Raw genomic sequence first — 115,343 nt, forward strand, 5'->3', positions numbered from 1 at the left:
TAGAAAAGCCAGCTGCCATCTCCAAAAATCTTCTGCAGTTTTCCGCATCCGACATGACTGCGCCGAACATGAAATTATCCTTGATGGTCAATTCTTTTAAACATTTCTTCTGTCTCACTGTAATTCCTTCCAAACACAGAGGAATTCTATAATTTCAGTATACAGTTTCAACTATGTTTTTGCAAGCAAAAAATCCCCGTCAGCAAAACGAGGATCCACAACAAAGTCTATACCATTTTTCTTATACTACCGAACAAACACACCTTCTCACTACCTAAGCAATCTTCCCCTGTATCTGCTCCAAATCTCTCTTTGCATATAGACATACGCTCTGTCATAGACAAACAAACCAATCTGCCCAGCCACAAACACAAGCGCCAAAAAACCGCCGGAAAACGTCCGTCCTCCAAATAAAAGCTCCTGGAAGGCAAACAATACCGGAATGTACATCACATTGAAGAGTATATATTTCAAAATCCAGATCAAACTTTTCTTCTGCATTTTTTCCCGTTTCCCTGCAAGCCGCCAAATGCCTTCCGCAAACAGGATGTATAATCCCATGGCTGCAAATGACAGAACATAAAATTTATTCGGCGCTAAAAGAAAGCCGAGCAAAACATCGGCAAGGTAAAACGCCGCTCCCGCCTTCATTCCAAATTCGCGGATGACAATACCTACAAAATAAGACGCTGCTGCCAGAAGAAACAACGTACTCGTCTCAATGACGCTGCCAAGCGCCATACAGATCACGGACAAGGCAAGCAAAATCCCGCCAAATGCCATTGTCTTTGCTTTTACATGCATGAACAAAGATCTCCTCCCATACATTCACAAAGTGTATCCGCACACCACAGGTCACAGCACATATTTCCTGTACCGCAGGAAGAGCCACGGTTTCCGTATCCGCCGCCAAACGGATTGCTCTGATACTGCTGCCCGTTCCAGCTCAGCTGATTTAAAAGCTGGCGGTACTGCACATTGTTCGGCTCCATATTCACTGCCTGGGCTGCATGCTCCCTTGCAACAATATTGTTTCCGATTCCCGCATTCGCGGCAGCGCTGGCGTAATACCACACAGAAGTTTTGTTCGGCATGCGGTCCAAAAGGTTTAATGCCTCTCTGTAGTGTCTGGAATTAATATAATTAAAAACTGCCTGCATCTCTACATCCTGGTTTCCACCATAGGACCTTCCTCCTGAACCGTAAGATCCATAGCTACGATTTCCCCAACCTCCCCCAGCACGCTGTTTCATGATCTCGTCGTAAGCTTCCTGGACTTCTTTAAATTTCTCCTCTGCCAAGTCCGCAAGCGGGTTATTTACATTCGCATCCGGATGATATTTTCTCGTCAATTCTCTGTATGCTCTTTTTACTTCGTCATCCAATGCATTCTGAGGAACTCCCAGTACATCATAAGGGTTTTTAGACATTCTTCTGTTCCTTTCCTTCTGTTCTTTTCTTTTGGATCGCCCGATAGCGATTCCACACTCCATCATACAATATATTCCGTAAAATGTCCACATCCACAAGGCATGGCAGCTTTTCAAACCTGGCGCTGCACTCTGCGATCATCATACAAAGGATGTCCTGCATCCGCTCCTCATAGTCTTCTTTTTTATACATCTCTCCAAGCGGATTATAACAACCTTCCTTTAAATCCTTCTCCAGATCATCATATGCATCCATCAGATAAATATACTTTCCAAGATAGAAACCAATATCTCGAAGTCTTTCTTCCCACACGTCTTTTTTGTATACAAACAATTCCGCCATCAGACTGCCAAAACACCCTGCCACTTTGTCCAGATCCATACAATTTTCTCTCTCAAGAGCAGACAGCTCCTTTAGCTTTTCGGCGATGACCCTGCTCTGTCTTGGATAGGATCCAATGATCTTCTCTGCCTTTCCCTTTAAGATTCCCTTACCAAAAAGGCCGGACATTTTCTTTTCATCCGACCAGTCATCCTCCAGATGATAATAGGCAAGAAGAACATTCATATCCGCGGCATATTTTGTCATCTCACTTCGCAGCATTGCCTGCTTTTTGACCGGATGCACTTTGCATCTGTGCATCTCTTTTTCTACTGTGCTCTCATACAGGGAAGTCAGAAAAATGACCGCAAACGTCATGTCATAGGTCAGGGTCATCTGACCGGAAAAGCCGTATTCTTCTTTGAGAACCCTGCACAATCCGCAGTAGTACGCCTTATATTTCCGGTAATCTTTTACTTTTAATTCATCTGCATTGATGGTTACATATCCAAACATGATAAATCCTCTATTATTTTGGAATTTTACGAATACGAAAAGTATTTTACCAAATAATAGAGGAAAAAACTATGGAATAAATATTAAATTTTTCTTTTATCTGTCCCGGCGAACCGCTGTGAAAAGTTTCGGTCCGACGATGCATGCTGCAATGATTTTTATGACATCGCCGATCAGATACGGAAATACTCCCAAAGACAGGCCTGCCACAAATGAAATATGCATCTGCGCACAAATCCAGATCGTCCCAAACAGATATGCAACAACTGTTCCCAAAATCATTCCCGCTGCCTCCATGGCAATCTTTCCACGGAATTTTTCCACGAAAAATCCGGAAATCAATGTAAGGAAAATAAATCCGACAAGATAACCTCCTGTAGGTCCCCCAAGTTTTCCGATTCCGCCGGAAAATCCGGAAAATACCGGAAGTCCCACCAATCCAAGAAGAAGGTAAATGGCATAACTGATCGTACTGTATTTCATTCCAAGAACATAGACAGACAGATAAAGAATCAGGTTTGTCAATGAAATCGGAACCGGACTTACCGGAATCGGGATAGAAAACGGCGCAATCAGACACGTGATGGCAGTTACAAGGCCAATGAGCGTCATCTGGCGAGTTGTGAATGTACGTGTTTTGGTTTGCATATGTATTGTCTCCCTTTTTATGTGTTGTTTGTAAGTGTAGTATAGAATAAAGGGGCGCGGATTGTCAACCTTTAGTTTTTTATGGTTTACATTTATCCTCCATTTCGTTTCTCTATCTTTAGTATAAGCCAGGTAAAATTCTCTGCATATTTTGTCTTTGTACATCTACGCTTTTTTATGTAACCTTCCAATAAATAATATAATTGAATTGCAGATTCCCCAGGCTCGCCATCAAATACCCATATTGGAAGATATCCTCTCTTTACCATTAACCCCCAAAAGTGATAATGAGATGAAATTTTTGTTGCACTCAATTCTTGCATTTCCCCTAAATACTTACAATGATATAATTCGTGTCTGGCTTGAAATAATTCCTCTGAGTTTTCCGCCTCCATAAATTGTTTTACTGCATCTAATTTCGAATTTCTCCAACTTTTATATCCAAACACTAACCCCGTCAATGCCGTAATCCACGTCATAACCGCAGAGATTATCGAGATCATAATTTCCTCCTATGTTTTTTATATTGCACTTTCCACCTACAACCCGTATCTTTCAAAAAACCTCTTCCGCATCTCACTCTCTCTATCATCCTTCTTCTCCCACGCCTTTGCTCTCTCCATCTGCATTTTCACATTTCCCCGCCTCTTCGTCCACACATTCTTTGCACGAACAGCCCAAGCCACAGGTAAAAGAAACGGTGTTTTGAGCCATGGAAATACTGTCCGCATAGTCTGATAGGATGGGAACACCACACTGCGAAGGTACGCGGCCTTTGACTTATGCATGAGCATATTGTTCTGTCGATCATTCTCCCGGTTCCCAAAAACGCCGCCGTTTACGATGTACTCCGCAAGCTCCTCCAGTTCGTTTTTTTCTATCGTTTCGTCCTTCTCCCCAAACCAAAGATTTGCCAGGCAACGGATATTCCGCTCAAATGTATCAATTTCCAGCTTTTTCAGCTCATGGTCCACATACTCCCAATCAAGCTTGGGCTGTCTCGAGATTACAAAGATATCCAGCACCATCCGGATTCCGATACCTCCACGGACAAAATGCTCAATCAAATGATATAGTGTAAAAAGATAATGATCCTCCAATGTCATCTCGTATACAAACTGCTTTCCATTTACCGGAACAGCCCTCTCCCATATTCCAAGAAAATACTGAAACGCATCACTCTGCGCTGACAACAGCGTTTTATGCATTTCGACAATGATACTGCCTTTTTGATAATGGTCGTGTTTGGCCGCCTCTCCATCGCATCGGTATCCCATCGATTCCATGGTCATCTTCATTTCTTTTGTCTGTTCCGGCTTATAGAGGATATCCAAATCCCCCATGGTCCTTAACTCTGATGCAGGGTACATTGTTTTCGTCCGGATTCCTTTGAGCGGAATGCAGTAAATTCCTCTTTTTTCAAATTCATCCAAAATATCTTTCACTTCCGCAATCTGCACACTGTCAGCATAGCATGCATGTGCCAACTGTTTAAATATTAGGCTTTTCCACTCCCCCTCCAAAAATCCAGGTCCATACTGCAAAAAAGGAAACATCCCCTGTCTTCCAGCATAGATGCTGATTTTCTTCTTTTCCTCGTCAGACAACGGCGGTAATGCCTGGGAAATTTCCTTATTGCCGAATGCGCATCGAATGATAGCTATCAATTGTTTTTGTTCATTTGTCATATAGCTTAAACTCCCCATCCTTTCTGTGTTTTCCTGTCATAAAGTCTCTCCCAACATTCCACACCCAGATTCCAATCAAGGTCCCCAGCACATTATTGATCACATCATCAATCTCAAACAATCCTATCGCAGTGATACCCTGGAACACCTCAATCGCAAGCGACAAAAACGCCGCTGCTTTTACTATAGCTTTGACTTTTTCATAACTCCTGAAAAAAATTGGCATTAAAATTCCAAACGGAACGAATAAAAGGATATTTGACACAATTTCAATACCAAGAGGGCGGCTGCCCTCAAAAATCGCCTCCCGATATGACCACAAAGGCTCCCATTCAAAGCTTTTCTTTGCACTTCCAATTTCCCTGCCGGAAAGTGTCAGCGCAAACAAAGCACCCATATATCCCCCAAACACCACACAGACGGCAATGGTTTTTGCATTCAACACACGAAATTTTGTTCTGCGCTTTTTCAAAAGCCAAATGAAACCCGCAGTAAACGGAATCAACAATATAAAAATCCAAACTGCCTTTGTCTGTATTTGATTAGCAAAAGTATGAAAAAATTCTTCTACAATCCCCAAATTATTTACTCCCCTGTTTCTCTATGGAAAAACTACTTCCCCTGCTTCTACCTTTCTGCACATTTCAATCACACAAGGTGCTTTTATGACCGCTCCCGGCCCGATGTGCACACCTTCTTCCAGCTTTACATCATGATCCACAACAGCCGCGCAGTTGACAATACAGTTTTCCTCTACAACTGCATTGGTATTTACTACTGCTTTAGGCAGCACAACGGTCCCCTCTTTTATTGTGGCTGATGGACTTACCCACGCTGTTTCATGTATCAAAACAGGCAGGTGGAAACCTGCCTGTCTCAATTTTTCAAACCATTGCATACGAAACACATTGTTTCCGAATGCTGCATGGGCACAGGAAAACTCATTGCGGAATTTCAGATAATCCTCACATTTTCCAATCGCCTTTTCGCTGTTGTCATCTAAAAATTCAATTTTCTCGAACTGTCCAAGGGACATTGCCAGCTCTCTTACAACCTGTCCATGTCCTCCAGCTCCAAGAATCAACAAATTTTCCTTTTTCATTTAATATTTTCTCCATGTCATACGGTTTACAATTCCAACATAAGATTGAATGATTTTTACAACCTTTGTACTTACATTTTCCTCCACATAATCCGGCACCGGAATGCCCAGTGATCCGGCTTTGTTCAATTCCACTGCTGTATCCACTGCCTGCAGAAGAGATTTTTCATCTATCCCTGCCAACACAAAGCAAGCCTTATCAAGCGCTTCCGGGCGCTCTGTGCTTGTACGGATACAAACAGCAGGAAATGGATGTCCTACACTTGTAAAGAAACTGCTTTCCTCCGGCAAAGTTCCGGAATCAGAGACTACCGCAAATGCATTCATCTGCAAATGATTGTAGTCATGGAATCCTAAAGGTTCATGCTGGATCACTCTCTTGTCCAGTTCAAATCCGGATGCTGCCAGACGGTTTCTGGAGCGCGGATGGCAGGAATACAAAATCGGCATATCATATTTTTCCGCCATCTTATTGATAGCAGTAAACAGAGAAAGGAAATTCTTTTCTGTATCAATATTTTCTTCTCTGTGCGCGGACAATAAAATGTATTTTTGCGGTTCCAGGCCAAGTTTTTCAAGAATATCGGATTTCTCAATTTCTTCCAGATTCTGATGCAATACTTCCGCCATCGGGGAACCTGTCACATAGACACGTTCTTTTGGAAGACCGCACTCATGCAGATATTTTCTTGCATGCTCGCTGTACGCCAGATTGACATCAGAAATTATATCCACAATGCGGCGGTTCGTCTCTTCCGGCAGACACTCATCTTTGCAGCGGTTTCCTGCTTCCATATGGAAAATCGGAATATGCAAACGTTTCGCAGCAATCGCAGAAAGGCAGGAATTGGTATCTCCAAGAATCAAAAGTGCATCTGGTTTGATCTGGTTCATCAATTTGTAGGAACAGTTGATAATATTTCCTACTGTGGCACCCAAGTCATCACCTACTGCGTCCATATACACTTCCGGATTTTTGATCTTCAGGTTTTCAAAGAAAATCCCATTCAGATTGTAATCATAATTTTGCCCTGTGTGGGCAAGCACCACATCGAAATATTCACGGCATTTGTTAATGACTGCAGCCAGGCGGATAATCTCCGGGCGTGTTCCCACTATGATGAGAAGTTTTAATTTTCCGTTATCTTTAAATCGGATATCTGAATAATCTGTTCTGATTTCTGTATTTGACATGGTATCCCTCCACTAGTTTTCTTCCACTGGTTCAAAAAATGTATCCGGATGTTCCGGGTCAAACGGTTCGTTCGCCCACATGATCGTCACCAAATCTTCTGTGTCTGAGAGATTGATGATATTGTGCGTGTATCCCGGAATCATTTCCACTGCCGTGATCTCTTCCCCGCTGACTTCGTAATTCACAACCGGATATGGATTTCCGTTTTCATCCTCTCCGATCTTTCTAAGCTGAATCAGGCCACGCCCGGATACTACAACAAATTTTTCATTTTTGGTATGATGCCAGTGCTGGCCTTTTGTGATCCCCGGTTTGCTGATATTGACAGATACCTGACCTCTGTCCGCTGTGCGGAGAATCTCTGTAAAACTTCCTCTGTCGTCCACATTCATCTTGAGCGGATAAGAAAAATTATCCGGTGAAAGGTAGGATAAATAGGTAGCATGCAATCTTTTTGCAAATCCATCGCTCATATTTGGAACAGAAAGTGTCTTACGGCTTTCTTTGAACTCCTCAAGCAAATCTACAATCTCACCCAATGTCCGTTTGAATGTTACCGGACAATAACAGTAATCCTTTTCGTCTCTGTGTTCTTTTCCATTCAGGGCAAGGAACATTTCTTCTATCAGATCGTCTATATATAAAAGTTCCAGTTCTGTGTTTCTGTCATTGACCATGATCGGAAGGTCATTAGCGATATTATTACAGAATGTCGCTACAGCAGAATTGTAATTCGGTCGGCACCATTTTCCAAAAAGGTTTGGGAAACGGTAGATCAACACTCTTGCACCTGTCTCGTTGCTGTAATTTAAAAACAATTCTTCCCCTGCAAGCTTGCTCTTTCCATATTCACTTCCTGCAAATCGCCCTTCCAGGCTTGCCTGGATACTGCTGCTCAACATAACAGGGGCTTTATTTCCATATTTTTTCAATGTATCCAACAATGTAGATGCAAAACCAAAGTTTCCCTGCATGAACTCTTGCTGGTTTTTCGGGCGATTCACACCTGCAAGATTGAAGACAAAGTCCGCATCCTTGCAATAGGTTTCTAATTCTTCTGGTTTTGAATCAATATCATATGTGTAAATGCAAAGGTCGGACGGATTGTCCAGTCCATTTATTTTATGTACACGGTCTTTTCCGTCCCGTACAGCCTCCAGAGCTGCCACCAGATTTTTGCCGACAAATCCTTTTGCACCTGTAACTAAAATTTTCATAGATTTCCTCCCAATGTGCACCTATCTATTTTCCCACTCTTTTAATTCGTTTTGGATATAGGAAAGCTGGAGTAGTTTTTCTTTTACCTGTTCTACATTCAAAAGCTCTGTGTCATTTGAATCAAATTCTGTCATAGAGTTGCGTTTTATATCCCCATCTTTAAAATATTTATCATAATTTAAATCACGTTTATCACATGGCACTCGATAAAAATTACCCATATCAATTGCATTGGCACACTCTTCATTCGTCAGCAAAGTCTCATACATCTTTTCTCCATGTCGGATACCAATGACTTTAATCTCATTATCTGAGTGGAACAGCTCTTTTACTGCTTGTGCTAACACTTGAATTGTACAGGCTGGCGCTTTCTGAACCATAATATCTCCGGATTCTGCATATTGAAATGCAAATACTACCAACTCAACTGCCTCTTCCAGACTCATAATAAATCGTGTCATTGTCGGTTCAGTCACAGTAATTGAATTTCCTTTTTTTATTTGATCAATCCAAAGCGGAATAACAGAACCTCTGGAACACATAACATTTCCATATCTGGTACAGCAGATGCTTGTCTTATCCGGAGACACTGTTCTTGATTTTGCAACGATTACTTTTTCCATCATTGCCTTGGATGTTCCCATTGCATTGACTGGATAAGCTGCTTTATCTGTTGACAAACAAATAATTTTTTTTACTCCCGCCTCAATAGCTGCTGTCAATACATTTTCCGTTCCCAATACATTTGTCTTAACTGCTTCAATCGGAAAAAATTCACAGGATGGTACCTGCTTTAATGCTGCTGCATGGAAGATGTAATCTACTCCATGCATTGCATTTTTTACAGATTGAATATCACGCACATCGCCTATATAAAATTTAATTTTATTGCTAATTTCGGGATATTTAGCCTGATACTCATGACGCATATCATCCTGCTTTTTCTCGTCTCTGGAAAAGATACGGATTTCCTTGATATCTGTATCTAAAAAACGATTTAATACTGCATTACCAAATGAACCAGTTCCACCAGTAATTAATAAAATCTTATCTTTAAACATAACTCTTTTTCCCATAATATGGTTTATTTCCATACAAATCCTTTCTTTAAATATTTGTCTTCAATATTTTTGTCATCTTTTTCTTTTTTGTTTTATCAAATTTAAAATTGTACTACGTTCTTCATGATTTATATATAAGAACACATTCACCAATAATATGGCCAGACACACAATCACAACTGAACCGATAAAAGTCAGCCAGGTGCTACATGGCAAAAAATGTTTAAACAAGTTGGCTATTACAATATTAACACCAGCAATCAATACAAGTTTAACAATCTGCTTGTAGTACACAATTTTCTTTACTTGCAAAAATTTTGCAGAGGCTGAAACAATATAAATTAAGTTCCTAATCACATCAAAAATTGCACTTGTTAATACAATTGCGTATATTCCTAGCCCTGTTACTTTTACAAGAACTATTGTTACTGCTGCACTTATACCGCCTAATATTAGAACAACTATAGAATATGTCTTTACTTTATTAAACACAGTAAACAAATTTGTTAATGCCTGAACCGAGCATGTAAGCAGTAAATCCAAACATGTAATAAGTGATAATGTATAAAGCATATGATTATCTACACTTGGAACCCATAAACGAAAAAATTCACTCCCATAAACAATCAATATAACCAACGGGAAGATCGAAATAAAACCTATGATTTTCATATTGATCTTCATCTGATTTACCAACCCTGAATACTCTTCTTTTGCATAATCTATTACTAGAGATGGCACAAAAACACTAATAACTGTGTTAATTAAATTTAAAATTGCATTCGGTATTACCTTTGCTAAAGACATAATTCCCATGGATACCGGGTCAATAAAAATATTAGTTATAAGCAAGTCAACTCCTGTTAATAAAATTTGACCGGCTCTTCCAATACTTACCCATATGCCAGAACATATCAACTCCCATACTTTTTTTAGGTCAAAATCAGATCTGCTTAATTTTAATTCTGGAATTAATGTTCTTTTATAGTGACAATTAGCGATTATACTGTATATAGTAGAAATCAGCGTTGCAATTCCTTTATAAACTACATTTGGAGTCAAAAAGAAAAATAACCCAATAATAACCACTGCTTGAATTACATACATCTCCATATTTCGCAATGAGGTAAGATATAACCTATTGGTTACAAAAGTTGCTACACCCCAGACACTAAAAAAGGTATTTATAATAAAGTTGAAAAACAATATAGCAAATAGCCATTTCACACTTACAACCAAATTAGGCGAAATAGAAATAAGGTTCTCTAAATTAATAACACAAAAAACGGAAACTATAAACAAAACTAGAGAAATTATAATATTAGCTATAAAAATTGATGTATAATAAACATTCGCTTTTTCTTTATTCCCTTTATGATATTCTAAACTTATAAATCTTCCAGCCATAGAGTTTAATGCAATCGTAATCAGTGATGCATAGGATATGAAATTTGCTGCCAAAGTAACAAACCCATTCGCTTCAGCTCCAATAGTAGCTACTATGTATGGAGACAAGAAGAATCCCATTCCCAAATTAAATGCAAAAGCAATAATACTGCATATCAAATTTAAAGGCATTTTTCTGCTGTCATTCATAGTTTTTCTCTCCTATACATTCTTCTACAAATTTATCTATAATGACTTTTGGATTATACTCTTCTTTCAGCAAATTATTTTTATACCTTTCAATAACCTGGCTGTTCTCCAAAAATTCAATCATTTCTTCAGCAATTGACTTTGAGTCATTCGCTACAATTTTGCCGGTAATTCCATCAACAATTATCTCTCTAGCTGCCGGATACGCTCCGACAATTGCAGGCACACCAAGTAATTGAGCTTCTTTTATGGCCATCCCAAAAGCCTCACTTCTTGACATACTTACGAAACAGTCGCTATTCTTTATGTAAGGAAACGGATTCCTTTTTTCTCCCAATAAAACTAAATCTTTCTCTTTTATTTGGGATTTTATTTCATTGTATAATGTTCCACTTCCTATAATCAACCAGTTAAAACTCACATTACAGTTTTTCTTAATATAATCGTAAATTTCGATTATCCTGTCAGCCCCTTTGTCATACTCCATTCTATTCACAGAAATAAACGTAAAACTTTTGTATGGAGCAATATTTTTTTTGTTAGCCAACTTATATAATTCATTGACATCAAACAAATTAGGCATAACAACATATTTTTTTTGATATCTGCTAAACCTCTCAATCAATTGTTGCTTGACCGCCTGTGACACGCATGCTATTTTATCAAAACTATCCCATAAAAAGTACCATTTCATAATTGAGTTTAGATTCTTTAGTTCCCCATGAACAAATGCCACTTTACAAGTTGCATTAACAGCATATTTCACATATTGATAACATGTCCTACCTTGCCGATATGCTATAGCACAATCATAAGGATTCGTCTTATTTTGTTTTAAACACAGCTTACTCCACAGTTCTCCCTTATTAAAGATTTTTTTAATTAACCCAAGAATAAGTATTTTAAATAAATTCATATGCTTTTTATGTTTCATATTATTTTTATTTAAATACCAAATTTCCTGCCCTCTATTCAATCCTTTTATTTTTACACTTGATGCTAATCCTTGAGGTCTTTCTTCGCTCTCAAAACAAATTATTTCTACTTCATATCCATTTAGTGTCAGAAAATTAGAAAAATTTATCAACGAGGTTGTTATACCGCCCACTTTAAAATTATCAACCACAATAAGAAATTTTGACAACTTTATTCACTCTTTCTATCATATTTAATCCAATTGTTTTTAACTGGTTCTGCTCTGCTTCCTGGTCCCTCTAGTATATTATAACAATCCAATTCTGGTAGATTTTTGACTATTTCTAAGAAATTATTAACAGCATTTGAAACACTCCATGTGTTTGCCAGCGAGTAGTACGCTTCTAATCCATGTGTTTTAGCCAAATCTTTATTATTTAAATAATTGGTAACTTTATCGAATAAATCCTGTTGATCCGGAAAAGAAAAAATACTGCCATTATTTCTATTGATCAAATATTTGGCAGATCCACACGCATGGGAAATCACAAGTGCACACGCACTATTCATAGCTTCATTTACTACCGCTCCCCATCCCTCGTAAAAGTCACTTGTGAACAGAAATATTTCAGATGACTTCATATATCTTCTAACGTACTCTTGCTCCATTGATCCTAATAAATGAACATTTTTGTCTAATTTCTGTTTCGTTAACTCACTTTTTAATTCTTCACTCTGGCCGCTGCCAATTATATTTAATTCGAAATGATAATTTTGTTTCTTTAAATTTTTTGCAAGTTGGATGGCTAGCTCTAAATGTTTACACGGTATATTCCTTCCGACCCAAAGAATAGAGTTTGGTTTTTTATGTTTCCATATCTCTTCAGGATCCAATTGTTCTAGTTCTGGAAAGTATCCCCACTTAAAACATTTATCTACCGGGAACCCACATAGCCTTAGATCATTTGACGCATATGCACTTGCACAGAGCACCCAAAAGGATTTCTTTCTGTATCGTATATAACCATCATAAATTTTTTTATAAGTAATTGGGATAAATCTTCTCCAAGTACCCTTTTTTAATGATCTTTCACAGAATTTAAAGGTTATCTTATTTTTTTTCAATCTGTTTTCCAAATAAATGTTAGGAGCAGCCCCATGTATAACTACATCCGCTGTTTCAGCTAATTTTAATGCATATTCATAGTTTGTTTTACTAGAGTATGCTTTTAATACAAATGGATATTGACTATCTAAATCTTGGTATTGCATATCCAATCGCTCTTGTGGTATTTTTTCACATGCCACAAAAGTAAATTGTATCTCACTGTGTTTTGAAAACTCGATACATAGCGGCAACTGATGTAAGTTCAAAAAATTTGAATAAAAAACTATCTGCATAATATACCTCTTATTTATCCTTCGCCAATCTTTTTATGCACTGCACAGCTTTTCTATAAATCCTGTATTTCAAACTGTTTCCACAATACAAATTTACTAAAGCAGCAAAATTGTCTTCGGACAATCTTTTAAAAAATTTTTCTCTAAATAAATTATTTGCAGCCGACAGTTCATATGCTGCATTCATTGTTTGTGCTATATCTAATGGTAATTCCTTTAACTCAACACGAGAAACCCGTTTCAATATATTGTTGCCCTGCGCTGTATTTGCAAATACCAAAGAAAGCCCCTTATCATCATACCAATCAGGATGCACTTTCTCTATGCCCCATGCGTCCCCCAATGTAATATCACTTTCGTAACATCTCTTATATTTACAACGGTAACATGATCTCCTCAAATATAAGTTTGACAGAAATCCCTTTATAAATATGTTGGCATTGTCTTTATCAACATATGATATGCCATCATATATTAACCTCGTAGATGACTGTCCCCACCCATTCTCTTTGTCTCTGAAAACTACTTTATTTAACTTTTTATTTGTTCTGTTTTTACAGATTTTCAAATATTCATCCCAAGCTAATCCCGAAGGAACACCATGACATATAAAATCACATGTTATCAAATTGTTGTAATATATCCTTAAATAACTTTTTAAACCAGCTACTATACACGGGGTGCCTACAAATAAAACCGGTTTTCCCTTTTTCAAAGCAACTTCTACCTCTTGAAATATCCCCTCTTTTTCACTCTCCACATATTTTGATCCTTGCAGTAACTTTAATTCTTCAATTGTATCTATCCCCCTATAGACAACTCTACAGCTTTTTTGTCTCATCTCAACGCCATAGACTTTACCATGTTGTTTAAGAACTTCAGCGGCAACTGCATGAAACATTCCGCCAGAGCTACTTTGTTTTCTTACATTTTCATCAGCATTAAATCCAACAAAAGCTTTTATAGGAACAAAATCTTTTTTATTTGATTTCATCTGGGGACAAATTTTTTGGCATAATCCACATTGAACACATTCATCTCCAATTTGGGGATAATAAAAACCTTCTTTATCTCTGTCAAAAATAATACACTGCTTTGGACATATATTCACACAAGCTGAACATCCAGTACAATCTTCTCTACTACACAATTCCATGATTGTTCTAAACTCCTATTTCTTTTAACACATTCTTCGTTTCCAAAGCCTTTCCCTTCATAAGCGGTATTTGATGTTTTAAAGTCTCTTTTATTTCACTTTCCTTTTCTAGCATAAACTTTAAAATTTCCACCAAATCATCCGAAGTTTTAATCTCTTCTCTACTTGTAACAAAATTTTCAGATCGTCCAAATATATCAATTGCAATATTAACAGATTTAACGGAATATCCGATAACATGAGTCGGAATTAACGATGAATAGCCAGCTATACTTGCATGGGTCCTATGAGCAATTAAAAATCTAGCTTGGGAAATGATAAACTTTAATTCTTTACAATGTAATTTTTTATCTACAATCGAAACCCGATTATTGTTTTCAAATGATCTATAGACTAACTTGGCCGACCGCATGTCCTCATCGCAGTCAGTAAATACATGTGGAACCAAGCATATTTGCATATCTGTTGTCTCTAATACTTTTTTTATAAATGGAACATAATTTCCAATTAAAAATTCATCATTACCAACCGGGTTTATACACAACGTGTTGCCTGTCACAAAATTATCCGGTAATTCACACTTTTCTGTCTTTAAATTAAATGCTGTATCTGGACATAAACTAATGTTCTTACTTTCTACTCCAACAGAAATTAAATCTTCATATGTTCTTTTTTCCCTTGCAACAATTTTATGAAACTGTTTAAAATTCTCTACCATCGTTTCATTGAACATACTCTTGTCTACAGTACATCCCCATAATATTGTCTTTGCCTGTTTTCTTTGTGCCTCCTGCTGCAGTCCATAAAATTGCATAGGATTTTTGCAGCAATATGTATCTCCACCAATAAACAAACATAAAGTTTCATGATCCAACCTGTCAAACAATGGTCGCTGTATATGTCTTTGGCCCAACTTGTAATTTTTAAAAACCCTGTTCCAAAAATATGCTTCTCCCCGTTCCACTATATTGTGATAATTTGCATAACTAATAATATCCATTTTTTTATCCAGTCCCGCATCTTTATCAGCCTTTTCATTATATGTGAACAAGGTTATAGGAATATCACTGTTTAAATCTCTAATAATATCATAGGTTGATTGAATAATTGCCTCACACCCACGATTATTGCTACCCGTATTTCCACATAAAAATATTTTCTTTATCATGTCAATGCTTTCCTCTCTTAATTAGTTTATAAAATCTATTTATCATTTTTGGATAAAAGGAAATTACTAATAATACATATTTATTTTTTTTACTCAAAAATTGATTATTTTTTATATTATTTCTGCTCAACTTTATTTGTTTTAAGCACCTTAAATAGAATGAATTATCTTTATTCATAATATTTGAAGGGAGCAAAAGCATATAGTTTAACACTTGTACATAGTATAAATTTTCAGCACAAGGCATTAAATCAGGATAAATATTTTGGGCTAATTCCATTCCATATTCCGCATTTTTTACCATATCAACAATAGTTTTCGAATATCCCGAATTCGAAATGCTTCCAGATCTTATGAAATAGTTATATCCAATTTCTGCTACAAATTCTATCCCTTTAATTTGAGGCAAAAGTTCAAACATGAAAACTAAATCCTCGTTACATATATTCTTCTTAAATCTCAGTTTTTCTAATATATGTTTTTTGTACAACTTTGTGCATGCGCTTACATCGCCTTCAAACAAATACAGCTCCCTCAAAAATTCTTTGTTGCTGATAAATGCATCTTTTTTTCTTTTTACTGCAGATGGAAAAAAAGTATTGTTTTCATCAACCCTTCTATAACCTATGTTGACAACCTCTGCATCGGTGTTCTTTATTTTATTATAAAGAATTTGATACATTTCCTTCTCTATAAAATCATCACTATCTACAAATCCAATGTATTCTCCCTGTGCAATATCCAATCCAGCATTTCTGGCATCACTTAATCCGCCATTTTGCTTATGAACAACAACAATACGGGAATCTTGTTCTGCCAGATTGTCACATACCTGTCCGGATCCATCTGTTGAACCATCATCTACCAAAATAATCTGCAAATTAAGATACGTCTGATTACATATAGATTTAACACATCTTTCTAAATATAATTTCACATTGTATACCGGCACAATAATACTGATTAAATCTCCCATTTTCATTTTACTCCCTTAATTCGAAATTTTTATATCTCATTTGACAAAAATGTTCTGTATGGAATAAAAGAACTAAAGTTTGAATAAAAACGATATACATACAGCAAAAGACAACACCCAATAATAATTAATAATAATATCTTTTGGTTTTCTTTCTTCTTTGGATGAACGATTGTTTCAGCAAAAAGGGCTATAGTGGCAAATAGAAAGTAATAACTTGGTCTTTCTGCTGTTCTTGTAACTAATCTTGCAATCCAAAAAAAGAGTGCTATAAGATTCGTATTAAACAGGGCTCTGATTTTTATATCGTCAAAGTCATCTTTTAAGTAGTACCATGAAAAACCTGTAATAAGAATCATAATAAGCAAAAATATACCTCCATTACCCGTTGATTCTATCTGATAAGTATAATCAAGCGCTTCTCCTATATACGCCTGAACCCTATCTAAATTTAAAATCAGGATAAATGCCAGAATGGAATAAATAATAATATTTTTTATATTGACCATTCTATTTACAATAAAATACACAAAGATATAAAAAACAGCACTTTTATGAAAGGTAAATGCCAGCAATACAACGAGCAAAAATGGAATAAACTTTCTTTTCTTCGCGAATTCAAAGCCCAACAAACATATACACATTGCTAAAGATTGGCGCAAGCCTGAAAGCATAAACGTAAACAACCCCAATGTTACATATAAGAACACAAATAAAATGGGCTGCTTACAGTTTTTATATGCAAATATACCGATACAAAGCATACAGATAAAACTGCAAATAGAAAAAAATACAACCTCATTCGTAGAGATAAATGAATTAATAAACTTACTAAAAAGCAAATATCCTTTTTCCATTCGTGTATCATCGAATAGTTCGCTCCACGGTATTTGTTGCAATTCTTTAAATCGAGCTATATAAACCCCAGTATCAGCTCCGATTGACTTATTACGCAAAGCAATCATTAAACCAATCGGTAATATTGCTAAAAATAAATATATCCAATTTATTCTCACAAATATAGTTGAATTTTTACAATTTTTTCTGTATCCTATAGAAATCTGTTGAGCGACTAGGAATAAAACAATTGGAAAAATGGCTATAAAAATATATGGTATCATTCTGAACTCCTCTCTAGCTCTTCACTCTTACTGCATGTATATATTCACGTTTTGGCCAGAATCTAAAAATCTTAAATCAAGTGTTTAAAAATTAAGTTTTTCATATTTTCTCTGTACAATCCATTACTAAACAATTCATATGCACGCTTTTTGCATTTCTCAGCATAAAAATCTTTTCCATTATTCTTTACTGCTTTTATTGCATTCACTATGCCTTTTACGTCCCCCTCTTTTACTACCACTCCTGTTGTTTGATCAATGATTTCCTTTGCCCCGCCGATATCATAAGTTATCACCGGAGTTCCACACGCGATAGATTCTATATCAACTGTTGGAAACGTATCAGCTAATGACAAATTTACAAATACATCCGCTATAGAATACAGCTCTGACATTCTTTTTGGACTGTGTACATATGAAATTCCCGTTGCAATCCCTTTCAGTGTTTCAGGCACTTTTGTATCGCCTATAAGCAAAACATGGATATTCTCAATATCACGTATCGCTTTTATCACCTTTATATTTTCTTCTTTTACCCATTTAGATGCAAATCCTAAAATAACAAACTTAGCCTCAATCCCAAAAGATTCTCGTAAATTGCTGTTTCTATAATGAAAAGTTTTTGTATCTATTCCATTATATATTACCGATATTTTTTTGTCTCTTAAAAAGGACCTCTCAACAAGCTTTTTAAGCCAAATACAAGGTGTTACAATTTCCAGATTTAACTTTGAAAACAGTTCTTTTTTTAAATTCCAATTAAATCTACTTTTATCTAGAAAATAGCTTTTCGGATATTGTTTCAACCCAGGGCATTTTCCACACCCCTTTATCCATTTTTCACATCCTAATGTTTCAAAATGTGAACAATGTCCTGTAAAATCCCAACAATCATGCATATTAAGCACAACCGGAATCTGCTTTTCTGCAAAATAATCAAGCAGCAATTTTATATTAATATAAAATCCATGTAGATTATGAATATTGACAATATCAGGATCAATTTCCTTGATTTTTTTCAAAATCTCTTTTGTATTATGCACATCCTGCATTGCATGTTTTCCTGAAATCCGAGAACCAATAATGCTACACTTTTGCTTTAATGCTGTTGTAGTGGCAATCACATTCTTTTCTTCTTTTTTCTTGATTCCACAGATTGCGTAGCACTCTATATTTATATCACTAAAATAATCAAAAAGCCCTGCTACGATATTCCCCGTACTGCCTTCACGAAAAACAGAATTGATAAACAGTATTTTATATTTCTTCATTCAAATTCTTCCTTTTCACTGCTATACGATCATCACCAGGCAAAGATATATTTTTCCCCTCAACATGTCGAGAATTCATTATTATCTTTGCATACTCATCCATCTCATCATAAAATTCATGCCCCATTACAATTTCAGGGTCTATTGCGATAAATTGAAAACCTACATTCATGCATTTTGGAGTTTCAGTATAAAATCTATGTACTTTATTCAAGTAGGCTGACCCAGACAAAACGCCACTCAAAACATCCAGCATCACTGCAATACCATATCCCTTAAACCCGGCCATCGGCAATACTAAGCCCCCCATTGCTTTATCAGGATCATTTGTTGGCAATCCCTCTGAATCTGTTGCCCATCCATCAGGTAATAATTTCCCTTGTTCTTTATATTCTTTAAATTTTGACTTTGCAACCATGCTGCTGGCCATATCCAAAATAAGAGGTTCTCTATTTCTCATTGGTACTGCTATCGATAAAGGGTTTGTCCCAATTAATTTATCTTTTCCACCAACAGGAGCCATCTGCGCTGGACTGTTGGAAAAAGCAATCCCAATACATCCTGCTTTCGCTGCCATCATAGTATAATAAAATGCCGGACCGAACGTGTTATTATTTCTGCTTATTACAGTAAATATTCCATTTGTTTTACTTTTTTTTATAGCATACTCCATACCATAAACACCTGATATTATTCCTATTGTATTATTGCCATCCATTAAGCAAAACGAAGGACTTTCTTTCAATATTCTAATTTCATGCTCCAAATTAAAACAGCCTTTTTTTATTTTTTCAACATACACGTCTGTCAATCGGGAGCCATGAGAAGTCACTCCATAAATGTCTGCAGTAACTAAACAATCCGCTATTACCTGTGAATGTTCTGTATCAATCCCAGCTTTTACAAATTTATTGATAATTTCTTCCCTTTTCATTTTCTTATTCCTTTGCTGCCTCTTTTAATGTTTCTACAAAAATACGTTTAATATCTTTTTCATTATGGTTTTTCCTACCACATTCAAATGCATTTCTTCCGTATTTTTGTATTAAATCCCTTTGAACAATTAATTTTTGCAATTTGTCTTTAATTTGTTGATATTCCGTGATTACAATTCCCGCATCATTTTCTTTCAAATATTTTATAGGAGCAATATCTTTATCTCCAATCGCTAAAATGCACTTTCCACTTTTGAAATAGTCAGTCAGTTTTGTTGAGAATGATAACCGTGCCATATATCTATACTTTTTCTCCAACGCCTCAACAAACACTACTATATCTGCTGCTTTCTGAATTTCTGCCACCTTATCCTTTGAAACACATCCACAATATTTACAACCATTACTGTTAAGAAACCGCATTACTTTTTCATTTACCACATCTGGTGAATAGATATCTAATGTAATTTTTATCTCTTCTTTATTAATTTCTGCTAATGCTTTTGAAATCTCTGCTAAAGCTCTGTCTCTTCCAATAACTAATTTACCTGTATAGACCATTTTAATCGGAGAACTGATTACAGCATTTTCATATTTTAATTCATCATAATCAATCCCCTTTGTTAGTACAATACTATGAATGTTAAAGTTAGCCTGTATTTCATCGGCTTGCATTTTAGTAATAGCAAACATTTTTGTACAATGGATAATGAGATTTTTAACTGCTTTCCTCAAAAAAAACCGATGAATATAAGCTAGAGGATTATAGCCACATGGCTTGTATGAATAATTATCATCCCACATATAACATACATACGGCTTTTTAAATTTCCTTATAACATATAATTGAATAATCCCCATATATATAACTGGATAAATTGGTACAAAATAAATATCTGGATTAAAATCTTGGACAAACTTATCTAATGCCTTTGTTTTCCACTTTCCAAAAATCCAAACCAGTTCCCTTAATACTCTCAATAGCCAGGAGCTTTTTTTTCTAGCTACCGCATATAAACGTTTTTCCTCTTCATAGGCTTTAGAGTATTGAGTTTCTTTAGTGTTCTTTACCTCACATCCAACTTCTTTTCTATTAAGTACGCTCTTTATAACTGCATTTTCAGATATTTGAAAAAATTTATTGCAAACCGGTGTGTCAGGCAAATCTGATCTTGTGTAGATTTGAGCAACTTTTTCTGGATTCCAGTATTTAAACAGATCTGTCTGTGTATGAATACCACTATCTTTTCTCCATGTACTAAGTGAAATTGCTAATACTTTCGGATAATTATCATTCATGTTTTCATTTTATGACGCATCTCAAAAATCAGCGTTCATTTTCCCTTTCCTTGAATTAAATATAAATAACATTATAAGTTTTAATCTCTCAATTAGATTTATTTAAAATTTACTTTAGCACTTTGGCAAAATGTTGGTTTTATAATCAAGCCAAATATTATGTAACATTATTTTTCTATCAAAATATTGTATGGCTCTATTTCTTCCATTTTCCGAATATTTTTCCCTAATGGATTCATTTTTCATCAAAAATACCATTTCTTTTTCTAATAAATCTATATTTTTTACGGGAACAAGACTTCCTGAGATTCCCTCCTCCACAACTTCACTTGGGCCTGGGACATCTGTTGTAATAATTGGCGTACCCATTCCCATAGCCTCCTGCAGCACTTTCCCAAATCCTTCCCTATATGTTGGATGAACCAAAACATCAAACGCAGCCATATATTGGGCAACTTCCTTGGATGGAACATTGCCTGCAAAAATAACGTGGCTATTATTTTTTGCCCATGCAAGCAATTCTCCGTCAACCGGATTCGACTCGTCCTCCATCCCTACTAACAATAGTTTAACATTTGCATATTCCTTTACAATACTGCGAAACGCTGTTAAAAGTTCATTGATACCTTTATCACGATTCACCCTGCCAACAAATCCAAATACAAAAGAGTCCTCCAGTATTTTCCATCTATCTCGTATTTCTTTTTTATATATATCTTTTTTCTCTATATCATATTCTCTTAAATCTATTCCTATTGTTCCTCCTATCCCTATCACTGATATTTTTTTAGGTGAACATAATCTTTCATCAATTGCAAACTGCATATTTTTAGGACTTTGACTCCTAACATCTGTGGACAGAGAACACGTAATTTTTTCTAAATATTTAAATAGTGTTCTTTTTTTCCCTTCAAAACTAACATATCGCAATCCGCATTGATTATATAATCTAACCTTAACCCCTGCCATTTTACCAGCGATAGCTGCATATAACGATGCGTTAGGGCTCGTATATTGTATAATATCAAATTTGTTCTTTTTAAATATTTTATAAAACTGAAAAATTGCCTTTATTGCTCCAAGAACGTCTAATCCTCTTTCCATTTTTATAGAGTAACAGCTTGCATAATAACTATTATCATCTATGAACCTCTGATCCATATCACAAATCAGAGAAATGTCAAATCCATTTTCCCACAAGTGTTTCATTGACGCTGTAACAAACCATTCCATAGTTTTTGAAATAGTTGTGATAGCACATATCTTATATTTTTTCATTACTCTTTATTTCCTCTACAATTTTATCAACTCGTTTTATAACTTCTCTTCTATTAATTTCAAATTCCTGTTCTGTATATTGGGATACTTCTTTTTCTCTCATACGAATCTCTTTTATCCCATTTTCAAAATCCTGTTTAATCATAGATAAATCTTTTATATTATTTGCGTTACAAAATGATCTTGAAAGTATAGCCAAAGAAGATTGCAGTCTATAATGTTCACTTATTACATACTCTGCCGGCAAATATCCATGGCCTAATCTTGCAATTCCACCAAATCCATATTTTACCCCTGCTCCAGAAAGTTTTCTACAGATATTCTCTACTGTTCCATCAGCCAACAGTTCAAACATAAAATTCTTACCATATGCTAAATGTAAATCATTTAATCCTATATGTACTTCATCAATTCCTGGCAGATTTAATATTTTGTCAAGATGCTCTACTGCTTCTTTTGTCTCAAGCAATAACATTGTTTTACATCTTCCATTCACTTCCTTAATAAAATATCGAACCTCATCAGAAGTCTTAAAATAAGGCAGCATTATATAATCAGCCCCTGCGCAAATGGTGTTTTCAATTTCGTCACTAGTATTTTTATGAATTGGATTTATGCGTACCTGCAATGCTGCCCTAGTTATCAATGGACGTAACCTTTTTATATCCGCAATTGTATGGTATGATTTTACAGTATCAAGACCTTTTTGTCTTTGCTCTTTCCCTATATACTCCATGTCAATCCAAATTCTATCCACACCTGACTCCTGGGCAAGTCTTGCCACATCAGGTCTGTTAGTTATATACATTAATTCTAATGCCATAATTCAAGTTCTCCTTAACAGTACTGGTGCTATGCATCATTATCGTATTTTTTATTACACTGGAAATTAAATCATTTATTAGCATATTTACTTTCTTTTGACTTTAGTTTTCCAGTTCCGCCTTCTACAACACCATCACTTTTCAGAACAGATAATATTGTCCCTAAAAAACACCGGAAATCAAAGAAAAAACTCATCTTTGCCACATATTCTCCATCTAATTTGGCTTTTTCCGGAATCTCAAGCTCATCTCTTCCATTAATTTGTGCCCATCCGGTAAGCCCCGGCATAACATCATTCGCACCATATTTATCCCTTTCTTCCAATAAATCAGACTGATTCCAAAGAGCAGGACGTGGACCTATGATACTCATTTCTCCCTTTACTATATTGATAATTTGTGGTAGTTCATCCAAAGATGTTTTCCGCAAAAATTTTCCTACTTTTGTAATATACTGATCTGGATTTTTCAGCATATGGGTTGGCATATCCTTGGGGGTATCTATCTTCATAGTTCTAAATTTCAATATATTAAAATACCGCTTATGTATTCCAACCCTTTTCTGTTTAAACAAAACCGGTCCTTTAGAATCCAGTTTTATAGCAATTACAAGAATCAAAAAAACAGGCGATAAAACTATTAGTCCTACCATCGATAAACATAAGTCAATCGCCCGTTTCACTTTCATGTACCGTCTCTTTTTCATTTTAATCCCCTTTCATCCAACTAGGAGTATTATAATTCATTCAAAACAATTTCATTAAACTACTGATTTTTGACTTGAATCTGAAGACATATTCCTTTCAGCAATAGAAATTTCATACTTTTTTATGATCAAAACCCCAAAAATTTCAAACGAAATAAACTTTCAGTTCTTCATCGTTTTATTATACCCATCTGGCAAGTTTTGTTAAATACTAGTGTTTGTTCTCAAACTATTCAGTGCTTAATGGCATCTGCTAATCATGCAAGTATTCTCTAACATTTCTTTCCGCTATGACAAAAGGCATCTTAGTAAGATGCCTTTTTAGTCCTATCTGTCTTCTCCTCGTTCTGTTTCTTCTAAGATACATCTTTTACAAAAACAGCACAAATTTATTTATGTATCATGAAACATCATTTTATTTACACTTTTATTCGTTCGATATTATACCACTTTAGCATCCTAAGTGTCAACAAAACCATATTTAGTTCTTACTCACGTTTTCTGTTGTAATATTTCTATTGTTTTCTCTACACCGATACGTCGGCACAATTTCCGCCACAATCCTCTTCATATCACTCGTCTCATGCTTACTCAGCTCATCCAATTCATGCAGCTTTTCCTCAAACCACACATCATCCATCTGTATCGGTTTTCCGATATGTATCAGCGCATTCTCTGTCTCCTGAAGCCCTTCTTCATCCATCAAAAGCTCCTCATACAGCTTTTCTCCTGGCCTCAATCCCGTATACTTTATCATGATATCCACATCCGGAGTTAATCCTGACAAACGAATCAAATTTCTGGCCATATCATCGATCCTCACCGGCTCTCCCATATCCAGCACAAAAATCTCTCCACCCTTTGCATAATAGGACGCCTGCAGTACAAGAGAAACCGCCTCCGGAATGGTCATAAAATAGCGGATAATATTTTTGTCCGTCACAGTCACAGGGCCGCCTGCTGCAATCTGTTTTTTAAACAGCGGGATAACACTTCCATTGCTGCCAAGCACATTTCCAAAACGTACTGCCACAAAGTCCGTGTTCTCACTTTTCCGGTTCATCATCTGCACAACCATCTCGCAAAGACGCTTGGATGCCCCCATGATATTTGTAGGGTTTACTGCCTTGTCCGTGGAAATGAGTACAAATTTCTTTACACCGTTTGCAGCGGCCGCTTTGGCTGTTTTATATGTACCCAGCACATTATTTTTAATAGCCTCATTCGGGCTGTCCTCCATAAGGGGAACATGCTTGTGGGCTGCTGCATGGAACACCAGATCTGGTTTGTAGGTTTCCATTACCCAGTTGATACGGTTTGTATTTCTCACAGACCCTATCAGAACCGTCAGTTTTAAATCCGGCATCTTGCGTTTTAATTCCTGCTGGATTTCATATGCATTGTTCTCATAGATTTCAAAAATAATCAATTCTTTCGGGTCCGCATTGGCAATCTGACGGCACAGCTCGCTTCCGATCGATCCGCCTCCTCCGGTCACCAGGACAACTTTTCCTTTGATGAACGCAAAAATCTCCTCGTTGTTTACTTGAATCTGGTCTCTTCCAAGTAAGTCTGTAATCTCCACATCTCTCAACTTGCTGACCCTCACCTCGCCACTCATCAGCTGATAAAGCGCCGGGACTGTCCGCAGTTTACATCCGGTATCTTTACAGATATTGAGGATCTCTCTTCGGTCTTTTCCGGATGCTGACGGGATCGCATAGATAATGGTGTCAATGTGGTATTTTTTCACCATTTCCTCAATATCATATCGATTTCCCTCTACCGGAACTCCTTCCAGCACTCTGTGCTGTTTCTCAGGATTGTCGTCAATGAAACATTTTACATTTACATGCATTTTATCTGTACTAAGCAACTCTTTCATCAAGGTCTGTCCAGTACGTCCCGCACCGATGATCATTACTTTCTCGGCTGTTTCATCCTCTCTTTCTTCCACTCCGTGCAGATAAGCACGAAACATACGATAGGAAAACCGCATTCCTGCAGTCAGTCCAAAACTGAGCAAATAGCCGACAATATAATAAGAACGCGGCATGTGCAGGCACATAAAGACCATCCCAACCGCATACAAAAATGCCAGTATCACATATGCTTTTACCATCCTCCACGCATCTGACACACTCATCAGTCTCCATATACCGTGATACAGCCTGCACCCGTAAAAGACGACAATCGTTGCCACGATCCAAAACGGCATGGACCACAAATATCCTTTGAGATACTCTTTTGGGATACTGCTCCACATAAAATCAAATCTCAGAAACAGAGCCATAAAATACGAAAAAGCTACGATCAGTGCATCTCCGCACGCAACCAGGGCTGCTTGATAAAGCCATTTGGAGGGTTTTGTTTCATTATTCTCTTTCATTTACTCACACCATCACTTCTCTTTTATTTTTTGTTCCGCCTATAAAAAATAAACGCCCCTACTATCAGCATTACCACAGCTGCGATCAATGCGTTTACTGGTCTTATATCAGTCACATACGCATTGCTGTAGTACAGAACAAAAAGTGTAATGCCGATCAGCGCGAGACATGAAAATACAATTTTTACAACTAATTTCCCACTATAATTCATTTCCCTCACCCCTTTTTATTTTCTCTCACATCTTAATTTATTATATAACGCCCTGCAATTTTCGACAATGTATAAATTCCCTAATTGGGGTTTTTGTTACTTTTTGTAGTTTTATGATTTTAAAATGCACCTCTCGTATTTTTCGACAAAATTTCACAAATTTTTCTCAATTTGCTATTTTCAGCTATTTTACGTTCTTTTTCGACATTTTACTATGTTTTCTGCCCTTCCAGCTCCATAAAACTGGCCAAGTTGCAGAGTTATTAATATAGAAGGAGGTGATTTCTATGACAGAACTGGAAAACTTTTTAAACCAGCTTGGGCTGCGCTTTCACTATCGCGGATTTGACCAGACACTTCTCGCATTTGATCTTTTGTTGGAAGATGAGATGCGTCTGTGCTCCATTGTAAAAGATATTTACATGCCAGTTGCCGAAAAATGCGGATGTACCTGGCACTCTGTTGAGCGCAATATCCGCACTTACATTGCTCATATCTGGGAAAATGAGACAAGCCGCGAAATTTTTGTCTCTTCTACAGGCTATACGCACAAACCAAGCGTTGCTGATTTTCTGGACATTCTTTTCTATTCTTTGATTCAGTGTGCGGAAAACTAAAAATATTTGGCAAAGAGAATAATTTAAGCCAATCATGACCACCAGCTAAGCTGGTGGTTTCCTCTGCGGCTATAAGGTTGTGTTCTCTGCTTGCCTCTAAAGAACCTTTTTATTTGCCCTTTTGTACCGGCTCACCCGTAAACGGATCAATATACTCTTTTAATGTCATTTGATCGTACTCCAAATCTTCTTGTAATTGGTTTCTAACATATTCTTCTATTTTCTTTCCATATCTTACCCACTGTATCTACATAGCAACCTCTGTACCAAAAATGACGGTTCCCATATTTATATTTTAAATTGGCATGCCGTTCAAATATCATAAGCGAACTTTTTCCTTTTAAATATCCCATTACTTCTGATATGCTATATTTTGGTGCAAATACAATATGATACTTACATTCCCACTTTGTATGTGATAAAATATTCTTATCCATTTAGGGTACCTCCTTTATATAATCTGTGCGGTTGGTGAACCTACACTTATTATATCATTGGAGGTTTTTACTTGAAACTAAAGCTCTCTGGGAACATACCTGTATAACAGGGGTTTATTTTTATTGCCAATACAATAAAATAAGTCCCTTTCTTTGATTTTCGGGACTTATTTCAAAAGATTTGTATGAAGTTCATATGAAGATAATATGTAGGTTTTCTTGTCAGATCTCTGTAAGTTTCACTCAATATACCTTTTTTACCTGTTCATAAATGCTTTGCCGGGGCGTTTGCATCGTTACGCAACATAAATTCGTTTGAAAAATTAATTATTTCCTGTCGGTATAAATGGACGAATTGCCGCTGCAACACCGGAAATCGGCATTGTCTGCAGCCACACTTGTCCAGGACCTGTCAGCACTGTATTGAAAAGCCCTTCTCCTCCAAGCAGTTTGTTCTTGATGCCCGGCACCTGCTGAATATCAATGGAAACACTGCTTTCAAAACCTGCTACATTTCCGGTGTCCACCACTATCTTTTGTCCTGGCGCCAAGTCATATTTTATCAATTCTCCATCAATCTCCACAAAAGCCATCCCGTTTCCGGATAGTCTTTGCATGATAAATCCTTCTCCTCCAAAAAATCCGGCTCCCAGCTTTTTATTGAAATGAATCGCCAGATCTACCCCTGTCTCAGATGCCAAAAACGCCTGTTTCTGCACAACGATCTCTTTCCCCGGTTCAATTTTAAGCGCCAGAATTTTCCCCGGAAAACTGGATCCAAATGCAATCATTCCTTTTCCCCTTGCCGTATAAATATTCTGGAACATACTTTCTCCAGAAAACGCTTTGCCAAACATTTTTCCAATTCCGCCACCACTTGTCTTCATCTCCATGTTCGGATTCATCCAAACCATGGAACCTTTTTCTGTGATCATCTGTTCTCCGTCCTCCATCTGACAGATTACAACCGGGAAACTTCCTCCTTTGATTTCATAATTCATAGACTTTTCCTCCTTTTCATGTTGACTTTATTTACTTTTCAAGCTTTTCTTCATTTTTTACCAGCCAAGCCCACTTATTTAAACTTTTCCCTGTAACATGTAAAAATCCCCGTAAATATAAGTCTTTTTACTATCTTTCCCATTTTCCGCCTGGTAAAATACTGGAAATATTTAAAACCCTCCATTATTATACGCCTTCGTAATCACATAAGACAGCTCATAATATGCACTACTGTTATAATTATCAATAATTTCGCAGATTTTATTATTATATACTCTAACAATACCATCTATATAATCTTCACCTGGCTGCAATGTCGCTAAAATTAGCCGCATATAAACTTTACCCATCTGAGTCTCGGAGGGAATTTTTTCAACCAGTTCTTTATCCACATTTGTAATATCAAATCCATCACATTTCAAATGATATACTTCTATCCATTCGTTTTCTACTTTGGACGGATTCTCACAATGCAGGACATTTGCAAGGCTTATCAGGTGTCTCCACTCTTCTTTTGGAATGCTGTTTACTACATATTTATTTCTTTGATGAAGTTTTCTTGCTACTCTTTCTATCATATAACACAGAAAATACAGATCATCATATTGGATATCCTCATCCAGGAAAAATTGGTTTGTCATAATGAATAACTCTCTTCAAATTCTAATGTTTCAAGTGCTTTTTCTGTACAAAATACAATCTGATGTGTAGGGTATTTAAATTTAACCAACTCCCAAAAAGCAGCCTTGGATATATTTCCCGTAATATAATCTTCTATATAATCCCATATAGTATCATCAGCCATTGGTCCGTCCACAATATCGTAATTATGTCTATTTCCTCTACGGCAATCTACAATAAACTCCAGCCATTCTTCAGTCATCTCTAAAAATTGTTTTATCTTCAAAGATGAATTTTCAACATAATGGTATTTATTTACAATATGTTTCCCACGTTTCGTTAAGGCCCATCTTTTTGCCTGCTTTTCCAAGATAGTACAATAAAACCCATATCCAAAATCTTTATAAAATCCATTTTCCAGTATTTTCGGTTTTTCTACTACAACATTACTTCCAAGAAAGATAATCTGTTTAATCATTTTCCCCTGATATAACTATTTTAGTATTTCCTTATCTTATTGAATCACTTAAAAACTATGCCAAATACACTTTTTAATAATATTTTCTTCCTGGTTCACCTTGCTCTCTAATACCTCAAGGTGTAATCACGGAACAGCGTTCCAGTTTCAATATATTTCATGTTGCTGTTTATCTAACCAAATCGTTTTCCATTCCCATACTCCTGGCAAGTTTCAATACATCTCATGTTGTTGTTTATCTTTTCTGTATCGATCTTGCTCTATGTAACTCTTTTGCAGTTTCAATACATCTCATGTTGTTGTTTATCAGTTATTAATAAAAAGAAAAGAGAGGAAAAGGACAGTTTCAATACATCTCATGTTGTTGTTTATCTTACAGCTGGCAGGGCAAGGTATATAAATGCCAGCGGTTTCAATACATCTCATGTTGTTGTTTATCGATTTTATTGACAAACAGGACGTTGTTGTTAATTAGTTTCAATACATCTCATGTTGTTGTTTATCTTGCCACGCATCCCCGCCGATTTCCAGATAATCCAGTTTCAATACATCTCATGTTGTTGTTTATCAAATTAGGAGGAACAGATGAACGAATTAAAAGTAATGTTTCAATACATCTCATGTTGTTGTTTATCAACTCAATCCAGTCACTATGTGCCGCATACATGCCGTTTCAATACATCTCATGTTGTTGTTTATCCAATAACCTTTTCTCTTTACTGTTCCCTTTTAACAGGTTTCAATACATCTCATGTTGTTGTTTATCGTGTCTTCGAAAATGGGGCAGTTTTCATGGATCTACGTTTCAATACATCTCATGTTGTTGTTTATCTGACCTGTACAATGCGCCCCAGGGGATGTTTACAGAGTTTCAATACATCTCATGTTGTTGTTTATCTTCCTGGCCGAGCAAGCTCTATTGTAAAAAGAAGGTTTCAATACATCTCATGTTGTTGTTTATCGCAAGTCCAAGCCCAGCTCCGCCTGTCGCACTTGAGTTTCAATACATCTCATGTTGTTGTTTATCTCGGAATTGAATTTCCAGAACTGAAAAAGGCTGACTGTTTCAATACATCTCATGTTGTTGTTTATCTTTTACATTAACTCCCATTCGCTTTTCTAATAGCGTTTCAATACATCTCATGTTGTTGTTTATCGAAACATCAGATTGTTTTTGGTTGCAATTATTTGTTTCAATACATCTCATGTTGTTGTTTATCGTTGTGTTTTGCTCAGAAGTAAATGCTGGACGACTGGTTTCAATACATCTCATGTTGTTGTTTATCTTTTATCTCGATTCCATTCGCCCCCTCTTTTATCCCGTTTCAATACATCTCATGTTGTTGTTTATCAAAGTCGTTAAAAACGAATCTTTCGATAAGTTGGTGTTTCAATACATCTCATGTTGTTGTTTATCTCCCCATCAACGATGTACCGAAAATGGGCAAGTGGGTTTCAATACATCTCATGTTGTTGTTTATCTATCGCCTGTCCAGTCGGCCACGCTGGCCGTCAACTGTTTCAATACATCTCATGTTGTTGTTTATCTCCTCTTGGTAGTTGTATGTAATATCACCAAAACGTTTCAATACATCTCATGTTGTTGTTTATCAGGGTTGCAGAAAGAACTGCAACCCCAATTTTTTGTTTCAATACATCTCATGTTGTTGTTTATCGCGAAAAAGATACCTAATACACTCGCTACAAGCATGTTTCAATACATCTCATGTTGTTGTTTATCTGCAACGATTTCTTTTTCTTTTGCCCAAGATTTTTGTTTCAATACATCTCATGTTGTTGTTTATCCCACGATTTCTCGCTATTTTTCCATTTCATTATCTCTGATTCTCCTTTATTTTTCAAGCCTTTCTTTGTTTTTTACCAGCCGTACCATCTTCCTTTATATTTTCCACACAAATACGTAAAACTTCTTGTAACCATAAGCTTTTTTCACATTTCCTATATTTCGGCACCTGGTAAATAATTGACACATTTTCAAAGTCCCATTTTTCCTTGCTGATTTATCTCCTGCGTTTTATACCATATTAACACTGTCCTATCTGCCAGATATCTAAAATCTAGGCTATGATTCCTATTGTTATCCCATATCATTGACCATTTGGTTTTATTGGACAAGTTTCTACTCATATTTATATTCGTAATTTTATACGAAATCTAACACCTCCAGATTCAAGACTTCCCATTCTTTACTAATTGCGACTGCTTTTGAAAAGTCGATATAATTCTATCCCCTGTGTCTGACTATATACTTTTGAAATTGTGCAGTAATTATGAACACTGTTCTCTCAAACTGTGTCACCCTGAGCCAGCATATACGCTGACATCATGTATGCTGGCTCTGCTGGTTAACCGTTCAAACTTTATTAAATTATTCTATCCAAATCTTAATTTTATCTGCATACCTTCCAATCACCCCGGCATACCCATCCATTCCATGCCCTTTTTCATTGTCAATTTGAGTCTCATAAAAGTTTGAATCATTCTGAGCAGAGACACAATAGTATATTTTTTTATATCTATATCCTTCTGGCGTGGTATAATAAAATTCGAACGCTTGGATTGGCGAACCGTCTCCCAAAACGCCGTTAACCAAATCTTTTGTGTCATAATGATCTTCAAAAATCAAATACGGCAGCCATCCATTCTTTTTAGTATAAACACGTCCCTTTACTTTTCCTTTTGTAACCCGAAGTCCCAAATAGCAAATCGGAACATTATCTCCTTTACCTGCCCAGTCTTCCTGATTTTTTACTTCCGGCCACCATCGGTCGGTATATGCAGAATAATAACAGTCTACTTGTCCAAGCTCTCTGTTCTGTAAAATCTCCCCGGAGGTATTGCCTTCCTTTTGGGATATATTCACAGGATCTTCTTTCCCTTTCCCATCTGATATTCCCTCCACAATTGCTCTGGCACATTTCTCTACATCCCAGGCATTTGCATCTGATTTGGAATCAACAAAACAGCATTCTATCAAAATTGCGGTTGCATTTGTGCTCTTCAATATATATAAATCTCTTCCTTTTTTTTCACCTCTGTTTTTAATTCCTAGAGCACTTGCAATTTTAGAACTGACACATTTTGAAACACTCTTACCGCTTTCATCGTCATAATAGTAAACCTCTGTGCCGGTTCCCCCTCCTGCATTCAAATGAATGGAGACATCCAGATCTGCCTGATGACTATTGCATTTCTTCACAATAGCAGAAAGGTTTTGGTTCTGTGTTGCCCCTTCGTCATCCGTACAATCATGTACCGTGTGTCCTTGCTTTTTCAAAAGTTCAATGACTCTGTTTTTCACCTTCCTGTTTTCATTTACCTCATCCAGGTATCCCGAAGCCCCTCTGCACCTGAGAGAATGTCCTGCATGTATGTTATAAACCGCCATTGCGAATCCTCCTTTTTCTTAATCTAAATATCAGAGTCCTTCCTGTTCCGCTTTCTCTCTGGCAGACAAAAAATATGGATTATCCATGTTTTTGGTCATCATCTTTGTTTACGACTCTATCTGCAATTTCCAATCCTTGTATCAAAATATTCGGCACACGATAGCCCGCTGCCACAAAATTTTCCAGAACAGAACGGATTTCATTGATAATCAGACTTGCAAGAACAAACCAGCCAAGCAATGTTGTAACACCAAGATCTATTCCAATTGAGTTCCCGATTTCTATGAATACCGCACTGGAGCCAAATGCAACCATGATCATGATCCAATATCCCAATTTTTTCAGAACACCTTTCCATCCTTTTGTAGAATTTTCTTTTCCAAGCATCCTGCTTTTCATCCAGCCAGTGAACCAATCTGCTACGTTCAGCATAAGAAATACTACAAACAAAATCCAGTGTTCACCAAAGATATAGGAAAGCACTGCTACTGCAGCGCCTATAATTGCATTATATTCATTGATAATAGGTTCTACACAATTCATGTTCATTCCCTCCCATCTCAATATTTGAAATTTGTCAATATATCTCCCGATATATTTTTTAATTTATCTTAATACCTTTACAGGTATCAATTCATTGTTAATAAATCTGTTGCCTTGTCTATCCATACACTTACCCTATCAGTTCTCACTTCCATGTCCTTACATTCCTTCATTCTGTTTTATGGATAAAGGTACAGGGTAGACTTTTGCTTTATTACTGCCTCATTGGGCTGATGGAGGGATCCTTCTTATCCCTGTACCTGTATCGGCACTATAAATCTGTTAAGCCGCCTGCAGCTGGCTCTTTCTATAACTTCCGAAGACTAGCTCCGGTTCATAATAAGCTTTCTTTTTGGACAGTGTAAAGATAAGAGTAAGCACCTTTTTGCTTACAACTATCAGTGCCTGCATTTTCTTTAATGGATTATTTTCCCTTGTTTTCAGCTAATCGTAGAGCTGTCGCAGTTCCTTATTGTTTGCCACCATAGTAAGTGAAATCTGATACAGCACACTTCGCAGATTTTTTCTGCCCCGCTTTGATATACATGTTCCACTCTTATTTTTTCGGAACTATCTTCTATCAGGTTATATCCTGCCAGACGACTCATCTGTCTTGCATCCTCAAAACGTAACGGATTTCCCAGTTCACCCAGACACATTGCTAAAGATACTACTCCCATTCCAGATATACTCAACAGGTATTCTGATACTTCTGTTTTCTTCAGTGCTTTTTCCATCTCTGTTTCCAATGATTCCAGCTGCTTTGTTAATAACTCTAATTCCTCCATTAACTGCTGTATTTTAAAGCATGCAGCATACTCTCCGTAATCAACTCCTACACTGGTTTTTACAGCTGTTACCAATTGTGCTGCCTTTTTTCTTCCTACTGTCTTTTTCACTGCTTTTTTGATTTCTTTCAGCACACCTTCTTCTCCTAATTCCAATATAAACTTAGGAATAGGGCATACTTTCAGCAGATGCATAGAAGCTTTCCCTGCAAAAGGATGCTTGAATACAGTTCCAAACTCAGGAAAATATTCATCTAACACTGCAGTTATTGTATGGATAATAGACTTTTTCCTTTTGTTCATGCTGTGTCTGGTCGTTGTCAGTCCCCGCAATTCTGCGTAGACATCGTGCGGAAGATAGGTCTCAAAATATCGTCCGTCCTTAACCAGTCTTGCTATCCTAAGTGCGTCCTTTTTATCTGATTTTGTCTGGCTGTTATCATCCAATTCCTTTGCTTTTTTGTATGGTAAGGATTTACCAATACAACGGTGATCTTTGTCTGTTTAAGCAGGAAATTTGCAAATGCCTTCCAGTAATGTCCGGTTGGCTCCATTCCCACGATAACCTTGTTAAAATCTTCCACCTTGTAGATTTCACAAATCCTTGTTAAGATTGCATTGAAACCATTTCGGTTATTTTCAAATTTAAGTGCCTTGTTATGTTCGATGCCACGGCAGTCTACAAATCTTGCCCATTGGTTATGCTTGGCAATATCAACACCAACAATTAAGGTTTTTAATGTGATTGTTTCAAGTTTTTCATTGGAATGGCTTTTCTTTTTCATTAGCCAAAAATCTCCTTTGTTTTGATGTATTTAAAAGTCGCCAAACTTTCTTACATCATACTGGGAGATTTTTTTAATTGTCAAATTTCATGTTCTATAGGAATGCTTCCTCTGACAATCAAAATAAAACCTGGCTGCTCTTGTTATCCTCCTCGATTTGTTTTACCTTTTTAAGGAGAAGGCAGATTTTTCTCTGCCCTCATCTGTCTTTTCACCTTTTTAGAATTTGAGCTCTTTTCTGGAAAAACAACCTGCTGCTATATTATCACCTTTAATAAAATTTACAATTATCATGCCTATCCCTCTTGTATACTACTCATTTTTAATGTGCTTTTCCTTCCCTTTACTGTTATTCATGTAGTCTTAATCAAATTCCGGAAGATAACTCGTAGAACTCCCTGTTTGTTTCCAACCACCCTATTTTCAATACCTTTCCATCAATCTACATTTCCTGCACGCACAGCTCTTTGAAATCTTGAGAATACTCATCATGTTCATCACCTTCTAAATCTTTATGTACAAAAAGTATGCTGTAAGGCTTTGCCACTTTCTTTGTCTATCCGTTGCATTGTACACCCAGCTGCTACCTGTACTTGAAGTAAGGCCCACATCTCCATTTCCTTTAACACCAATGGAGATGAGATTTTTATATCCTGAAATCTGCGGCGCATTAATCGTCAAATTTTTTGAACCAAATGCTGTTAGAGTTAGCCCTGGCAAATCAACCGGTACTATTTTTACATAATCTGCTAGCTTTTCTTTCTCCTCTACAGAAGTCATTAATACAGAAAACTCGGCATCTACAGCCGTCACATTCAAGCCATCCAGCGTCACCGTATACAACACCATCTCATGTCTCAAATCGCCATTTCTAATATCTCCCTTCGTCGCCTCTGGCGCCGTTGCATTTCCTTCCGTCTCACTTCCCTTAAGAACTGCAAGTTCCACGTTCTCCTCGCCCGTCTCGGAATCCTTTGTATATCGCGCAACAATCAAATCTTTTCGTTTCTTTCCCTGACTACCATTGTCGATCGTCACGCTTTCATATGTCCCCGGTTCAATTCGCCAGTGACGTCCCTGCATCATGCCCTCACCGTCATAAATTTTAATTTCGTTGTTGCTCACCAACTCTGCACGAAATTTTTCTCCCACATTGAGCACATAGTCGTCTGTCCCAAAGGTTCCCTGATTCAACGCCCCGGCATCCGCGCTGGTGACATGCTCCTCACCTTTTTTTGCAGTCACAATCTTAATTGCCATCTCTTAATCATCTCCTTCTATCTTATATTCCATCTTTTCTTCCCCGTTCTGGATTGTTAATATCTTGCCAATAATCGGCTTTTTCACAGAGATTCCTGTAATATAGTCACGTCCGGAAATGGTATCTCCAATCTGCATATCCAGCTCTACATCATCACGAATATTTGCCTGAAAACTCTTTTTGTCCATGAGCTCCCTCAATTGTTCCGTACCGTTTTCTACAAGCTCCTGCTCTTCTGCGCCTTCAGAATCATATACACTGGTGCGTTCATCAAGCCCTGCATAATATGGAGCAGTTCCAATCGTACTATCTTGTTGCACATACAAATGCCGGACCAGTCTGTCTTTTAAATCTCCTTTTCCCAGACATATCAAATGATTGATACCTCTTTTATAGTCTGTGACCGTAAAATCCAGGTTGTTGTCCTGGGAAATTTCCGTCGTGCCGCTGTAATCAACAGCGGGTACTGCTTTTAAACTTACATACCCGATTTTTGGCACGTTCTGCTGTACATATGTAATTTCCAATCGGTACCCCTTTCCTGACAGCATCTTTTCAATACCTGCCAGAAGGGTGCAATATCGATCAAATCGGAAATTGCTCACTGTAATTCCTGTGTCCTCTTCAGGTACAGAAATAAGATTGCTGATCTTTGCATCTTGGACTAAACTTGCTATCACTGTGTTTAACTCTCCGGATACTGTTTTGTAATCCTGACCAGCTGGTGGCTCGATTATTTTTTTCGCCAGCATCCCCCGCCAGGTATCTCCACAGATATAAATTCGGTTTTCTGCCGTGCTGCTCATAAGCTCACCGACTGGTCCGCCGAATTCGGTTCCGGGGATATAGGCATAGCATCCTGTCTGTATATCCCCCATCCAGTGGTCCACAGAAAAAGTGAATTGAAAATCATTCGTATCCCCAATATCAATATCCGCGTCCGCCTCCTGCAAAAGCCTTATCTCTTTTCGATTTTTATCTGCAAGTATTAAATCCATCGCGGTTCGCTCCTTTCCTGAAATAGAGTAATATCTATTCCATATTCTCCGGACCAATTCACAGTATGATTCCCGACCGGAATTTTACGGAAAATACTCTGCACCTTGTTTCGGCTGTCATTTTCATTGATCTTGGTTCCATCCTGTTTTGTTCGTACAACAGTCTGTGCCCGGCTGTCTATCACCAAATATTCATTCTTGGCAACTGTTGTAAAAACTTCATACGGATATCCCCCGATCAGGATTCTCGGATTTACCACAGGGCCATAAATTATCATGTTAAAATGTGCATCCGTATAGTGATCGTTATCCAGTCTTCCTATAGCTCTGTCATTTGACGCATAATCGTACGGGAAATTGTATGGATAATCCAAAAATTCTTCCTTATTATTTTCCTTTCCGGCTACAAATGAAAACTTCTTTTCAGTGATCCAAAATGGGTAGTCTGCAAGAATCGTCAATGTGTGAAACATGATCGGAAGTCCCATTCTCCAATCTGTTTTCTCAGATCCGATCATTTTACACTTTAAGTATTCTCCGCTGCTGGCATACAGCGTGCCGTCTGTTCCCGAAAAAATGTCTGTTTGTACAACATCCGAAAGTCTGTTTACAGCCTTGACCCAGTCGCTTTTTCTTTTTTCAAACGGAACTGTATAGTCACACATAACAGCTATTTTTACAGGGATCTCTTTTGCGGCCATTTTATAGTTTCCTGTTCTATCCCGTTTTGCCCCTTCTTTTGTCTCATATGTAAAACTCCAATTTAACAAATCACCTTCCTGGAACATGTAAGGAAAATCCGAGAAATCAATCTTTTCGCCTTTATGATTTATGTAATAAAAATCCATCTCTTACCTCCTTATAAATCCCATGTTTGCGATAGCTCTTCCGGCCTGCCTGTTGCCAATATAGATACCCATCTTGCCGATACCTTTTTCAATTCCTTCCTTCTGCCGGTTTCCGTATTCGATCATGGCGGACACAATGTATTCTCCCAATGCATCTGCACTTATATAGGAAGTTTGTGTATTATTTTTCGCGGCCTCCTTCGCATATTTCACAGAAATATCATGTGGGATGACCTGGCTGCCGTTTGGAAGATAGGTCAGTTCCCCACGTCCTCCTTCATTTATGACCGCAAATCCGCCTGCCCAGCGATCTGTTCCGTGGGCAAGATAAGGAATCGTCCCAATCTCCACACCCGGAATTTTATTGATCAGTTTGATGGCCGCATTGATTCCGCCGATAACACCATTTACAAATCCTTTGACCTGAGCAACCAGAGAACTCACCGCGCCTGCAATCCCATCAAATATTCCCGATACAAACGAGGTCAGCCCGGTCCATGCTGATTTAATACTGCCAAGTATATTTGCTATAACTTGTCCAACTCTGTTCATCACATTGGATACTGTTGTAAATATTCCGCTAAACACATTAAAAAAAGTTGAGCCGACCGGTGCTATGTAGGAAATGATAGATGCAATAACCCCCGCTATAAATCCCGCAATCGGAGATATCGCAGATATAATTCCCTGTATCACAGATATTGCCACACTTAAAATATTGGTGATAGTCGGGAGCATCCCTGATATCGTACTGATGATGACTGTTATGATCGAAATTAAAGCCGGCAGTATTGACGCGATCATTTGCGCCACTGTTGTGATGATCGTTGCAATTATAGGCGCAAGTTGTGTGACCAGCTGTGCGATCAGAGGTCCAATATTTGCAATCAGCTGTCCGAGACTCGTTATCAGCATTAAAATAACAGGCTGGAGCGAGGCTATCAATACACTTATCGTTCCCATAACTGAATTTCTAAGCCCTTCATTTGTAGCCATTAAATAGGCAAACACTCCTACAAGTGCAGTCACCGCTGCCACGGCCAGTCCAACCGGACTCGTAAGCGCTGCAAATACTGTCTTTAACCCGGTAATCAACGAAGTTTTTCCGCCCATCTCACTGATCTTGCTGCTAACCTTCCCAAAGGCTCCTGTCACTACCTGCGCTTTTTGGAAGGCTCCGCCAAGAGTACTGATCAATGGCCCCATCGCTCCGACAACCGCCATACCCTTAACTGCAAAATTTTGCAGACTTGGATCGGCATTTACAAAAGCCGTGACAAGGTCAGTAGCCTTTTGGATCAATGGTGTAAAAGTCGGAAGAAGTTTCTCTCCCAACACAGCCATCAAATTTGACGTTGCTGCCTGAAAGGTCTGTATACTGTTTGCGGCACTGTCCGATGCCCCTACATAAGACCCTTGTATACTCTGTGTCTGTCCCATCACATAGTTATATCGAAGCTGTGCTTTTTCCGCCTCACTCATCTGGCTGTATACCTGCCCTGTCTGAGCCGCAAAGTTTGCCAGATCTGTTTCTGACATAGCAATCCCCATCTGTGCAAGTCCTTGTGTTTCTCCTGTGAAAACTCCCGAAAGAGCCGACATTGCCTCCTCGATCCCGACATTTTTTAAAGCCGCTAAATCTCCTGCCAGTCCTGCAAGCGATGTGGACATACCTGCTGCCTCAGGTTGTCCCATACCTACGGCAGACGCCATATCTCCAAATACCGAGGCCGTTTCCAAAGCCTGGCTTTTTGATAGCCCAAACTGTTTTGTCGCTGTATCTGCCCACGCATTTACCGTGTTTGCACTGTTTCCAAATGTTGCATTGACTCTGTTTAAATTGTCCTCCAGTTCGGTTGCCGCAGTGATCATTTTTTCTTTGGCATCCTTGATCGGTTGTGTAAGACCTTCCTGCATTTTTGCTCCAAGTCCTGACAATTTAGCGCCCAACACTTCTATTCTTTTGGGCATATCATTGATCTTCTTATCAAACTCCTCAACTGTCTTGTTTACATTTGCCAGTGCTCTTTGAAATCCGGAAGTATCCACGTTGAGTTCTGTTCTCACCATTAACTCATTCAAATTTCTTCACCTCCTTTGGCTTTTGTATTCTATTTTTCCTGTATATGATGTCAATCCATCCTTTTCCTTCCTTTTCTTCCACTTCATTTATGATTTTGAGATTTTCAGATACAATTTCTGTATTTGCCTTTTTCACCTTTTCCTTTTTCCATAACTGCAATGCCTTTTTCCGTTTGGGCCGGTTTACATTGTATACTGCGGTAAACACTGCGTTATAAAACCGATAGTTTTCTCCTACGACTTTATCCTCCCAGGCCTTATAGATAAATGCTTTTTCTTTTAGAGTGAGCATTTCATAATCAGCCTTGGAATACCCAAAATTTACCGCAAAAAAAGCAAAATCCAGTTCTTTCTGATAAGGTTTTGCCAGCTTGTCATACTGTGGATCCACATCACCGGAAAAATATTCAAACTCTATTAATCGGCCCGGAAGAAAAAAGGGCAGTCCCTCTCCAATGTCTCCATAACCAATCCGCAGACATTGGCATATCCGTTTGATTCGATGAGCGCCTCTGCCACTTCCATTCCCTTTTTAGGTGCAAGAAAAGCATCTGCCCCTTCCTTTTTAATTCCATATGCAATATATGTTTTGAGGGATGCTACGCTGAGCATCCCCCCTGTGCGGCGGATGTCAGCGAGCGTAGGCATATTAGTCACTCCCTCGATCATCTCAATGCGTTTTAAGTTATACTTGAGTTCGTAATTTTCCCCGTTATGACTGATCATTCTATTCTCCTCCTTCTGTTACTGTGGCAATTCCGGATTTTAAGGCTTTTCCGGTGCTATCCGTTTCAATGATCATAATCTGATTCCCCCCTGTCACTCCGGAAATCTCAGCTGTTCCGTCCCAGGTTGTACCGGACATTACCTCTCCATATGCAGGATATGCAAGCGGAGCTGCTCCGGTTTTGTAATAATATTTATTGCTCCCCTCTTTTACAGGGTTTACATATACTTTTGTCTTCTTTGCCGCTGTTCCTGCCACTGATACGATCGTGAGCGGCTCCAGAGCACTGGCTCCATCCGGCATCGTGTCAGGCTCCACCGGTTCATTTAAGAGATCCACCAGTGCTCCCATACCTTCCAGTGTCAGAGAATATGTCATAGCATCATCAAACGGAGCCTCTAAAGGATAATCGGTGATAACCGCCATCCCTCCAAACATTCCCTGTTTCGTCTTTCCATTTACCACTTTAATGCACACTGGGTCTGCATTTTCAAATGCCTGTGACAGAATGGTATGTGACTCGTCATTTGGTACATAAAGACCTTCGTTGTCAATGGACCATTCCTTCATTCCGGCAATCTTGGATTTCCAACCTCCCAATGTGTCCTTTGATGTAATCTCAATACTGTCGGCAGAGCGATTGATGGTCAGCCCCTGCTGTCCACTGATCGCAAGCAATCTGCTTCCGTCCAGACTCCAGATTGCAAGTAAAATGTCTTTTCCTGCTACAGCCTTTGCAGCTGAGCTTGTAAAATCACAATAATTGTTGTTGTCAAAATTTCCCATATTTGTTCCTCCTATTTCTATCCTTTTATTGTTTACATGTGAATCCGTAGCAGACCATAAATTCATACTGTACCACAGGTTTTTGCTCCTTTGTATCCTCTGTTTTCATGGACTGTATTCCATTTTCTGTCTGCAGGATCAGTTCCCATGGCTCTGGCAAAGTGATCTCCTCCGTCAAAGCTTCCTGAAGATCTTTTATCATCCCATAAATCTCCGCTGTAGAATCTTCTGTTTTCGGAATGCATTGTATCTGTACTGTAAAGATATCTGTATACATTGTTTTCGTATGATTCGATATGGACTTTACCACTTCTGCCAGATAAAACGGTTTGGATAACCCTTGTTTTTCAAAGTCATAGCATTCCTTCCCTGTTCTTTCTTTTACGTGTGTTTTTACAGCAGTCATAAGATCTTCCATTCCCATTCTTTCATACATCATGCCTGCCCCTTTCTTCTCCTTATCAGGGTCTTGTTCCTGTATTAACTTTGGATGTCGATCATGGTTATTGTAAATTTTTTCTCTTCCTTCTGTTTCTTTGCCATGGCTGTGGCGATCGCCTTTTGTACACGTCTGTCAAACTCTGCCTGATTCTCTTTTATTTTTAGAAATTCATCAAAGCGTATAGCGTTGACATGTTTTTCTTTTTCACTTTTTTTCTTTTCCTTCTCACGGATGCCCCTGCTATTTCCTTTTCACTGGCCCCGGCAGTTTCATCCCTTTTTAACAGTTCTTTTTCCATCACTCAACACCCCTTCTGCAAAAGCCCATCCAGTCAAGTCCAGGCCACTGCGTAAAAATATATAGTTTAACGTCATTTCGGACGAGATTTTATCTCTTTTTATCTGTCTTCATCATTCAGCCATTTGGCTGTTTGTTCGATATTCATGCCGCCTGTACATCTTCTGTAAACTGTACTTCCGTCTAACAGGATGATCATCGGCAGTTTATCCACCATATACTTTTCCGCCACAAATGGATTCCGCTGTACATCTATGCGCTGTATTTTTTCTTTTAAATCCATCTGTTTCTCCAGCGGAATAATAAACTGTTTTTCATAAAATCTACACGGCGGACACCACGATGCATGAAAAAACAATAATTTTCTCACAGCCTGTCCTCCTTTTTTGCAACTCCTTATTTCTCAACTTGCTGCTTTTCTTTTTCCTGATGACATCATCGTATCATTGGAGCAGCCCCATTTTGTCCCCGTCTGCATTTTGTCCAGATAATGGTAAAACAGCCTTCGTATGGCATAGAACTCTGTTTTTCCAACAGGAATCCGTCCTAATTTTTCGTCATACTCCAAAAACGTGTAGGACAGGTCATTCGTCACACTTTTCAATATGTACGGGTAAATCATATCCGAGGCAAAAACCGCGGCCTTCTCGATCATTTCACAGTCTTTTTCGTATCCAATGTTTTGCATGGACATTTCCTCTTTTATCTTTCTGATTTTGGATTTCTTCTCCTCGTACTGCATACAAAATGCCCGCAGCTCATAATACCTGTTTTTTGATATCCCGTAGTCTTCCAGAGATTTTTCCCTTAACCTTCCACTCACTTTTTTCGCCCCTCTCTATTACAATTTTTAGTTTTTATATATTTTTGTTGATTTTAAATCATTTTCTATTCTAAAAAATTTTTATTTTAAATCCAAATTACACTTTTTATTTTGGAATTTGATTTTGAAACGATTTAAAATCATCTTGAACCAACAATATCACATTGTTGATTATAAGTCAACTATTATTTTATTTCTTTTCTGATATTGATTTTAAATCTATCACATAGTATAATCACTTTAAACAAAGGGAGGGATCGCTCATATGCCGGAAATAGGAAGACGAATTAAGCTCAAACGTGAGGAACTTGGAATTACCCAGGAAGAATTGGCAGGCAGACTTGGTTATAAAAGCAAAACAACCATTGCCAAAATAGAAAATGGAACAAATGACATCGTTCAAAGCAAGGTCGCTGAGTTTGCCAAGGCTTTGCATACTACTCCAGCCTACCTGATGGGATGGGCGGACGTAGTTTCTCTGCCAAAACAACAGACCGATCATCAGCACAGTAGGACAGAAGATCTCATTATAAAAGAAATGAAAAAGCTTACTAAAAAAGGCCAGAAAAAACTCTTGGATACTGCAAGAGAGATGGCCTGCAATCCTTTGTATAATCCAAATTATGAAATAGAAGTAAATGCGGCCCACGCCCGCACGGATATCGAAATCCCAGCAGGCATCGACACCTCTGAAGAAGATATCATGAACGAAGAAAATTTCTAATCCTTTTACATGAATTAGTTTAATACATACAAATTAAGGGGGTGTTAGTGAATGGACTATGAAACTCTTTTAGAAGAAGCATACAACGAAGGGCTGCTTGTAAAAGAAAAGCCTCTGCAATACAACAATGGAAGGATAAAAGGAAACCGGATCGCCATCCGAAAAGATTTGCATTCCTCAACCGAAAAAGCTTGTGTTCTGGCCGAAGAACTTGGACATCATTATACTTCTGTAGGCAATATTCTTGACATGAACAACTCCTGGAACCGCAAGCAAGAACGCCAGGCACGTCTCCATGGATATGATAAGATGATCGGATTGTGCGGCATTGTCTCAGCTTTCAAGGCAGGCTGTCAAAATAGTTTCGACATTGCAGAATACCTGAATGTCACAGAAGAATATCTTCAGGAATGTATTGCATGCTATAAAGAAAAGTATGGGGTATATACGAAATTTGACAATTATCTGATCTATTTTATACCAGTTCTGACTGTGGCGGAGATGATGTAGGAGGATGACTATTCCCACTATAACAAGCTTTTTGGGCTAGGAATAGTGCCCTGCCTATGGCTATGAAATATCCTTTTGGCTGCTTTCCCCAGCCTCTTTCTTATTCTACTCCTTCCTTTATTCTCGCCTTCGGTTTTGGATAAGGCAATTCCTCCCATGTAATCCGCACAAGCTGCTCCAGCCATTCTTTATCATCCACATCTTCTACAAGATGATAAGAGGCCGGCGCGCCTTCGTGATGTGGATTTTCTTCCAGTTCCGGATAGAAATCTATTCCGGCCTTTGTCACTTTCAAAAACAACTGGTCCTCACAGATGATTGCCACAAATTTCCCATCACAGTACAGTCCATACTCGCCAAACATTTTCCTGTAGGAAATCATCCCCATATCTCTTAATTGATCTGCAATATACTGTACAAATTCCATTGTTGATGACATCATTCTCCCCGCCTTTCTTTTTCCTATCATACTGCTCCTATCGTGTCACCTGTCTGTCATGTTACATATATTCCTGTTATTGTCATTATACAATTTCTCATTCTCAAAAACCACCAAGCCTTCTCTGGCAATCTTTCTTTATATCCTTTATAATAAAATCGAAAAAATCAAGGAGGAATACCCATGATTATTGATGGAAATGAACTAGAAAAAGCTGCCATGGAGGCATTCCATAGGGGAGACCGCATGGAAGGTTTAAAACTTCAGGAAGAGTTTGCCTCCCAATTTCGTGAAGAGTATCAGGATAAAGACCACTGTCCGTGCCAAAAAGCCTGCCGCTATCACGGAAACTGCAAAGAGTGCGTGGCAATCCACCGCGCTCACCAGGAACATGTTCCAAACTGTATGCGTCCTATGCTGAACAAAAAGATCAAACTCTTATCCGAACTTACAGAGCACACGATTTCAAACGAAATCTCGGCTCCAAAAGAAATCCTTCGTAAGTAAAATAGTTTTATGCTCAAAAGGGGGATGCCAAAATCGCTGAAACCCACCCGGCATTTTGACATACCCCTATTCGTTTTTACAACCTGTCTGCCCAAAAGCAAATGGACTCATTTAGAAATTTTGCGCAGCCTTGAACCGATCTGTCATAGTACTGCCGAAAACGCTCATCACTGACATACATAGCAGCCACTCCTTTATGCGCCTCTTTTGCATATGTTTTCCACGTCATGCAAAGCCATTCTTTATGGAGAATCACGATTTCTCTTCCTGTTTCGCTCTCCGGCTCGTCGCCCTGTTTTACAGCCTGTTCCAGTTTGGATAGGATTTCCTGTTCCAAATGTTGAAATCTTTCAAAGTCCTCTCGGGACATATTTAATATCCTCCTGTTCGCAGCATCCACCTGTTCGTCCCCATACGTTTTTCGAATTTCCTCTCCGTACTTTTCTTCGTTCTCTTGCACAAGTCTTTCTTTGAATACCTGAAATCTTTCTTTGTCATCCATCTTTGTCTCTCCTTTCATTGCAATCAGCGTTTGCTTTACAGTCCGGATCAAAGACTCCATTCTCTCTTTTTCCTTTTCAAGCTCCAAAAGATGAGTTTCCAATGCATGACAGATATCAAAATCTTCCTGATAAATGATTCTTTGAATGCTTTTTAGATCAAATCCCCGTTCCCGGTAAAACAGAATCTTCCACAAAAGATCCACTTCCTTTTTCCCATAAAACCGATATCCCGCCTCATTGACAAATGCGGGTTTCAAAAGGTTGATTTCATCGTAATATCTCAGTGTGCGTGCACTCACTCCTGCGATATCTGACAGCTCTTTGATACTGTACTTCATTTTCATTCCCTCCTTCCGGACAAATACAGCATATAGGATTCCGCTGCGGCAATGTCAAGACCTTTTTGCAAAAAAATACACCTTGGCCATCTTGGCTCAAGGTGTATTTTTCATCCCTATTTGTTCAAATACTTTCTCCTTCTCATCACAACCAAAGCCGCACCTGCCATCAATACCATAATGGTCATGACAGCCGTGTCATCTCCGGTCTTTGCGGATTTTGCTGCTCCATTGTCCACTGCTGCTGTTTCTGTGTTTGACTTATCATTTCCTCTGCCGTCTTTTGTATCTGTTCCACCTGCACTTGCAGCCACTTCTTTTCCTGCATTTTGACTACCTCCTGATGCAGGAGTCAATTTTGCAATCGCGTGTGCAAGATCTTCTTCCGCTTTTGCCACTTCTTTTGCTGTTGCCTGTTCATTGTCGCAGACTGCCTGTGCGTCTGCAAGAACGGTCCTGAATTGTGCAAAACTTGCAGTGTCGTAATCTTTCTCCTGAAGTTCCAGTGCCTCTTTTAGCAGGCTTTCAAGAGCGCTCTTGTCCGGTTTCAGCTGCATTCCTGCCATAGCGCCAAGAAGATTCTGCCATGCTGTATTTACCTCTTCCTGCATTGCATTGCCGTCCGCATAAACTTCTTTTGCTTTTGCAAGGGCACTGCCAAATGCCTCTTTTCCTCCGTCCAGATAGCTGTCAAGCTTATCTGCCATGTCATCTGCCAGGGCAATGACTTTTTCAAGATCAGTTTTGTCACCCTGTCTGAAAGACAGATACTGCATTGCCTTGATCAGTTCCTGCCATGCATTGTCAATCATCTGTTGTGTGACTGATGTATCGCCCTCGTTTACTCTTGCCAGAATATCTTTGGCATTTGCAAGCGCTGCATTGTATTTTTCTGCAACTGATGAAACCACTCCGTCCGTGCTCACATCTTCGGCAAGCTGCAGTGCATACTCAAGAACTGCTGTGGAAAGTGCTGCCGGATCAGGTGTCTCTTCCTCCGGATAACTGTACAGCTCAAGTTCATAGATGGATGGCCTTTTTGAATCTGTGATATTCAGCCTGAATTTCGCTGCAGTGATAGTGTCAAATTCACTGTCAAATGCGTATCCGTTCGTCACGCCTGACACAGCTTTTTTCTCGGATGCATCCACATTGTGGGTGAATCCACAAACCCATTGTTGTCCATCCCAGTACTCAATATTATAGCTGTTGATATAATTGTTTGCTGCTTTGTACTCTACAATTCTTGCTGCATTAATGGAAACCTCTTTGCCAAAATCCAGCTCAAGTGTGGCTGTATTTGTTTCGTTTGTTGTCGCCCATCTTGTTGACAAATTTCCATCGATTGCTTTTTCTCCGGTAAAGTTGTCGTTGAATACATTACTTGCATCCGCACTTGCTGCGGTCGGTGCAATATTTTCCGTTCCAGGAATCTCCACCACTTCATTGTAGATCGTAAGGTTATCCAATTTTCCTACCACTCCATTTCCGATTGCCGCTGTAGGAAGAACCATGGAAGAAGACAAATCTTTCTTCACATATTTTCCAAATTCCGTACGTTCTGCATACCCTTGTGGTCTGCCGTTTACAAAGAGTCTGGTACCATCCTTATCTGTCGTGATGGTCATATGGATCCATTGATCCATCGGCACTTCATAGTCAAAAGTGTATGCATAGCCGTCTCTCTCAAATCCGAATTTTCCTGTGTACTCTCCAGCCTTGTTCTTCTGATTTAAGTGGAATGCTCCGTCTTCACTTTCAAACAGTGCTGCATCCTTTGCGCTCTCTTCCTCCACATACAGATCAAAGGAAACAGATGCAGGGAATCCAACCGTGTCAAATGGAAGGGTAAGTGTGCTGTCTTTTTCAAGTCCAAGAGCTTTTCCGTTTCCTGCTTTTCCATCCACAAGCACAGCATTGTTCATTTCCCCATTGTAACCGTTTTTGCTGCCATCTTTTACTGTCTGCGCATCTACGTCTTCAAAGTCGTAAGATGCAATTGTCTCATCCACGCTCTCCACATATCTGGCCGGGTTGCTGGTAGGGCCTTTTTTGATAAGTTCATCGCTTCTTGTCTTAAAGTTTTCGTATGTCTGTCCTTCTGTTTTCTCGCCGTACCATGTGCGCTCCGAGATAATGGAGATACCTTCTTTGAGGCGGTTGTAAATATCAAAATCACTGATCCCGTCTTCCAGGAATCCATCATCATTCCAGAGCACAACCGATGCACCTCTAAGTTGTGGATGAGAAATCGGAATCACTGCTCCGCCGCTTCCTCTTGTTGTTGTAATATTGTTGACGCTCCAGTTTTCAAATAAGTCTTCCACGTTCAAATAGTCGTGATAATTGTTGTTTCCGCCCGGCACAATGTACAGCCAGGAACCCGAGCAGTTGATGATCGGATTTCCGTTTGCCAGTGTTTTCTTCACATCCGCCCAGTACGGCGCCCAAAGATAGTAAGTGACTTCTTTATTCTGCGGTGTCACATATCCCTTGAACCCGGACGCGCCGTCTGTGGATGCCCATGCCCTTGCCTCGTATCCGCGGCTTTGTATAAAGTCTACATAGTGGTTGATATACTGCTGCATTGCCTCGGAATGGTTAGCGGAGGTATCATATTCATCTGTTCCGAAATGGAACACGTCGGACTGGATGACTGCATCACCTGGTCCGTCTCCGATCAGCTCTTCTGTCAATCCATCGATAAAATCTATAGTTGGCTGATGCAGTTTTACATCTTCCACCGGGGCGCTGGAATCCTCGGAAATTTTCAGATGACGGACATCGTACATATTTTCCTTCATTTCCGGTAAAAGGGAGAATACTGCGCTGTGCGCCGGTGTATCAAGCTCTGTGATGACAGCGACTCCATATTCTTTGGCGTCTTTTTGGTACTGAATATAGTCTTCTTTGGAAATCTGATAGGAATGGGATCCAATGCCTTTTTCATTTTCAATCCTGAATGAGGATAAATCCCTTGCCTGTTCCTGATTGTTCTCTGAACCAATATTTTTGTCTGTGATTTTATCTCCTCTGTCATCATTGATGTGCATCACGATTTCATTGATTTTGAAAAATGGCAGAATTTCCGTAATTTCTTTTATGTAATCCAGCTGAATCTCTGAACGCGCAATATCCAGTGCAATGGAGCGCACTTCATATTTCGGATAGTCTCTGGAAATCCCTTTTTGGATCGTTTTCGTATCCTTGCTAAGATACAATGCCTGAACCGCTGTGACTCCTCCGTAAAATGCGCCTTCTTTTGTGGAAGAGATGACGGAAACCGCATCTCCCACTTCCATCTGATACCCTTCTTCTCCGATCGCCGCGATTTTTGCACTTTCATCCAGACCAAGATAAATATCGCCTGCCTTTGGATTTGTCCCTTGTTCTGCTGTCACATCCACGCCGATCATGTTTGTAATATAAGTGGCGATCAGGCTGGCTTTTTGTGCCAAAGTCTCGTCTTTGTACACTACTTTTGCGTTGTCTGCCAGTTTAAATTCTCCAGTCTGTCCGTACCACTCCTGCAAAGCAGGAATGACCTTAGGAGTTTCCCCTTCCCCTGCATCCGGATATTTTCCAGGCACCTGCACAGTACAGTCGTTTGTGCTCACTGCCACATCTTCCGGATTTTCCTTGCTTGTCACTTTATACATGACATGCACATCTTTTGTGTTCAGAGGCTGATGATAGGTTCCGTCCATGGCAATGACCGGTTTGTAATCGCTTCCGTAGATTTCTACATTGAAGTTCTCTGTAATTTCTTCCGGAAAAATCACTTTCTCATTATCACCGGCCGGAAGTTCAAATCCATATTCCTCCACATAAGAGAGCGCTGACTTTGCTGTCTTTGGCGCTGTCGGTTCGTCTGCATACGGATATGCTTCGATTTCATAAATACTGCCGCCATACTTTTGATTATTGCTTGGGTTTGTAAACATTTCTGTCTGATTCACTTTGATATAGCGCACATCCTGTGTCTCAAATGGGATCTTTCTGATATTTTCAATATTGATATTTGGATTGTCTTTTACATCTAAAATCGTTTCATAGGTTTCCCCGTCTTTTGAAATTTCAACTGTATACGCTGACGGCTCTCTGAAAAAGTTTACATTTACCTGAGAAAGAGATGTCTCCTCCCCCAGATCCACGATCAACCACTGGTTATCTGTTTTGTCTGCAGACCACCTGGTCGTCACATCACCGTCCACTGCTTTTTCTCCGACAAACTGCGGATATTTCCAATTTCCGTTTACTTTTCCTCCCTCCACGCCGGAGTAGGTCACAGCTTTATTTAATGCTGCATTTTCATTGTCTGTCCTTGTCCCCTGCACTTCGATTTCATAAAGGGAATATCCCCAGCTCGCCTTAAACGGCTCCACACAAAGTATTTTTACATAGCGCGCCGGAATATCCTCACTGAACTGCTGTTCCTCAATCGTCTGTTTTCCCCCGTCAGAATCTGCATTTGTATAAATGTCCGTATACGTTTTATTGTCCGTGGATACTTGTATTTTGTAGGAAGATGCGTACGCATTTTCCCATGAAAGATAAATCTCGGAAAGGTCGTAGACTCCCTCCAGGTCCACAACGATCCACTGCTCCACGGTTCCGTCTTCGGATGTTCCTTCATTTTCCCCTTTTCCGGTTGCCATCTTAGAACTCCACCTGGAGGATTCCTCATCATCCACCCCGTCCACGGCAAGTCCTCCCACAAGCTCTGCCCTTTGCGGTCTTACACTGGATGTGGCAGTGGGCTTGTTCAGCGCCACATTCACGCCTTCTGCCTGTACATCTTCCACATTTGCAGGAAGATATCCGGCCATCATACTTGCCGAAAGGCAGGCCGCCAAAATCTTTTTCATAACACTTCTTTTCATCTTTTCTCTCCTTTCCCGGATGTCACAAAAAAGGCAAAACCTGATTTTTCGCACAAGTAACCTTTTGCCTGTGCTCCAAATTGGTTTTGCCTGCTTTACCAGTAACAATCCTTGTATCTTTTTTCACATTTTACAACTTGTATTTCTTATTTTCAATATTTTGTTTAATTTTCTACTTTTTTAACAGTTTTATGCTTACTTATTTGTTATTATTACCCATAACATTTTATTATTTTTACTATAATTTTCCATATACAAAAAGCGCGGAAAATTTTTGATAAGATTTTCCGCGCTTTTTCATTATCTATGAATACGTCTTCTTCTGTCGGCTGCAACTAAGGCTGCGCCTGCCATCAACACCACAAGCAACATCACCGGAGTACCATCTCCTGTCTTTGCTGATCTTGCTGTACTGTTTCCTGTTTCTGCACCTGTCTTTTCTGAATCTTTTACCTTGCTGGTGCCTGTATTATTTCCAGCTGCATTTGCAGTCACGCCTTTTCCTGCATCCTTGCTGCCATCTGTTGCAGATGTCAGTTTTGCGATTGCTCCTTTCAGGCTTTCTTCAGCTGCTTTTACCTCATCCAAAGTTGCCTGCTCGTTTTCATAAACTGCCTGTGCCTGCGCAACTGCTGACCGGAATGCTGCAAAACTTGCTTTGTCATAGTCCGCCTCATGGAAACCTTCTGCCTGGTTCAAAAGTTCTTCCAGCGCACCTTTATCTGGTTTCAGCCGCAATGCGCTTGCTGCGTCCATCAATGCCTTCCAGGAATCATCCACTTCTTTCTGTGTTGCCAAAATATCATCTGCTACTGTTTTTGCATTTTCAAGGGCTGTCCTAAATGTATCCTGTCCTTCTTCCAGATATTTGGAAAGATCCAAAGCACTTGACCACTCGATTACTTTGTTAAGGTCCGTCTTATCAGCCATCTTGCGGTTCAGCTCTGCTGTTGCTTTCAAAAGTTTCATCCATGCATCGTCGATCTCTTTTTGCATTGCGTTTTCGTCATCGCGGACTTTCTTCGCTTCATCAAGAACTGACAAGAATGCGTCCATCTTCTCGTTATCTTCATAATCATTCATATCAAGACTTTCCGCAAATGCGATCACTTTTTCGAGATCTGTCTTGTCGCCCTGTTTGAATTCCAAAAACTGCATGATGTCGATCAGCGCCTTCCAGCTGTCGTCCACCATCTCCTGTGTAACAGTCTTGTCTCCACTGTCCACTCTCTCAAGAATCGCCTGTGCATCTGCAAGTCTTGTCTCGAATTCCTTTGCAATTACAGGAATGATGCCTTCTGTATCCGCTTTTCCTGCAAGCTCAATGGCATATTCCAGTACTGCGGTAGAGATATCCTGCTGCTGTACTTTTTCCAGCACTGCCATTGCGTCGTTCACTGCTGCAACCACTGCATCGACTTCTTCCACTGTGTTCAGATTATCAAGAGAAATCTTAGCCATCATTTCCTGGAATTTAGCCCAGCTTTCCGGTGTATAATCGCTTTCTTTTAAAGCCATTGCCTCATTGTAAGCATCAATCGCCTCCTGCGCAACAACCAGAATATGATCTGCGAGCTCGTCCTGCTTGTCCAGGATATTTTGCTTGAAAGTCATAAAGTCTTCTTCCGTAAGAGCATCTGTGCCCTCTGCCAAAGAAATGTATCTTTCCAGTTCTTCTTTAAAGGTATTGTAGAACTCTTCCTCCACATCTCCGTTTCCTGTGCCTGCTGTGTACTTGCCAAGTTCATCCAGCGCAGCCTGTGCATACTCTTTCAACTCATCTTTCAATGATGCGTACACTTCAAATTCATAAAGGCTTCCGCTGTAGTAGTTTCCATTTCCTGTATGATGCCAACGTTTCTCCTGCACATATTTGACATATCTTGCCTTGACAGGGTCTACTTTTACATTCTGGATTCCAGGTATTCCTTTGGAGCTTTCTGCAAAGGTATTGTCTTCAAATGTATAAACATCTGTGTAGGTTTCTCCGTCTTCTGATACTTGAATCTTATATTTTGGCACCTGTGATTCGTAATTGAGAACAAATTCGGAAATTTCTTTTACCTCTCCAAGATCCACAAGCAGCCACTGCTCGTCCGCTGTTTTTGCAAAAGAAACACGGGAATCACTGGATACAACTCCGTCCACTGCCTTGTCCGCTGTGAAACGTCCGTCATTTACTTCCAGTCCGGATACACTTACCTCTTTGTTGAGAGCAAGGTTGTCGCGGCTTGCCATGTTGAGGGCATCCCCGATTTCGCTTTCTGACATTGCATAGTTATAGATTTCCAGGTTGTCCATACTGCCTTTTGCCTGATCTAAAATCTTTTCAAATGTCATCACAGAAGTTCCGCTCTGCTGTGTCTTGCCTGCAATGGTTGGATCCATTGTCTTTGCAGTTCCTTTATTGACACCATTTACATAGAGGGTTGTATTCTTTGTATCTCCCACAAATGTCAGTGTCACCCATTCATTTTCCGGCAGCTCATAGTCAAAGCTAAACCTGTATGCTCCCCGCTTAAATCCAATCTTTCCGCTACCGTCAATGTCTGCATAAACCACACCGTCTTTTCCTTTGAAAATGGTCGTATTTTCATCGATCTCTGACAGATTTACTTTGGCAAATACTGTATAAGGATATCCCATGCTGTCAAACGGAAGGGAAATATATCCGTCTTTTTCTGTCTTCACCACTCCATCTTCCACAACTGCACCATGAAGTGTTGCATCATATCCATTTTCACTTGTGTCTGTTCCATCCTGTGAGAATTTATATTCTGCAACTTTGCTGTCCACGCTGTCCACATGACGTCCAGGGTTTGCATTTGGAACCTTATCGTCCAGTGCATCCATGCGTGCCATAAATTCTTCGTATGTCTGGCCGTCTTGTTTTTCGCCGAACCATGTCTTTTCAGATACAATCGCAACGCCTTCTTTGAAACGATCAAAGATATCAAACCATGAGAAACCTGTCTTGAAGGAAGTCATATCATTCCATACACAGAATTCTGCTCCTTTTGTCTGAGGATGAGCGATCGGCATGATTGCCTCTCCGGATGGATTTCTTCCTGATTTATAATTGTTGACTTCAAATTCATTGTACAGTCTCTTTAAGTCCAGACGATCCGGGTAGCCCGCATTTCCTGATGGAACGATGTAAAGCCATCCGCCGTATGTGTTGATCATGTCGTATCCTGCATCGTACATTTCGTGCACATCTGCCCAGTACGGAGCCCACATGTTCATCACTGCTTCGTTGGACACCGGTGTAGTTCCGTTGAAACCATTCTTTCCAAGAGAGCCCCAAAGTCTTGTCTTGTATCCTTTGTCATTGACATAATTGATAAAATGGTCTGTCCATTTTCTCATCTGCTCGCCGTACTTTTTATCATACTCATCTGTTCCAATGTGGAAATTTTCGCTCTGTACAACAGGGTCCTCTCCGTCCAGATATTCATCGATCAGGTTTTCGATGATTTCCTGATTTGCCTCTCTTGCCTCATCTGTTGTGATATCCAGATATCCCTTTTTGCCATCCAGCATTTTTACCCCAGGAACATCGCGGAAACACTCTGCATGATATGGTGTATCGATTTCTGTGATGACATCAATGCCATATTTTTTCATATCTTTCTGATACTGGCGGTAATCATCTTTTGTATAGTATCCATCATCTGCCACAATCTCAGGATAGGTATCACTCTCCAGACGGAATGCGCTGTATCCGGACTGTGACCAGTAATCATTGATATGTACCTGAATTTCATTCATCTTAAACCAGGACATATAAATGGTCATTTCTTTTAGATATTCAAGCGGTATGTACATACGTCCTACATCCACCATGCCTGCACGGATCGGGTATTTTGGATAATCTCTCGCTGTTCCTTTGGCAATGTTGTCCATATTTTCATCCTGATACAAAATCTGTGTCACGGATGCTCCGCCGTAAGTCATACCTGTCACTGTCGGAGAAGTGATGGTCACGTAATCGCCGATTTCCAGAAGATATCCTTCCTCACCAAGTTCGTCCACAGTTCCACCCGTTTTCAGGTATACATCACCTGCTTTTGGCTCCTCACCTTTGACAATCTCAATGTCAATATCAAGCATATCATCAAAATATGTTTTAATGACATCTGCGGCACTGCTCATGGAATCATCCGACACGACAAGTCTTGTGTCTGCTGTCCTTGTATAGGTTCCTTCTCCGCCCTTCCATTCGCGCAGTCCAGGAAGTACATTTGGTTTTTCATTGTCCCGGTTTTCTGTTTCGTATTTTCCCGGAACAGTGATCTTGATGTCTGCCTCGGATTTGGCCACATCTTCTGCGTCTTCTGCATTTTCTACTTTATAGAGAAGGTTGACATCCATATCAACCAGAGGCTGGATAATCGTACCGTCCAGTTTTACAACCTGCTGGTTATCGCTGCCGTAAAGAGAAATCTGATATCCATCCGGCACTTCCGGAAGAACCAAATGTGTTCCATCATCGGAAATCTCAGGTTTTTGTCCATTTAAAGAATCCAGGACATCTTTTGCGCTGCCCATGGAATTCTGTGCAAATACTTCCAATTCATAGATAGAATATCCGTATTTTGCTGTCTTTGGCTCCTGACAGTAAATGCGTACATATCTTGCAGCATCCACCTGCAAGTCACGGTATGTCTGGCTGCCTGCTTCTGTGGCTGTGCATTCTTTTACTGTCGTAAATTCCTGTCCATTCAAAGAAGTCTGAATCTCATATTTTGTGGCAAATGCTGCTTCCCAGTAAATGTTGATCTGGTTTACCGGGGTCTGCGCCCCCAAATCCACCATCAGCCACTGTTCCTTTGTTCCAATGTCTCCATCTCCCTCATTGGTTGTTCCTGTTGCACGTTTGGAACTCCAACGGGAGTCTGAACCTTTAGTGTCTCCATCCACAGCCTTGTCCGGTGTCCAAGGTTTCCCAGGATAAGAGCTTGACGCAGTTGCTGTCTTGCCCAAAGCCAGGTTTTCATTACCTGCTGCCTTTGCAGGGATGCTCAATGATGGCACGATCATGCTAAGTGTCAGCACAAATGCTATCAAAGAGCGCCACACTCTGTTTTTTGTTTTCATAATATCCTCCTTTTCTCCCTTGTCATGGGATTGATGTTTTTTATCCTGAATTTTCCATTCAGAACAGCACTTATTGTGAAGTGCTTCATTATGTTATCTCTTTTTCTTCAACAAATCAAGCACTTTGCATAAAGTAATCCTTGTTTTTTCCGCCTCTTTATCAAAATTGACCTTTCTTAACATCCAAATGGTTTTTAACTTTATTATCTCTCGTTGTTTTTTCTCTATTTTCCGGTAAAATCAAATTTTATTTGGCCGTTCTGCCACAATTTCTGCTCCACAATTTTTATCTCATCTCCCTCCTTGCCCCATCCGATCAAAAAAGGAGACTTTGGATCATGCAGACACATATTTTGGCAAACCGACTTCATATCATAATTTGCATAACAATACCTGCACCCGTGTCCGCATGTATTGTACATGCCAATGTCATTTCCAAGCAGGCACTCACACCCCGCACGGACGTATTTCACACTTCCCGGCACTTCCAATTCACATCCCACTGCCCTCTCCAGCGTTTCTTTTGATAGACACCCTGAAGTATCCACCCCATATTTCTTCCACTTTTCCCCTTCACAACAGGTACGGATGCTGATTCCATAATGTCTCCCTGTTTTTACAAACTCTGTCACAAGTTTCTCCTGCATATCTGCCGAGACTTCTCCCACTCCGGGGAAATTTTTCTTTGTCTTTTCATAGAGATCCAAAAAACTGATAACACAATTGTCAACACTCCCAGACAATTGAGCAGCCATGCGCTCAAACATTTCAATGTGAAAGGCAAAGGAGTACTTGTCTGTCAAAAAGATAGGATCATAACGCCAGCTTACACAGGAGGGTCCAAGCAGTCTTGACAGGTGTTCCAAAGATTTCATCACTTCTTCCTTTGGCGGAACAAAAGGCTCCACATCTCTCCCATATGGGGTGATGGTGACAGACCAAAAATGGCAAAACTTTTGGATTTCATCTATTCTTGCAAGCATGGGCGTGGGATTTTTCGTGCAAAAAACAAGCACATCTACAACTTCTGGGCTTAAAGAAAATTGATGCACTTTTTCAGGGCAGTATGGATTTCTTGCACACACGTACCCTTCCTTTATCCGATTGTAAAACCACTCGCTGTAATATGCAGGTATATCTGTCCTGTTTCCTGTGTTGAGGATCATGCCTTTCACTCCCTTCTGTTTTTCTTATTTTACGGCCCGGTCGTTATCTTTTGCAATCAATCTTTTACATTTTCTACTTCTTTTTATTTGGGGACTCTATGTTTCGTAGGTTTTCTGACGTGAAAACACCCTTTATATAGAAAATTGAGGCAAGGGGATGCTCCCCTTACCTCAACTTTCCATACTCTTCCTCTCCCACTGGCTCGCACCACTCATTTCTCGTGTCCTGGCCCGGAACTTCCACAGCCAAGTGTGCAAACCAACTGTCCGGCGCAGCTCCGTGCCAGTGTTTCACTCCTGCCGGAATATTTACCACATCCCCCGGATGCAGCTCTCTTGCCTCTTTGCCCCATTCCTGGTAATATCCTCGTCCGGCTGTGACAAGCAGAATCTGTCCGCCTCCGCTCTTTGCATGGTGAATATGCCAATTGTTGCGGCATCCAGGTTCAAATGTCACATTCCCAATCCCGACCTGCTGCGTGGAGAGCATGTTCAAATAACTCTGCCCTGTAAAAAACTGTGCAAACGCATCATTTGGTGCACCAATCGGGAACACTGCTCCCTCTCCCAACTCTTTTTTGATTTTTTCCATATCCATAATAAGCAACCTCCTTTTATTGTTCTGCTGCATGATCAATACAGGTAATGGCATTCAAACTGCGCGGATATCCGATATACGGCAGACATTGCGACACAACCTTTATCAAAAATTCTTTGTCGTTTCCAAGATTCATATTTCCTTTTGCATGAGCAGTCAGCTGTGGCTCACATCCTCCCTGTGCCATCAGGAAACAAAATGTGATCATCTCCCTTTGTTTCAAATCCAGTCCTGTGCGGGTGTAATAGTCTCCAAAACAATTTGCCGCCAGCCACCGATTGATGTGGCCGTTTTTCCACGCATCCCTCATCTGCTCTCCGAAGATGTCCACCTGTGCCTGCGCCCCTCTTTCCATGCGGTTCTCCATGGTCGTTGTGGACTGACCTGGAAGAGGAAGATCCACGCCAATAGAAATCAAATATTCATTTGTGGCATCCAAGAAAGGAAGGACACGTCCGATCCCCAGATAATCCACTGCCTGGTACACCATCTCTTTGACCATGACTGGAGTCAATCCTGCATCCAGTGCACGCGGGAGGACTCTTTGATACTCTTCTATTCCCTGACATCCCATAAGCGTTGACAAAATGGCAAGATAGCGTGTGTTTTCCTCCAGGCTCTGCCCTTCTTCTTTTACCACTTCTTCAAAGGCAAACTTCTCGAATCGCTCCATAAATTCCGGATCTGTATCGTAATAATTCATTTTCCTTCCTCCGTTTCTTAAATCCACTGTTTGATACGCATCTCTTCGTTTGTTACGTTTCCGCCGCGGAGCGCAAGCCCACTCTCCACAACAGCCCCCGGACAAAGTTTGCGTATATCCCTCTCACTTCTTCCCATCCCGCTGCCTTCGTGAGTACAGAACGGCTTTAGCACTTTGCCGGTAAAGTCAAAATGCTCCAAAAAAGTAAAAACCGCCATGGGCATGGTGCCCCAGTAATTCGGATATCCCAAATAGATTGTGTCATATTCATCCAGATTTTCCGGATAAGACTTTAGCTCTGGTCTGGCATCCCGTTTCTGGTCTGCCTGCGCCTGAGCAATACATGTATTATAATCTTTTGCATAAGGTTTCATCTGCTCAATCTCAAACATGGAGGCTCCTGTCAACTTCTGAATCATGCCAGCCACAATTTCTGTGTTCCCAACCTCCAGATCTTTGATGTCTCCATTTACATAATTTTCATCTGCTCTTGAATAATAAGCAATCAGTTCTGCCATGTTTTACACCTCTTTTCTGACTTTCATTATACTCTTCTTCTATTTGACGCAGAATCATCGATATGTTAGAGTTGTATTAATCAAAAGTTTATACGGAGGTGTTTTCATGTACAATCAACTGCTTCCTACATTTGTATGCGCAGCAGACTGCGGCAGTTTTACGAAAGCTGCGGAAAAACTATTCCTCTCGCCCACTGCAGTGATGAAACAACTCAATACTCTTGAAAAACATTTGGATGTAAAACTGATGGAACGTACTCCTGCCGGAATACAGCTTACACCTGCAGGAGAAATCATTTACAAGGACGCGAAATTTCTCTTTGATTACTCCAGAAAATCCATCTCCAGCGCAAAGGCCGCCATGGAGCGCACAGGGCATATGTTCTGTGTGGGAACTTCTCTTTTAAATCCCGCGAAACCGTTTATGGATCTGTGGTACCGGGTCAACCAGGATTTTCCTGACTATAAACTGCACCTTGTCCCTTTTGAAGATGACCACCACGGAATTCTCTTTGAAATTTCCAAGCTTGGCGAAAAATTTGATTTTCTTCTCGGCGTATGCGATTCCAGACTCTGGCTCAACCGGTGCAGCCTTCTTCCCCTTGGCAGATACAAAAAAATGTGCGCTGTCTCAAGAGAACATCCACTGGCCAAGAAAAACTGCCTCGAAATCTCTGATCTGTACGGTCAGACACTGATGATGGTCAAAGAGGGGGACTCGGACACCAATGACTTAATCCGAAGGGAACTGACCCGCAAACATCCAAAGATCAGGATTGAAGACACTCCTCGTTTTTACGACATCTCTGTCTTCAACCGCTGCGCAGAGACCGGAAATGTCCTCCTCACATTGGAGTGCTGGCAGGATGTGCACCCTGCACTTGTAAGTATCCCTGTAAACTGGGATTACAGTATTCCCTACGGACTTCTCTATTCCCTAAAACCTCCGGAAGATGTCCAGCGGTTTGTGGAAACTGTAAAAAAACTTATATCTGCTCCATGTACATCCGAATAATTGTTTGCAAATAAAGTGGTACTGTTGGTTTACAGTTTCCACTTTATTTTTTTCATTGTAGTCTTTATTTTTTGTTTATCATTTTTATTTATCAGCATTTTGAAATTTTTTCTGATTTTTTTCTAATTTTACGTTGACAAAACGAGATATGTGAGTTAATATAGCATTAACAAAAGAAAAGGAGGACAGACCACCAAAAACATAATCTAAACCAACAAAAATAAAAAGGAAAGAGGTACAGTCCAATGGGAAAGTAATTTCATTATTTTAAAAAACACTATTTGAGAAAATAGTTTCAAATAGATATCAATTACATAAGGAGGTTAGTCCAATGGATGAACTGTTTTAAAAATCCGCTGTATTTTAGAGAAACAAATACAGTGGATTTTTATTGCATTCCTATCAAAATCCTCCTGGTTTTGACAATAAGTTGCATAAAATTGAAATTTTGTATTGCTTTTTTACCCAAACTCCGATTATCCTAGAATAGGAAATAGCAAAAAATAATTTATAATTAGCGAGGTATGTAAAATGGAACCTATCAAAGAAGGAAAAGTCCGTGAGATTTATGACAATGGCGACAACCTGATCATGGTGGCAACTGACCGCATCAGTTGTTTTGATGTTATCTTAAAGAATACGATAACAAAAAAAGGAACTGTTCTGACTCAGATGTCCAAATTCTGGTTCAACATGACAAAAGACATTTTGCCAAACCATATGATCTCCACAGATGTCAAAGACATGCCTGAGTTCTTCCGGCAGCCTCAGTTTGACGGAAACAGTATGATGTGCAGAAAACTGAACATGCTGCCTATCGAGTGTATCGTACGTGGATACATCACAGGAAGCGGCTGGGCAAGCTATCAGAAAAACGGAACTGTGTGCGGGATCAAACTTCCGGAAGGATTAAAAGAGTCCGATAAACTGCCTGAGCCAATCTACACCCCATCCACAAAGGCAGAGATTGGTGAACACGATGAAAATATCTCTTATGAGCAGAGTATCGCTCACCTGGAAAAATATTTCCCGGGAAAAGGAGAGGAGTATGCTGCAAAACTTCGCGATTACACAATCGCTCTTTACAAGAAATGTGCGGATTACGCACTGAGCCGCGGCATTATTATTGCTGATACAAAATTTGAGTTCGGACTTGACGAGGAGGGAAACATTGTTCTTGGAGACGAAATGCTCACACCAGACAGCTCCCGTTTCTGGCCGGCTGACGGATACGAACCAGGTCATGGACAGCCTTCTTTTGACAAACAGTTTGCCCGCGACTGGCTGAAAGACAACCCGGACAACAACTGGACACTGCCGGATGATGTGGTACAGAAAACCATTGATATCTATCTGCAGGGTTATGAAATGCTGACTGGGGAAAAACTGTAAACCTTTGACTGAAAGTCTATATAAATCATATAAGAACCCGAAAATTTCTTATCCGGAAATCTTCGGGTTCTTGATTTGTCTCGACACATTATTTTTCTTCCACTTCTCTGAATCTTATATCAACATCATTTATGGTCACTCCATGTAGCAGTTCATAAATAGAACCATGTATTTTTTCTTCAAAATACTGTTTCAGTTCCACATTTTTAGTCCATTGTGCCTGTGGATAATTTCCATATCTGCGTTTGACATCTGCCATTCTTTCCTCAATATCCAAAAAACTCTCATTTCCTGCCAATGCATCACAAATCTGAATCAATCTGTCATAATCGTCATACTTCATTTTCCCGAGAAGATCGCAAGCATCGGCAGCTTCATTTTCCGGAATATCAATTTTTCCTATATAGATCCCAAAATCTTGATTTGGAAAGGAATGAGTCAGGCATACTTTTGCCACTTGTCTAAACCCAAGACGCTGCATATACTGATGCCCATAGTATATATGCCCAAGATCCCGGACACGAAACCTTCTTCCAATGTCATGCAGCAACGCCAATACATAGGCTTTTTCTGCATCCATAGAACATGCCATGGCAATCTCTTGGGCGCATAGAGCTGCTACTCTGCAGTGATTCCCCCACGGGCCGGGATTTAGCTCCTCGGCAGCTGCAAGAAGTATTTCTGCATTTTTCTTATCAGGATATCCACGTTCTATCTGACGTAACGTCTCTATGGCATCTGTCCAGTTTCCAACACGAAGATATTCTGTCTTTTTCTTCTGATTTGCCTTACTGGAAAACAAAAGTACAGGAATCCCCCTGCTTATAACTGAGTCACAATTCTCAGGGCTATCATCGATCAGCACAGATATCTTTTCATTCATACAGGCGTTTGCTTTATCCAAAGTACAAATCAATTTGTCATAGACAATCCCGCCATTTTTTAGCTCTTCTCGTGTAGTTTTATAGGGATCTGTGTATAATTCATCTGTTCGCGCGGTAATGATCACTATTCTATGGCCAAGATCGCGCAATTTTTGGACTCCCCATGCAGCATCTGATTTAAACGGCGTGCTTGCAACCACCTTGTCATAATAGGCTCTGCAAAATCCAATCTCATCTTTTTTCCACTCGGGCGGCAAGTTGCTATATGAAATATTTTTCTTCTTCAATTCATCCACATCCGCCCCGAAATATTCTGCTACAAATGGGAGAAAATAATCAAAAGATTCCGTTAATGTATCGTCTATATCAATCGCTATGTTCATATCCGTTAGTCTCCCTTATATCAAACCACGGTTCGCGCAGTAATAGTAAATCCCGTCACCTGCGACATGACCGCATATTTCATCAGCTGTCTGTTTGAGTTTATCCGATGCATTTTCCATTGCTATCCCCAGCCCGACTGCCTGCAGCATTTCAATATCATTATCGCCATCACCAAAAGCAATGGCATCTTCCTGTGTCAATACAGATCATGACATTTTTTTGCTTTAATCGTATAAGTGTTTTTATCATCTTTTCCGATATCATTTTCTTTTTCATATCAATAAGTGTTCCATCAATATCAAAAAATGCAATTTTTATATTATTCATACTTCAATTCTCCCTCACCAGTCCCTCCAGGCAATAATGAAAATCTGATTTTTTCTTGCTTTCCTGCAAATATTTTAATATAATTATATCATCAATTTTATAATAATTATAGGAGATAATCACAGTATTTCTATGATTATATCGTTAATTTATAGCAAGATTAAAAGGGAGTTGTGCAATTATGGCGTTATCTGCTTGTGGTGTGACGATCGACAAAAAAGGGAAAGAAGTTATGGAACATGGACTTACGATGTTTCCGCTCTCCTGTTTTGATGATAATTTGCAAATATATCCTGTCCCATGGCACTGGCACGATGAATTTGAATTCATTATTATTACAGAAGGAATTGCTCATATACAGGCAGAAAATGCAACCATTCCTGTAATCCCAGGTGATGCAATCTTTATCAACTCTGGTGTACTCCACAGCATTGAACATGGAAAATGTGCAGATATAAACTGTCATTCGCTTGTGTTTCACGCCCGGATCATAGGTGGCAGTGTAGAAAGCATTTTCTGGCAAAAACTCATCACTCCAATTCTACACGATGAATCTTTCCGTTATCTCTACTTGAATCAAACCATTCCCTGGCAGGCTGATATTATTGAGGATATGAAAAGTGCATGGCAGGCTGTAGCAGACGAAATATTTGATTACGAAAATGTTGCCCGCTACCATTTATCTCGGGCTTTTCGTCTCATCAATAGCAATAAGCCAGTTTCTCAGACTAAGGTAAGACAGCGCGAAAAATTGTCGACTGAACGAATTAAAACAATGATAGAATATATTGAGAAAAACTATTGCGAAGACATAACGCTGGAAATGATTGCTGACAGTGTTTCTCTAAGTAAAAGCGCCTGCTTGTATTGCTTTCACCAAAGGCTGGGTACAACTCCCATACGTTATTTGATTCAGCTGCGAATTGAGAAAGCGGCGGAGCAGTTGATAAAATCAGATGAACCCGTAAACAAAATCGCAATAAATTGTGGGTTTTCAGATATCAGTTATTTCTCTAAATGCTTTCGCGAAATGAAAGGTTTCACACCTAAGGAATATCGGAAATCATATAATATGAACAAGGACAGAACCCCCGAAAAGGAATTCCATCCTCATTAATTCATCTTAATTTTAATTGATCTTGCCGGCCTTTTTCAAAATCGCCTCCACAGCCGCACAGGCCGGACAATCACAATATTTCGCTCCTGCAGCCTTTATTTGTCTTGCATGATCTGCAACACCTTTAGCCGCATCCGCTCCTCCAAACACCTGACTTCCTGCATCTGATTCCGCAAACGCGATCAAGCCGTCAACAGTAACGATGTCCTGTTCCAGCTTGGCAAAATATTTGTCTGTTTCGGTTTCTTCGTTCTCCGTGCCCACCGCACTCAACCAGGTTTCCGCTGCATTTTTGGCCTCCTTGCTGCATGTCGGGGCCTCCATTAATTCTTTTGTTTTTCCAACAATATACTCCACTACTTCTTTTTTCATAAAACAGACCTCCTTTGTTCTTTCATATGGTTTCATTTTAGCACATTTCACAGAACATTGGGCCTATACTTTTATATTCCATACGCTCATTTCTTAATCAATTCCAGCCACCCTTGCTCTTCTTTCATAAAGCCATACGTTTCTTCATCCCCAAAAGATTTCAGCAGGTTCTCTTTCATTTCCTTAATAACATTCTCATCCATTTCTTTGAAAGACATATGTGTATAAAGGGGCGATGTTCGAAAAGCTGTGATATGTTCAATCCCAGACAACATCTTTTTTGCAACATGCAGCACGGTTTCTCTGTCTTTTTGCGAGGTTGCCAGATCCAGTCTGCCGCAAACTTCATAGTACTCTCCCATTTCAAAAAGCTTTGCAAGGCCCTCCTGTTTTTCCACCATTGCTTTCGCTTTTTCCATATCCTTCTCTTTCATCGCCACCATATATATTCCCTGCAGCACAGCGCTGATAATCTGATACTCTGCAAATAACAGTTCTTCATATGTTTTGTAAGCATCCTGCGTCCGTCCCATTTTATAAAAAACAGCTGCCTGTTTTCGTTTCCTTTCCGAATTTTGTTTGGAAAAATAGCTCAAGTACGTTTCCGCTTTTTCATAGCGGCCTTTTCTTAAGTAGAAATTGTATAAAGAATCTGCTGCGCTATATCTCACATCCTCATCTTTACTTTCCAGTGCTCTGACATAACAGTCCACAATAAAAGCATCGTATTTCTCGGAATCCGGAACTTCTCTAAACAGCCTTTGCGCATCTAAAATAAGCGCCAGCTGCCAGGATAATCTTGCGCAGTTTGGGTATTTCTCCAATGTCTTTTTCACCCAATCAAATGTCTCTTCATAAGTTTTTTCCTTAATATACCTGTCTGCTTTTAAAACAAACTTTTGTATTTCTTCCGCTGTCAGCTCCCCTTGAAACGACAACAAAGTGTCCAGAGAAATATCCAGAAGTCTTGCGATCGGCGCCAACATCATAATATCCGGATAGGAATTCCCGTTCTCCCATTTGTTTACTGCCGGCGCTGTGACCCCCAGACGATTTGCCATCTCCTCCTGTGTCATATTTTTTTCTTTTCTATATTTTCGTATTGTCTCTCCTATCTGCATATATAGTGCTCCTTTCCTTTTTTGCATCGGCCTTTGCTAAATTAAGCATAGCAAACAGAGAAACTTTTCACAATTGAGCAGATTTTAATTATTCGTTCATAAAATTAACCAACACTTATGTAAGATTGAATAGCAAAATTTATCTTTCCATTATTTAATGATATTCCTTTTCATAGGAGCCAGCTGATTTTCGCCTAAAATAGTATTGATCGGCTTTTTTAGTCTACTGCCAAAAAATTTTACAACCAAACCAGTCAGCAATGCTGATAAAATTGTTCCCTCCCTTGTACCCACGATCGTAAAATCAAAGAACAAAAGTGACACAATAAGAGAGACCACCACACACAAAACATCAAATACGATTTTTACATTGCCAAATTCTCTATTGCTTATATCGGAGATTGCTTTTACGAATGCTTCTCCTGAATTCATGATCACATTCGCGATAACCGAAAGAGAGATTCCAAAACCAAGAATTACAATACCCAACAATACCATAGCCAAACACACCGGATAAGAATTGACCGGAATAAAGGACACCAGCCACATTCCAAAATCTGTAAACCATCCAAATAGAAATGAAAGCGGAATCTGCAATAACTGTACAGGTTGGAATTTACTTCGCAGTATTAATATCTGTCCTATAATAAGAAGGCAATTCCAGATAATCAACCATGTCCCCATAGATACGGAAGAAAATTTACAACTCATTACATTTGCAACAGACGAAATAGGCGATACCCCTAATTCCCCGCCCTTCGTAAATGCGACTCCCAGCGCCGCAAAGAAAAGACTTATCACAAATAATATATATCGTTTCAAAATTTCAGCTTTACTCATCAGATTTTACTCCTCTCCCGTACATATTTTTATTAATGTTTTCTAAAAATACATTGAGCATTTCTTTTTCCTTCTCGTCAAATCCTAAAAGCGCCATCTCTTCTATGGCCTCAAATTTTTGTTTCACCTGTTCTGCAAGAAGTTTCCCTTTATCCGTCAAAAAGACGTATAAGCTGCGCCGGTTGCCATTAAGATTTTTTCGTACTATCAACTCCTTGTTTTCCATTCCCAGCAATATTGAAGTAATGGTTGCAGGCTCCATATAGCACGACTTTGCGATTTCTTTTTGAGCAACACCATCGTGGTCCAATAAATAGTCTAGTATCTTTGGCTGGCCCGGTGTCAGCTCAAGATTCAAATCTTTTAGACTCGCAAGCAAAGACTTTTGAAATAATAAATGGTCTGCCATAAGCAGATAATGGATTGTTTGTTTCATAATTCCCTCCCGAAAATATTAGAATTCTAATAATTAGAACATTAATATTTTAACCATCTAAAATCACTTTGTCAAGGAACAGTCGCAAGTCCCATGAAGTGCAATCTCAAAACTTTTTCTTGATAATTGATTTTCCATCTGATACAATAACTCCCGCAAAACTTTGGTATGAATTATGCTAAAGGCAAAATTCCAAAACATAATTTTTACTCTTCTCATGGCTTTCGCCATGGTATATGTCATGATCTGTTATAATTTTTCCTATGGCATTCTTCTGCCAGATTTTCTATATAGGACCTTTTTTGCGTCTTATTTTCCGAATCCTTTTCCGGACCGGGAGAGATGCCTAATATGGGTCTGCCTGTCTCTGCGTTTTTCTTTTCTCTATAGCTTTTTCCCCTATTCAGGTTAAAAAAATGGACCGCTCCCCAAAAGGACCGGACATGGCCATCAGCCTATTTCATCCGCTTTCAGCTCTCTTTGAAACACTAACAACCGAAAAATCCAAAAATAAAACAGCGCAGCCCATTGTTATCCGCAATGGACTGCGCCCCAAAATTTCATCACATTATTTAAAACTTTAAAGAATACACGCTCAACACGTTTTATTGGATTGGTGAACCACAATATTCACACTCGCCAGTTTCACCCTGAATCCTATTGCTTGCCCCACAACAGCTGCACACCACGACTCTGGATGAGTTGTTTGCAGCATCATCTGTACCAGGAGCAGATGTTTTCTCTTTGTTCTCCACCACTACAATTTCACGGATGTTATCATCTATGCGTACATTTTTCAAAAATCCTTTTTCAATCATCTTTTGAATGTCTGCTCTCACAACATCATATGTTTTCCCAGTGGAGGATGCTATACTGTCAAGCCTTTTTTCATTCTCATTTACCAAAATTGCCAAATACTGTTTTACGGTGTCTGCCTCAGCCTTCATTTTTCTTGAAATAATGTGCAAAACAACTGCTGCTATTCCAAAAAATACACCTATTTTCGCATTTATCGAATCATTATCAGTTACAAATATTCCAATGAATCCTAGCGCAGCAAGAACATATGAAACAATTGCAAGCTTCTTGACTGTTTTATCCCCACTCAATGCTGTCTTTCTATCAAAGGAAACACGTTTGTAAATTAAAAACACTCCTATTGGCCAAAAAACTATGATAAAAAATATAATCCAAGGCCAACTATAAATTGCACTCATCTTTTTATTATCTTTCATGATCCTTCTCCCCCTAAGTTAGAAACTACCTTTCTTTTTTTGTTTTATCTGCGCAGAGCGCACTTTTATCAGATTTTGGATTTGTTTTATCATTTCTTCGATTTGGAGACTACCATCTTCTCTGAACAGTTGTCTCAGTTCATCCAGTTTCCCCAAAATCTCTTTCTCATTCCCACAGGTGTCCGTATGATCCGAATACTTCAGCATATCCGAAATTTCTCTCAACCCTTCTGCGTGTTCTGATTGTGCAAATGTGATCGACATTTCTTCCGCCTTCCTGTAACACTCATCAACAAGTGCACGGGAGGATGCATGTTGTTTGTTCTCTTCTTTTGCTTTTGTTCCGAAATACAATGTCACAAGATCTGTCACTGCAATTACAGCAATCAACAACAGATTGATCAGGATATACTGCGTGACAAGAACCGGAAAAATATTTACAAAAACAAGAGAGATTCCCAAAACAACAAGTATATGTATCAGACTGGACATGATATTTGCTGTCCCGAAAATACTTCCTTCTATTTTCAGAGCTTTAATCGTGCCTATCATTTCAGCGATCAACAAAAACACCAAAGACAGCCAGAACATCGGAACCGTAAAAATATTATCAACTGCCAATAGATAGAAAATAATCGTCGCGATCATTGCTATACAAAAACATACAGCAAGTGTTGTCCTGTTACTTTTTTTCATTTTCTCACCACCTATTTCAGGGCTGTTCCGCACTCTGGGCAAAATTTCGCCTTTTCGTCAAGCTGATTGCCGCAGGATGGACACTTTCTCACAATCGACTCTCCGCACTCTGGGCAAAACTTGCTGTCTTCAGGAACCGGTTTCCCACAGTTTGGACATAGGCGTGGAAGTGCTTTCCCACAGGTTGGGCACACTTTTGCGCCATCCGGCATATCTGCTTTGCAGTTTGGACATGGGTTATATTTTTTTCCACACTCCATGCAAAATTTTGATTCCTCCCTCAATGCGGCTCCACAGGCCGAACACTTTATTTCCTCACTTTTTTCTACCTTTGCTTCAGTGTCACATCCACAATGATTGCAGAAACGATCTTTCTTGTCTATTACTGAATTGCATTTGGGGCAGATTTTTGTCTCATGGGTATCCATGCTTTTTGACAATTCTCCAAACTGATTCCCCATCATGCCGCCGACTCCAACTCCCATGCCCAGTCCAATACCTGCGCCCATCATACCGCCCTGCATAGAATTGGGATTTGTTGCTGCTCCTTCCAGCGTATCAAAAGTTCTTTCCTGTTGATAACTGTATCCGACAATATCCATCTCAGCTCTCTTAGCAAGCGCTTTCTTCAATTGCTGTACTGTTTCGTCAGCCTCCGGTACATTGATATCATTTACATAAAAAGACGTCAAACCGATTCCATATTCTTCAAAATCAGGTGTCATACTTTCTTTCAGAAAATCTGAAATCTCATCCAAATACGCATTAATCTCCAAAACACTGACCTTTTCATGTACCAGATAAGAGGATATAGCATCTTTTGCCTTTGTCAAATACACCCCTCTAAAATATTTTAAAAGATTGGTCTTGTCAAACAATGGCAAAGTTCCCACCAATTTCATGAGAAACTTTTTCGACTCTTCTATCTGGATTCCAAACTGGCCAAATGCTCTCACCGGAACAAACACTTTATACTTTGGATCCTGTAATTGTATTGGCGTCGCGGTCCCCCATTTTACATCCAAGGTAAATACTTTGTTTATGTACCATACTTCTGCGCTAAAAGGAGAACGTCCTCCAAACGGAAGATTGATCAACTTATTCAATATCGGAATATTTTGTGTGCTCAGAGTATGTCTTCCTGCCTGGAACACATCGCATACCTGCCCACCTTTTACCAAAATTGCTTCCTGCGATTCATTCACGATCAGCTGTGTCCAGGTGCCCAATTCACTGTTTGGGTATTTCCAGGCAAAAACATCCGGATTCCCATCATACTTAATCACATCAACAATCGCCATCTCTTTCACCTCATCATAACCACTGCTGTAGCTGTTTTCCACATTTCAACTCTATTAAAATGTATCATTCCTTATGATATCTGTCTATCATCTCAATACATTTTATAATAACATAAAAAAAGTGGTATTGCCACTATGGATTGAAACCCAAAATAAAAATATTTCTAATATTCCAGTTCCATCACATCATCAGGAATGCCAGCTCTCAATTATCTTCATTTCAGTCTGTTTTATTTCTCACTCATACAATATATACCTTGTTTACACAAAAAGACCACGGTGGATTTTCCAGGATCTCGTAATATGGCTTATGAAAATAGCTGTAAAATGCCAGATAAAAGATCATATCTCTTGGTCCCTGAATGTCCTTTATTGTCTTGCCTATGTACTGCATCTTCTGACCTTCATCCATACTTTCCCAACACAGGTTTCCCGTACGCTCAATCTGTCTGGCTACTGCCTGACAGCTCTTTTTTGTCTGCTGTGCCACAGCCGGATAAATATCCTTGGTCATTCGTATATCATCCAACGGTATCTTCCTGTAAAACAGCAGTTTTTTCACTATCTCAACTGCACATGCCATCGGAAAAATATCCCTTCTCGTAGGTCCTAGTATGCTGCGGATTAAAATGGTTTCTTTTGTCATATCAAAAACTCCTTTCTGTTTTAGCTTTTTCCAGCTTTTTTAAGAATATGACAAATTTTCCATTTTCGACATTCAATAATATAAAAAATGCTTTTCTTTTTTACTATATATTTTCTCTATAGTTTTTTACAGCTTTCTCCGCATTATCTTCTGCAATATGAACATATATTTGCTTATTCTTATTTTAGTTTGGTACAAAACACTATTCCAAGACTCATTATGAAAAATTTTATTCTGAATCCATATATTCAGTCATAATCACTACAAAAAGTTTGACCTTTAAAACAATTTTTTCTTGATAATCATAGAACCTTCTGCTATAATAACTCCCGCAAAACTTTGGTATGAATTGGAAACAGGCAGTCCTCGCTGCTGAACAACACATCTTTTTGCCAAAATAATTAGACAAAGGAGATAACTTTATGCCAAAGACAAAATTTCAAAACATCATTTTTACTCTTCTCATGGCTTTTGCTATGGTATATGTCATGATCTGCTATAACATCTCGTTAAACCTTGGTGGTATGAAAAACGAGATTTTTTTTATGGCGTTTCATGAACTTCTCATCATGTGGCCTCTTGCCTTTATCCTCGAATTTTTCATTGTAGACAAATTGGCTCATCTATTGGCTTTCCGGCTGGTGACACCCGGAGTAGACAAGCCATTATTCCTCATGTTGGGGATTTCTTCTATGATCGTATGTATCATGTGCCCGGTCATGAGTCTTGCTGCCACTTTGCTTTTTAAAGATGCAGGCCCACAATGGTTCGCTGTATGGACTCAAACCACAGTTATGAATTTCCCTATGGCTTTTTTCAGCCAGATTTTCTATATAGGTCCATTTGTACGCCTGATCTTCCGGGTTCTATTCCGAATCAAGGAAGAAAAATAAAAAATTGTTTTATTGAGAAAAGCCAGAACAGGTATTACCTGTCCCTGAGCTTTTCTTTTTCCGTTTCCGCAATCTAACTGCTGTTTCAACAAGAGAATCTATCTTGTATTGCATTTTGTTTTTTGATTTTATCACATTATAAATGTTTTTTTCAACAAAATAATGTCATAGTTTTTCTATATACTACCACAATCCACACCTCCGCTGTTGTCTGCAATATAACAGTCACGGTTCATTGTAATGTACAAAAAAGTTTATCTTATTGGTCACTTCAAATTTGTATTCTCCTTTGCGCAGATACTGACTCCCTTCACTCCCAGACTCTCCCGGTTATTGATATCCTATTTTTTTCAAATTCTGACAGCTTACTGCTAATAAGATGTATAGAAATACAGTTGTTCTTCTATATATAAAATATATTTTTTATCTTTCTTCTATATGTCCATTCCATCTCATCGTATAATCTGTTTCCGTTGTATCCTCATCTACTCCTTCTGAAACTATAAGCAAGCCTTCTCTCAAATAGAAGTTCACTGCACGCGTATTTTTCTGATAGACATTCAATGAAAACCGGGGATATATTTTTTTGATATGATCCAAAAGACTTTTCCCGATTCCCATGGAACGGTATTTTTTATCAACAAAAATTCCTGCAAGATAATCTCCCATCATACCGGCAAATCCTTGTATATTCTTATCTTGCTCATATACGTACATATCTGCCTGCAAAAACTGCTCTTTCACTAGAGAATAATGTGATATCCAATACTCTCTTGGCACGAAATCATGTGTTTCCACATTTCCCTCTAACCAAATCTGTACCACTTGTTCTATATCTTTCCTTTCAAACTTTCTTATCATGCCTGTTATCTCCTCTTTCCATATCTGATTTTATAGCAAAACAAAACTGCTGCATTTATCAAGAGCATGCTGACTCCTGATATAAAAAACCATACATTTACTCCGACTTTTTCCGCAATGGGACTGCTTATCAATAAACCGACTGGCATTGTTACCGATGAGATCAATGTAAGAACAGAAAAAGCTCTCCCCATTTTTTCAGGCACAACAGTCTCCTGAATATACGCTGTCAATGGGATGGTATGAACATTTCCCGATGCACCAAGAAGAATACAGGCAAAAGTAAAGAGAAACCATCCGATATAAACAGGCGGTATGATACCACAAACGGCAGAAATCAATCCCATTCCAAACAATCCGATAAAAGATACCTTTATTTTTTTCTCAACTTTGAGCACACTGGAAAACAGCAGAGAAGATACCATCATACCAACAGCAAAAGCAAGCTCTACAGCACTTCCGTACATTGCAGACAATCCAAAATAATCACTGGTCATCAATGGATAAAAAGACGACAGCGGAGCATAAAAGAACATACAGAAAGCCTCACCTAATATCAGATACAGAAGTTTTTTATCCTCCTGGAAAACCTGAAGTCCCCCCTTAAACTGCTGTATCATATTTTCTTTTTCCGTTTGCTTTTTCTCTAATTTCGGAACACTTACAACACCTAATGCCACACTTGCGAAAACAGCACCTATTACATCACTCATCAAGACCACTGACATCGGAAACATGGCGTAAAGGGATGCGCCAATGACCGGGCCAAGGAAAAAGGAACCCGCATTCATCAGCTGCATCCATCCATTTGTCTTTACAAGCTGTTCTGACGGAACAAGCTGCGGGATGATAGACTGGATTGCAGGCTGCTGAAATGTACTTCCAATTCCTCTCACACACAGCATAACAAATACTGTCCATACAGGCAGGTCAAAAAAGAACAACAAAATGGCATAGATCACAGCAACTGTACCCATTGCCATATCCGCAAAAATGCAGATAAACTTGCGGTTTAGCCTGTCTGCTGCAATTCCCGCAACAGGACTAAAAAGAGTCATAGGCAAATAGGCCACAATCCCGGATATTCCAAGCATCAGCGGTGATGAAGTTTTCTCTGCAAGCCACCAGATCAAGGCAAATTGAACGCCATGACTTCCCAATAACGATATTGCCTGCCCTAAGGCAACTACTAAAAATTTAGATTTCCATTTATTTGTTTCACACATCATACTTATCCTTTCTCAACAATATCAAAATGTTACCTCAAAAGGACAATAAAAAAGGATAACCCATGATCATGAGTTATCCGCCACCTATTTTGCACTCAAAAATTTGAAATTTAATACTGGACATACCTATTCACACCAACATTTAAGTACACCAATAAGCACCGCCTACATACAGAGCCAGCTCAAATCATTTATTCGCAAAATAAGTACAACAAAAAAACCCATCATAATCTGGGATGAAACAAACATTTTTTATTGTCCCTAAATTAACGAATAAACGACATCAAGCCACCTCCCTTGTTTTAATGTGTTTGATTTTATCATATCAGTTTACAAAAAACAAGTATAATTTTCCTGTACTGATAATCCATACCTTTGTTGCATTTTCGGAAGGCTTTCCTTTGACGATATGTACGTGGATTGGTTCAACGGGTTTATTCTCATTTGTCCAGAAATAAATCCAGTATTCTCCCATTTTAAAGATTTGAGGCATTTTCAAAGCCCCCTTCCTGAGAAAATTCAATAATAAGATAAGCTGTTGATCTTATTATTTCTTCAAACTGCTTAATCTCTTCTTCCGAAAAATGGTAATTGTCAGTGTTATCAACAGTTTTTCTAAAGATGTTAAGATGCGTTGCTTGTGGCAACGGGCAATTCCGACTACAATAATGGTAACGATGGAAAGAAAGGAGGCTATCCCTAATGCTCAACGAAAATATTAAAGCAATCAGAAAATCAAAAGGACTTTCGCAACAGGAGCTTGCTGTCAAGCTGAACGTCGTGCGACAAACAGTTTCTAAATGGGAGCAAGGACTGTCGGTTCCCGATTCTGATATGTTAATCTCCATATCGGAAGCGCTTGAAACACCTGTAAGCACGTTGCTGGGAGAAACTGTTATTGAAACGGAGGTTGATAACATAAAAGCCATTTCCGAAAAATTGGAAGAGATAAATTGGCAACTGGCACAAAGGAAAAACACGAGAAGAAAAATTATTCGTTGGCTGCTTATTTCATTATGCGCAATCACAGTAATGTTTTTTGCAGCCTTAGTAATATTAAAGAGTCCTTATTTGGGGTGGGATTATAGTGACCCTGAAACCGCTGTTCTTGGAGTGGCATTTCACTCATTTGAATGGTTGTTTGTCAGAGTAGCACCAATTATCTTTATTATTGCAATCATTGGAATTTTCTTAACACGGAAGAAAGAATGAAATCATGTTCTGATAGCATTATGGTATGGAATAAGGAGGAACTAAACAGTTCCTCCAATACCGCCCCTATTTATGATGCGGCTGCCCATAACGTATCCAAATGGGAAAAAACCGCACTTACTTGTGATACGGCTCTCTATAACGTATCCAAGTGCGGTTTATACATTTAATATTCTATGCTATTCTTTCTTTACTTTTTTCTAATTCGTGCAAATATAAAGGATCAATATCAATACACTCGTTTATATTTCTTCCTCCAGCCACATCCCATGCTAATGTACCATTTAAAACCATACATTTGTTCATAAAAATGTGATACGCCTTTATTCGCTCAAAAATGTTAGGGGACAGATCCTTTTCTGCATGACAGCATACAATTTTCCCATCATCAAAATATACATCCACAGTATAATCTTCGTACGGTATTACCTGGATCACAGTTGGAATATATTCTAACATTACAGCGCCTCCTTCATATTTAAACCAAAGGATTGATTCTGTTTAATGGTTTTCCATCCTTTGCAAGTTCCCAGTTCTGCATTAATTCATCCTGATGAATCACGCACCATGCCAACACGAGTTTCAGTTGTCTTGATGGCAATGCTCCCTGCAAAACACAGGCGTCATTTATATCGATCAAAGCCTTTTTCCCATTATATTCCACATGAAAGTGGGGTGGATTATGGTCATCATAATACATAGTAATCCTTATTCCATAAAACAAAGCAATTTCTGGCATACATATACCTCCACCTTAACAGCTCACTTCTTTAATATTACATACGACTAATTTTAGTATAGCTTAGACATCATATTATGTACAGATAAATTAAGATTTACACTTATGAATGTATCTTGTTTTTTATACGCAAACTTGCTTCTATGTGCATAATCCAATGTCTTGAAAACGGCATTTGTATTAGTCCCCGAATATCTTTACCGCACCAATAATCAATAAGCCAAATTGCATTTTCATCATCACTTACAACGTTCAATGATTTTAAGCATTCTTTTCTTTCTTCTGATATTTTCTTTTTCAATTCATCATAGGATAAACTGCTGATTATCTTCTCGGTGCTATCCTTTACCTCAAAAATATATGAATAAAGTTCCTTCAAGTTAAGCTGTTTTGAAAAGTCCGCAACCTGCTCTTTTACAAGTTCATTTCCTGTTGTGATTATAGGCGAATTGATGCGTTCCTGATAATTGCCCGAAAAAAATACCTGCTCGCTTTCACTTATCAATGTGTGTGCAACTATATCTTCAATACGAAAAATGTGCCAAATCGAATATGCAATCGTTTTACTATGATAACCATCTGCATTTATAAATGGAATTGCATCGAAATCTTCTCTGTTTAATTCCTCATTAAATGTTGTTAAGGTTTCCATTAACTGATTTCGCAAATCAAATAATGTGTTAATACCTGCTTCATAGGTATCTTTCTTTTTAATTTGCGTTTGCATTGTTTTATTTAGTTCAGACCATATCTTATTCACAATAAATCATCCTCCAACAATTCCAATCTACCGCCCCAGTTTTCTTCATTATATCACTCGTTTATTTCCCTGTCATTCGATTTCTCGCTCATGCAAAAAGGGAATGAAAACTCTTTTGTCCACTCCCTTACCAAATACTCCACATGATTCATTACTTCACACCATATCATATCCAAATGCGAAAAAACCGCACTTACTGGTGATACGGTTCTCTATAACATATCTAAATTCGATTTCAATAAAAATTAGCAGTAACAGCTTATTTCTCCAAAATATGAATACCATTTCTGAATAATATCAACACTGCGTGCCTCGATCATTCTCATAATATTACGCAATGTATGTGGGGGTATTCTTGAATTATTATTGCAAAGCAGACATTTCCCTGCGCTGGTAATCCATACCTTGGTCGCATTTTCGCAAGGCTTTCCTTTTGCAATATGTACATGAATTGGTTCAACAGGCTTATTTTCATTTGTCAATAAATCCAGTATTCTCCCATTTATATTGGGGTAGCCAGTATGTAGCATGTTTAAACCTATATTGTTCATCCGGTCTCTCTATATACACTTTTACAGTTCCATCCTCTTGCATATCAGAATGAACAATTTCCGTTTCATGGTTCAATGTCATAATCAATCCACCGATATACCATTTTACCGCAATATTTTTGAGCAAATTCTCATGTATCCTTATTTTTTACAGACCCAGTCATAGTTGATTGAAATGGTATATTTTCAACCATTGTATCCCTCCGCAACTTGCAATTTAACAAACAAACCATTTTTCTCCATTATACCATCCCGTCATTCCCCTGTCATTTTCTTTCTTGAATATATAAAAGAGGAAAACAAAACGCCATATGACGAAACTTGTTTCCAAAAATATCAGCTCATTTTCAGGATATCAAATATAAAATGTTTTGAAATTCAATATCATTTTGTATATGGAAATGCTCCGGGATGAGAGGACTGCCGTACGCATTTTTCATACCCGGAGCAAATTTAAAATTGATTACTGCTCTTTACTTTCTTCCTTTGAATATTCTTCCGCACATTTCTTTACATCTGCACCGGATTGACTGTTTCATCACGCGGAATATGCCCCACATTCCTGATTCCACGTCCCATCCAAAACTTCCTGAACGATACAGATAATCACCCGGACAGGAGGCTCCGCCTTTCAGCTCCATGTCAAAACGGTTCCCGATGCTGATTCCTCCCTGAATCGGGATTTCCCTGGACAAGTCGTCTTTTGGCTGTTCCCGCCACAAATGCCCGTGAATGGTCAGCGATACATTTCTTGGCTTATCTGCAGGCATCATTGTCCGGAAGATGACCCGGTCGCCTGAATACGCCTTGTATACAGGTGTTGCCGGATCGCCATGGACTTTGCTGCTGAATACTTTCCACACCCGCGCATCCCTTGACAGCCGGTTTGCAAAACGTTCTGACCGGTAATTATATCCTTTTTCGCCGGTATCCTCCGCCTCGACCGCTTCCCCGCTGTCCGCTGCTGCTGTCTGGACTAAATTTCCCTGTGCATCCAGAAGACGGATCCCGTTCTGAATGAACAGTACATATTCCCGGAACGTTTCTGTTCCCGGCGCCGTTATCACTGCCTGTTCCGCATACGGATTTTTCTTTTTCGTAAAATTCTCATACCACCTCGCTCCTGTCGGTTCTACGATCACTGCTCCGAATAATCCGTGATATCTGTGGTTCCTCATATCTCCAAAAGACTGTAAGATACATGTTCCATATTCACGGTCCGCCTTCCAAAAATAACGCTTGCTCTCGCCGATTCCCACTGTCTGCTCTTTTGGATTATACCCCACATTGATCCCTGAATCATTGACAGGGTCATATTTCAGGAACTGAGGATTCAAAGAAACCCTGTTTGACGGCTTATGTTTCAGCTCAAGCGGCACGGTCGGATAATCAAAATAAGGGACCGGATGGTTCGGATCCAGGACATTGTGCAGCGTGACCTCCAGCCAGTCCCCGACATTTGCACGCAGTATCAGAGGCTTGGGAGTATACTTTCCGGCAAATACAAGATCCACATCTTCCAGAGGGACAAAAATCAATCCGTCCGGATCATGATCCCCGTAGCGATTGTAAACAAGTTTTGTCTGGATCGCAGCCACTTCATAGCGTCTTACCACGTCATCTTTGCCCGGACACGGCGGCAGCGGCAAAATCATATCCTTACCTTTGCAGAGCGGTTTTAAGCATTTCTGATATCTGTCATAGGCCCGGACAATGCCCCAAAGACCCAGCCATGCATCGTCAATACCACCGAAATAGTACAGGTAATCTCCCGGCTGATAGGAATCTTTGATGTTAAGATTGAATGCCTCTGAAACTCCGGTTGTCTGTGAAACCGCCAATGGCGACCGTTCATCCTCCAGTTCTTTTCGCCATGACATTCCTGTTATATTAAACGCATGCTGTTCCTCATGTGCCCCGTCTATCAAGCGGATCATCAGTTCATCTCCCGGATACGTTTCCAAAACAGGCGTCGCCGGATCTCCATGCACGTAAGAGCTGAAAATATAGGCTGGGTCTTCGTGCTTTTTCAGTCTTTCCCTCATTGGCTCTGAACGGTAATTGATCCCCATTACTCCAGGATCGTCATGAGCCCCAGGGACAACCGGAGGATTCAGTGGATTTCCGTCTTTATCAAACAGGTTTGCAAAATCATGAACAAAAAGCGCAAATTCCCGGAACGATGTTCCATCTCTTCTTCGAATCACAGCCTGCGTCCCAAACCGCAGATCTTTTCCGTTTCGTATATTATGAAAAGTCGCGCCTGCCTCCTCGATGATCAAGGCCCCAAACACGCCATGGAATTGATGTGCATTTGCAAACAAATGGTCATGGAAAAATACGGTCCGCAATTCTTCATCCGCAAAAAAACGCTCTACCAGAGTTTCATATTTTCTGGCTCCTGCGATATTATTCCAGCCGTTTGCCGCTCCATCGGAAGTAATCGTATCAAATTTAACCAAATGCACATGATGTCCTACAATGTCTGTTCTTGTTCTAAGCTGAAACGCATTTGCCTCCAGATATTCCGGAAGCAGATTCGTGGTCCGCAGTTCAATACAGTCTCCGGCATTGGCACGTATTACCAATGGCTCCACACTGATTTTCTGCTCCTCCACCATACGGATATAAGATTCCAGACCTCCAAAACGCTCCAGTTCTTCTTTTAATACAAAGAAACGCCCCTCCGGATCGTGCCAGCCATATTGATTGTACGTAAGTTTTGCCTGTACGAGAGCAATCTCAAAGACTTTCACATTTTCGCACTGCTTTTCTATCTCCAAACATTTTTTGCAGTCGCCGCGCTCTTCGTCGATCTCGAAACACTCTTTACAGTCTCTGCACTCTTCATCGATCTCAAAACACTTTTTGCAGTCTCTGCACTTTGAACATTCGCCTGTTGTGTGGCAAGGACAAGTATCTGTATACAATGCTCCGGGAACTGCATTTTCCACAAAATTTGCTTCCTCCAGAGGCGTTGGACATGCCACTGGATTTCCTTTGGCATCCAATACTCCGCACGGCGGCTGATGCGGCGGTTTCCCCACTTCTCCAAAGATAAAGTTCGGGTATCCCGGATGAAGTTTATCTTTTTTTGGCGGCTGTTCCCGGTCTTTTAACGGCAGAAGTGCCGGTATCGGTGTTCCGTCCGGAAGTTTGCCGTTTCCATCCTCCAGACGGTCATAGATCCTCCATAAGGTCCACATCCCTTCATGGAAATGCGGATACAAATGACAGTGAAAAATCACATCTCCGATCACTCTGTTCCTGCTGCCCGCCCCATATAAAATATCCAATGTGTAGCATTCCTGAGGACTGATCGTAATCGAATCAATGATCGTAGAAACCGGATTTTCCGTTTCCAGTCTCCACTGGTGATTGTGGAGATGGAACACATGGGTTTCCTTGATTCCTCCATGAACCAGACGGATTTTCGCCGGATCTCCCACATATGCCCTGAGGATCGGGGGCGCCGGATCTCCATATACCCATGAACTCATGGAAATATCTTCCCCGGAATCTACAGGGTCATGCGACAGCGGCATCCGATTTCTCATGGGTTCAGAGCGATAGCTGATTGCCGTCGTGGAGGATGGCAATCCTGTCCGATGGTCAAGCGGAGGTTTCCCATCCTTATCCAGAATCTCCAGCTCATCATGAAAGAACACCGTATATTCTCGAAAAGCCGGTTTCCCAGGCTGGTAAATATCTGCCATCAATCCACTTTCCATTTCCTCCCCAGTCTCAGGATGAAACCATCTTGCGCCAGGCGGCTCCACGATCACCGCTCCAAACAGTCCATGAATGTTGGTGGCTTCTTCACTGCTTCTTGGATCGGCCATATCATGGAAAAGAAATACCCCTTCTGTATCAGCATACCACGTGTATTCTATTTCACCACATGTTGTACTGTCCTGATTGAATCCGGTACTGGTTCCGTCCGAAGTCATAACATCATATGCCAGCCCCTGTAAATGAATCGAAAGCCTTCGGTTTAACCGATTGCGAAATTTTACTTTTACGGTATCTCCAAGATTTACCCTCAGTACCAACGGCTCTACCTCTTCGTAAGGCTGAGGCGGCGTCTGGTGGAATCTTTGGAGCGCCTCTTTTTGTATTCTCTGCGAATCTTGTTCCAACACATATAAAAGTCCATTGGGATCATAATCCCCGTACCTATTATATACAATGGGAATCTGTATTGCTTCCAGTGTAAAACGACGAATTCTGTTTTGGCAAGGATATTGACATAACTGCATTGTTTATTCTCCTTCCTGTTTCAGAATACGGAGATAATGATTCGCTTCACGAAGCACATGATCCGCCAGCAATGGTAGGATAATGGAACGTATATCGCATCCGGTAATCCCTTTTGTACCTGCTGCTTTGAAATCGCGATATCGCTTTGTGGTTTCCAGTGTTCTTTTTGTCAATCCGTTCATCGTTTTGCAGTCCTGCCGTTTCGCCTCCTCCAAAAGCCGGAAGTAATCCTCTGCAAATGTATCTGCTGTTTCTACGAGTTCACACTCTGTCGGGTCAAGCAATCCACGGATAAACAATGCATGTTCCATCATAATCTGATTCCAGAACAATTCCGTCTCAACGATATTTTCTGACGACATGCACGTTTTTTCCTCCAACATTGTTATAATCTGCCGATATAATTCTGCCTCCCGAATGATATGCTCAATCAACAACGGATAATTGGCAGTGTATAACCTGCAGGAAGTAACCTCCCTCAATATCTGCTTTTTAAACATGATCAAACCGCTCAGCAAACGCAGAACATGCCGATTCAACTGACGTATCTGCCATACCATTCTTTTGTCCGCATATTTTGCACAGCCTGCCCGCAGTTTTTTCTCTGCCTGTGTGATCCGAAAATCAATCGGAATTTTTGTAAGTCTTCCTGTCTGCTGTTCCGCCATTACCGTAAATTCTGTGAACACTTCTCCGGAACGCAGCACATCTTCTCCTACCATTCCGTCCGCAAGCCGCACGGTCTGCCGCAGTATTTTTTCAAATTCTTCACGAAACCAGTTTGCCTTGTTTCTGTATTCTGTTTCTCCTGCCGGAAAGGCAGCCTGAAGGAACAATGCATGCTCCTTCATAATTCTCCCGAAAAACAAATGTGTTTCCAGTGATGTTGTAATAAATTCTTTCATGCTTTTGCACACTCTGTTATTTTCATATTCTTTATAATATATGTGAGTATCTAAAGTTTGGGGAGTTCGTTTTACTGACTGTTAAGATATGATCGGTTTCTAAATACATTTCTTTTTTCTGTATCGGTCGGTGTGGACAAATGTGTTAAAAAGCATACGACAAATATTTATATTTCTTTTCTATAATTTGGTATTTTCTTGAGGCAAACAAAATCCTGGGGTGCGTTTTCATCGGTTCTTTGTTGTTTATCAGGCAGCTGTGCGCACTGGATGCACTTAGTAATGAAGTTTCCATACATCTCATGTTGTTGTTTATCTCTAAATTGCGAGGAAGTAGCATTAAATACTGCTACGTTTCAATACATCTCATGTTGTTGTTTATCCACAGTCTTAAAAGGAGGAACCGGAATGGCATACGCGTTTCAATACATCTCATGTTGTTGTTTATCGTATTCTGTTATCTATTTGAAGCTAAATAGATCGGTTTCAATACATCTCATGTTGTTGTTTATCGTCAGATCTACAACGTATATATAATGCTTTGGGCTAGTTTCAATACATCTCATGTTGTTGTTTATCTCAGATCTGCAACGTATATACAATGCGCTCGGATAGTTTCAATACATCTCATGTTGTTGTTTATCGATGATATTGAGAGTATCAACTTCGCCGGGTACATGTTTCAATACATCTCATGTTGTTGTTTATCCCGCACCTTTCATAAGAATGGTCGGAAAATTATCATGTTTCAATACATCTCATGTTGTTGTTTATCATACTCTTTCTGTTATGTTCTCATGCGCGGACGTCCGTTTCAATACATCTCATGTTGTTGTTTATCTCATTATTTTAGCGTAAAATATACGCCTTTAGAGGCGTTTCAATACATCTCATGTTGTTGTTTATCGCAAACAAAAAGCCACAGTCCAAAAGCTTAATCCTTGTTTCAATACATCTCATGTTGTTGTTTATCTATACCGGCTTGAAATTGTATCAAGTCGCTAACCGTTTCAATACATCTCATGTTGTTGTTTATCAATTAGTTTCGTGCCCAACGGAACAAGAAGCCATGTTTCAATACATCTCATGTTGTTGTTTATCAGGCTTTTTGCTACTGAATCCGATTACATTGAATATGGTTTCAATACATCTCATGTTGTTGTTTATCTTTTCGGGAAATGATAAGCAAAGCACTTGCAAATCAGTTTCAATACATCTCATGTTGTTGTTTATCTGCAAAAGCATAACGGTGCGGTTCTATTAACATTGTTTCAATACATCTCATGTTGTTGTTTATCAGATTATGACCACGTTGTTAGGAACAACCGTAGAAAGTTTCAATACATCTCATGTTGTTGTTTATCACAACTGCATACAATAGGGCAAGCGCAGGAACGAGTGTTTCAATACATCTCATGTTGTTGTTTATCTTGACTTCCTTCTAGTAAAGCACTATACCGCCCAGGTTTCAATACATCTCATGTTGTTGTTTATCTATAATAATCACCTGCCTTATTCAATTGTTTAAAAGTTTCAATACATCTCATGTTGTTGTTTATCCATGAGCAATAATAAATCAGAAAGGATAGAAAGAAGTTTCAATACATCTCATGTTGTTGTTTATCCTTGAAAGACGACCGTAATTATATAAGGCATAGCACTGTTTCAATACATCTCATGTTGTTGTTTATCACGTTGCAGATAGAGGCGCAGGCAAGTACACAAGAGTTTCAATACATCTCATGTTGTTGTTTATCGATAATGGTAGCCAGGGTATGAAAAGAAAAGATTGTTTCAATACATCTCATGTTGTTGTTTATCACGCCTTCATATTCGTTCTCATAGGCAGCAGGATGTTTCAATACATCTCATGTTGTTGTTTATCTATAGCATAGCTGGCATGTTGTAGCGTGGCAAGGTGGTTTCAATACATCTCATGTTGTTGTTTATCTAGGAAGGTTCACGTATCCAAATTCACTTTCACCGTTTCAATACATCTCATGTTGTTGTTTATCAATCCCTACAATGTGAAACGCATGGCAAAGTAACAAGTTTCAATACATCTCATGTTGTTGTTTATCTTCCGCATCGTGTGAAAGCAGGTATCACACATAACAAGTTTCAATACATCTCATGTTGTTGTTTATCTACTCTCCTACTATTACAGAAAACACAGGGAACGAGTTTCAATACATCTCATGTTGTTGTTTATCGTCAATTCAAGCAATCAGACATAGCACTGTCTCAAAAGTTTCAATACATCTCATGTTGTTTATCCGAGCGTATATGGGTGGCTATACCATTCCACAGCGTTTCAATACATCTCATGTTGTTGTTTATCTTCTGTCTGCCGTTTGATTGCAAGCGCAAGAAGTGTTTCAATACATCTCATGTTGTTGTTTATCCAGACGTGTATGAATCCCCGTCTCAGAAAGCAACGTTTCAATACATCTCATGTTGTTGTTTATCAAAAATGCTTACAATGCTTTGCAACCAATCTGATGGTTTCAATACATCTCATGTTGTTGTTTATCGCCGATTTTTTACAAAATAAAAACCGACAATCATAGTTTCAATACATCTCATGTTGTTGTTTATCGACTATGTGCTGTGCCTACGGTTTCGTAACCTTTGTTTCAATACATCTCATGTTGTTGTTTATCCTTCCTCGGCCAACCGGACACGCAACACATAAAAGCGTTTCAATACATCTCATGTTGTTGTTTATCGGACGGATTAGCGATCCGATGCGTTACCATTACGCCAGTTTCAATACATCTCATGTTGTTGTTTATCTGGATTGATTGTATTTACTCTATCTACAAATTCTTCAGTTTCAATACATCTCATGTTGTTGTTTATCCGCGATGCAGACTGTAAAGAAGAACGCGATACCAGTTTCAATACATCTCATGTTGTTGTTTATCGTTCCATCAACAAAATTCCACACGTGCTGTACATATGTTTCAATACATCTCATGTTGTTGTTTATCAGAGGTTGGATTTATGAATAAAAACTTAACGAGTTGTTTCAATACATCTCATGTTGTTGTTTATCGCACTGTAAATTAAGTAGATTACACCAATAATAAGGTTTCAATACATCTCATGTTGTTGTTTATCCCCCCTTCATTACGCGCGCGACCTGCGGAGTTTTTTGTTTCAATACATCTCATGTTGTTGTTTATCGCGATGTCTATTAGAGGGTATGGCATATCTGCCATATGTTTCAATACATCTCATGTTGTTGTTTATCGGATAGGGAGGATAGGTAAAATGAAAATTGTATTTAAGTTTCAATACATCTCATGTTGTTGTTTATCGAAAAGCCATACTAGCAATGGGGAACATGTCAAAGTTTCAATACATCTCATGTTGTTGTTTATCATATTTCTCTTATTTCAGTAATTCTTTCATGCATAGGTTTCAATACATCTCATGTTGTTGTTTATCTGAAGTAGAAGGAAAAACAGTTGACCCATCCACCGGGTTTCAATACATCTCATGTTGTTGTTTATCAAATCATCCCCTCTGTCCGATAAAAAGTTTATCACGTTTCAATACATCTCATGTTGTTGTTTATCAAAAACTTGGAATAGAAAAACCAGGGACATTTATAAAGTTTCAATACATCTCATGTTGTTGTTTATCCCGACAAAAGGCTGTTGGGATCGGACAGCAGGACAGCGTTTCAATACATCTCATGTTGTTGTTTATCGAGAACTTGAACAGTCCGGAACAGAACCAGGTGAGTTTCAATACATCTCATGTTGTTGTTTATCAGTAAAAGAAATCGCAAAAGAAAAGAACATTAGAATGTTTCAATACATCTCATGTTGTTGTTTATCGGGAAGTACAAGTGATACAAGCAAAGACTGGTACTTGTTTCAATACATCTCATGTTGTTGTTTATCAATTATGAATTGTTTGAATGATATTTGGCAGGCGGGTTTCAATACATCTCATGTTGTTGTTTATCCGTAACCAGAACCGGAACAGGGATAATCGTGGCAGAGTTTCAATACATCTCATGTTGTTGTTTATCGGATTTACTGTACCATAATCAATAGCTAAATAGTATGTTTCAATACATCTCATGTTGTTGTTTATCTAACGCATTTGCGCCATTTCTCCATTTCATTATCCCCGATTTCCCCTTATTTTTCAAGCTTTTTTCATATTTTTACCAGGCGGTGTCCCAAATTCCCGTCACTGTTTCACAATCCCTGATTTTCCTTGTATTTCCCGGCTTTGTGACCTTTTCTCCATTTTTCCGCCTGGTAAAAATTCTCTTATATTTCCCCTGAACAGCAAAACCATAACCTATTTTCTGCTATTATAACCCCTTCGTTACACCCCTCATCCTCTCTGATCAAATCATCAGATCCTCACCGGTCTCCTTTCCTCCGTTTCCAAGGACCTCTTCACCAAACACACTGTCATTCATCAATTTAATAATACAGACAAAATCCTCTTCTTTATTAATCACTTTCTTTAGATCATTGCGCAGACTGATAAATTTCGATGGCGTCATCTCTCCTCGAAACACAGATTTCTGATAGTGGGACAGATACTTTTTGCAGACTTTAAAAACCTTTTGTACCCTTTTTTCTCCCACATCATAAAACAAAAATGCATAATTATAATTTAACTGTTTTTTCATTAACATCCTTCTTTCAATGAAAACGGAATAAATGGTTTTTCTTCCAAAATATTTTTGATCAATTTATAACAGTCCAGTTTCAATGCTGTGCGATAACTGACTTTTCTTTTTAATTTCGGATGTGCAAACACACTCTCCATTCTCGCCTCAAACGCCTCAATAAATATTTTTCTTCCTTCTTCATTTAACAGACAGTAATTCACCCGTCTGTCAAAGTGTTTTGTCACCTGAAGTTTCCGGTTGTTTACCAGATCAAATATTGTCCGAAATACGATCGCTGGCTTAAATACCTCGCTTAAATCCAGACTCAAAGAGAAACGTCCCTCTGACGGCTCGTGCAGAAAACTGATTCTTGCGTCCAGGTGGGTCTGGGAAATTGCGGATATTGTCTTTGTGTAAAGTAATGTATTTCCAAAGGATACCAGAGCATTCATCGGGTTGTCCGGTGGCCGCTTTACCCTTTTATTCATCACAAAATCTTCCGGGAGAAAATATTGGAAGTCATTATAAAATTTCATCCACACTTCTCCCTCAACTGCCAGCAATTCTTTAATTCCGGCTGCATTCTCCACCTGATCAAAAAATACATTTTTAATCCAGTCAATGGTTTCTTTTACTTCCTTTTTATTATGTTTATAGTAATGATAAAGTATCTCATAAATATTTTCTCCAATGCCCCGCACAATTGCCTTTGCGATTTCCATTCTGCGGTTCTGGAATGTTTCCACCTGTTTCACGAGCAGCCTGCCACTCAGATAATGATCCCTGGGATAAAATGTTCCGCTGTATCCTCCATAATAATTAAAATAATGAACGATCACATGGTTCTGGGCAAGAAAATCCAGCAGTTTTGTGTTGATACTGACTTCATTCATACAATAAATCTCTTTTGTGTTCTCTATTGGAATATACACGTTTTTCCCGTTTTTACGAAAACAGAGGGAATTATCTTTTCTGTTCAATTCTCCCATGGACATAATATATCTCGTACTTCCCATATTTCTCACCTTTTCTTTTGTTTAAATATAACAATACTCATAGTATGCGCATTTTTTACATTTCTGTTTATTCAGACATTCCGGAATTTTGTCCCATTCCAACAGTTCCTCGATTTCCTGCAAATACGCTTGTAATTGTTTTTCTGTTTCCTCTGTCAGCTCTACATACAGCACCTTGCTGTCTTTTTTATTCTTTTCCGCAAACTCCAGGCGCCCTTTCCGAATGATCCCTTTGGATTTCAGCACACTCAGGTAATAGATCAGCTGCCATTTAGACGCCTCTACATCAGCATCTGACTTTTTGATTTCTGTGAGATATTCACCGCTGAGCTTATCCAATCTTATATTCTCAATTGCGATTTCCGTATTCTTACTCTCCTGTGCTTTTTGTTCATGAATCGCCTTGCCGATCTTCACTTCCTCACTGTTGTCTTCCAGGTTCAGTCTGTTTCCAAAAAGATAGCACTGTCTTTTACAATGAAAATAATAATTTACCAATGTCCCGTTTACTTTCACAATTTCACCGCCTGTCACAAAAATAATCCAAACTGATTTTCAAAACGATTTCTCTGAAAAACGCCGTTTTCAAAATACTCTTCCCCTTGTTCTATATAGAAAATATCCCCAATCCGGTCATCACTGTAAAATTCCTTCCATTTATTGACCTGATAGAGGAAATGATTCATTCTTGTTCTGATCTCAAATAACTTAACCGTCTTTTCCGCGTAGTCCATTTCCTCATTTTGCAACAATTTCACATATTCCTGCCATACTGCTCGTCCGTCCAAAATTTCTCCATTTTCCTCTTCAATGATACGTGCAAGAAATACAGAAACCAGGTTATTATTATCCGGAATCAGTTCCATTCTCTTTTCCACTTTCGGGAAGTTTAATCCGCCTACCTCATCACGGAAAAATTTTTCCAGATTGTCTTCATTTTCTTTTTTTCCCCGCATCCTGATAGCATCCAAGATTTTTCCGTAATACAGGTTAAAATCTTTAGAAGATAATACTTCTTGCATCTCTTCATTTTGTAAGGTCAACTGTGCATCTGTCCGAAGATCATCATGATAAATGGCTCTTGCATCATCCAACTCAAAGAAATAAACCGTCCCTTTCTCTTTCCCCGACCTGTTTATTCTCCCCATAAACTGCTCTTCACTGTCTAATTTGGAACAATCCTTATATCCGATATCCATGTCAATATCCACTCCTGCTTCTACAACCTGCGTTGCGACCAGGATTACACCCTGTTCCTTTTTTACTTTTTGAATAATCTGTTTTCTCTCCTGAATACTGGTATCTCCTGTCATCAAAAGGATCTCCACTTCTTCCGCTACAGAAAGGATCTCAAAGAATTCATAGGCATGCGCTTTAGAGATAAACTCAATCAATATATTTCTGCTGCCATCCTGATTTTCACTTACATGCTCTGCCAGTTCTTCTAATGAGAGGTTTCTCTTCAAAAGACTATAATCTGCCTGAACCCGATTTCTAAAAATCGGATGTTCAAAATACTTTTTTCTGTCCAGAATAAGTGGAACCGCGTCTTCTTTATTCTCTGTCAGGACTTCCAGATTCGGCAAGGTTGCTGACATAATTATGATTTTGATATTCAAAAGTTGGGCATACCCTTTTAAAAAATGAATGATTTCTCCCCATATTCTGATATTGTAACTTTGAATTTCATCCAACACGATCACAGAATTACAGATCTGATGGAATCCGAATAAGTCCTGTTTCTGTTTGCCAAACAATGTCCGGAACAAGCTGACATGTGTGGAGAGAACAATCGGATAATTCAAAAACTGCCTGTCCAGCAAAATCTTCTCATAATTTTTCTTTTCTTCCTCTCCATAATTCTCCTCGTCGTCTTTCATCTTTACCAGAGAATTCACGACTGCCACCTTGGACAAGATATCCTCGCGCCCTTCAAACACTGTTTCCATAGAGGACATGTTTTGTTCTACTAAGGTGTTAAATGGATAGATATAGAAAATTTTATTTATTTTCGGGCATTCTCTGACCAGCTTTAAACTTAGATTCATCGCAGTATTGCTTTTCCCGCTCCCCGTCGGAGCTTCCAGGTAAAAAACTGCATTTTCTTTTTTTTCCTCCAGCACCCGCTCTGCCTCCAGAAATAATTCAGTCCTTAAAGGATTGATTTTCTGTTTCTGCAATTCTTTCTGATCCATTGGATAACATTCTTTTTCGTATTTTCGGATGGATTGCTGAACCTCTGTTTTTTCGTATACATCATATATTTCATTCCAGTCGCACTCATTCCCGAAATTTTGGATTTCTGTTCCGTTCATAAATTCCGAAGTCGCATAGTAATCCGCGGCCGTGAGCAGGGAATACAAAAGTCTGGTATACGCATACAAAATCACTTGTTTTTCGGAAGGAAGTTCGCTCGTCTTTAACTTTTTTCTTATGGAAAGCTTTCCTTCCTCATCGGTTGTGTTTAGCCTCCACATTTTCAGCCATTCCACTACATCCGCACCAACGCCTGCAGGCTCCCCGTCATCTTCATATTCATAACTTATCAAATAGTCCCGGAATTTTTCCATTGCACTGTGATGTCTGGCAATCAGAAAGGAATGCACATACACCAAATCTTTCAGTTGTTTTCTGATCTTTGCGTCTTCCACCACCATGATACGTTTCAAAAAGTAATCCATATAGATTGTTGCAGAAATCAATGAATGTTTACTGCCAACATTTCCCCCTGGCTGCAACTCTTTTTTCCACACATGCGCCATCTTTTTCCACTGATAGAGTGGATTTATTTTCCCAACGTCGTGAAATGTCACAACATTTGCCGCCATCTCTTCATATATAAAGGTCACTTGTTGTTCTTCCGTCTCCAGATACCTCTCCTGGAACCTTTCAAAAACATCATACAACTCTTTCTTTTCCATAAGCATCAGAAAATATTTTTGACTAAGCGCTGTATGCTCCAGCAAAGTTTCTCTTTTTTCTCCTCCCCCTTCTTCTTTTCTATGCGCATAACAATCCAAAACAAGTGATTCTATCTCTTCCAAGTTCAAAAATTTCTCTTTCCAGTTTCTCATAAATTCCTCCAATTGCAAAAAGCCCCGCAAAAAGAACGGGGCTTTTTTATCAATAAAAAATTAAAGTTTTATCCGCCGTTCTGTACACGGCAGCATCTTGAATATGCAGTTTAAAATCTGTGAATTGAAAAGTTTCATAAATATAGAGATTTGTATATGCATCCAGCCCTGCAGGCAATGTCTCTTCATATTTAAATCCATCCAGTTCCTCATCTTCATCGTCATCCGGCAATACGATTTTCGCCGCTCGTTTTGGAAAAAGACAAGACAGATGAATTTCCGGTTCTTCATTTTTTTTAAGCTCCACAATTGCTGCCTTAGTAATATCAGCCATGTGATCATTTTTGCCCAAATACGGTATATAGATGCATCTCCGGTTTCTCACAAACTCTGCAAGCTTTTCTGCACCTTCGCAATCCAGAAGTACGTAAATCTCCCACTTGGGATTTTCCAGCCACTGCTCTTTTACAATCAGATTTCCACCCTGTTCCTGAGAAGCATATCCTACAGAATTGTTGAAATACTGCACTTTCTTGGAAATATATCCTTTTTTATTTTTGGGGACAACAGAAACTTTTATCTCTTTGAGTTTCTCATAGAATTCCGGGAATTCTTCTGTTATGGCAGCTTTTTTCCCTTTGCTTTTCCACTCTTTCTGGCTATATCCCGAGTATCCCAAAATAGCTCCAAACACTCCAAGAAGTGCAACTTTATGGATCTGTCCGAATGTAAAATAATAATAGCTGTTTACCTCAGGCTTTTTAAAGAACGCATTTCTTCCGCTCAGTGTAAACTTCAGCGCCCTCATAGGCTACACCTCTTTTTGCGTAATAATATTAAAATACTTTGCCTGTTTTACATAAGAATTCAGTTTTGTTGTATACGGATTATAGTAAATCTCTATATTACGAATCTTATCCTGCAGTTCATCCAGGAAAAATCCTTCACAGCCAATGGTAATCAGATTTTTTTCCTCACCTTTTTCAAATGTAATGTACTCAGACAAATTTGGAAGGTACAAATCTTCTTCTGTTTCTACAAACATTGCAAATTCATTTTCGCATCCTTCCTTTGCATTTGTGGCAAAAGCAGTTGCAGACACAAGGGCTGTCCTCTTAAAATTCTGATAATCTTCTTCCGTATAACCTTCCGTAACTCCCAGTTTTTCCAGTTCTTTGTATGCAAGTGGATTGATGACAAACGGATAAAAATAATGTGCCTCATTGCTTGTAATCTTTGTTCCAAGCGTAGAGTTTTTTGCCTCTCCTTTTTCTTTATCATCTTTTGTCCCATCTCTGAACGGGGAAAGAATCTGCTGCTCTTCAGCAGTTGTTCCTTCATATTTATTGAATCCCTGTCCAAACTGCACAGCTCCTGTGATTGATATATTGCTACCGCTCTCCGCAAAGGTCGCGCCAAAGTTTTTTACATCCACAGCTGACATAAGATTTTTCAGAACTTCTCTTGCATCCGCTTTCTTTGACAAATCGTCCACCGCAAATAAAGCCTCATAACGGTCTTTCAATGTACATGGGATCAATTTCCCATCATCTTTTTCCGAGAATTTCATGGATTTGATATATAAAACCTTTTTTCCTTCGTTGTCCCACATTTTTTTCATCGGATATTTCAGAGCCTTATCGCTGCCAAACACGGTACCGTCTGAAATTGTTTTCGGAAATCCCGTAAAATCAGCATTCCAGTTCGCCATAATTGAAGATATTCCAAGTACACCATATACTCTTTTATTCATTTACACTTTCCTCCTTGTTGGATTCATAAATCAGGTTATCTGCAATATAACCGGCTACCATGACATCCTGCCTCATCTTTCCTTCCGGACGATAATTAAACACCAGATAATAAAGGTTATTAAATCGTGAGCCGTTTTCCTGAATTCTGTAATTATATTTCATAAAGAACTCTAAAAGTTTTTCTTTTAACCTCTCATCACGTTTAAGATTAAAAAATGGATTTGCCAAAGAATGCATCTTGTCCTTTGCCTTATTTAGAGAAATAAAATATCTGAGCAGCTGCCCTGCCGCAAAATAGTATTCCTCATCACTTTCAATGGCACTGTTCCCTTTCTGTCTTATCTTGTTCCGCAATTTTTCTATGATCTCCTGGTACAATACCGCCATCTTTTTTTCACCTCCAAAATATTCCTTCAGAGAAATCTTCAGATTCCACTGTTTTTGTGCTTTTGAAACAGAATTATTTTTGATCCAATGCAGCATAAGATTTTTGCATACCTGATCCAAAACAGCTGCAATCTGGTCCTCTTTGCCCTTATACAGCCATGCAAAAATACTCTCCCTTGCAAACATCAAGTTTCGTGCAATTTCTCCTTCCACCGCCAATTCATCCGCCGGTGTAAAATAGTTGGAAATCAACCAGTTGGAAAACAGCACCTCATTGAGCATCCCCTGCAATTCTCCGACATTTCTGTAATCCTTATAAATTTCATCCGGATCAGGAGTCTGCAGAATATTCTGATACGAAAACTTTTTCTTCAATCGAAACCGATAATCCACTACGGAGTCTTGATGATGAATTTCCAGCTCTTTTCCTTTTTTTATCTGGAGAAAGAATCCGGTAAAATTTTGCTTGATCATATCATCTTTTCCACAAGGCCAGATCTTTCCGGACTCTGCATCAAAAAATACGTTTGTCTTTCCTGCTGCCGCCTTACTCATCAGATAATCAAAAAACTTCTTCTGCAGCAATGCCTCATTGGAGGAAATCAAATACGGAACAATCAACTTTCTGCTTTTATGTTCCAAAAACGGTTTCTTGGAATTCATCCCCATATTGTCATTTGGCAGTCCAAAAATCTCTCCGTCAATTTTTATGTTATAATCATTTTTATTGAAAATCTTTGTGACCAGATACCTGTTATTCTCTCTGATGTAAATATTGTCATCATCTTCAAAAAAGATTTTCAAATATCCTTTTCCACTCAGTTTCACTCCAAGTTCTTCCAAAGAAAAAATATGCTCCAAAATCCACTTTTTATTGCTCAAAAGCTTTTCCTGATCTACTTCTCCGACTTTTTTTGCAATGTAATCGTACATCTCCCTGTCTTTCGGTTTTATATATTTTTCCCTTGGATTTTCCAGCACGTGATAATACCGCTCAATTGCCTCGTCATTCAATTTTCCATTCTGAAAACTCTCCTGTTTCACCCAAAACGAAAGGTAATTATTTGAATGAATTACTTTCTTTGGATCCTGGGGCTTGTCCATACTGACAAGCTGGCTGTAATAATCCAGAAAGCAGATCCTCGCATAATTCAACGGCTCATTTTCAAGCTTTCTGGTTTTTTTGTTCATTTTAATCTCAGCCTGACTCTGAATCTTCCCGTCTCTGTCGACAATCAAATACAATCCATCAGAGGGGATATAATTGTCCAGCACCAGCTGATCCGGATTCCCGGTTCGCTCCCCGACTCTTTTTAATTCCTTTTCAAATATTTCCAGACAATCTTTTAACACATATTCACCTCCTCATATTTTTCATCTGCACATTAAATCCATCGAAAATTGCAGTATCCATATCCTCTGCTGTTCATCTCTCCAATCCCGGTCCCCAGCAAAAAATAGGCCAATTCCTGCGCCATCTCATTGTCTGCAATCTGCAAATTCAATTTGTCACCCAAAAGCCGGATTTCTTTATACTCCACTCCAATTGGTTTCTTATTCATAAACCGGATTCCAGTATACAATTGAAAATCTTCTTCAATCCTCTCTTCGATATATGCCTGATATTTTTTCACTGCATTTTCAAATAATCTTCTCTCATACTCTTCCAGCTCCATGGTATTTCTCCAATATCCGCCATCCGATTTCATAATTACCGGGAGCAAACTGTAAATCTCCCCGATTATTTTTTTCGGGACTATTCGAATTTCCGCAGTCAATCCCTTCATTTTCGGAGTGATATGGTCCTTTAAAACCTTCAAAAAGTACTCTGCGAGTTTTGCATCTACCGTCCGCAAAGTTACGGTATAAATGTGATCAGCCTGGTACACCCCATTGGTCTCCAATGGATAGAACCCGGAAAAACAATACTGTTTAAATTGATTTTGGTTGTGGAGTTCAAGCAGATCCTCGCGCTTTGCAAGTGAAGAGTCAATGAAACCAGCTATCGTACGCATGGTTTGAGGATATGGTATGTCTTGCAAAATGTAGGTTTTGATCTTTAATTCATAGACTTTTGTTTTTGTTTGTTGCATTTTGTTACCTCTTTGTTGATTTTAAATGCGGTTTATCTGTTCTTTATAATTGCAGTTGTTGGCAATAGGGATGATCGTACGGTTTGTCTTAAACATCAAAGGGGATAGTTATTGTTTATCTAATAAATCTTCCCGCAGCAGTTGCCGCATACTCATTTCAATACAGCTAATGTTGTTGTTTATCCCAGTCTGCGCATATGCTTGTCCAGTCTTCAACCGCGTTTCAATGCATCCCATGTTGTTTCCAAGCGTTTTCCAATTAAAGTTATATTCGATAAATCTTATATTTCTGCTTGAACAATACGTCCAAAATTTATCTCATCTTTAAAAAGATCATACACATATTCTGAACTTTCCAAATATAAACCGGTTTCTTTATCTTGAAGTTTCTCAAAGACTTTTGAGTTATAAAACTTGTTCATAGCCTCATCATATTCTATATTATGATCTGAAGAAAACATATCAACAATATCCTGAACTATATATTCAATCAACTGTTCCTGCTTACCCATATTAATTTCCTACCTTTCGCAAAAGTTTTATACTTTTTTCTGTATGAAAAGAATACTGCGATGATGTCTTCTTATATATCATTCCTTTCAATAAGGTTTCAAAATCAATAATTTCATTTTCATACTGACGAAACAATAATGCCATATTATCATCGGCAACAGGTCCGATAACAATATCATATTTATTATCCTTATTGCATAAGACATCTTTCACATTTGTAAATGTACGCTTTCTATTATGCATGACAAATTTTGCCCATTCTTCCGTTGTTTCTAAACCAAAATCTTTAATCTTGATAGTTTCTATTCTTCTAAAATCATCTTGTATTTCAAAAGTATTTACAACAGGGGAACCACCATAAATCTTTGACACCCTTACAGCCATTTTTTCTGCCTGTTCTTCTATGTCTGTCAGATAAAATCCTTTCCCAAAATCTTTATATGGTCTGCACATTGCCAAATTTATACTATCAATTACAATGTTGCTACCATGATATAATCTCATAACATACCTCCATTTTTCCGGCACAATATCCCCAAGTCTTCTATTATTGTTTCAAAATCTAAAGTATGCTCAACTTCATAGTTTTCTTTTATAAACGCAATACCTTTAAATTGAAAAAGATAACGAAATGCTTCTTGTATACTGAGATTATGGTGTTGTGCAAATTCGTTTACACATGCAACAGTAAAACCTATTTTCTTTTTCTTTTCACTCATCCAAAACCTCCTTTTCTTTAACAAACGATTGTTTACATCGTAAGCTCTCCATTTTTCTCTTACCAATTCTCTTTATATAATTCTTAATTTCTATGTTTTTACTTCACTTTCAAATTCATACCACTTCTTTAAACAAACATATTTTGCAACATAAACTTCTTAGTTTTCTGCACTTCTTTGTACTTACGCTGGTGAAGGGTGATACGGTGGTCGAGACTTTCAAAATATTTTGCAATCTTTTTTGTTCATCTAATTTAGGAAACATCGTTTCTATATTTTTCATAATACAAATTTGTTATATTTGCACCTTCAACTCTCATTGCAAATTCTTTGTACAATGTTACATTGAACATAGTCGCTGTAAATAGAGGATTATTATCTTTATTAAAAATAGAAATCATCTCATGTTGCTATTTATCGTAATTGTTTTGAGGGTGTATGTTCCCTCTGCCGGTTTCAATACATCTCATGTTGCTATTTATCCTTTACAGATCTGAAAAAAGCAGGAACAGCAACAACGTTTCAATACATCTCATGTTGCTATTTATCATATTCCGGCCTGAGATGCTCTGAATATCCATCAATGTTTCAATACATCTCATGTTGCTATTTATCAGATGTATCACGAAACAAAATGTTAAAATCAAAATGTTTCAATACATCTCATGTTGCTATTTATCATCTATTGCATTTAAAAATGCAACAATCGATAAAGAGTTTCAATACATCTCATGTTGCTATTTATCGTGGCTCCGAGCACAAGTGTATTGCTAATGGACAGGTTTCAATACATCTCATGTTGCTATTTATCATGCCAATGATTATGAATTACATCATCATTGGTTAGGTTTCAATACATCTCATGTTGCTATTTATCGCGTTATATGCCTCTTTAAATTTTGTAGAAAACCAGTTTCAATACATCTCATGTTGCTATTTATCATCGAGGCAATTAAATTAGACTGTGATGATAGCCCGTTTCAATACATCTCATGTTGCTATTTATCATGTGAATTTGACTACAGTGTTATTTCCAGTATCATGTTTCAATACATCTCATGTTGCTATTTATCACAATCGTACTGATTCCTAATATTCCGGCAAAACTGTTTCAATACATCTCATGTTGCTATTTATCATCGTTCAGACCACCCCATAGCCTTGGCAAACTTATATGTTTCAATACATCTCATGTTGCTATTTATCCCAAGAATTGCGAATAAATACCGCTCACTCCAATACGTTTCAATACATCTCATGTTGCTATTTATCGATTATGGAGATGTATGTTATTACAGATTTGATCAGTTTCAATACATCTCATGTTGCTATTTATCTTTTCCGCCGGGGCGTATCATATGGGATAAATGCAAGTTTCAATACATCTCATGTTGCTATTTATCAGTGTAATAACTTGGAGGAGTGGGAGATAGAAAAACGTTTCAATACATCTCATGTTGCTATTTATCAAATTACCTTGTTTCCTTTAATCTCAGACGGAGCGTTTCAATACATCTCATGTTGCTATTTATCGTTTTGTTATGTACCCGCGTTTCATCCATTCTTCGGTTTCAATACATCTCATGTTGCTATTTATCACCTCAGTCAGTGCAATCTGATCGCCGGGAGAAGTGTTTCAATACATCTCATGTTGCTATTTATCCTGCTTGTGTTCGCAGAACTGTCAAAAAACTTTTACGTTTCAATACATCTCATGTTGCTATTTATCTAACGACTTTACGCTGTTTTCCGTTTTTATTATCTCTTATTTTCCTTTATTTTTCAAGCTTTTCCTCCTTTTTTACCAGCCGCACTCATTTTTTTATTTTTTCACCTAAAATCCTCTGTTTTTCCCTTAACCAAGGGTTTTATAGTGGTTTCTTATTTTTTTCCACCTGGTAAATAGTGCTCTTCTTTTCTTAGTTTATTACTATTTCTCACTATATATTTTTACAGTAAACCATTTACGTGCAGCTATCTCAAAACACCTTCCTTTCTTCCTGCACTCTTTATCTTTGTTATAAAGCAACCTATTCTCTCTATACTATTAGATTATATTCTCCATTGCGATATCTTCAAAATATCTGTCAGCTATATACTCTGCCGACTCTGCCCACAAACCATTTTCTGTATTTTGAAGTGTTTTATAAGTCTCTGATTTGTAGAACTTCATGGTTGCCTCTTCAAATCCAATATTAAATTGTTTCTCCAAAATTTTGATCACTGCTCTTATCTGAATACATACATTCATTGTAATATCTTTTCCATTAAAGGAATAAACAGCATCATTCATAGACTTCCCTCCCAATCACTTTTCATCATTATAATACCTTTTCTGTATGAAATGATTTTTGATTCTTTACTTTGCTATATCTTAAATATTCTGTTGACTCAAATTCTCGTTCTTTCTTTGCATTATTGTTTCTTATACTTTTCATTCCCTAAAATATATTTTCTATAAAATTAATAAGACATTTTACTTTTTCAAACAAGTTTATCTTCGGTAAATCTACAAATAAAGCAATTACTGCTATTACCACCCCAATTATAGCCCATTTATTCGCTATTGTAGTTAATCTTAGACTAGCACTCACATTCGCAACTTCATACAAACCTGACATTTCCTGATTCAAAATAGCCTGCTCTTCATTAATCAATAACTGTTGTTGAAAAAGATGATATAGTTCTATTCCCTGTTCCTGACTGGAAATCTCCAAGATCATAAAATGATTCTGAAAACTGACATAATCCTCCTGCATTTTCATAATCTTTTCTGCCTTTTCTGGAGTTATTTTTCCTGAATCATTTGTCTCTTCTTCTACAATTTCCCCTGCTCTTTCTGAAAAAAGTATCAATCCTTGTTTTTGCGCCAAAGTCAAGGACAGCATATAAAAATACTCTTCCACAAATGGCTTTACTACTGTATTTTTAATTACATTGCTCTCTTTACTCTCTTTACTCTCTTTGCTCTCTTTACTCTCCTCATCTGTAATACAAGTCAGGGAATAATTTGTACATGCATACAAAGTTCCACAATCAGACCATCGAAAGTATCCTGCCCGTTCAAAAAGTTCTTCTCTCATCTTATCATTCTGACACTCGCAGTCACCGCTATCCACATATATGATGCTATAAAGTAGTTTTTGGATATTGGATTTACTATATTTTTTTTGCTTTATCTGCTCAGAAAGCCATTTGTCTCTTATCAAACACGTCAAAAACATCCTGTCATCAGCTGTAGGCTCCAAATCTTTCCATTGTTCATTTTCTTTTTCATTCAAATCACCTGACAGTAGACTTTTTAGAAATGTAACTGGCTGTATTAACTCTTCATATTTCTCAGTTTTAATTTTTTCTCGGAAATTTTGGATATTCTCAGTTTTATTAACCCTATTTTTGATTCCCAATTGTTCTGCACATAAAATTATACCTTCATCTGGCTCATCAGGAATAAATGGCAAAAAGGTTCTTCTTCCCAAATTATTAATTGATTTTATATCCTCAATACTACGATATTTAAAATTCAATACTCGTATCGATAAAATCCCAACCCCAAAATCATATAAATGCAATTCAATTTTATCAATGGGCAATTCAAAAGTTTTCTTGATTTGCTCATCTATTTTTGCTTCGATAAAATAGTTATACTCTCCCTGATCATCCATTTTATATTGATATATTTCGCATTTTGAACTGTTTTCGTCAAAAAATATTTTTCTCGCTTTTTTACTCAAATACTGATGCAGCATAAAACGCTCTTTACTATTTTTCCACTCAGTTTCCCGTACCCATCTTCCAGAAGATAATAAATCCTTTCTTACTTTATCATGATTATCTTTCACATATGTAAATGGCCACGAAAAAATATGAATACTTTTCGCCTCATAATAATTCTTGTCTTCCATTTTATCTTTCCTTTGCAAATATTTTTTTCCAGATCATTACCATTAATTCTACATCATACATAGCATTATGTGTCTGCTCTTCTCCTATATTATGCACCAGTTCCTTTCTGTTTTTTAACGGATCAATTCCTTTCGCCAATAATAGACTGCTTAAATCCACGAGAGGATACGGTGCATGAAACATTCTCTCCACACGATTCAATTCTACACATTTTTGAAAAAGTCTGCATTCCACCGGATAGCATACATCCGCAACCGCATATGCATGCTCGGCATATTTCATCCATATGTTCCAGGTTTTTTCCAAGAGTTGTTTTTCATCTTCAACCTCTTCATATCCTCCTATTACTGGAAGGACATGAGCCTTTGTCCATTTGTCTGTCACAATCAAATTTTCCTTTTTGACTCCCAGATATCTGCGTTCTATTTCTTTCATTTCCCGATTAAGAATGAGCATTGCCACTGTTAAAAACCTGCCATAAAGTCCATCTGTTTCAGCATCAACAAAAACATAATATTCTCTATCCATATCCTACCTCTTTTTCTCAAAAACTTCTCTTTTCACAGGAGTTTTAAATTTTCCAAATCCTACATTTGTTTTTGCTCCAACTCCCATATCCAGAATAATTCTTAAGAATAATTCTTTTTTCTGTTCCGCTGTAACTCTTTGATCTCCAGACACATAATCGGAAAGCAAAAAACCAAATTTGAATTTTACGCCAGGTTTTACTTTTATCAAATTTATAGGAATCGGGTTCTGATATATCTTTTTATGCGGAGTGATATACTCAAGCTCCATCCACTTATTGCCTTTTCCTCCAACAGGATATGCTCCTAAAAACACATCTGAATTGTCAAATATCTGCGTTTCCAAATCATCAATTTTTATATTTTCACAATGGATTTCCTGTAAAATAGACTTTATATATTCTTCGTATTCTTCTTTCTCATTTTCCGGTCTTCCTCCCGGAAAATAACTGCGCAAAATCCCTTTTAGAGATGACCCTGGATAGTATGGAATTCCCGTCACATAATCAAAAGTAAATCCACACTTGATTACTTCTTTCTCATTTAAGTCATGTGCTCCGCCTGTGCCAATTAAAAGCCCCGGATAGGTTGTCTCCAATTCTATGGTCTCAAATCCTGGTATACTTTCCATTCCCTGAAAAAATCGGATCTTTTTAAACTGAAACTTTGTAATTTCCTTGTTCTTTTCTTCAAAATTTGGTGATGTTTTTAAATCTTCCATATATTCTATATTGAATATATAATTCATATTTCGAGATCTGTATCTCTTTTGATCATTCATTTTTTGCCCCTCCATTACTCCTCTGTTAATTTATAGAGGTTCATAGCCAATTTTAACGCAATCGCTGCATTGATCATTTCTTCTTTTGCCCGTTTTGGAGCTGTCATATCTATATATTCTAGCAAATCCTTACACTTTTTCTCATTCTCATGCGTTCCACCACTGATTTCTTTTACTTCTCCATGCTCTTTTAAAATCAATTCAATTGCTTCCATTAACTTACTTCTTTTCACTGCACTATTTCCATCATTAAGGAAAAAACACACTGCTGCCAGAAGACTTCCTGTTGCCACCGCAGCACCAAAAGATGCTATCTGACTTTGATATGCCTTTTTTATTTCTGTTTTCCCAGTGTCCGGATTTTTCTTTGCAATTCCTGAATCTTGCAAACTCTTATATGCATATGCGATTTCTTCATCAATTACTTTTTTATTCATCTTTTTTCTCTCCTTCAACTGTTACTTTACAGAATCCATAACCAATAGACGCATTTCCTCCAAACTGCACTACTTTTCCGTCAATGCCTTTTTTTAATTTTTCCAAAGAGTCCTGATCAGAAATAACTGCAAATGTAAAAATAGAACCATGCGGTACAACTTCTTCATACCAAAGATTTACGCTCTTCCCGTTTTCCAGTTTATTACGCGCCATCACTGGAAGATCGATCGAATTCATGTCGCTTTCCGATACAAGATAAATTTCTTTTTCATCATATTTTATTTTCTTTGTTAAAAGAATTCCCTCTGCCTCTTCATTTCTATCCGCTTTTTGATCGTTACTTTCTATGTGTTTTTTCACTTGGTTTGTAAATAACTCCATCTTTTCATTATAAATTTTCAACATTGTATCTGTTGTCAAAAGGTAATATGCTTTGTCACCTGCAGATGCACGGGCAGGGCGCGCCAACATATCTGCCTGCATGATCTTAAGACTTCCCGGCTTTCCATCCTCATCTGCTCCCTTTCCAAACAACTGGTTCACAATCTCGTTGTCCCAATCTTTTCCTTTCTTTTTTTCAAAAAACTCTCTTAAAGCACCTTTCAAGCCTGATGAATGAATCGTAGGAAATCCTGTTACCGGATCTTTCTCTACTTCATTATCAATGATATTGTAATTAACTTCTCCATTTCCCACGTGAAGATTTGTAATACATTCCAGTTTAATTACGATTGATGACATTTCTTATTTCCTCCTATCCGTACAATATGGTTATAACCTATCTGTTTACAGTTTTCATTTTCCAGTTTCAACGGGCAGTTCTCAAAAAAGACACTTCCACTCTGTATCAAATTGTACTGTACGTTACTTCTATTTTGTTTTTTTGTGTATTGTTTCTCTTGATAATTTGTTGTCAGATTTCTCATCTGCTTTTCTTCAACAATACAAAAGGATGAGTAATCCGGCTGCTCTGTTACCACAAGATCTGAATATGCATAGATCCACTGTCCTTCGCAATCAGAAAAAGCCTGTACTATTTTTTCCTCCAGATCGTTCTTATCCACCTGCTGTGTAGTAACTAAAAATGCTGATTTTTTTAACCCCATATAACAGATCTCTTGTTTTGGCAATTCTTCATTCGCCTCTACAAAGACTGCAAAACTCACTCCTTTTTTCAGTATTTTTGCTTCTCGTTTAAAAAATCCATCTTCCTGACTATCTAAATTTTCAGGATTGTTTTTCCGATTTCCTGTAAAAACAATTGTACTGATCAAACCTTTTTCAGCTTGTTTTTCCTGGAGATTAAAAAAACTATGCTCATACCCCTCCTTTGGATTGTAAGACAATGGCAGACAGATTCGCCCTGCCGATGTCTGAATACATGTTTGTCCCATTTTCATAGGCTCTACCTGATAGGTTTCATGATTTATTTCTTCATTTTCTTCTTTTTTATGAATCATACAAAATGGTGTTTTTATCAAATATTGCTCTTTTTCATTAATCAGAAACACTGGCGAAACACTTTTTAACACACCAAAGTCCTGTTTCTTCTCCCCAAAACAAAAACTTTCTTTTCCAATGCATGCGTCCATGGCCTTTTTCTCTGCATCCGTATAACAAAAATCTTTTTTCAAAATTCCTTTCCCTTTTAGCAGAAAATACCTAAGCATCCCGAGCACAGTCGTCTGTTCAGGTATGTCATTGGATTTAATAAAATATGTAGTCTGTTCAATCTTGACATTTTTGAATTTAAATCCCTGTTCTTTTCCAAATGTATAGGGTTCCAAAGGACGCATTTTCACTAAATATTGTCTCATTTCTCATCCCCCTTTTCTGTCAGGAATTGTTTTATGCGCAGCATACCAAATAGTTTCTCCCGTACTTTTTCTTTTTCCGTTTCTCCATTTGTGTTTTTCAAAAACGTATAATAAATATCTGATATATTTCTCACATATTCCTGCAAATCTTTTTGATTCGGATTGTCGAAAAGATTAAGCCATGCATCTTGATATGATTCTTCATTCAGCTGTTTATCCATCTCTTTTAGGACACTTTCATATTGAAAAAGTTTATGCCACATTCCGTGTAAAACCAGCTCTTCATCTGCATTTTTCCCCAGTTTTAACTGCATCAATGTTTTAAATTGATCGTACTCAAAGTCTTCTTTCTGATCATCAGACATTATGCCTTCCCACTTTTTGTTTTTTATTGTAAGTCCAATTCTCTGACCACTGTGTTTCAGAAGTTCTATGGCCATGCAGTCTTTTCCCCCTTTATTTTTAGCAACATACAGTAAGGTATCTGCATTTCGTTTTGCCTCATACAAAGGATACTTTACATGTTGAATTGATATTCCAAAAGAAAGCGTTGGTAAATTTTTTGTCCTGCTCAGTTCTTCCTCGCTTTTTATTTTTTCTTGAAATATTTTTCCCAGGTTTTGACATAGCTCAAAAACAGAAATCCCTTTTCGATTCTCTACTGGTGACAGGAAAAGCAGGTCATCTCCACCAGCATAAATAGTCATCCCACCAAATTTTGCAATCTTCTTGGCAGCCTCTTGAGCATACTCCAGGCAAACTTTTGAAAACCTGGTAATATTCTCGTTTGTCAATTCCTTTAACAATCTGGTTATGTTATCTCCATCTGCCTGTACAACTGCAAAGTATCTGTATTTTTTTAAATTCTCCTGTTTTTCTTCAATTCCCCACGGATTCGCAATTTCTTCTATAGAACGAATATGTATCTTTTCCTTGTCCGTTTCTCGAACAAATTGCTTTTTGGACTTCTCGTCCTTTATCTGCTTAAAAAGTTCACTTGCTTTAATTTTCTGATTTCCACTCACATCTCCATGATCTAAAAATAATTTCCTAAACGGATTGTCCTGATTATCTTCTGGAAATGTTCTCATCAACTCCAGAGCATCCAGATATGGGGATAATTTTAAAATGCAGTTCTCTCCATTCAGTTCCTCTTTGTCAAAAACTACATAATGTATCTGTAAATACTTTTCTAAAAAGTATTCCTCCTTTGCCTCTTCTCCTCCCTGCTTTCCAAATCCCTTACTGGTTTCTTTTTTTACTTTCTGTATTAGTTGTTTTAACTTCTCTTCACAGAAATCTTCCGCAAAAAAAATAATCCTGTCATGGAATTTTCCAATTCCATCATCTGTTTTTGTATCATCTGAAAAATGTGGAGAGTAAATCTGAATCGAAGAACCGATTGCTGTTTTTTCATCTTGCAGCGCACTGCAAATTCTTTTGGTAATATCCGAAAACAAATAACTCCCAAACCACAATGCCGCTGGTATTGATACTTCACTTAACGTATCACCAATCGGACCAATCGTAATCCCTACATATTTAGTCACAAATCTCACCTACCTTTACATCGCAACCTTTAAACTTAGCGTTATAATACTGAACATATTCTTTAAGAAAATCACCCATATCAAATTCATCTTTAGCAGGAATCCTTATTTTTCCTTTATTTTCCCCTTCCTTTACACTAAATTCATATTGTGTTTCATATATCTCTTCCAAGACTGGATATGCAGTAATAAATACTGTGTTTTTAATCACTTTAAAATAAATTGGCGATGGGACCCTTTCCAATTTTATCTCTTGACCATCAGATTGCTTTTTAGTTCCGGTTTTTTTAATCTCAATATCTAATTTTTTTGGATATGTATAAGAAATCTGTTCTGCTGTCCCTAAAAGTGCCCGCACATACTTTTCATTATCAATCCCCTTCTTCTGCATATATACATAAATATAAGGACTAGCAAAGTCTTTTTTTATGTTTATCCCTGATTTCATTGCCTTATAAAATGTATTCATATTACGAAACATTTTTCTATAAAGCTTTACTCTTTCTAGAGGAAGAAATGACATCTCATAACAAAAGTCTGCCCCTGTTTCCTCTTTTAACTTTTTTGCTATCTCTTTTTTCTCATCCTCATTTAAATTCTGATTAAAATTTGTTTCTTTGGGCAGAAAACTTCCAAACCCTTTTCTTTGTTTTCCTCCAAAATTAGTGACAATAAAAAAGTCTTCTATCGCACTTTCTATCTCTTTTCTCAACTTTGCATGAAAGCAGATAATGGTAACCTTTGGAGACAGAAAAACAACATGACTGCTCTTTCCTTTACAAAAAAATATTTCGTCTCTTTTCTGTTCCACTACCTGTTTTTCGGCATTTATTTTTTCTGTCTCACAAATTTCCATTTTATATTTTAAAGAGAAATGCTCCTCATCACTAAAATAGTCAGGATACTTCTCCTTTACATTTGTTTCAAAGTCTAATCCTTCTCTCTTCTTTATTTGTCTCACTATAAAGCGATCCAATTTCGGTTTCACTTCAGTCGCTCGTAATGTAGGTATTTCCTGTGCTGATAAAGTATCTATTTCCGTTTTTTCTTCTTGAAAATGAACCATCGGAAATTGTGGTTCCAGCGTCATTGTAAGTTTGCATCCGTCAAATCTCACTTTCCGTCCCCTCCTTTTGAATCTCAGTGTTATTTTAAAATATATTTTCTATTTCTAGGATAGCACTGGTGTCACTAATTTTCAATAACTTTTATTCTTTTCTGTTATTCTTTTCTTTACGAACCAAAAAATTTTCGTTAGAATGATATATTATATTGTAACCCCAACACACAGTGTATTTAAATGTGTTTTTTTATAAGGCATTTAAATTTGATAAACCTCAACATGCGATGTACATTTCAAAAAAATGGCAGGTAATCCACGGACTACCTGCCAAATATCCTCTAATCCCTTATATCAATCTCTTTCCTAATTCCACTACAAAATATCAATATACTCGCCATTGAGTGCCTTATTCATACTTCTCACAGCACAAAACTTCCCGCACATAGAACAACTGTCCTCGTGTTCTGGCGCTCTTTCATCGCGGATTTGTTTTGCTGTCTCTGGGTCAATGGCGCATTCCCACTGTTTTTCCCAGTCAAATGTTCTTCTCGCTTCCGCCATGCAATCATCCAGATCTCTTGCATGAGGAATTTTTTTCGCAATATCTGCTGCATGAGCTGCAATTTTAGATGCGATAATTCCCTGTTTGACATCCTCCACATTCGGAAGTGCCAGATGCTCTGCAGGTGTGACATAACAGAGAAATGCTGCTCCTGCAGATGCAGCAACCGCGCCGCCGATTGCTGATGTAATGTGATCGTATCCTGGCGCAATGTCTGTGACGATCGGACCAAGTACATAGAAAGGAGCACCCATACAAATTGTCTGCTGCAGTTTCATATTTGCCTCAATCTGATCCAGAGGCATATGCCCAGGTCCTTCCACCATGACCTGAACATCCTTTGCCCACGCACGTTTTGTCAGTTCGCCAAGACGGACCAGTTCTTCAATCTGACAAACATCACTTGCATCTGCAAGGCATCCCGGGCGACACGCGTCTCCAAGGGAAATGGTTACATCATACTCCCTGCAAATATCAAGAATTTCATCAAAATATTCGTAAAATGGATTCTCCTCTCCTGTCATGCTCATCCACGCAAATACAAGGGAGCCGCCGCGGGAAACAATGTTCATCTTCCTTTTATGCATCTTGATCTGGTCAATGGTTTTCCTCGTAATGCCACAGTGCAGTGTGACAAAATCAACTCCATCTTCCGCATGCAAGCGGATCACATCAATAAAATCTTTTGCAGAGAGTGTGGCAAGATCCCTCTGATAATGAATCACACTATCATAGACAGGAACCGTACCGATCATGGCAGGGCATTCGCTTGTAAGTTTTCTTCTGAAAGGCTGTGTATTGCCATGGGAAGAAAGATCCATAATTGCCTCTGCTCCCATATCCACGGCTGCCATCACTTTCTGCATTTCAATGTCATAATCCTTACAATCCCTGGAAACGCCAAGATTTACATTGATCTTTGTGCGCAGTATAGAGCCGACCCCATTTGGATCAATACACGTGTGCAGCTTATTGGCACAGATCGCAACCTGCCCTTTTGCCACAAGTTCCCGAATCTCTTCCTCTGTACGGTATTCCTTTTTTGCAACTGCTTTCATTTCCGGAGTGATAATGCCACGCTTGCCAGCATCCATTTGTGTTGTGTAATTTCTCATCTTCTTTTCTTCCTTTCAAACAGATCATAAAACTTCAACCCGAAAAACAACTGTTAAGATCAAATAAATGATTGATCGGTCCGGATCCTTTTCCAAAATCCAGCATTGCTGCAAGCGCGCCGGAAATGTAATCTTTTGCTCTCTGCACAGACTCTTCCAGAGAAAACCCTTTTGCAAGATTGGACGCAATAGCGCTGGAGAGCGTGCACCCTGTACCGTGGGTGTTCGGATTGTCGATCCTCTTTCCTTCAAACCAGCGCCATTTCCCGTCTGCGTACAGCAGATCATTGGCGTCATTGACACAATGTCCGCCCTTGACCAGCACCGCGCATCCGCAGCTGTCTCCAATCATTTTTGCAGCCTTTTGCATATCTTCTTTTGTCCGAACCTTCATTCCGGAAAGCACTTCTGTTTCCGGGATATTCGGTGTGATCACAGCCGCAAGCGGAAACAGTTTGCTCATCAGCATAGAAACCGCATCCGTTTTCATCAGCGCTGATCCGCTTGTCGCAACCATGACCGGATCAACCACAATATTTTTTGCTTTATGAGCAATCAGCCGTTCAGCGATCACTTCTATCAGTTCTGCAGAAGATACCATGCCAATTTTTACTGCGTCCGGATAGATATCCTCAAATACAGCATCTATCTGCTGCCTTAAAAAATCCGCAGTTACCTCCATGATCCCTGTCACACCGGTTGTGTTCTGCGCTGTCAGTGCTGTGATCGCACTCATTGCGTAAACACCATTCATTGTCATTGTTTTGATATCTGCCTGAATGCCGGCGCCTCCGCAGGAATCACTGCCTGCGATTGATAATGCTGTTCTCATCGTCTCTTCTCCTTTTCGATTTTTTGCATTATTTTTATTGAGCGGCAGAAAGTGGTGCCCCCAGTCTGCCGCTTTTTATTTACAGACTAATATAATTCCAGAATTCTTCGGCATGAGGATACTCCGCAATATAGCAGTCTGCCATTTCCTTCAGTTCTGTTTGCTGTTCCTCGTGGACATCATACACTGCTGTTGCCAAAAACCCGTCTGTTTTTGCGGTTTTCAGTGCGTGCAGCGTATCTTCAAATACCATGGTCTCTGCTTTTTCTGTTTGCAGATGCCTGGCAGCAGCCCGGTAGATATGCGGCTCTTCCTTACTATGTCCTACGGATGCACAAGTAAAAATCCGTGTAAAATAATCCCTGACTCCAAGCCTTTGAAGAGCTGCTGTTACCAGATGTTCATTTGTGACAGTGGCAATGCACATGTTTACACCTCGTCCGCTCAGTTCTTCCAGGAAATCCGCAGCGCCCGGTTTCAGCAAAACCGTATCCAGATAAAAATTTTCCACTATCCGGTCCACATCCCGGATAATTTCCTCCACAGAAAGAGAAACTCCATAGTGCTCTCTGTAATAGTGTGCGGACTGTTCCATGGTAAATGTCTTAAACGTTTCCTTTAAATCTTCTTTTGGTTCTTTTCCAAGAGACCGAAGATAGGTTTCTCCAATCGTATCCCAGATGGCCATGGAATCCAGAAGTGTGCCGTCCAGGTCAAATATTGCGCCTCGGATCATTCTTCCACCGCCTTTCTGGTGAGTGTTTTTAATTCTGCCGTCGCAGTGTGAATATCCTTTGCTCCAAAAATGGAACTGATCACGGCAATCCCACAGATTCCGCTGCCCCTTAATTGGGACACATTTGCCTTTCCGATTCCTCCAATCGCGATAACCGGAATATGAACTGCCTCACAGATATTTTTTAATGTTTCCAGGCTTACATCCTCAGCATCTGCTTTGGATCCTGTCGGAAATACAGCGCCAACGCCAAGATAATCCGCACCTCTTTGTTCTGCCAAAATTGCCTGCTCTACGGTCTGCGCCGATACGCCAAGAATCTTTTCATCTCCAAGAACAGCCCTCACATCCCCGGCCTCCATATCACTTTGTCCCACATGCACACCATCCGCATCCATTTTACGGGCAATGTTTACATTGTCATTGATCACAAACGGGACATGGTAACGCCTGCAGAGCTCTTTGATCTCAATGGCTTCCTTTAAAAAATTTTCCTCATCCAGTTCCTTTTCGCGCAGCTGAATAAACGTGGCGCCGCCTTTTAATGCCTCTTCCACTTGCTCGTAAAGGGTCTGTTCTCCCAGCCAGGAACGGTCCGTAACTGCATAGAGTAATAAATTTTTTCTATCGCACTTCATACTTTGCTCCTTTGTTCAATGTCTCTGCATCCATGTTGTATATCGCATCAATGATGCGGTTGCGGTAGGATGCATTTCCCTCCCCTGGCTGCATATTTGCAAAACCGATTTCCCCGGCAAGTCCCATAAGGCAGACCGCAGCAGCAACCGCCTCTGTTTTATTTTCCGGATTCGCTGCAGCATACGCTGTTGCCATGCCTGAAAGCTGGCAGCCCGTACCCGTGATCTTACTCATTTCCGGCCTTCCGTTTCGAATGACAAAACATTTCTCCTCATCCGCCACCAGATCGATCGCTCCGGTAATCGCCACAACCGCGCCTGTCCTTGCTGAAAACTCTTTTGCAAAAGCAATCATTGTGTCCAGGTTTTCCTCAGTCACTGTGTCTGCCGCATCCGCATCCACGCCCTTTGTGCTGCCGCTGCCAAGCGCCAATGTTTTGATTTCCGAAATATTCCCGCGAATCACATCAATTTTGATCTTATCCATCAATTTAATAGCCGTATTGGTGCGCAGCGCACTTGCCCCTGCACCAACAGGATCCAAAAGAACCACATGTCCCAATTCATTTGCCTTTGCCCCTGCAATCAACATTCCCTCAATGCTGCGCTTATTCAAAGTTCCGATGTTGATATTCAGCCCTTGGCATATGGATGTGATATCTGCGACATCTTCCGGTTCGTCCGACATGATCGGACTTCCCCCGCAGGCAAGCAGAACATTTGCCACATCATTGACCGTCACATAATTGGTGATATTATGTACAAGCGGTGTTGTCTTTTTTACATTTTCAAAACAATTTTCAAACATGATAACCTCTTTTCCCCGAACATTTTTCGGAATATGATGATTCAATTATTCAGCGGAAATCATGGAACATACACAAAAAAGGAAACTACCGATTTGGCAACTTCCTTTCATATTCGCGATTGTCCAGGCATCCCTACGTTGGCATTATCCAAATCAGGTTCATGGGTCGAAGGTCATACCTTCCTCTCAGCCTGTCATACAAGCTCCCCGCTGTTTAATTGTTGAGAATATTGTACACTATTTTTAGTGTAATGACAAGTAAAGAGGGCACAGCCGACGGCCATGCCCACATTTCTTTCTAACACTTTCTATTTTTCATCTTTAATATCTGAATTGTATTATTTCGGCTGCTGCCAGTAATGAAGTTTGGGCAGCATTTCCTCAAAATAGGCTCTTGCCTGCTCTACCGGCCAATTTTCATTTGCCATATGTTCAGCACAAAAATCAATCAATTTTTCAATATTTGTATATGTGAATTTTCCTTCAGCATAACACCATTTGCAGTATTCCTCATTAAATGTACCGTCAGTCTCTTTACTCATAGTAGTGTCATCGAGAGGCATACCGCAACACTGGCAGATCAGTTTCCTCGGAGAACCTAAAAGTGTATTAATAGAAACGCCAAACAGTTTTGACAACAATTTCAGCGTTTCTGTATTTGGTATGGTTCCACCGGTTTCCCAACGGGAGACTGCCTGGCGTGTGACATGAATTTTTTCTGCAAGTTCATCCTGAGATAATTTGTTCTTAGTACGTAGTTCCAAGATAACATCTTTTGTTTCCATAATAAATCATCACCTCCATACAAATACTATATCAATACAGTCTATAAAAGAAAAGCAACTCTCTGTTGCTAAAAAATGATGATTTGTTATTTTCTCTAAGTTTCCTTATCGCTTGTTCCTCTCGAAATTCCAGCTTATTTCCATTCTATAAACTGAAATTTATCACATTTCAACTATATTTGCTGTTCGGATTGTAATCCTATCACTTATATTTGAACTGGCCGTTTTTGACCACCATCTTGTTTTTACCGCTTACATTGATTCCTCTTAATAATGCAATGTATCTCTTCATATCATTTTTTACTCTTCCGGAATGGTTTCAGGAAAAGGAACCATCCAAAAATCATAAGATCCGATAACAACGCCGGAATCAGATCACTCCAGTAAATCGTTTGTCCTTGAATGATTTCCGCCGTATACTCCCCGACAAATACAGGAATCAGATTGTTGTTTAAAAAGTGTACAACCACCATCAAGAAAAAATTGAGAATATTATTAAGCAAATAGATCCAGATAATGGGTTCTCTTTCCTTTTAATCCATAGGCCACTCTTTTTTCATTGTCTGAACCTAAAAGTAAAATCCAGAAAATCACGCTGCTCATGATCAGAAGTGCCTGAATGATTATCTGCCAGACAGAAGTTTCCGTTTTCCCCGACTGTATCGTAATTGGGCAAAATACGAAAACCACTGCACACAGAATCATACTAGCTGTAAGCAGGATAAAAAACAGAAAGAACGCCTTTGGAAGATTTTTATTTCCATTTGTGTCATCTTCATAACATCTCCTCAGGTCTTATTGATTTTCTGTCTCCAAAATCTCTTATTTTCCCTTTAATCTCTGAATAAATTTATCTACTTCCTGATACATCGTTTTACTATTAATTACCTTTGCTAAATTCACAAAACCTTTTCCTGTCGTATTATCTCTGATCATTGTTTGTGAAATTATCCCATATAGGAGTTGCTGTAACTCCTTTCCGAATAATCGAAATCTTCTCTGTTTCATTATATAATCCTCTCGGATAGCCACAAAATACAATCTCTTCCATTGCCGAAAACTTTTCGTATTCTTCATTTGTTGGTATCATTGCTGGTCCTATACCCATATAATAAACGTCAATATTTTTGTTTTGCAGATTTCCTATTGTTTCTGCCATTAGCATGGCTACCAAATCTAAATCTCCCAACTGAAAAGTTTCAACAATTGAACTATCAAACTGAAGTTTTGTTGTTTTAGTTGATGCTATTCCTTTTTCCTAAATGTGTAATTCCATAAAACAGGACGCTGCATTTTCTAAAACATGATAACTTGTAATCAATAATGGAATAGCATTTTCCTATCTACCTTAATCGAAAAAATAAATCCTGTTCCACCAGTAAGTGAACCATCCGCCCTTTCGGCATAAAACGGGACAACTGTATAAAGTAACTGTGAGAAAACATCATGCTTACTCTTATTCATTTTCAACTTTCCTTTCTTCTGTTTCATCAAAATTTCTGTAATATCTCTCTTTTAAATACAACTCTCAATATTTATATTTTGATTATAAAATAATTTTAAAAATTTTTTTATTGGATCTATACTGATTAAGAGGACACATTATGTAAATATACATTACAATTAAGCAGACACAAAAAAGGAGATATCTACAGATGTCCACAAACAACAAAGGTATCTGCTATGACGAAGACTCCAAAAGAACTCTTGTCAATCTCTACCAAGCCGGCGGTAAAACACAAGCAACATTCTGCAAAGAATACGGAATTGCTCCTATGGCGTTAAACCGCTGGATTAAACAATACTCAACTGTTCAAATCGATGATGGTAAAGTTTTAACCGCTAAGCATGTAAAACATTTTCAAAAGCGAAATGTCCAACTTGAAAAAGAACTACTCATATTAAAAAAAGCGATTGCCATCTTCACGCCACACTCAAACAACGATTAGAAACTGCTCATAAGCTCCGTTTTCAACACCATATTAAAACTCTATGTGAATCCCTCGGTGTTAATCCTGGTACTTATTACAAACATTACAATTCGGAACCAGCTGATCGTACCATAGAAAACCAGAAGATTTCCAAATGCATTCTCCAGATTTATGCTGACTGCAACAAACGTCTCGGTGCATATAAAATCACTTACATTCTTCAGCGTCATATGGCATAAACATCAGTGTCTGACGAGTGTACCGATTGATGCGAACCCTCAAATTACCACGTATGTCTATGGACAAAATCATAGCTTGGGACATTTCAGGCAAGCCCGAGGTTGATCTTGTTATGAATGCATTCAAAAAAGCTTATGATAATCGAAACTTTCCCCCAAGACTTATGTTTCATTCTGATCGAGAATCTCAATATACCGCCTCTTCATTTAGTCAACTATTAGATTCTCTTAATGTGGTGCAATCATTTTCAAAAAAGGGCTATCCTTTCGATAATACTTGCTTGACTATACTCCAGTAATTATTTATCTTTATTATTCTTATCATTTTTATTCAAATGCGTGGTTGATAAACATAAAAATGACGAACCTAGGCATAAAAATATTACTGCTGTATTAGTATTCTTATCAATAAAATTCACTATTGATATAATGTAATAACATATTGAGGCAGCTAGAAAACATAAAAAACATATTTTCTCTCTTTTATCTTTTTTCATAATTTCTCCACCTTTCAAATTCAAATCTTCACATTACTGGAATTCTCCGTTGCATTTAATCCTTCCAGCTGATTACTGTTCTTATATCCAGAGTCCTTACCTATTATACTTTTAAACTTGTAACATTCTCTTTACTCAGCTTTTCTTTCCAGGCTAAGCAAATAATATCGATAAGTTATATAGCCAATGGATGTCATAAAAACCAAAATAAAAGCTACATTATCTTTCAAAGTTCTGAAATAAAGAGCAAAAAAAACAAATCCGATACTTTGAATCATAATTTTAAATTTTCTATCTTCAAGTTTTCCCATTTTAAATAAACAATAGCGAATTCCTATTACTGCCGGAGAAAACACGATTGCTATTATAATCAGGAATAT

At 38.7% G+C, this 115,343-nt stretch carries 112 protein-coding genes, 2 pseudogenes, 3 CRISPR repeat arrays and 1 riboswitch (1 of these 118 running past the window's edge); of the genes and pseudogenes, 11 read left to right on the forward strand and 103 right to left on the reverse strand.

The features are described 5' to 3' along the window. Positions 1–270: 270 nt before the first annotated feature. The 26 genes from B5F18_RS04595 to B5F18_RS04720 all read right to left on the reverse strand — a co-directional run bounded on the left by B5F18_RS04595 (position 271) and on the right by B5F18_RS04720 (position 26,427). Complete coding sequence (locus B5F18_RS04595) at positions 271–804, reverse strand: hypothetical protein (protein ID WP_087156502.1); 534 nt, start codon at positions 802–804, stop codon at positions 271–273. Continuing rightward, a complete protein-coding gene (locus tag B5F18_RS04600) occupies positions 795–1,430 on the reverse strand; it encodes a J domain-containing protein (RefSeq protein ID WP_087156503.1) in 636 nt (211 codons plus the stop codon). The genes B5F18_RS04595 and B5F18_RS04600 overlap by 10 nt, the downstream gene beginning before the upstream one ends. Next, a complete protein-coding gene (locus B5F18_RS04605) occupies positions 1,423–2,268 on the reverse strand; it encodes a DUF5685 family protein (protein ID WP_087156504.1) in 846 nt (281 codons plus the stop codon). The genes B5F18_RS04600 and B5F18_RS04605 overlap by 8 nt, the downstream gene beginning before the upstream one ends. A gap of 96 nt (positions 2,269–2,364) precedes the next feature. Next, on the reverse strand, positions 2,365–2,916 hold the full coding sequence (locus B5F18_RS04610; protein ID WP_087156505.1) for a biotin transporter BioY: 552 nt from the start codon (positions 2,914–2,916) through the stop codon (positions 2,365–2,367). A 92-nt stretch (positions 2,917–3,008) separates the two neighbouring features. Beyond that, positions 3,009–3,419: a hypothetical protein gene (locus tag B5F18_RS04615; RefSeq protein ID WP_087156506.1), complete on the reverse strand. Its 411-nt coding sequence runs from the start codon at positions 3,417–3,419 to the stop codon at positions 3,009–3,011. 36 nt (positions 3,420–3,455) lie between these two features. Further along, the gene (locus B5F18_RS04620) at positions 3,456–4,604 is read right to left on the reverse strand and encodes a nucleotidyltransferase domain-containing protein (protein ID WP_162607535.1); all 1,149 of its coding nucleotides are present in this window, start codon (positions 4,602–4,604) and stop codon (positions 3,456–3,458) included. Beyond that, positions 4,594–5,184: a VanZ family protein gene (locus B5F18_RS04625; RefSeq protein WP_087156508.1), complete on the reverse strand. Its 591-nt coding sequence runs from the start codon at positions 5,182–5,184 to the stop codon at positions 4,594–4,596. The genes B5F18_RS04620 and B5F18_RS04625 overlap by 11 nt, the downstream gene beginning before the upstream one ends. Before the next feature lie 21 nt (positions 5,185–5,205). Next, positions 5,206–5,706, reverse strand: coding sequence for an acetyltransferase (locus B5F18_RS04630; protein WP_087156509.1), 501 nt, complete (start codon positions 5,704–5,706; stop codon positions 5,206–5,208). After that, the gene (gene wecB, locus B5F18_RS04635; RefSeq protein WP_087156510.1) at positions 5,707–6,900 is read right to left on the reverse strand and encodes a non-hydrolyzing UDP-N-acetylglucosamine 2-epimerase; all 1,194 of its coding nucleotides are present in this window, start codon (positions 6,898–6,900) and stop codon (positions 5,707–5,709) included. A 12-nt stretch (positions 6,901–6,912) separates the two neighbouring features. Next, positions 6,913–8,118, reverse strand: coding sequence for a capsular polysaccharide biosynthesis protein CapF (locus B5F18_RS04640; RefSeq protein ID WP_087156511.1), 1,206 nt, complete (start codon positions 8,116–8,118; stop codon positions 6,913–6,915). A 21-nt stretch (positions 8,119–8,139) separates the two neighbouring features. Then, on the reverse strand, positions 8,140–9,180 hold the full coding sequence (locus tag B5F18_RS04645) for a polysaccharide biosynthesis protein (protein WP_087156639.1): 1,041 nt from the start codon (positions 9,178–9,180) through the stop codon (positions 8,140–8,142). A gap of 72 nt (positions 9,181–9,252) precedes the next feature. Next, positions 9,253–10,776: an MATE family efflux transporter gene (locus B5F18_RS04650; RefSeq protein WP_087156512.1), complete on the reverse strand. Its 1,524-nt coding sequence runs from the start codon at positions 10,774–10,776 to the stop codon at positions 9,253–9,255. Next, positions 10,769–11,920 carry a glycosyltransferase gene (locus tag B5F18_RS04655; protein ID WP_087156513.1) on the reverse strand — a complete coding sequence of 384 codons (1,152 nt, stop codon included), beginning with the start codon at positions 11,918–11,920 and terminating at the stop codon, positions 10,769–10,771. The genes B5F18_RS04650 and B5F18_RS04655 overlap by 8 nt, the downstream gene beginning before the upstream one ends. Positions 11,921–11,922: 2 nt before the next feature. Beyond that, positions 11,923–13,092 carry a glycosyltransferase family 4 protein gene (locus tag B5F18_RS04660; RefSeq protein WP_087156514.1) on the reverse strand — a complete coding sequence of 390 codons (1,170 nt, stop codon included), beginning with the start codon at positions 13,090–13,092 and terminating at the stop codon, positions 11,923–11,925. A 10-nt stretch (positions 13,093–13,102) separates the two neighbouring features. Then, positions 13,103–14,248, reverse strand: a complete 1,146-nt coding sequence (locus tag B5F18_RS04665; protein ID WP_087156515.1) for a Coenzyme F420 hydrogenase/dehydrogenase, beta subunit C-terminal domain — start codon at positions 14,246–14,248, stop codon at positions 13,103–13,105. A gap of 7 nt (positions 14,249–14,255) precedes the next feature. Then, entirely contained in the window at positions 14,256–15,416 is a 1,161-nt protein-coding gene (locus B5F18_RS04670) for a polysaccharide pyruvyl transferase family protein (RefSeq protein WP_087156516.1), read from the reverse strand. A 1-nt stretch (position 15,417) separates the two neighbouring features. Next, entirely contained in the window at positions 15,418–16,392 is a 975-nt protein-coding gene (locus B5F18_RS04675; RefSeq protein WP_162607536.1) for a glycosyltransferase family 2 protein, read from the reverse strand. Between the two features lie 29 nt (positions 16,393–16,421). Next, positions 16,422–17,513 carry an EpsG family protein gene (locus B5F18_RS04680; protein ID WP_087156518.1) on the reverse strand — a complete coding sequence of 364 codons (1,092 nt, stop codon included), beginning with the start codon at positions 17,511–17,513 and terminating at the stop codon, positions 16,422–16,424. 71 nt (positions 17,514–17,584) lie between these two features. Beyond that, positions 17,585–18,784, reverse strand: a complete 1,200-nt coding sequence (locus B5F18_RS04685; protein ID WP_087156519.1) for a glycosyltransferase — start codon at positions 18,782–18,784, stop codon at positions 17,585–17,587. Continuing rightward, positions 18,771–19,718, reverse strand: coding sequence for an Ldh family oxidoreductase (locus tag B5F18_RS04690; protein WP_087156520.1), 948 nt, complete (start codon positions 19,716–19,718; stop codon positions 18,771–18,773). The genes B5F18_RS04685 and B5F18_RS04690 overlap by 14 nt, the downstream gene beginning before the upstream one ends. A gap of 4 nt (positions 19,719–19,722) precedes the next feature. Next, entirely contained in the window at positions 19,723–21,018 is a 1,296-nt protein-coding gene (locus B5F18_RS04695) for a hypothetical protein (RefSeq protein WP_087156521.1), read from the reverse strand. Positions 21,019–21,132: 114 nt separating this feature from the next. Continuing rightward, positions 21,133–22,296: a glycosyltransferase family 4 protein gene (locus tag B5F18_RS04700; protein ID WP_087156522.1), complete on the reverse strand. Its 1,164-nt coding sequence runs from the start codon at positions 22,294–22,296 to the stop codon at positions 21,133–21,135. Then, entirely contained in the window at positions 22,283–23,119 is an 837-nt protein-coding gene (locus B5F18_RS04705) for an aldolase/citrate lyase family protein (protein ID WP_087156523.1), read from the reverse strand. The genes B5F18_RS04700 and B5F18_RS04705 overlap by 14 nt, the downstream gene beginning before the upstream one ends. Positions 23,120–23,190: 71 nt before the next feature. Further along, positions 23,191–23,808, reverse strand: a complete 618-nt coding sequence (locus tag B5F18_RS04710) for a sugar transferase (RefSeq protein WP_275532808.1) — start codon at positions 23,806–23,808, stop codon at positions 23,191–23,193. Positions 23,809–24,307: 499 nt separating this feature from the next. After that, positions 24,308–26,215: a polysaccharide biosynthesis protein gene (locus B5F18_RS04715; protein WP_087156525.1), complete on the reverse strand. Its 1,908-nt coding sequence runs from the start codon at positions 26,213–26,215 to the stop codon at positions 24,308–24,310. Positions 26,216–26,238: 23 nt separating this feature from the next. Continuing rightward, positions 26,239–26,427 (reverse strand): hypothetical protein, encoded by a 189-nt coding sequence (locus B5F18_RS04720; RefSeq protein WP_087156526.1) that lies wholly within the window; start codon positions 26,425–26,427, stop codon positions 26,239–26,241. Positions 26,428–26,714: 287 nt separating this feature from the next. Between B5F18_RS04720 and B5F18_RS04725 the strand changes: the two genes are divergently transcribed. Then, positions 26,715–27,044, forward strand: a complete 330-nt coding sequence (locus tag B5F18_RS04725) for a sporulation initiation factor Spo0A C-terminal domain-containing protein (protein ID WP_087156527.1) — start codon at positions 26,715–26,717, stop codon at positions 27,042–27,044. Between the two features lie 109 nt (positions 27,045–27,153). Here B5F18_RS04725 and tnpA read toward each other — a convergent pair. From tnpA to B5F18_RS04810, 19 genes and pseudogenes are all read right to left on the reverse strand, one after another. Beyond that, a pseudogene (gene tnpA / locus B5F18_RS04730) lies at positions 27,154–27,481 on the reverse strand (IS200/IS605 family transposase). Positions 27,482–27,804: 323 nt separating this feature from the next. Continuing rightward, positions 27,805–28,482: a TIGR00266 family protein gene (locus B5F18_RS04735; protein WP_087156528.1), complete on the reverse strand. Its 678-nt coding sequence runs from the start codon at positions 28,480–28,482 to the stop codon at positions 27,805–27,807. A gap of 171 nt (positions 28,483–28,653) precedes the next feature. Next, complete coding sequence (locus tag B5F18_RS04740; RefSeq protein ID WP_087156529.1) at positions 28,654–29,124, reverse strand: hypothetical protein; 471 nt, start codon at positions 29,122–29,124, stop codon at positions 28,654–28,656. Continuing rightward, complete coding sequence (locus tag B5F18_RS04745) at positions 29,121–29,582, reverse strand: DUF3990 domain-containing protein (protein WP_087156530.1); 462 nt, start codon at positions 29,580–29,582, stop codon at positions 29,121–29,123. Before B5F18_RS04745 ends, B5F18_RS04740 begins: the two co-directional genes overlap by 4 nt. Positions 29,583–29,726: 144 nt before the next feature. Further along, a CRISPR array of direct repeats spans positions 29,727–31,388; the repeat unit is 30 nt; unit sequence GTTTCAATACATCTCATGTTGTTGTTTATC. A gap of 583 nt (positions 31,389–31,971) precedes the next feature. Then, positions 31,972–32,991, reverse strand: coding sequence for an N-acetylmuramoyl-L-alanine amidase (locus tag B5F18_RS04750; RefSeq protein WP_087156531.1), 1,020 nt, complete (start codon positions 32,989–32,991; stop codon positions 31,972–31,974). Positions 32,992–33,070: 79 nt separating this feature from the next. After that, entirely contained in the window at positions 33,071–33,535 is a 465-nt protein-coding gene (locus B5F18_RS04755; protein WP_330394103.1) for a phage holin family protein, read from the reverse strand. A gap of 440 nt (positions 33,536–33,975) precedes the next feature. Next, entirely contained in the window at positions 33,976–34,626 is a 651-nt protein-coding gene (locus B5F18_RS12700) for a transposase (protein ID WP_442911366.1), read from the reverse strand. Beyond that, a pseudogene (locus B5F18_RS12705) lies at positions 34,624–35,108 on the reverse strand (IS110 family transposase); the annotation flags it as partial. The gene B5F18_RS12700 and the pseudogene B5F18_RS12705, both read right to left, overlap by 3 nt. Before the next feature lie 504 nt (positions 35,109–35,612). Continuing rightward, a complete protein-coding gene (locus B5F18_RS04765) occupies positions 35,613–36,368 on the reverse strand; it encodes a hypothetical protein (RefSeq protein WP_087156533.1) in 756 nt (251 codons plus the stop codon). A gap of 3 nt (positions 36,369–36,371) precedes the next feature. After that, positions 36,372–37,367 (reverse strand): Gp37-like protein, encoded by a 996-nt coding sequence (locus B5F18_RS04770; protein ID WP_087156534.1) that lies wholly within the window; start codon positions 37,365–37,367, stop codon positions 36,372–36,374. Then, positions 37,358–38,215 (reverse strand): hypothetical protein, encoded by an 858-nt coding sequence (locus B5F18_RS04775; protein ID WP_087156535.1) that lies wholly within the window; start codon positions 38,213–38,215, stop codon positions 37,358–37,360. Before B5F18_RS04775 ends, B5F18_RS04770 begins: the two co-directional genes overlap by 10 nt. A 3-nt stretch (positions 38,216–38,218) precedes the next feature. Further along, a complete protein-coding gene (locus B5F18_RS04780; RefSeq protein WP_087156536.1) occupies positions 38,219–40,297 on the reverse strand; it encodes a hypothetical protein in 2,079 nt (692 codons plus the stop codon). Then, complete coding sequence (locus B5F18_RS04785; protein WP_242955804.1) at positions 40,290–40,688, reverse strand: hypothetical protein; 399 nt, start codon at positions 40,686–40,688, stop codon at positions 40,290–40,292. The genes B5F18_RS04780 and B5F18_RS04785 overlap by 8 nt, the downstream gene beginning before the upstream one ends. 26 nt (positions 40,689–40,714) lie before the next feature. Next, positions 40,715–41,023 (reverse strand): hypothetical protein, encoded by a 309-nt coding sequence (locus B5F18_RS04790; RefSeq protein WP_087156538.1) that lies wholly within the window; start codon positions 41,021–41,023, stop codon positions 40,715–40,717. Between the two features lies 1 nt (position 41,024). After that, positions 41,025–41,810, reverse strand: coding sequence for a phage major tail protein, TP901-1 family (locus B5F18_RS04795; protein ID WP_087156539.1), 786 nt, complete (start codon positions 41,808–41,810; stop codon positions 41,025–41,027). Between the two features lie 25 nt (positions 41,811–41,835). Further along, positions 41,836–42,249, reverse strand: a complete 414-nt coding sequence (locus B5F18_RS04800; protein WP_087156540.1) for a phage tail terminator family protein — start codon at positions 42,247–42,249, stop codon at positions 41,836–41,838. A 163-nt stretch (positions 42,250–42,412) separates the two neighbouring features. Continuing rightward, on the reverse strand, positions 42,413–42,550 hold the full coding sequence (locus tag B5F18_RS12490) for a hypothetical protein (protein ID WP_162607537.1): 138 nt from the start codon (positions 42,548–42,550) through the stop codon (positions 42,413–42,415). Positions 42,551–42,649: 99 nt separating this feature from the next. Then, positions 42,650–42,919, reverse strand: a complete 270-nt coding sequence (locus B5F18_RS04805; RefSeq protein WP_087156541.1) for a thioredoxin family protein — start codon at positions 42,917–42,919, stop codon at positions 42,650–42,652. Positions 42,920–42,952: 33 nt separating this feature from the next. Then, the gene (locus B5F18_RS04810; protein WP_087156542.1) at positions 42,953–43,372 is read right to left on the reverse strand and encodes a hypothetical protein; all 420 of its coding nucleotides are present in this window, start codon (positions 43,370–43,372) and stop codon (positions 42,953–42,955) included. Positions 43,373–43,637: 265 nt separating this feature from the next. Here B5F18_RS04810 and B5F18_RS04815 point away from each other — a divergent pair, with 265 nt between their 5' ends. Together B5F18_RS04815 and B5F18_RS04820 are read left to right on the forward strand one after the other, a co-directional pair. Then, positions 43,638–44,096, forward strand: coding sequence for a helix-turn-helix domain-containing protein (locus tag B5F18_RS04815; protein WP_087156543.1), 459 nt, complete (start codon positions 43,638–43,640; stop codon positions 44,094–44,096). A 51-nt stretch (positions 44,097–44,147) separates the two neighbouring features. Then, on the forward strand, positions 44,148–44,606 hold the full coding sequence (locus B5F18_RS04820) for an ImmA/IrrE family metallo-endopeptidase (protein WP_087156544.1): 459 nt from the start codon (positions 44,148–44,150) through the stop codon (positions 44,604–44,606). 100 nt (positions 44,607–44,706) lie between these two features. On the opposite strand, the gene B5F18_RS04825 is transcribed toward B5F18_RS04820, so the two are convergent. Then, on the reverse strand, positions 44,707–45,048 hold the full coding sequence (locus B5F18_RS04825) for a TfoX/Sxy family protein (protein WP_330394105.1): 342 nt from the start codon (positions 45,046–45,048) through the stop codon (positions 44,707–44,709). A 180-nt stretch (positions 45,049–45,228) separates the two neighbouring features. Between B5F18_RS04825 and B5F18_RS04830 the strand changes: the two genes are divergently transcribed. After that, on the forward strand, positions 45,229–45,552 hold the full coding sequence (locus tag B5F18_RS04830; protein ID WP_087156545.1) for an LPS biosynthesis protein: 324 nt from the start codon (positions 45,229–45,231) through the stop codon (positions 45,550–45,552). Positions 45,553–45,628: 76 nt separating this feature from the next. Here the strand turns inward: B5F18_RS04830 and B5F18_RS04835 are convergent, their stop codons facing one another. The 7 genes from B5F18_RS04835 to B5F18_RS04865 form a co-directional block, all read right to left on the reverse strand. Beyond that, on the reverse strand, positions 45,629–46,393 hold the full coding sequence (locus tag B5F18_RS04835; protein ID WP_087156546.1) for a MerR family transcriptional regulator: 765 nt from the start codon (positions 46,391–46,393) through the stop codon (positions 45,629–45,631). Between the two features lie 116 nt (positions 46,394–46,509). After that, entirely contained in the window at positions 46,510–51,276 is a 4,767-nt protein-coding gene (locus tag B5F18_RS04840; RefSeq protein WP_087156547.1) for a discoidin domain-containing protein, read from the reverse strand. A 300-nt stretch (positions 51,277–51,576) separates the two neighbouring features. Then, positions 51,577–56,376: a discoidin domain-containing protein gene (locus B5F18_RS04845; protein WP_087156548.1), complete on the reverse strand. Its 4,800-nt coding sequence runs from the start codon at positions 56,374–56,376 to the stop codon at positions 51,577–51,579. A 224-nt stretch (positions 56,377–56,600) separates the two neighbouring features. Beyond that, on the reverse strand, positions 56,601–57,542 hold the full coding sequence (locus B5F18_RS04850) for a DUF1848 domain-containing protein (protein WP_087156549.1): 942 nt from the start codon (positions 57,540–57,542) through the stop codon (positions 56,601–56,603). 166 nt (positions 57,543–57,708) lie between these two features. Continuing rightward, positions 57,709–58,140 carry a cupin domain-containing protein gene (locus B5F18_RS04855; RefSeq protein ID WP_242955805.1) on the reverse strand — a complete coding sequence of 144 codons (432 nt, stop codon included), beginning with the start codon at positions 58,138–58,140 and terminating at the stop codon, positions 57,709–57,711. 16 nt (positions 58,141–58,156) lie between these two features. Further along, complete coding sequence (locus B5F18_RS04860) at positions 58,157–58,843, reverse strand: carboxymuconolactone decarboxylase family protein (protein WP_087156551.1); 687 nt, start codon at positions 58,841–58,843, stop codon at positions 58,157–58,159. A 17-nt stretch (positions 58,844–58,860) separates the two neighbouring features. After that, positions 58,861–59,361: a flavodoxin gene (locus B5F18_RS04865; protein ID WP_087156552.1), complete on the reverse strand. Its 501-nt coding sequence runs from the start codon at positions 59,359–59,361 to the stop codon at positions 58,861–58,863. A gap of 106 nt (positions 59,362–59,467) precedes the next feature. Between B5F18_RS04865 and B5F18_RS04870 the strand changes: the two genes are divergently transcribed. Together B5F18_RS04870 and B5F18_RS04875 are read left to right on the forward strand one after the other, a co-directional pair. Further along, a complete protein-coding gene (locus B5F18_RS04870) occupies positions 59,468–60,376 on the forward strand; it encodes a LysR family transcriptional regulator (protein ID WP_087156553.1) in 909 nt (302 codons plus the stop codon). A gap of 531 nt (positions 60,377–60,907) precedes the next feature. Next, a complete protein-coding gene (locus B5F18_RS04875; protein WP_087156554.1) occupies positions 60,908–61,768 on the forward strand; it encodes a phosphoribosylaminoimidazolesuccinocarboxamide synthase in 861 nt (286 codons plus the stop codon). Positions 61,769–61,856: 88 nt separating this feature from the next. Here B5F18_RS04875 and B5F18_RS04880 read toward each other — a convergent pair whose 3' ends face one another. The 3 genes from B5F18_RS04880 to B5F18_RS13045 are packed head-to-tail and all read right to left on the reverse strand — an operon-like array spanning position 61,857 to position 63,363. Beyond that, entirely contained in the window at positions 61,857–63,035 is a 1,179-nt protein-coding gene (locus B5F18_RS04880) for a 5' nucleotidase, NT5C type (RefSeq protein ID WP_087156555.1), read from the reverse strand. A 15-nt stretch (positions 63,036–63,050) separates the two neighbouring features. Further along, positions 63,051–63,236 (reverse strand): HAD family hydrolase, encoded by a 186-nt coding sequence (locus tag B5F18_RS04885; RefSeq protein ID WP_087156556.1) that lies wholly within the window; start codon positions 63,234–63,236, stop codon positions 63,051–63,053. Beyond that, positions 63,205–63,363 carry an HAD family hydrolase gene (locus B5F18_RS13045; protein ID WP_087156557.1) on the reverse strand — a complete coding sequence of 53 codons (159 nt, stop codon included), beginning with the start codon at positions 63,361–63,363 and terminating at the stop codon, positions 63,205–63,207. Before B5F18_RS13045 ends, B5F18_RS04885 begins: the two co-directional genes overlap by 32 nt. Positions 63,364–63,544: 181 nt before the next feature. On the opposite strand from B5F18_RS13045, the gene B5F18_RS04895 reads away from it, so the two are divergent. Further along, entirely contained in the window at positions 63,545–64,480 is a 936-nt protein-coding gene (locus tag B5F18_RS04895) for an AraC family transcriptional regulator (protein WP_087156558.1), read from the forward strand. A 12-nt stretch (positions 64,481–64,492) separates the two neighbouring features. On the opposite strand, the gene B5F18_RS04900 is transcribed toward B5F18_RS04895, so the two are convergent. The 8 genes from B5F18_RS04900 to B5F18_RS04940 all read right to left on the reverse strand — a co-directional run bounded on the left by B5F18_RS04900 (position 64,493) and on the right by B5F18_RS04940 (position 71,127). Further along, complete coding sequence (locus tag B5F18_RS04900) at positions 64,493–64,852, reverse strand: molecular chaperone Hsp90 (protein ID WP_087156559.1); 360 nt, start codon at positions 64,850–64,852, stop codon at positions 64,493–64,495. Positions 64,853–64,938: 86 nt separating this feature from the next. Then, positions 64,939–65,973, reverse strand: coding sequence for a helix-turn-helix domain-containing protein (locus B5F18_RS04905; protein WP_087156560.1), 1,035 nt, complete (start codon positions 65,971–65,973; stop codon positions 64,939–64,941). 150 nt (positions 65,974–66,123) lie between these two features. Beyond that, a complete protein-coding gene (locus B5F18_RS04910) occupies positions 66,124–66,813 on the reverse strand; it encodes a YczE/YyaS/YitT family protein (RefSeq protein ID WP_087156561.1) in 690 nt (229 codons plus the stop codon). After that, a complete protein-coding gene (locus tag B5F18_RS04915) occupies positions 66,806–67,249 on the reverse strand; it encodes a MarR family winged helix-turn-helix transcriptional regulator (protein WP_087156562.1) in 444 nt (147 codons plus the stop codon). The genes B5F18_RS04910 and B5F18_RS04915 overlap by 8 nt, the downstream gene beginning before the upstream one ends. 605 nt (positions 67,250–67,854) lie before the next feature. Further along, positions 67,855–68,484 (reverse strand): hypothetical protein, encoded by a 630-nt coding sequence (locus B5F18_RS04925; protein WP_087156564.1) that lies wholly within the window; start codon positions 68,482–68,484, stop codon positions 67,855–67,857. Positions 68,485–68,502: 18 nt separating this feature from the next. Next, positions 68,503–69,180 carry a hypothetical protein gene (locus B5F18_RS04930; RefSeq protein WP_087156565.1) on the reverse strand — a complete coding sequence of 226 codons (678 nt, stop codon included), beginning with the start codon at positions 69,178–69,180 and terminating at the stop codon, positions 68,503–68,505. Between the two features lie 11 nt (positions 69,181–69,191). Then, a complete protein-coding gene (locus tag B5F18_RS04935; RefSeq protein ID WP_330394106.1) occupies positions 69,192–70,523 on the reverse strand; it encodes an SPFH domain-containing protein in 1,332 nt (443 codons plus the stop codon). Between the two features lie 199 nt (positions 70,524–70,722). Next, entirely contained in the window at positions 70,723–71,127 is a 405-nt protein-coding gene (locus B5F18_RS04940; protein WP_087156566.1) for a sporulation initiation factor Spo0A C-terminal domain-containing protein, read from the reverse strand. Positions 71,128–71,549: 422 nt separating this feature from the next. Between B5F18_RS04940 and B5F18_RS04945 the strand changes: the two genes are divergently transcribed. After that, on the forward strand, positions 71,550–72,020 hold the full coding sequence (locus tag B5F18_RS04945; RefSeq protein WP_087156567.1) for a DUF2798 domain-containing protein: 471 nt from the start codon (positions 71,550–71,552) through the stop codon (positions 72,018–72,020). A 423-nt stretch (positions 72,021–72,443) separates the two neighbouring features. Here B5F18_RS04945 and B5F18_RS04950 read toward each other — a convergent pair whose 3' ends face one another. The 3 genes from B5F18_RS04950 to B5F18_RS12960 all read right to left on the reverse strand — a co-directional run bounded on the left by B5F18_RS04950 (position 72,444) and on the right by B5F18_RS12960 (position 74,603). Next, on the reverse strand, positions 72,444–72,881 hold the full coding sequence (locus B5F18_RS04950; RefSeq protein ID WP_087156568.1) for an N-acetyltransferase: 438 nt from the start codon (positions 72,879–72,881) through the stop codon (positions 72,444–72,446). A gap of 5 nt (positions 72,882–72,886) precedes the next feature. Further along, complete coding sequence (locus B5F18_RS04955; RefSeq protein ID WP_242955806.1) at positions 72,887–74,110, reverse strand: MFS transporter; 1,224 nt, start codon at positions 74,108–74,110, stop codon at positions 72,887–72,889. Between the two features lie 325 nt (positions 74,111–74,435). Continuing rightward, on the reverse strand, positions 74,436–74,603 hold the full coding sequence (locus B5F18_RS12960) for a DUF4160 domain-containing protein (protein ID WP_087156570.1): 168 nt from the start codon (positions 74,601–74,603) through the stop codon (positions 74,436–74,438). 209 nt (positions 74,604–74,812) lie between these two features. Between B5F18_RS12960 and B5F18_RS04965 the strand changes: the two genes are divergently transcribed. Next, entirely contained in the window at positions 74,813–75,322 is a 510-nt protein-coding gene (locus B5F18_RS04965) for a helix-turn-helix domain-containing protein (RefSeq protein ID WP_087156571.1), read from the forward strand. A 174-nt stretch (positions 75,323–75,496) separates the two neighbouring features. Here the strand turns inward: B5F18_RS04965 and B5F18_RS04970 are convergent, their stop codons facing one another. From B5F18_RS04970 to B5F18_RS05150, 34 genes are all read right to left on the reverse strand, one after another. Beyond that, positions 75,497–75,781 (reverse strand): DUF2442 domain-containing protein, encoded by a 285-nt coding sequence (locus tag B5F18_RS04970; protein ID WP_087156572.1) that lies wholly within the window; start codon positions 75,779–75,781, stop codon positions 75,497–75,499. Between the two features lie 19 nt (positions 75,782–75,800). Beyond that, on the reverse strand, positions 75,801–76,061 hold the full coding sequence (locus B5F18_RS04975; protein WP_087156573.1) for a DUF4160 domain-containing protein: 261 nt from the start codon (positions 76,059–76,061) through the stop codon (positions 75,801–75,803). Positions 76,062–76,164: 103 nt separating this feature from the next. Next, positions 76,165–76,821, reverse strand: coding sequence for a phage head-tail adapter protein (locus tag B5F18_RS04980; protein ID WP_087156574.1), 657 nt, complete (start codon positions 76,819–76,821; stop codon positions 76,165–76,167). 245 nt (positions 76,822–77,066) lie between these two features. Next, a complete protein-coding gene (locus B5F18_RS12965) occupies positions 77,067–77,372 on the reverse strand; it encodes a DUF4160 domain-containing protein (protein WP_334293331.1) in 306 nt (101 codons plus the stop codon). A gap of 473 nt (positions 77,373–77,845) precedes the next feature. After that, complete coding sequence (locus B5F18_RS04995; RefSeq protein WP_087156577.1) at positions 77,846–81,631, reverse strand: multicopper oxidase domain-containing protein; 3,786 nt, start codon at positions 81,629–81,631, stop codon at positions 77,846–77,848. A 3-nt stretch (positions 81,632–81,634) separates the two neighbouring features. After that, the gene (locus tag B5F18_RS05000) at positions 81,635–82,537 is read right to left on the reverse strand and encodes a DUF2935 domain-containing protein (protein ID WP_087156578.1); all 903 of its coding nucleotides are present in this window, start codon (positions 82,535–82,537) and stop codon (positions 81,635–81,637) included. A 287-nt stretch (positions 82,538–82,824) separates the two neighbouring features. After that, a CRISPR array of direct repeats spans positions 82,825–86,648; the repeat unit is 30 nt; unit sequence GTTTCAATACATCTCATGTTGTTGTTTATC. A gap of 261 nt (positions 86,649–86,909) precedes the next feature. Continuing rightward, positions 86,910–87,200, reverse strand: coding sequence for a CRISPR-associated endonuclease Cas2 (cas2, locus tag B5F18_RS05005; RefSeq protein WP_087156579.1), 291 nt, complete (start codon positions 87,198–87,200; stop codon positions 86,910–86,912). Then, positions 87,200–88,198, reverse strand: a complete 999-nt coding sequence (cas1b, locus tag B5F18_RS05010) for a type I-B CRISPR-associated endonuclease Cas1b (protein WP_087156580.1) — start codon at positions 88,196–88,198, stop codon at positions 87,200–87,202. Before cas1b ends, cas2 begins: the two co-directional genes overlap by 1 nt. 21 nt (positions 88,199–88,219) lie before the next feature. Then, entirely contained in the window at positions 88,220–88,714 is a 495-nt protein-coding gene (gene cas4 / locus B5F18_RS05015; RefSeq protein ID WP_087156642.1) for a CRISPR-associated protein Cas4, read from the reverse strand. Between the two features lie 14 nt (positions 88,715–88,728). Beyond that, positions 88,729–91,272, reverse strand: a complete 2,544-nt coding sequence (locus B5F18_RS05020; protein WP_087156581.1) for a CRISPR-associated helicase/endonuclease Cas3 — start codon at positions 91,270–91,272, stop codon at positions 88,729–88,731. Between the two features lie 49 nt (positions 91,273–91,321). Then, on the reverse strand, positions 91,322–92,080 hold the full coding sequence (gene cas5b / locus B5F18_RS05025) for a type I-B CRISPR-associated protein Cas5b (protein WP_087156582.1): 759 nt from the start codon (positions 92,078–92,080) through the stop codon (positions 91,322–91,324). Between the two features lie 3 nt (positions 92,081–92,083). Continuing rightward, positions 92,084–93,025, reverse strand: a complete 942-nt coding sequence (locus tag B5F18_RS05030; RefSeq protein ID WP_087156583.1) for a type I CRISPR-associated protein Cas7 — start codon at positions 93,023–93,025, stop codon at positions 92,084–92,086. Next, complete coding sequence (locus B5F18_RS05035) at positions 93,018–94,766, reverse strand: hypothetical protein (protein ID WP_087156584.1); 1,749 nt, start codon at positions 94,764–94,766, stop codon at positions 93,018–93,020. Before B5F18_RS05035 ends, B5F18_RS05030 begins: the two co-directional genes overlap by 8 nt. A gap of 32 nt (positions 94,767–94,798) precedes the next feature. Further along, the gene (gene cas6 / locus B5F18_RS05040) at positions 94,799–95,506 is read right to left on the reverse strand and encodes a CRISPR-associated endoribonuclease Cas6 (RefSeq protein WP_087156585.1); all 708 of its coding nucleotides are present in this window, start codon (positions 95,504–95,506) and stop codon (positions 94,799–94,801) included. A 281-nt stretch (positions 95,507–95,787) separates the two neighbouring features. Further along, positions 95,788–96,018: a hypothetical protein gene (locus B5F18_RS05045; RefSeq protein ID WP_087156586.1), complete on the reverse strand. Its 231-nt coding sequence runs from the start codon at positions 96,016–96,018 to the stop codon at positions 95,788–95,790. Position 96,019: 1 nt separating this feature from the next. Then, a complete protein-coding gene (locus B5F18_RS05050; protein ID WP_087156587.1) occupies positions 96,020–96,523 on the reverse strand; it encodes a DUF3990 domain-containing protein in 504 nt (167 codons plus the stop codon). Then, a complete protein-coding gene (locus B5F18_RS05055) occupies positions 96,520–96,738 on the reverse strand; it encodes a DUF3791 domain-containing protein (protein ID WP_087156588.1) in 219 nt (72 codons plus the stop codon). The genes B5F18_RS05050 and B5F18_RS05055 overlap by 4 nt, the downstream gene beginning before the upstream one ends. 389 nt (positions 96,739–97,127) lie before the next feature. After that, a CRISPR array of direct repeats spans positions 97,128–98,467; the repeat unit is 30 nt; unit sequence GTTTCAATACATCTCATGTTGCTATTTATC. Positions 98,468–98,785: 318 nt separating this feature from the next. Further along, on the reverse strand, positions 98,786–99,031 hold the full coding sequence (locus B5F18_RS05060) for a glycerol-3-phosphate dehydrogenase/oxidase (protein WP_087156589.1): 246 nt from the start codon (positions 99,029–99,031) through the stop codon (positions 98,786–98,788). A 148-nt stretch (positions 99,032–99,179) separates the two neighbouring features. Next, the gene (locus tag B5F18_RS05065) at positions 99,180–100,643 is read right to left on the reverse strand and encodes a hypothetical protein (RefSeq protein ID WP_087156590.1); all 1,464 of its coding nucleotides are present in this window, start codon (positions 100,641–100,643) and stop codon (positions 99,180–99,182) included. Position 100,644: 1 nt separating this feature from the next. Beyond that, complete coding sequence (locus B5F18_RS05070; RefSeq protein WP_087156591.1) at positions 100,645–101,172, reverse strand: hypothetical protein; 528 nt, start codon at positions 101,170–101,172, stop codon at positions 100,645–100,647. A gap of 3 nt (positions 101,173–101,175) precedes the next feature. After that, complete coding sequence (cmr6, locus tag B5F18_RS05075) at positions 101,176–101,952, reverse strand: type III-B CRISPR module RAMP protein Cmr6 (protein WP_162607538.1); 777 nt, start codon at positions 101,950–101,952, stop codon at positions 101,176–101,178. A gap of 14 nt (positions 101,953–101,966) precedes the next feature. Continuing rightward, positions 101,967–102,389, reverse strand: a complete 423-nt coding sequence (locus tag B5F18_RS05080; protein ID WP_087156593.1) for a type III-B CRISPR module-associated protein Cmr5 — start codon at positions 102,387–102,389, stop codon at positions 101,967–101,969. After that, entirely contained in the window at positions 102,382–103,131 is a 750-nt protein-coding gene (gene cmr4 / locus B5F18_RS05085) for a type III-B CRISPR module RAMP protein Cmr4 (RefSeq protein ID WP_087156594.1), read from the reverse strand. Before cmr4 ends, B5F18_RS05080 begins: the two co-directional genes overlap by 8 nt. Next, positions 103,116–104,207, reverse strand: coding sequence for a type III-B CRISPR module-associated Cmr3 family protein (locus B5F18_RS05090; RefSeq protein WP_087156595.1), 1,092 nt, complete (start codon positions 104,205–104,207; stop codon positions 103,116–103,118). The genes cmr4 and B5F18_RS05090 overlap by 16 nt, the downstream gene beginning before the upstream one ends. Continuing rightward, a complete protein-coding gene (cas10, locus tag B5F18_RS05095; RefSeq protein ID WP_087156596.1) occupies positions 104,204–105,757 on the reverse strand; it encodes a type III-B CRISPR-associated protein Cas10/Cmr2 in 1,554 nt (517 codons plus the stop codon). Before cas10 ends, B5F18_RS05090 begins: the two co-directional genes overlap by 4 nt. After that, positions 105,750–106,874 carry a hypothetical protein gene (locus B5F18_RS05100; protein ID WP_087156597.1) on the reverse strand — a complete coding sequence of 375 codons (1,125 nt, stop codon included), beginning with the start codon at positions 106,872–106,874 and terminating at the stop codon, positions 105,750–105,752. Before B5F18_RS05100 ends, cas10 begins: the two co-directional genes overlap by 8 nt. A 318-nt stretch (positions 106,875–107,192) precedes the next feature. Continuing rightward, complete coding sequence (gene thiC, locus B5F18_RS05105; RefSeq protein WP_087156598.1) at positions 107,193–108,497, reverse strand: phosphomethylpyrimidine synthase ThiC; 1,305 nt, start codon at positions 108,495–108,497, stop codon at positions 107,193–107,195. Between the two features lie 34 nt (positions 108,498–108,531). Then, positions 108,532–109,329: a bifunctional hydroxymethylpyrimidine kinase/phosphomethylpyrimidine kinase gene (gene thiD, locus B5F18_RS05110; RefSeq protein WP_087156599.1), complete on the reverse strand. Its 798-nt coding sequence runs from the start codon at positions 109,327–109,329 to the stop codon at positions 108,532–108,534. Positions 109,330–109,408: 79 nt separating this feature from the next. Continuing rightward, complete coding sequence (locus tag B5F18_RS05115) at positions 109,409–110,065, reverse strand: HAD family hydrolase (RefSeq protein ID WP_087156600.1); 657 nt, start codon at positions 110,063–110,065, stop codon at positions 109,409–109,411. After that, complete coding sequence (thiE, locus tag B5F18_RS05120) at positions 110,062–110,703, reverse strand: thiamine phosphate synthase (RefSeq protein ID WP_087156601.1); 642 nt, start codon at positions 110,701–110,703, stop codon at positions 110,062–110,064. Before thiE ends, B5F18_RS05115 begins: the two co-directional genes overlap by 4 nt. Further along, entirely contained in the window at positions 110,690–111,511 is an 822-nt protein-coding gene (thiM, locus tag B5F18_RS05125) for a hydroxyethylthiazole kinase (protein ID WP_087156602.1), read from the reverse strand. The genes thiE and thiM overlap by 14 nt, the downstream gene beginning before the upstream one ends. Before the next feature lie 110 nt (positions 111,512–111,621). Then, positions 111,622–111,731, reverse strand: a riboswitch (TPP riboswitch). A gap of 118 nt (positions 111,732–111,849) precedes the next feature. After that, the gene (locus B5F18_RS05130) at positions 111,850–112,296 is read right to left on the reverse strand and encodes a zinc ribbon domain-containing protein (protein ID WP_087156603.1); all 447 of its coding nucleotides are present in this window, start codon (positions 112,294–112,296) and stop codon (positions 111,850–111,852) included. Between the two features lie 202 nt (positions 112,297–112,498). Then, entirely contained in the window at positions 112,499–112,588 is a 90-nt protein-coding gene (locus B5F18_RS13050) for a DUF1697 domain-containing protein (protein WP_087156604.1), read from the reverse strand. A 630-nt stretch (positions 112,589–113,218) separates the two neighbouring features. After that, complete coding sequence (locus B5F18_RS05150) at positions 113,219–113,455, reverse strand: hypothetical protein (protein WP_087156607.1); 237 nt, start codon at positions 113,453–113,455, stop codon at positions 113,219–113,221. Positions 113,456–113,951: 496 nt separating this feature from the next. Here B5F18_RS05150 and B5F18_RS05155 point away from each other — a divergent pair, with 496 nt between their 5' ends. Next, positions 113,952–114,245: a transposase gene (locus tag B5F18_RS05155; RefSeq protein WP_087156608.1), complete on the forward strand. Its 294-nt coding sequence runs from the start codon at positions 113,952–113,954 to the stop codon at positions 114,243–114,245. Between the two features lie 334 nt (positions 114,246–114,579). Further along, positions 114,580–114,765 (forward strand): hypothetical protein, encoded by a 186-nt coding sequence (locus tag B5F18_RS12970; protein WP_334293332.1) that lies wholly within the window; start codon positions 114,580–114,582, stop codon positions 114,763–114,765. On the opposite strand, the gene B5F18_RS05165 is transcribed toward B5F18_RS12970, so the two are convergent. Next, positions 114,766–114,963 carry a hypothetical protein gene (locus B5F18_RS05165; RefSeq protein ID WP_087156610.1) on the reverse strand — a complete coding sequence of 66 codons (198 nt, stop codon included), beginning with the start codon at positions 114,961–114,963 and terminating at the stop codon, positions 114,766–114,768. A gap of 131 nt (positions 114,964–115,094) precedes the next feature. Continuing rightward, positions 115,095–115,343 carry the 3' portion of a helix-turn-helix domain-containing protein gene (locus B5F18_RS05170; protein ID WP_204217071.1) on the reverse strand. The gene runs 219 nt beyond the window's last position, so only the last 249 of its 468 coding nucleotides appear in the window; its start codon lies beyond the right edge, outside the window; it ends in the stop codon at positions 115,095–115,097.

The organism is Lachnoclostridium sp. An181, assembly GCF_002160325.1.
Lineage (GTDB): Bacteria > Bacillota > Clostridia > Lachnospirales > Lachnospiraceae > An181.

What these genes read in the sequence shown, in the direction of transcription:
- B5F18_RS04595 (WP_087156502.1), bottom strand. Translation starts at nt 804, where the DNA reads ATGCATGTAAAAGCAAAGACAATGGCATTTGGCGGGATTTTGCTTGCC.
- B5F18_RS04600 (WP_087156503.1), bottom strand. Translation starts at nt 1,430, where the DNA reads ATGTCTAAAAACCCTTATGATGTACTGGGAGTTCCTCAGAATGCATTG.
- B5F18_RS04605 (WP_087156504.1), bottom strand. Translation starts at nt 2,268, where the DNA reads ATGTTTGGATATGTAACCATCAATGCAGATGAATTAAAAGTAAAAGAT.
- B5F18_RS04610 (WP_087156505.1), bottom strand. Translation starts at nt 2,916, where the DNA reads ATGCAAACCAAAACACGTACATTCACAACTCGCCAGATGACGCTCATT.
- B5F18_RS04615 (WP_087156506.1), bottom strand. Translation starts at nt 3,419, where the DNA reads ATGATCTCGATAATCTCTGCGGTTATGACGTGGATTACGGCATTGACG.
- B5F18_RS04620 (WP_162607535.1), bottom strand. Translation starts at nt 4,604, where the DNA reads ATGACAAATGAACAAAAACAATTGATAGCTATCATTCGATGCGCATTC.
- B5F18_RS04630 (WP_087156509.1), bottom strand. Translation starts at nt 5,706, where the DNA reads ATGAAAAAGGAAAATTTGTTGATTCTTGGAGCTGGAGGACATGGACAG.
- wecB (WP_087156510.1), bottom strand. Translation starts at nt 6,900, where the DNA reads ATGTCAAATACAGAAATCAGAACAGATTATTCAGATATCCGATTTAAA.
- B5F18_RS04640 (WP_087156511.1), bottom strand. Translation starts at nt 8,118, where the DNA reads ATGAAAATTTTAGTTACAGGTGCAAAAGGATTTGTCGGCAAAAATCTG.
- B5F18_RS04645 (WP_087156639.1), bottom strand. Translation starts at nt 9,180, where the DNA reads ATGTTTAAAGATAAGATTTTATTAATTACTGGTGGAACTGGTTCATTT.
- B5F18_RS04650 (WP_087156512.1), bottom strand. Translation starts at nt 10,776, where the DNA reads ATGAATGACAGCAGAAAAATGCCTTTAAATTTGATATGCAGTATTATT.
- B5F18_RS04660 (WP_087156514.1), bottom strand. Translation starts at nt 13,092, where the DNA reads ATGCAGATAGTTTTTTATTCAAATTTTTTGAACTTACATCAGTTGCCG.
- B5F18_RS04665 (WP_087156515.1), bottom strand. Translation starts at nt 14,248, where the DNA reads ATGGAATTGTGTAGTAGAGAAGATTGTACTGGATGTTCAGCTTGTGTG.
- B5F18_RS04670 (WP_087156516.1), bottom strand. Translation starts at nt 15,416, where the DNA reads ATGATAAAGAAAATATTTTTATGTGGAAATACGGGTAGCAATAATCGT.
- B5F18_RS04675 (WP_162607536.1), bottom strand. Translation starts at nt 16,392, where the DNA reads ATGGGAGATTTAATCAGTATTATTGTGCCGGTATACAATGTGAAATTA.
- B5F18_RS04680 (WP_087156518.1), bottom strand. Translation starts at nt 17,513, where the DNA reads ATGATACCATATATTTTTATAGCCATTTTTCCAATTGTTTTATTCCTA.
- B5F18_RS04685 (WP_087156519.1), bottom strand. Translation starts at nt 18,784, where the DNA reads ATGAAGAAATATAAAATACTGTTTATCAATTCTGTTTTTCGTGAAGGC.
- B5F18_RS04690 (WP_087156520.1), bottom strand. Translation starts at nt 19,718, where the DNA reads ATGAAAAGGGAAGAAATTATCAATAAATTTGTAAAAGCTGGGATTGAT.
- B5F18_RS04695 (WP_087156521.1), bottom strand. Translation starts at nt 21,018, where the DNA reads ATGAATGATAATTATCCGAAAGTATTAGCAATTTCACTTAGTACATGG.
- B5F18_RS04700 (WP_087156522.1), bottom strand. Translation starts at nt 22,296, where the DNA reads ATGAAAAAATATAAGATATGTGCTATCACAACTATTTCAAAAACTATG.
- B5F18_RS04705 (WP_087156523.1), bottom strand. Translation starts at nt 23,119, where the DNA reads ATGGCATTAGAATTAATGTATATAACTAACAGACCTGATGTGGCAAGA.
- B5F18_RS04710 (WP_275532808.1), bottom strand. Translation starts at nt 23,808, where the DNA reads ATGAAAGTGAAACGGGCGATTGACTTATGTTTATCGATGGTAGGACTA.
- B5F18_RS04715 (WP_087156525.1), bottom strand. Translation starts at nt 26,215, where the DNA reads ATGAAAGAGAATAATGAAACAAAACCCTCCAAATGGCTTTATCAAGCA.
- B5F18_RS04720 (WP_087156526.1), bottom strand. Translation starts at nt 26,427, where the DNA reads ATGAATTATAGTGGGAAATTAGTTGTAAAAATTGTATTTTCATGTCTC.
- B5F18_RS04725 (WP_087156527.1), top strand. Translation starts at nt 26,715, where the DNA reads ATGACAGAACTGGAAAACTTTTTAAACCAGCTTGGGCTGCGCTTTCAC.
- B5F18_RS04735 (WP_087156528.1), bottom strand. Translation starts at nt 28,482, where the DNA reads ATGAATTATGAAATCAAAGGAGGAAGTTTCCCGGTTGTAATCTGTCAG.
- B5F18_RS04740 (WP_087156529.1), bottom strand. Translation starts at nt 29,124, where the DNA reads ATGACAAACCAATTTTTCCTGGATGAGGATATCCAATATGATGATCTG.
- B5F18_RS04745 (WP_087156530.1), bottom strand. Translation starts at nt 29,582, where the DNA reads ATGATTAAACAGATTATCTTTCTTGGAAGTAATGTTGTAGTAGAAAAA.
- B5F18_RS04750 (WP_087156531.1), bottom strand. Translation starts at nt 32,991, where the DNA reads ATGGCGGTTTATAACATACATGCAGGACATTCTCTCAGGTGCAGAGGG.
- B5F18_RS04755 (WP_330394103.1), bottom strand. Translation starts at nt 33,535, where the DNA reads ATGAATTGTGTAGAACCTATTATCAATGAATATAATGCAATTATAGGC.
- B5F18_RS12700 (WP_442911366.1), bottom strand. Translation starts at nt 34,626, where the DNA reads ATGAACAAAAGGAAAAAGTCTATTATCCATACAATAACTGCAGTGTTA.
- B5F18_RS04765 (WP_087156533.1), bottom strand. Translation starts at nt 36,368, where the DNA reads ATGGCAATTAAGATTGTGACTGCAAAAAAAGGTGAGGAGCATGTCACC.
- B5F18_RS04770 (WP_087156534.1), bottom strand. Translation starts at nt 37,367, where the DNA reads ATGGATTTAATACTTGCAGATAAAAATCGAAAAGAGATAAGGCTTTTG.
- B5F18_RS04775 (WP_087156535.1), bottom strand. Translation starts at nt 38,215, where the DNA reads ATGGATTTTTATTACATAAATCATAAAGGCGAAAAGATTGATTTCTCG.
- B5F18_RS04790 (WP_087156538.1), bottom strand. Translation starts at nt 41,023, where the DNA reads ATGATCAGTCATAACGGGGAAAATTACGAACTCAAGTATAACTTAAAA.
- B5F18_RS04795 (WP_087156539.1), bottom strand. Translation starts at nt 41,810, where the DNA reads ATGGGAAATTTTGACAACAACAATTATTGTGATTTTACAAGCTCAGCT.
- B5F18_RS04800 (WP_087156540.1), bottom strand. Translation starts at nt 42,249, where the DNA reads ATGATGTATGAAAGAATGGGAATGGAAGATCTTATGACTGCTGTAAAA.
- B5F18_RS12490 (WP_162607537.1), bottom strand. Translation starts at nt 42,550, where the DNA reads ATGGAAAAAGAACTGTTAAAAAGGGATGAAACTGCCGGGGCCAGTGAA.
- B5F18_RS04815 (WP_087156543.1), top strand. Translation starts at nt 43,638, where the DNA reads ATGCCGGAAATAGGAAGACGAATTAAGCTCAAACGTGAGGAACTTGGA.
- B5F18_RS04820 (WP_087156544.1), top strand. Translation starts at nt 44,148, where the DNA reads ATGGACTATGAAACTCTTTTAGAAGAAGCATACAACGAAGGGCTGCTT.
- B5F18_RS04825 (WP_330394105.1), bottom strand. Translation starts at nt 45,048, where the DNA reads ATGATGTCATCAACAATGGAATTTGTACAGTATATTGCAGATCAATTA.
- B5F18_RS04830 (WP_087156545.1), top strand. Translation starts at nt 45,229, where the DNA reads ATGATTATTGATGGAAATGAACTAGAAAAAGCTGCCATGGAGGCATTC.
- B5F18_RS04835 (WP_087156546.1), bottom strand. Translation starts at nt 46,393, where the DNA reads ATGAAGTACAGTATCAAAGAGCTGTCAGATATCGCAGGAGTGAGTGCA.
- B5F18_RS04840 (WP_087156547.1), bottom strand. Translation starts at nt 51,276, where the DNA reads ATGAAAAGAAGTGTTATGAAAAAGATTTTGGCGGCCTGCCTTTCGGCA.
- B5F18_RS04845 (WP_087156548.1), bottom strand. Translation starts at nt 56,376, where the DNA reads ATGAAAACAAAAAACAGAGTGTGGCGCTCTTTGATAGCATTTGTGCTG.
- B5F18_RS04850 (WP_087156549.1), bottom strand. Translation starts at nt 57,542, where the DNA reads ATGATCCTCAACACAGGAAACAGGACAGATATACCTGCATATTACAGC.
- B5F18_RS04855 (WP_242955805.1), bottom strand. Translation starts at nt 58,140, where the DNA reads ATGGATATGGAAAAAATCAAAAAAGAGTTGGGAGAGGGAGCAGTGTTC.
- B5F18_RS04860 (WP_087156551.1), bottom strand. Translation starts at nt 58,843, where the DNA reads ATGAATTATTACGATACAGATCCGGAATTTATGGAGCGATTCGAGAAG.
- B5F18_RS04865 (WP_087156552.1), bottom strand. Translation starts at nt 59,361, where the DNA reads ATGGCAGAACTGATTGCTTATTATTCAAGAGCAGATGAAAATTATGTA.
- B5F18_RS04870 (WP_087156553.1), top strand. Translation starts at nt 59,468, where the DNA reads ATGTACAATCAACTGCTTCCTACATTTGTATGCGCAGCAGACTGCGGC.
- B5F18_RS04875 (WP_087156554.1), top strand. Translation starts at nt 60,908, where the DNA reads ATGGAACCTATCAAAGAAGGAAAAGTCCGTGAGATTTATGACAATGGC.
- B5F18_RS04880 (WP_087156555.1), bottom strand. Translation starts at nt 63,035, where the DNA reads ATGAACATAGCGATTGATATAGACGATACATTAACGGAATCTTTTGAT.
- B5F18_RS13045 (WP_087156557.1), bottom strand. Translation starts at nt 63,363, where the DNA reads ATGAATAATATAAAAATTGCATTTTTTGATATTGATGGAACACTTATT.
- B5F18_RS04895 (WP_087156558.1), top strand. Translation starts at nt 63,545, where the DNA reads ATGGCGTTATCTGCTTGTGGTGTGACGATCGACAAAAAAGGGAAAGAA.
- B5F18_RS04900 (WP_087156559.1), bottom strand. Translation starts at nt 64,852, where the DNA reads ATGAAAAAAGAAGTAGTGGAGTATATTGTTGGAAAAACAAAAGAATTA.
- B5F18_RS04905 (WP_087156560.1), bottom strand. Translation starts at nt 65,973, where the DNA reads ATGCAGATAGGAGAGACAATACGAAAATATAGAAAAGAAAAAAATATG.
- B5F18_RS04910 (WP_087156561.1), bottom strand. Translation starts at nt 66,813, where the DNA reads ATGAGTAAAGCTGAAATTTTGAAACGATATATATTATTTGTGATAAGT.
- B5F18_RS04915 (WP_087156562.1), bottom strand. Translation starts at nt 67,249, where the DNA reads ATGAAACAAACAATCCATTATCTGCTTATGGCAGACCATTTATTATTT.
- B5F18_RS04925 (WP_087156564.1), bottom strand. Translation starts at nt 68,484, where the DNA reads ATGAAAGATAATAAAAAGATGAGTGCAATTTATAGTTGGCCTTGGATT.
- B5F18_RS04930 (WP_087156565.1), bottom strand. Translation starts at nt 69,180, where the DNA reads ATGAAAAAAAGTAACAGGACAACACTTGCTGTATGTTTTTGTATAGCA.
- B5F18_RS04940 (WP_087156566.1), bottom strand. Translation starts at nt 71,127, where the DNA reads ATGACAAAAGAAACCATTTTAATCCGCAGCATACTAGGACCTACGAGA.
- B5F18_RS04945 (WP_087156567.1), top strand. Translation starts at nt 71,550, where the DNA reads ATGCCAAAGACAAAATTTCAAAACATCATTTTTACTCTTCTCATGGCT.
- B5F18_RS04950 (WP_087156568.1), bottom strand. Translation starts at nt 72,881, where the DNA reads ATGATAAGAAAGTTTGAAAGGAAAGATATAGAACAAGTGGTACAGATT.
- B5F18_RS04955 (WP_242955806.1), bottom strand. Translation starts at nt 74,110, where the DNA reads ATGATGTGTGAAACAAATAAATGGAAATCTAAATTTTTAGTAGTTGCC.
- B5F18_RS12960 (WP_087156570.1), bottom strand. Translation starts at nt 74,603, where the DNA reads ATGCCTCAAATCTTTAAAATGGGAGAATACTGGATTTATTTCTGGACA.
- B5F18_RS04965 (WP_087156571.1), top strand. Translation starts at nt 74,813, where the DNA reads ATGCTCAACGAAAATATTAAAGCAATCAGAAAATCAAAAGGACTTTCG.
- B5F18_RS04970 (WP_087156572.1), bottom strand. Translation starts at nt 75,781, where the DNA reads ATGTTAGAATATATTCCAACTGTGATCCAGGTAATACCGTACGAAGAT.
- B5F18_RS04975 (WP_087156573.1), bottom strand. Translation starts at nt 76,061, where the DNA reads ATGCCAGAAATTGCTTTGTTTTATGGAATAAGGATTACTATGTATTAT.
- B5F18_RS12965 (WP_334293331.1), bottom strand. Translation starts at nt 77,372, where the DNA reads ATGAACAATATAGGTTTAAACATGCTACATACTGGCTACCCCAATATA.
- B5F18_RS04995 (WP_087156577.1), bottom strand. Translation starts at nt 81,631, where the DNA reads ATGCAGTTATGTCAATATCCTTGCCAAAACAGAATTCGTCGTTTTACA.
- B5F18_RS05000 (WP_087156578.1), bottom strand. Translation starts at nt 82,537, where the DNA reads ATGAAAGAATTTATTACAACATCACTGGAAACACATTTGTTTTTCGGG.
- cas2 (WP_087156579.1), bottom strand. Translation starts at nt 87,200, where the DNA reads ATGAAAAAACAGTTAAATTATAATTATGCATTTTTGTTTTATGATGTG.
- cas1b (WP_087156580.1), bottom strand. Translation starts at nt 88,198, where the DNA reads ATGGGAAGTACGAGATATATTATGTCCATGGGAGAATTGAACAGAAAA.
- B5F18_RS05020 (WP_087156581.1), bottom strand. Translation starts at nt 91,272, where the DNA reads ATGAGAAACTGGAAAGAGAAATTTTTGAACTTGGAAGAGATAGAATCA.
- cas5b (WP_087156582.1), bottom strand. Translation starts at nt 92,080, where the DNA reads ATGAGGGCGCTGAAGTTTACACTGAGCGGAAGAAATGCGTTCTTTAAA.
- B5F18_RS05030 (WP_087156583.1), bottom strand. Translation starts at nt 93,025, where the DNA reads ATGAATAAAAGAGTATATGGTGTACTTGGAATATCTTCAATTATGGCG.
- cas6 (WP_087156585.1), bottom strand. Translation starts at nt 95,506, where the DNA reads ATGCAACAAACAAAAACAAAAGTCTATGAATTAAAGATCAAAACCTAC.
- B5F18_RS05045 (WP_087156586.1), bottom strand. Translation starts at nt 96,018, where the DNA reads ATGGGTAAGCAGGAACAGTTGATTGAATATATAGTTCAGGATATTGTT.
- B5F18_RS05050 (WP_087156587.1), bottom strand. Translation starts at nt 96,523, where the DNA reads ATGAGATTATATCATGGTAGCAACATTGTAATTGATAGTATAAATTTG.
- B5F18_RS05055 (WP_087156588.1), bottom strand. Translation starts at nt 96,738, where the DNA reads ATGAGTGAAAAGAAAAAGAAAATAGGTTTTACTGTTGCATGTGTAAAC.
- B5F18_RS05060 (WP_087156589.1), bottom strand. Translation starts at nt 99,031, where the DNA reads ATGAATGATGCTGTTTATTCCTTTAATGGAAAAGATATTACAATGAAT.
- B5F18_RS05065 (WP_087156590.1), bottom strand. Translation starts at nt 100,643, where the DNA reads ATGGAAGACAAGAATTATTATGAGGCGAAAAGTATTCATATTTTTTCG.
- B5F18_RS05070 (WP_087156591.1), bottom strand. Translation starts at nt 101,172, where the DNA reads ATGGATAGAGAATATTATGTTTTTGTTGATGCTGAAACAGATGGACTT.
- cmr6 (WP_162607538.1), bottom strand. Translation starts at nt 101,952, where the DNA reads ATGAATGATCAAAAGAGATACAGATCTCGAAATATGAATTATATATTC.
- B5F18_RS05080 (WP_087156593.1), bottom strand. Translation starts at nt 102,389, where the DNA reads ATGAATAAAAAAGTAATTGATGAAGAAATCGCATATGCATATAAGAGT.
- cmr4 (WP_087156594.1), bottom strand. Translation starts at nt 103,131, where the DNA reads ATGTCATCAATCGTAATTAAACTGGAATGTATTACAAATCTTCACGTG.
- B5F18_RS05090 (WP_087156595.1), bottom strand. Translation starts at nt 104,207, where the DNA reads ATGAGACAATATTTAGTGAAAATGCGTCCTTTGGAACCCTATACATTT.
- thiC (WP_087156598.1), bottom strand. Translation starts at nt 108,497, where the DNA reads ATGAGAAATTACACAACACAAATGGATGCTGGCAAGCGTGGCATTATC.
- thiD (WP_087156599.1), bottom strand. Translation starts at nt 109,329, where the DNA reads ATGAGAACAGCATTATCAATCGCAGGCAGTGATTCCTGCGGAGGCGCC.
- B5F18_RS05115 (WP_087156600.1), bottom strand. Translation starts at nt 110,065, where the DNA reads ATGATCCGAGGCGCAATATTTGACCTGGACGGCACACTTCTGGATTCC.
- thiE (WP_087156601.1), bottom strand. Translation starts at nt 110,703, where the DNA reads ATGAAGTGCGATAGAAAAAATTTATTACTCTATGCAGTTACGGACCGT.
- thiM (WP_087156602.1), bottom strand. Translation starts at nt 111,511, where the DNA reads ATGTTTGAAAATTGTTTTGAAAATGTAAAAAAGACAACACCGCTTGTA.
- B5F18_RS05130 (WP_087156603.1), bottom strand. Translation starts at nt 112,296, where the DNA reads ATGGAAACAAAAGATGTTATCTTGGAACTACGTACTAAGAACAAATTA.
- B5F18_RS13050 (WP_087156604.1), bottom strand. Translation starts at nt 112,588, where the DNA reads ATGAAGAGATACATTGCATTATTAAGAGGAATCAATGTAAGCGGTAAA.
- B5F18_RS05150 (WP_087156607.1), bottom strand. Translation starts at nt 113,455, where the DNA reads ATGGCAGAAACAATAGGAAATCTGCAAAACAAAAATATTGACGTTTAT.
- B5F18_RS05155 (WP_087156608.1), top strand. Translation starts at nt 113,952, where the DNA reads ATGTCCACAAACAACAAAGGTATCTGCTATGACGAAGACTCCAAAAGA.
- B5F18_RS12970 (WP_334293332.1), top strand. Translation starts at nt 114,580, where the DNA reads ATGAATGCATTCAAAAAAGCTTATGATAATCGAAACTTTCCCCCAAGA.
- B5F18_RS05165 (WP_087156610.1), bottom strand. Translation starts at nt 114,963, where the DNA reads ATGAAAAAAGATAAAAGAGAGAAAATATGTTTTTTATGTTTTCTAGCT.